At 66.5% G+C, this 113,853-nt stretch carries 98 protein-coding genes, 1 tRNA gene, 1 other RNA gene and 4 pseudogenes (2 of these 104 cut by a window edge); 69 read left to right on the top strand and 35 right to left on the bottom strand.

The annotated features are described in order from the left end of the window. The 3 genes from OCT48_RS12190 to OCT48_RS12180 form a co-directional block, all read left to right on the top strand. Positions 1–802, top strand: the 3' portion of a protein-coding gene (locus OCT48_RS12190) for a tetratricopeptide repeat protein (RefSeq protein WP_263589416.1). 11 nt of this gene lie to the left of the window's left edge; only the last 802 of its 813 coding nucleotides appear in the window; the start codon falls outside the window, past its left edge; the stop codon is at positions 800–802. A 24-nt stretch (positions 803–826) separates the two neighbouring features. After that, positions 827–1,279: a TadE/TadG family type IV pilus assembly protein gene (locus OCT48_RS12185; protein ID WP_263589415.1), complete on the top strand. Its 453-nt coding sequence runs from the start codon at positions 827–829 to the stop codon at positions 1,277–1,279. 68 nt (positions 1,280–1,347) lie between these two features. Beyond that, the gene (locus OCT48_RS12180; RefSeq protein ID WP_263589414.1) at positions 1,348–2,532 is read left to right on the top strand and encodes a Tad domain-containing protein; all 1,185 of its coding nucleotides are present in this window, start codon (positions 1,348–1,350) and stop codon (positions 2,530–2,532) included. Positions 2,533–2,641: 109 nt separating this feature from the next. On the opposite strand, the gene OCT48_RS12175 is transcribed toward OCT48_RS12180, so the two are convergent. Continuing rightward, positions 2,642–3,511, bottom strand: coding sequence for a helix-turn-helix domain-containing protein (locus tag OCT48_RS12175; RefSeq protein WP_263589413.1), 870 nt, complete (start codon positions 3,509–3,511; stop codon positions 2,642–2,644). Positions 3,512–3,879: 368 nt separating this feature from the next. Here OCT48_RS12175 and OCT48_RS12170 point away from each other — a divergent pair, with 368 nt between their 5' ends. After that, positions 3,880–5,061 carry an NAD(P)/FAD-dependent oxidoreductase gene (locus tag OCT48_RS12170; RefSeq protein WP_263589412.1) on the top strand — a complete coding sequence of 394 codons (1,182 nt, stop codon included), beginning with the start codon at positions 3,880–3,882 and terminating at the stop codon, positions 5,059–5,061. 163 nt (positions 5,062–5,224) lie between these two features. Then, entirely contained in the window at positions 5,225–6,196 is a 972-nt protein-coding gene (locus OCT48_RS12165) for a CHAD domain-containing protein (protein ID WP_263589411.1), read from the top strand. Between the two features lie 4 nt (positions 6,197–6,200). Here OCT48_RS12165 and OCT48_RS12160 read toward each other — a convergent pair whose 3' ends face one another. The 5 genes from OCT48_RS12160 to OCT48_RS12140 all read right to left on the bottom strand — a co-directional run bounded on the left by OCT48_RS12160 (position 6,201) and on the right by OCT48_RS12140 (position 9,175). Continuing rightward, on the bottom strand, positions 6,201–6,935 hold the full coding sequence (locus tag OCT48_RS12160) for a ParA family protein (protein WP_263589410.1): 735 nt from the start codon (positions 6,933–6,935) through the stop codon (positions 6,201–6,203). 112 nt (positions 6,936–7,047) lie between these two features. After that, a complete protein-coding gene (locus tag OCT48_RS12155) occupies positions 7,048–7,344 on the bottom strand; it encodes a YqjK-like family protein (RefSeq protein WP_183381938.1) in 297 nt (98 codons plus the stop codon). After that, entirely contained in the window at positions 7,328–7,726 is a 399-nt protein-coding gene (locus tag OCT48_RS12150; RefSeq protein WP_263589409.1) for a phage holin family protein, read from the bottom strand. The genes OCT48_RS12155 and OCT48_RS12150 overlap by 17 nt, the downstream gene beginning before the upstream one ends. Beyond that, positions 7,726–8,058, bottom strand: a complete 333-nt coding sequence (locus tag OCT48_RS12145) for a DUF883 family protein (RefSeq protein ID WP_263589408.1) — start codon at positions 8,056–8,058, stop codon at positions 7,726–7,728. The genes OCT48_RS12150 and OCT48_RS12145 overlap by 1 nt, the downstream gene beginning before the upstream one ends. Positions 8,059–8,131: 73 nt before the next feature. After that, positions 8,132–9,175 (bottom strand): phospholipase A, encoded by a 1,044-nt coding sequence (locus OCT48_RS12140; RefSeq protein WP_263589407.1) that lies wholly within the window; start codon positions 9,173–9,175, stop codon positions 8,132–8,134. A 155-nt stretch (positions 9,176–9,330) separates the two neighbouring features. On the opposite strand from OCT48_RS12140, the gene mscK reads away from it, so the two are divergent. Then, positions 9,331–12,747: a mechanosensitive channel MscK gene (mscK, locus tag OCT48_RS12135; RefSeq protein WP_263589406.1), complete on the top strand. Its 3,417-nt coding sequence runs from the start codon at positions 9,331–9,333 to the stop codon at positions 12,745–12,747. A gap of 12 nt (positions 12,748–12,759) precedes the next feature. Here mscK and OCT48_RS12130 read toward each other — a convergent pair whose 3' ends face one another. From OCT48_RS12130 to OCT48_RS12120, 3 genes are all read right to left on the bottom strand, one after another. Further along, positions 12,760–13,515: a TlyA family RNA methyltransferase gene (locus tag OCT48_RS12130; protein ID WP_263589405.1), complete on the bottom strand. Its 756-nt coding sequence runs from the start codon at positions 13,513–13,515 to the stop codon at positions 12,760–12,762. A gap of 174 nt (positions 13,516–13,689) precedes the next feature. Further along, positions 13,690–15,726: a hypothetical protein gene (locus OCT48_RS12125; protein ID WP_263589404.1), complete on the bottom strand. Its 2,037-nt coding sequence runs from the start codon at positions 15,724–15,726 to the stop codon at positions 13,690–13,692. Between the two features lie 46 nt (positions 15,727–15,772). Continuing rightward, on the bottom strand, positions 15,773–16,996 hold the full coding sequence (locus OCT48_RS12120; protein ID WP_263589403.1) for an ATP-grasp domain-containing protein: 1,224 nt from the start codon (positions 16,994–16,996) through the stop codon (positions 15,773–15,775). Between the two features lie 241 nt (positions 16,997–17,237). On the opposite strand from OCT48_RS12120, the gene ffs reads away from it, so the two are divergent. From ffs to cysK, 4 genes are all read left to right on the top strand, one after another. Then, positions 17,238–17,334: signal recognition particle sRNA small type (gene ffs / locus OCT48_RS12115), an RNA gene on the top strand. Between the two features lie 250 nt (positions 17,335–17,584). Then, on the top strand, positions 17,585–18,301 hold the full coding sequence (locus OCT48_RS12110; protein ID WP_263589402.1) for a tellurite resistance TerB family protein: 717 nt from the start codon (positions 17,585–17,587) through the stop codon (positions 18,299–18,301). A 152-nt stretch (positions 18,302–18,453) separates the two neighbouring features. Beyond that, positions 18,454–19,497: a histone deacetylase family protein gene (locus OCT48_RS12105; RefSeq protein ID WP_263589401.1), complete on the top strand. Its 1,044-nt coding sequence runs from the start codon at positions 18,454–18,456 to the stop codon at positions 19,495–19,497. 31 nt (positions 19,498–19,528) lie between these two features. Next, entirely contained in the window at positions 19,529–20,500 is a 972-nt protein-coding gene (gene cysK, locus OCT48_RS12100) for a cysteine synthase A (RefSeq protein WP_263589400.1), read from the top strand. A 39-nt stretch (positions 20,501–20,539) separates the two neighbouring features. Here cysK and OCT48_RS12095 read toward each other — a convergent pair whose 3' ends face one another. Continuing rightward, positions 20,540–21,571, bottom strand: a complete 1,032-nt coding sequence (locus OCT48_RS12095; protein ID WP_263589399.1) for a sodium:calcium antiporter — start codon at positions 21,569–21,571, stop codon at positions 20,540–20,542. 153 nt (positions 21,572–21,724) lie between these two features. On the opposite strand from OCT48_RS12095, the gene OCT48_RS12090 reads away from it, so the two are divergent. Next, the gene (locus OCT48_RS12090) at positions 21,725–22,768 is read left to right on the top strand and encodes an endonuclease/exonuclease/phosphatase family protein (RefSeq protein ID WP_263589398.1); all 1,044 of its coding nucleotides are present in this window, start codon (positions 21,725–21,727) and stop codon (positions 22,766–22,768) included. Positions 22,769–22,791: 23 nt separating this feature from the next. Here OCT48_RS12090 and OCT48_RS12085 read toward each other — a convergent pair whose 3' ends face one another. Beyond that, a complete protein-coding gene (locus OCT48_RS12085) occupies positions 22,792–23,982 on the bottom strand; it encodes a hypothetical protein (protein WP_263589397.1) in 1,191 nt (396 codons plus the stop codon). 270 nt (positions 23,983–24,252) lie between these two features. Between OCT48_RS12085 and dnaX the strand changes: the two genes are divergently transcribed. The 6 genes from dnaX (at position 24,253) to OCT48_RS12055 (ending at position 29,443) form a co-directional block, all read left to right on the top strand. Continuing rightward, the gene (gene dnaX / locus OCT48_RS12080; protein WP_263589396.1) at positions 24,253–26,217 is read left to right on the top strand and encodes a DNA polymerase III subunit gamma/tau; all 1,965 of its coding nucleotides are present in this window, start codon (positions 24,253–24,255) and stop codon (positions 26,215–26,217) included. Between the two features lie 52 nt (positions 26,218–26,269). Beyond that, on the top strand, positions 26,270–26,596 hold the full coding sequence (locus OCT48_RS12075) for a YbaB/EbfC family nucleoid-associated protein (protein ID WP_126482235.1): 327 nt from the start codon (positions 26,270–26,272) through the stop codon (positions 26,594–26,596). A gap of 152 nt (positions 26,597–26,748) precedes the next feature. Further along, positions 26,749–27,354: a recombination mediator RecR gene (gene recR, locus OCT48_RS12070; RefSeq protein WP_263589395.1), complete on the top strand. Its 606-nt coding sequence runs from the start codon at positions 26,749–26,751 to the stop codon at positions 27,352–27,354. Between the two features lie 29 nt (positions 27,355–27,383). Continuing rightward, complete coding sequence (rnd, locus tag OCT48_RS12065) at positions 27,384–28,514, top strand: ribonuclease D (protein WP_263589394.1); 1,131 nt, start codon at positions 27,384–27,386, stop codon at positions 28,512–28,514. Further along, positions 28,511–28,813, top strand: coding sequence for a YcgL domain-containing protein (locus OCT48_RS12060; protein WP_263589393.1), 303 nt, complete (start codon positions 28,511–28,513; stop codon positions 28,811–28,813). Before rnd ends, OCT48_RS12060 begins: the two co-directional genes overlap by 4 nt. 183 nt (positions 28,814–28,996) lie before the next feature. After that, complete coding sequence (locus OCT48_RS12055) at positions 28,997–29,443, top strand: YcgN family cysteine cluster protein (RefSeq protein WP_263589392.1); 447 nt, start codon at positions 28,997–28,999, stop codon at positions 29,441–29,443. Positions 29,444–29,455: 12 nt separating this feature from the next. Here OCT48_RS12055 and OCT48_RS12050 read toward each other — a convergent pair whose 3' ends face one another. Next, positions 29,456–31,570, bottom strand: a complete 2,115-nt coding sequence (locus OCT48_RS12050; protein WP_263589391.1) for a S9 family peptidase — start codon at positions 31,568–31,570, stop codon at positions 29,456–29,458. 90 nt (positions 31,571–31,660) lie between these two features. Between OCT48_RS12050 and OCT48_RS12045 the strand changes: the two genes are divergently transcribed. From OCT48_RS12045 to OCT48_RS12005, 9 genes are all read left to right on the top strand, one after another. Further along, positions 31,661–32,092 carry a hypothetical protein gene (locus OCT48_RS12045; RefSeq protein WP_263589390.1) on the top strand — a complete coding sequence of 144 codons (432 nt, stop codon included), beginning with the start codon at positions 31,661–31,663 and terminating at the stop codon, positions 32,090–32,092. A 9-nt stretch (positions 32,093–32,101) separates the two neighbouring features. Then, on the top strand, positions 32,102–33,943 hold the full coding sequence (locus OCT48_RS12040) for a vWA domain-containing protein (protein WP_263589389.1): 1,842 nt from the start codon (positions 32,102–32,104) through the stop codon (positions 33,941–33,943). Further along, positions 33,936–34,715, top strand: a complete 780-nt coding sequence (locus OCT48_RS12035) for a class II glutamine amidotransferase (protein ID WP_263589388.1) — start codon at positions 33,936–33,938, stop codon at positions 34,713–34,715. The genes OCT48_RS12040 and OCT48_RS12035 overlap by 8 nt, the downstream gene beginning before the upstream one ends. Before the next feature lie 99 nt (positions 34,716–34,814). Then, positions 34,815–36,491, top strand: coding sequence for an AMP-binding protein (locus OCT48_RS12030; protein ID WP_263589387.1), 1,677 nt, complete (start codon positions 34,815–34,817; stop codon positions 36,489–36,491). A 317-nt stretch (positions 36,492–36,808) separates the two neighbouring features. Beyond that, the gene (gene hrpA, locus OCT48_RS12025; protein ID WP_263589386.1) at positions 36,809–40,828 is read left to right on the top strand and encodes an ATP-dependent RNA helicase HrpA; all 4,020 of its coding nucleotides are present in this window, start codon (positions 36,809–36,811) and stop codon (positions 40,826–40,828) included. 62 nt (positions 40,829–40,890) lie between these two features. After that, on the top strand, positions 40,891–42,003 hold the full coding sequence (locus tag OCT48_RS12020; RefSeq protein WP_263589385.1) for a beta-ketoacyl-ACP synthase III: 1,113 nt from the start codon (positions 40,891–40,893) through the stop codon (positions 42,001–42,003). Positions 42,004–42,044: 41 nt separating this feature from the next. Further along, the gene (locus OCT48_RS12015; protein WP_263589384.1) at positions 42,045–42,809 is read left to right on the top strand and encodes a VacJ family lipoprotein; all 765 of its coding nucleotides are present in this window, start codon (positions 42,045–42,047) and stop codon (positions 42,807–42,809) included. Positions 42,810–42,821: 12 nt separating this feature from the next. Then, positions 42,822–44,015, top strand: coding sequence for a PP2C family protein-serine/threonine phosphatase (locus tag OCT48_RS12010; protein WP_263589383.1), 1,194 nt, complete (start codon positions 42,822–42,824; stop codon positions 44,013–44,015). Beyond that, on the top strand, positions 44,002–44,511 hold the full coding sequence (locus OCT48_RS12005) for an STAS domain-containing protein (RefSeq protein ID WP_183381965.1): 510 nt from the start codon (positions 44,002–44,004) through the stop codon (positions 44,509–44,511). Before OCT48_RS12010 ends, OCT48_RS12005 begins: the two co-directional genes overlap by 14 nt. A gap of 58 nt (positions 44,512–44,569) precedes the next feature. Here OCT48_RS12005 and tal read toward each other — a convergent pair whose 3' ends face one another. Further along, positions 44,570–45,508, bottom strand: a complete 939-nt coding sequence (gene tal / locus OCT48_RS12000; RefSeq protein WP_263589382.1) for a transaldolase — start codon at positions 45,506–45,508, stop codon at positions 44,570–44,572. Positions 45,509–45,638: 130 nt separating this feature from the next. On the opposite strand from tal, the gene OCT48_RS11995 reads away from it, so the two are divergent. From OCT48_RS11995 to OCT48_RS11955, 9 genes are all read left to right on the top strand, one after another. Further along, entirely contained in the window at positions 45,639–46,886 is a 1,248-nt protein-coding gene (locus OCT48_RS11995; RefSeq protein ID WP_263589381.1) for a Bcr/CflA family multidrug efflux MFS transporter, read from the top strand. Between the two features lie 70 nt (positions 46,887–46,956). Then, entirely contained in the window at positions 46,957–47,970 is a 1,014-nt protein-coding gene (locus tag OCT48_RS11990) for a PstS family phosphate ABC transporter substrate-binding protein (protein WP_263589380.1), read from the top strand. Positions 47,971–48,086: 116 nt separating this feature from the next. Continuing rightward, positions 48,087–49,343, top strand: coding sequence for a phosphate ABC transporter permease subunit PstC (pstC, locus tag OCT48_RS11985; protein ID WP_263589379.1), 1,257 nt, complete (start codon positions 48,087–48,089; stop codon positions 49,341–49,343). An 18-nt stretch (positions 49,344–49,361) separates the two neighbouring features. Beyond that, on the top strand, positions 49,362–50,528 hold the full coding sequence (gene pstA / locus OCT48_RS11980) for a phosphate ABC transporter permease PstA (RefSeq protein WP_263589378.1): 1,167 nt from the start codon (positions 49,362–49,364) through the stop codon (positions 50,526–50,528). A gap of 93 nt (positions 50,529–50,621) precedes the next feature. Further along, entirely contained in the window at positions 50,622–51,404 is a 783-nt protein-coding gene (gene pstB, locus OCT48_RS11975; RefSeq protein WP_263589377.1) for a phosphate ABC transporter ATP-binding protein PstB, read from the top strand. Between the two features lie 135 nt (positions 51,405–51,539). Further along, positions 51,540–51,947, top strand: coding sequence for an arsenate reductase ArsC (locus tag OCT48_RS11970; protein ID WP_263589376.1), 408 nt, complete (start codon positions 51,540–51,542; stop codon positions 51,945–51,947). A 42-nt stretch (positions 51,948–51,989) separates the two neighbouring features. Continuing rightward, complete coding sequence (locus tag OCT48_RS11965; RefSeq protein ID WP_263589375.1) at positions 51,990–53,036, top strand: ArsJ-associated glyceraldehyde-3-phosphate dehydrogenase; 1,047 nt, start codon at positions 51,990–51,992, stop codon at positions 53,034–53,036. Further along, positions 53,029–54,264, top strand: a complete 1,236-nt coding sequence (arsJ, locus tag OCT48_RS11960) for an organoarsenical effux MFS transporter ArsJ (protein WP_263589374.1) — start codon at positions 53,029–53,031, stop codon at positions 54,262–54,264. The genes OCT48_RS11965 and arsJ overlap by 8 nt, the downstream gene beginning before the upstream one ends. A gap of 77 nt (positions 54,265–54,341) precedes the next feature. After that, on the top strand, positions 54,342–54,692 hold the full coding sequence (locus OCT48_RS11955) for a metalloregulator ArsR/SmtB family transcription factor (RefSeq protein ID WP_263589373.1): 351 nt from the start codon (positions 54,342–54,344) through the stop codon (positions 54,690–54,692). Positions 54,693–54,706: 14 nt separating this feature from the next. On the opposite strand, the gene OCT48_RS11950 is transcribed toward OCT48_RS11955, so the two are convergent. From OCT48_RS11950 to arsB, 5 genes and pseudogenes are all read right to left on the bottom strand, one after another. After that, on the bottom strand, positions 54,707–55,672 hold the full coding sequence (locus OCT48_RS11950; RefSeq protein ID WP_263589372.1) for an arsenic resistance protein: 966 nt from the start codon (positions 55,670–55,672) through the stop codon (positions 54,707–54,709). A gap of 15 nt (positions 55,673–55,687) precedes the next feature. Beyond that, complete coding sequence (locus OCT48_RS11945; protein ID WP_263589371.1) at positions 55,688–56,011, bottom strand: rhodanese-like domain-containing protein; 324 nt, start codon at positions 56,009–56,011, stop codon at positions 55,688–55,690. Between the two features lie 15 nt (positions 56,012–56,026). Continuing rightward, complete coding sequence (locus tag OCT48_RS11940; protein ID WP_263589370.1) at positions 56,027–56,476, bottom strand: hypothetical protein; 450 nt, start codon at positions 56,474–56,476, stop codon at positions 56,027–56,029. A 54-nt stretch (positions 56,477–56,530) separates the two neighbouring features. Next, positions 56,531–56,869 carry an ArsR/SmtB family transcription factor gene (locus OCT48_RS11935; protein ID WP_263589369.1) on the bottom strand — a complete coding sequence of 113 codons (339 nt, stop codon included), beginning with the start codon at positions 56,867–56,869 and terminating at the stop codon, positions 56,531–56,533. 80 nt (positions 56,870–56,949) lie between these two features. Beyond that, positions 56,950–57,777: pseudogene (gene arsB, locus OCT48_RS11930) on the bottom strand (ACR3 family arsenite efflux transporter); the annotation flags it as partial. A 103-nt stretch (positions 57,778–57,880) separates the two neighbouring features. Here arsB and OCT48_RS11925 point away from each other — a divergent pair. After that, positions 57,881–58,501: an ATP-binding cassette domain-containing protein gene (locus OCT48_RS11925; protein ID WP_263589368.1), complete on the top strand. Its 621-nt coding sequence runs from the start codon at positions 57,881–57,883 to the stop codon at positions 58,499–58,501. Next, the gene (locus OCT48_RS11920; protein ID WP_263589367.1) at positions 58,492–59,295 is read left to right on the top strand and encodes an ABC transporter permease; all 804 of its coding nucleotides are present in this window, start codon (positions 58,492–58,494) and stop codon (positions 59,293–59,295) included. The genes OCT48_RS11925 and OCT48_RS11920 overlap by 10 nt, the downstream gene beginning before the upstream one ends. 138 nt (positions 59,296–59,433) lie before the next feature. Here the strand turns inward: OCT48_RS11920 and OCT48_RS11915 are convergent, their stop codons facing one another. Continuing rightward, positions 59,434–60,621, bottom strand: a complete 1,188-nt coding sequence (locus OCT48_RS11915; protein WP_263589366.1) for an acetyl-CoA C-acyltransferase — start codon at positions 60,619–60,621, stop codon at positions 59,434–59,436. A gap of 139 nt (positions 60,622–60,760) precedes the next feature. Here OCT48_RS11915 and OCT48_RS11910 point away from each other — a divergent pair, with 139 nt between their 5' ends. The 5 genes from OCT48_RS11910 to OCT48_RS11890 all read left to right on the top strand — a co-directional run bounded on the left by OCT48_RS11910 (position 60,761) and on the right by OCT48_RS11890 (position 67,397). Beyond that, positions 60,761–61,330: a TetR/AcrR family transcriptional regulator gene (locus tag OCT48_RS11910; protein ID WP_263589365.1), complete on the top strand. Its 570-nt coding sequence runs from the start codon at positions 60,761–60,763 to the stop codon at positions 61,328–61,330. A 261-nt stretch (positions 61,331–61,591) separates the two neighbouring features. After that, positions 61,592–63,265 (top strand): AMP-binding protein, encoded by a 1,674-nt coding sequence (locus OCT48_RS11905; protein ID WP_263589364.1) that lies wholly within the window; start codon positions 61,592–61,594, stop codon positions 63,263–63,265. 16 nt (positions 63,266–63,281) lie between these two features. After that, complete coding sequence (locus OCT48_RS11900) at positions 63,282–64,049, top strand: SDR family NAD(P)-dependent oxidoreductase (RefSeq protein WP_263589363.1); 768 nt, start codon at positions 63,282–63,284, stop codon at positions 64,047–64,049. A 217-nt stretch (positions 64,050–64,266) separates the two neighbouring features. Next, entirely contained in the window at positions 64,267–66,078 is a 1,812-nt protein-coding gene (locus OCT48_RS11895; protein WP_263589362.1) for an acyl-CoA dehydrogenase C-terminal domain-containing protein, read from the top strand. A 284-nt stretch (positions 66,079–66,362) separates the two neighbouring features. Beyond that, positions 66,363–67,397 carry an HTH domain-containing protein gene (locus OCT48_RS11890; RefSeq protein ID WP_263589361.1) on the top strand — a complete coding sequence of 345 codons (1,035 nt, stop codon included), beginning with the start codon at positions 66,363–66,365 and terminating at the stop codon, positions 67,395–67,397. A 34-nt stretch (positions 67,398–67,431) separates the two neighbouring features. Here OCT48_RS11890 and OCT48_RS11885 read toward each other — a convergent pair. Further along, a pseudogene (locus OCT48_RS11885) lies at positions 67,432–67,846 on the bottom strand (transposase); the annotation flags it as partial. A gap of 690 nt (positions 67,847–68,536) precedes the next feature. On the opposite strand from OCT48_RS11885, the gene OCT48_RS11880 reads away from it, so the two are divergent. Both OCT48_RS11880 and OCT48_RS11875 read left to right on the top strand, forming a co-directional pair. Beyond that, positions 68,537–70,717, top strand: coding sequence for a polysaccharide biosynthesis tyrosine autokinase (locus OCT48_RS11880; RefSeq protein ID WP_263589360.1), 2,181 nt, complete (start codon positions 68,537–68,539; stop codon positions 70,715–70,717). A 46-nt stretch (positions 70,718–70,763) separates the two neighbouring features. Beyond that, positions 70,764–70,979 carry a hypothetical protein gene (locus tag OCT48_RS11875; RefSeq protein WP_263589359.1) on the top strand — a complete coding sequence of 72 codons (216 nt, stop codon included), beginning with the start codon at positions 70,764–70,766 and terminating at the stop codon, positions 70,977–70,979. Here the strand turns inward: OCT48_RS11875 and OCT48_RS11870 are convergent. Further along, positions 70,937–72,078, bottom strand: a pseudogene (locus OCT48_RS11870) (IS3 family transposase). The gene OCT48_RS11875 and the pseudogene OCT48_RS11870 sit on opposite strands and share 43 nt — an antisense overlap. Before the next feature lie 104 nt (positions 72,079–72,182). Between OCT48_RS11870 and OCT48_RS11865 the strand changes: the two are divergent. The 10 genes and pseudogenes from OCT48_RS11865 (at position 72,183) to OCT48_RS11820 (ending at position 84,330) form a co-directional block, all read left to right on the top strand. Next, positions 72,183–72,755: pseudogene (locus OCT48_RS11865) on the top strand (sugar transferase). 140 nt (positions 72,756–72,895) lie between these two features. Continuing rightward, positions 72,896–74,704, top strand: a complete 1,809-nt coding sequence (locus OCT48_RS11860; protein ID WP_263589358.1) for an ABC transporter ATP-binding protein — start codon at positions 72,896–72,898, stop codon at positions 74,702–74,704. A 320-nt stretch (positions 74,705–75,024) separates the two neighbouring features. Beyond that, entirely contained in the window at positions 75,025–77,007 is a 1,983-nt protein-coding gene (locus tag OCT48_RS11855) for a hypothetical protein (RefSeq protein WP_263589357.1), read from the top strand. Between the two features lie 41 nt (positions 77,008–77,048). Beyond that, positions 77,049–78,023, top strand: coding sequence for a glycosyltransferase family 2 protein (locus tag OCT48_RS11850; RefSeq protein WP_263589356.1), 975 nt, complete (start codon positions 77,049–77,051; stop codon positions 78,021–78,023). A 135-nt stretch (positions 78,024–78,158) separates the two neighbouring features. Next, positions 78,159–79,151, top strand: a complete 993-nt coding sequence (locus tag OCT48_RS11845; protein WP_263589355.1) for a glycosyltransferase family 2 protein — start codon at positions 78,159–78,161, stop codon at positions 79,149–79,151. Between the two features lie 134 nt (positions 79,152–79,285). Then, a complete protein-coding gene (locus OCT48_RS11840) occupies positions 79,286–80,347 on the top strand; it encodes a polysaccharide pyruvyl transferase family protein (protein ID WP_263589354.1) in 1,062 nt (353 codons plus the stop codon). Next, a complete protein-coding gene (locus tag OCT48_RS11835; RefSeq protein WP_263589353.1) occupies positions 80,347–81,819 on the top strand; it encodes a hypothetical protein in 1,473 nt (490 codons plus the stop codon). The genes OCT48_RS11840 and OCT48_RS11835 overlap by 1 nt, the downstream gene beginning before the upstream one ends. Positions 81,820–81,909: 90 nt before the next feature. After that, positions 81,910–82,887 carry a KpsF/GutQ family sugar-phosphate isomerase gene (locus OCT48_RS11830; protein WP_263589352.1) on the top strand — a complete coding sequence of 326 codons (978 nt, stop codon included), beginning with the start codon at positions 81,910–81,912 and terminating at the stop codon, positions 82,885–82,887. A gap of 100 nt (positions 82,888–82,987) precedes the next feature. Next, positions 82,988–84,115 (top strand): glycosyltransferase, encoded by a 1,128-nt coding sequence (locus OCT48_RS11825; RefSeq protein ID WP_263589351.1) that lies wholly within the window; start codon positions 82,988–82,990, stop codon positions 84,113–84,115. After that, the gene (locus tag OCT48_RS11820; protein ID WP_263589350.1) at positions 84,112–84,330 is read left to right on the top strand and encodes a hypothetical protein; all 219 of its coding nucleotides are present in this window, start codon (positions 84,112–84,114) and stop codon (positions 84,328–84,330) included. The genes OCT48_RS11825 and OCT48_RS11820 overlap by 4 nt, the downstream gene beginning before the upstream one ends. On the opposite strand, the gene OCT48_RS11815 is transcribed toward OCT48_RS11820, so the two are convergent. Continuing rightward, a protein-coding gene (locus tag OCT48_RS11815; RefSeq protein ID WP_263589241.1) for an IS5 family transposase occupies positions 84,301–85,154 on the bottom strand; the annotation gives its coding sequence in 2 pieces (ribosomal slippage) (positions 84,301–84,812 and positions 84,812–85,154; 855 coding nt in all). The two genes, OCT48_RS11820 and OCT48_RS11815, sit on opposite strands and share 30 nt — an antisense overlap. 170 nt (positions 85,155–85,324) lie before the next feature. On the opposite strand from OCT48_RS11815, the gene asnB reads away from it, so the two are divergent. The 5 genes from asnB (at position 85,325) to OCT48_RS11790 (ending at position 92,217) form a co-directional block, all read left to right on the top strand. Beyond that, positions 85,325–87,343, top strand: coding sequence for an asparagine synthase (glutamine-hydrolyzing) (asnB, locus tag OCT48_RS11810; protein WP_263589349.1), 2,019 nt, complete (start codon positions 85,325–85,327; stop codon positions 87,341–87,343). Positions 87,344–87,397: 54 nt separating this feature from the next. Then, the gene (locus OCT48_RS11805; protein WP_263589348.1) at positions 87,398–88,438 is read left to right on the top strand and encodes an EpsG family protein; all 1,041 of its coding nucleotides are present in this window, start codon (positions 87,398–87,400) and stop codon (positions 88,436–88,438) included. A gap of 45 nt (positions 88,439–88,483) precedes the next feature. Beyond that, positions 88,484–89,674, top strand: a complete 1,191-nt coding sequence (locus OCT48_RS11800) for a glycosyltransferase family 4 protein (protein WP_263589347.1) — start codon at positions 88,484–88,486, stop codon at positions 89,672–89,674. A gap of 95 nt (positions 89,675–89,769) precedes the next feature. Then, positions 89,770–91,047, top strand: a complete 1,278-nt coding sequence (gene tviB / locus OCT48_RS11795; RefSeq protein WP_263589346.1) for a Vi polysaccharide biosynthesis UDP-N-acetylglucosamine C-6 dehydrogenase TviB — start codon at positions 89,770–89,772, stop codon at positions 91,045–91,047. Positions 91,048–91,194: 147 nt separating this feature from the next. Next, positions 91,195–92,217, top strand: a complete 1,023-nt coding sequence (locus OCT48_RS11790) for an NAD-dependent epimerase (protein WP_263589345.1) — start codon at positions 91,195–91,197, stop codon at positions 92,215–92,217. Positions 92,218–92,394: 177 nt separating this feature from the next. On the opposite strand, the gene OCT48_RS11785 is transcribed toward OCT48_RS11790, so the two are convergent. Further along, positions 92,395–92,943 carry a thioredoxin family protein gene (locus tag OCT48_RS11785; protein WP_263589344.1) on the bottom strand — a complete coding sequence of 183 codons (549 nt, stop codon included), beginning with the start codon at positions 92,941–92,943 and terminating at the stop codon, positions 92,395–92,397. 188 nt (positions 92,944–93,131) lie between these two features. Here OCT48_RS11785 and OCT48_RS11780 point away from each other — a divergent pair, with 188 nt between their 5' ends. Then, the gene (locus OCT48_RS11780; protein WP_263589343.1) at positions 93,132–93,479 is read left to right on the top strand and encodes a hypothetical protein; all 348 of its coding nucleotides are present in this window, start codon (positions 93,132–93,134) and stop codon (positions 93,477–93,479) included. A gap of 33 nt (positions 93,480–93,512) precedes the next feature. Here OCT48_RS11780 and OCT48_RS11775 read toward each other — a convergent pair whose 3' ends face one another. Next, the gene (locus OCT48_RS11775; protein WP_263589342.1) at positions 93,513–93,806 is read right to left on the bottom strand and encodes a winged helix-turn-helix domain-containing protein; all 294 of its coding nucleotides are present in this window, start codon (positions 93,804–93,806) and stop codon (positions 93,513–93,515) included. Positions 93,807–94,030: 224 nt separating this feature from the next. Between OCT48_RS11775 and OCT48_RS11770 the strand changes: the two genes are divergently transcribed. The 3 genes from OCT48_RS11770 (at position 94,031) to OCT48_RS11760 (ending at position 99,077) form a co-directional block, all read left to right on the top strand. Beyond that, positions 94,031–95,332, top strand: coding sequence for an ATP-grasp domain-containing protein (locus OCT48_RS11770; protein WP_263589341.1), 1,302 nt, complete (start codon positions 94,031–94,033; stop codon positions 95,330–95,332). A 288-nt stretch (positions 95,333–95,620) separates the two neighbouring features. Further along, positions 95,621–96,661 (top strand): IS110 family transposase, encoded by a 1,041-nt coding sequence (locus OCT48_RS11765; RefSeq protein WP_263589180.1) that lies wholly within the window; start codon positions 95,621–95,623, stop codon positions 96,659–96,661. Positions 96,662–97,055: 394 nt separating this feature from the next. Beyond that, positions 97,056–99,077 carry a CocE/NonD family hydrolase gene (locus OCT48_RS11760; RefSeq protein ID WP_263589340.1) on the top strand — a complete coding sequence of 674 codons (2,022 nt, stop codon included), beginning with the start codon at positions 97,056–97,058 and terminating at the stop codon, positions 99,075–99,077. A gap of 6 nt (positions 99,078–99,083) precedes the next feature. Here OCT48_RS11760 and bioA read toward each other — a convergent pair whose 3' ends face one another. Beyond that, positions 99,084–100,355: an adenosylmethionine--8-amino-7-oxononanoate transaminase gene (gene bioA, locus OCT48_RS11755; RefSeq protein WP_263589339.1), complete on the bottom strand. Its 1,272-nt coding sequence runs from the start codon at positions 100,353–100,355 to the stop codon at positions 99,084–99,086. 222 nt (positions 100,356–100,577) lie between these two features. Between bioA and OCT48_RS11750 the strand changes: the two genes are divergently transcribed. Continuing rightward, positions 100,578–100,662 (top strand) — tRNA-Leu (locus OCT48_RS11750). 227 nt (positions 100,663–100,889) lie between these two features. On the opposite strand, the gene bioD is transcribed toward OCT48_RS11750, so the two are convergent. Genes bioD through bioB form a run of 5 tightly spaced genes read right to left on the bottom strand, consistent with a single transcriptional unit; the run spans position 100,890 to position 105,394 of the window. Further along, a complete protein-coding gene (gene bioD / locus OCT48_RS11745; protein ID WP_263589338.1) occupies positions 100,890–101,597 on the bottom strand; it encodes a dethiobiotin synthase in 708 nt (235 codons plus the stop codon). 1 nt (position 101,598) lies between these two features. Further along, on the bottom strand, positions 101,599–102,402 hold the full coding sequence (locus OCT48_RS11740; RefSeq protein ID WP_263589337.1) for a methyltransferase domain-containing protein: 804 nt from the start codon (positions 102,400–102,402) through the stop codon (positions 101,599–101,601). Further along, positions 102,399–103,133 (bottom strand): alpha/beta fold hydrolase, encoded by a 735-nt coding sequence (locus tag OCT48_RS11735; RefSeq protein ID WP_263589336.1) that lies wholly within the window; start codon positions 103,131–103,133, stop codon positions 102,399–102,401. The genes OCT48_RS11740 and OCT48_RS11735 overlap by 4 nt, the downstream gene beginning before the upstream one ends. Beyond that, positions 103,130–104,290, bottom strand: a complete 1,161-nt coding sequence (bioF, locus tag OCT48_RS11730; RefSeq protein ID WP_263589335.1) for an 8-amino-7-oxononanoate synthase — start codon at positions 104,288–104,290, stop codon at positions 103,130–103,132. The genes OCT48_RS11735 and bioF overlap by 4 nt, the downstream gene beginning before the upstream one ends. A 6-nt stretch (positions 104,291–104,296) precedes the next feature. Next, positions 104,297–105,394 carry a biotin synthase BioB gene (gene bioB / locus OCT48_RS11725; RefSeq protein WP_263589334.1) on the bottom strand — a complete coding sequence of 366 codons (1,098 nt, stop codon included), beginning with the start codon at positions 105,392–105,394 and terminating at the stop codon, positions 104,297–104,299. A 70-nt stretch (positions 105,395–105,464) separates the two neighbouring features. On the opposite strand from bioB, the gene OCT48_RS11720 reads away from it, so the two are divergent. Continuing rightward, on the top strand, positions 105,465–106,181 hold the full coding sequence (locus tag OCT48_RS11720) for a ComF family protein (RefSeq protein ID WP_263589333.1): 717 nt from the start codon (positions 105,465–105,467) through the stop codon (positions 106,179–106,181). A gap of 17 nt (positions 106,182–106,198) precedes the next feature. Here OCT48_RS11720 and OCT48_RS11715 read toward each other — a convergent pair whose 3' ends face one another. Together OCT48_RS11715 and OCT48_RS11710 are read right to left on the bottom strand one after the other, a co-directional pair. Beyond that, positions 106,199–106,342, bottom strand: a complete 144-nt coding sequence (locus tag OCT48_RS11715; RefSeq protein ID WP_412031007.1) for a hypothetical protein — start codon at positions 106,340–106,342, stop codon at positions 106,199–106,201. Between the two features lie 33 nt (positions 106,343–106,375). Next, the gene (locus OCT48_RS11710; protein ID WP_263589332.1) at positions 106,376–107,011 is read right to left on the bottom strand and encodes a LysE family translocator; all 636 of its coding nucleotides are present in this window, start codon (positions 107,009–107,011) and stop codon (positions 106,376–106,378) included. 328 nt (positions 107,012–107,339) lie between these two features. On the opposite strand from OCT48_RS11710, the gene OCT48_RS11705 reads away from it, so the two are divergent. Next, positions 107,340–108,329, top strand: a complete 990-nt coding sequence (locus OCT48_RS11705) for a serine/threonine protein kinase (RefSeq protein ID WP_263589331.1) — start codon at positions 107,340–107,342, stop codon at positions 108,327–108,329. 70 nt (positions 108,330–108,399) lie between these two features. Here OCT48_RS11705 and OCT48_RS11700 read toward each other — a convergent pair whose 3' ends face one another. Then, positions 108,400–108,924 carry a hypothetical protein gene (locus OCT48_RS11700; RefSeq protein WP_263589330.1) on the bottom strand — a complete coding sequence of 175 codons (525 nt, stop codon included), beginning with the start codon at positions 108,922–108,924 and terminating at the stop codon, positions 108,400–108,402. 278 nt (positions 108,925–109,202) lie between these two features. Between OCT48_RS11700 and folE the strand changes: the two genes are divergently transcribed. From folE to OCT48_RS11685, 3 genes are all read left to right on the top strand, one after another. Beyond that, on the top strand, positions 109,203–109,760 hold the full coding sequence (gene folE / locus OCT48_RS11695) for a GTP cyclohydrolase I FolE (protein ID WP_183381998.1): 558 nt from the start codon (positions 109,203–109,205) through the stop codon (positions 109,758–109,760). Positions 109,761–109,771: 11 nt separating this feature from the next. Next, positions 109,772–110,182 carry a dihydroneopterin triphosphate 2'-epimerase gene (folX, locus tag OCT48_RS11690; protein ID WP_263589329.1) on the top strand — a complete coding sequence of 137 codons (411 nt, stop codon included), beginning with the start codon at positions 109,772–109,774 and terminating at the stop codon, positions 110,180–110,182. Between the two features lie 108 nt (positions 110,183–110,290). Next, a complete protein-coding gene (locus tag OCT48_RS11685; RefSeq protein WP_263589328.1) occupies positions 110,291–111,751 on the top strand; it encodes an NAD-dependent succinate-semialdehyde dehydrogenase in 1,461 nt (486 codons plus the stop codon). A 224-nt stretch (positions 111,752–111,975) separates the two neighbouring features. On the opposite strand, the gene purH is transcribed toward OCT48_RS11685, so the two are convergent. Further along, the gene (gene purH / locus OCT48_RS11680; protein ID WP_263589327.1) at positions 111,976–113,553 is read right to left on the bottom strand and encodes a bifunctional phosphoribosylaminoimidazolecarboxamide formyltransferase/IMP cyclohydrolase; all 1,578 of its coding nucleotides are present in this window, start codon (positions 113,551–113,553) and stop codon (positions 111,976–111,978) included. An 84-nt stretch (positions 113,554–113,637) separates the two neighbouring features. Continuing rightward, on the bottom strand, positions 113,638–113,853 hold the 3' portion of the coding sequence (gene fis / locus OCT48_RS11675; protein ID WP_263589326.1) for a DNA-binding transcriptional regulator Fis. The gene runs 120 nt beyond the window's last position; 216 of the gene's 336 nt are visible here — the last part of the coding sequence; its start codon lies off the right edge, out of view; the stop codon is at positions 113,638–113,640.

The raw sequence follows: 113,853 nt of genomic DNA, 5'->3' as shown, positions 1-113,853 counted from the left end.
TACGGCTTTCCCGGTGGGCTCACCCGAGGAGGCCTATCGCAATGGTGATTCGGCCCTTCGGGCCGGCGACGCCGACCGGGCGCTCTTCGAGTATCTGCGTGGCCTGCAGATGGAGGATCGCCCCCAGGCCGACCCCCTCTATCGGGTGGGCGTCATCCACCATGGTCGAGGTAACACCGACCTGGCCGAGAAGGCCTATCGCTGGGCGCTGGACGTCGACTCACGTCATGCGGGTGCCGGCACGGCCATGGGGGTCCTGATGCTGGAGCAGCGCGATTTCGAACAGGCCGAGCAGTACCTGACGCCCATCGCGGCCCGCGCTGATGCCCCCTGGCAGGCTGACAACGCCCTGGGCGTGATCGCCGACATCCGTGGTCAGCATGAACAGGCGAGACGCCATTATGAGAAGGCCCTGCAGGTCAACCCCAGGATTCCACGAGTGCTCAATAACCTGGGGTATTCCTACTATCTCGTCGGCGACCTGGACGCAGCGAGGCTTCAGCTTCGTCAGGCCGTGAACGTCAACCCTCGCTACGAACTCGCCTGGCGTAACCTGGGGCTGGTCCATGCCAGGCAGGGCGACTACGACACCGCCATCGAGGCCGTGGCACGCCATGGTGATCGTGCAGAGGCCTACAACGACATCGGCTATATCTCGATGCTGGAAGGTCGCTTCGACCAGGCCATGGGCTTCTTCGAGGAGGCCATGCGACTGTCGCCTGCCTACTATGCCACCGCCGGAGAGAACGTCGAGAGCCTGAATCAGTTGATGCGGCGTAACGTGTCCCCAGCGACGAACTAGTCACTGACAAGGGAGGTATTGATCATGACCATGCCAGGATCACTGCGCCGACAGCGGGGCTCGGAAACCGTGGAGTTTGCCATCTCGGCCACCCTGCTGTTCCTGCTCCTGTTCGGCATCATCGAGTTCAGTGTTGCGCTCTTCGACAAGGCGACCCTGACCAACGCCAGTCGGGAAGGGGCGAGAACGGGGATCCTGTATCGGCCGGCCAGCCGGGATCTGGTGGCGGAGGATGCCGCCATCGAGCAGGCCATTCGGGATTATGCCGAGCAGTACCTGATTTCGCTAGGAGGGCCTGCCGAGATGGATATCACGGTTGAGCGCTTCGACAGGGATGCCAGTGGTGCTTTCGATGCCGGCGACGATCTGAGCGTGATCATCGATTACCCCTATCAGTTCCTGGTGCTTCCAAGCTTCATCGGTACCTTGGGCGGGACTTTCGCCCTTTCCACGACCACGGTGATGAGGGCGGAATGATGAGTACAAAGGTCAAGAAACCCGGGTCGCGGTGTCGTGGATCGTGTCGGCGACAAACGGGGGTTTCCATGGTTCTGGTGACCCTGGCGCTTTTCATGCTGCTGGCCTTCACTGCCCTGGCCGTGGATGGCGGCAACCTCTTCGTGGCTCGCAACGAGCTGCATAATGCGGCCGATGCGGGGTCGCTGGCCGGTGCCAGGTGGTTGTATACGGATGACGGCAGCGCCGTTGACCCGAATGCCAACCAGATTGCGACGGATGCGGCAGAGGCCAACGACAGCCAGAAGACCTCGGCGGAAGTCCTCAGTGCCCGGCGAGGGCACTGGAGCTTTGCTGATCGCAGCTTCACGGCCAACCCCTCCCTGGAGCCCGTGGATCTCTTCGGGCAGACGACCGAGGAACTGGATCTCAATCCCAATTTCATAAATGCCGTGGAGGTCGTCACCGCCCGGCAGCAGACCCAGGTGGAGGCCTTCTTTGGCAAGGTGCTGGGCTTCGACGGCTATGAGGTGGCGGCACGCTCGGTGGCCTATATCGGCTTCGCCGGTACCGTTCGGCCACACGACCTGGATCAGCCTATCGCCCTGTGCCAGCAGGCATTGCTGGACCCCGACGGCAACTATTCCTGTGACGTGGGGCGCTTCATACCGGAAGGCGACCAGACCGGTGGCTGGACCAACCTGCAGCACGGCGACAACGGCGCAACCAATGCCAACGAGTTGCGGGACCTGGTCTGTGGCGATGGCAATCCTGATCAACTGAACTATGGCGAGAACATCGAAACCAACAATGGCCAGGTGCAGTCGGCCTTCGCGGCCTTCTACGACTGTTGGGTGGAGGCTACCAACCGTGAGATCACCTGGACCCTGACCCTGCCGGTCGTCGACTGCGAGTCAGGGGTGGCGCCCACTAACGAGCTGGTCGGCGCGGTCACCGTGCATATCGTCTGGGTGATCAATAACAACCAACCTGAGAGCCAGATTGATACCCATGCGCCCGAGCGCATGAGCCTGGCACCGGACTCCGAGGACGTCGAATGGCGGGGCGACTGGGAAAACACCAGCACCAGCGGCCAGGAGCGCTGGGATGACTTCACCGGCCACTTCAGGTTGGAGAACCAGGATGGCGACCCGGCCGACTGGCGCAAGATGAGTATCTTCTTCCTGCCCAGCTGTTCCTATCATGAGCCCAAGGGGCAGACGGGGGGGGAGAATTTCGGCGTCCTGGCACGAATACCCGTGCTGGTCGATTGAGTGGCAAAAAGAGCCCCTTTGGCGCTGGTCACTGCCTTGTGTGACCGGCGCCCTTTTTGCTTCTACTGGCCCTGAGATGCCTGAGCGGTGTGTGTGGAGGTATTCCGCCCTACTTGACAGAGTGTTCCGGCTGCTTGGAGAGAGAGGCCGGTGAAGTGGTGGCCGCGGGCGGCAGCGGAGGCGTCTCGTCTGCAAGGGAACAGCGATAGGCGGAAGGGGATTGGCCCATCTGTCGATGGAAGGTACGGGTGAAGTAGGAGAGGTCACGAAAGCCCACGGCAAAGCAGATATCCGTGATGGTCACGGTGGGGTTCGCCAGCAGCCTTACCGCCTCCTCGATGCGGCGATTCAGCAGGTAATCCTGGAAGGTACAGCCGGTGTTGCGTTTGAATAGCCTGCTGAGCTGGAAGATACTCAGGCCACAGCTATCGGCAACCTCCGCCTGCGAGATTCGGCCGTCAAGGTGCCGCTCGATGTAGTCCATGGCCTTTTCCAGCGTAGCCTCGCGGGCAGAAGGTGCAGCATAGTGGAGTCGGGCATCCCGTGGCATCCGATTGCTGTATTCCAACGGCGTTAGTGCCGTATCGGCGTCAGCGGCCCCCAGCCGCAGGGTATGGAGTGTCTTCACCACGTCCATGAAACGTTGAAGGTCCAGGGGCTCGGCGAAGTAGTCCCACACCCGTGAGCGAAAGGCCCAGATCGCCAGCTCCTCCGAGTGGGCGTGGGTGATCATCAGCAGGGGCACGGATCTGGCGACCTGCTTCGCCCTGCGAAGGTCGGCAAGCCCTTGCTGGTCAGGATAATCGTAATGAAAGCAGGCGGCGAAGGGCGGCCTGGAGGTGAGGACCTCGACGACATCCTGCCCTGGGGGCAGGCATTCGACCGTATAGTCCCGATGTTTCAACTGCTTCAGGTATTCCTGGTCGGCAATGTCACTCCGGGTTCTCGGAATCACCAGTAGATAGTCATTTACCTTCATTCAGGCCCCCCTTGGGCTTCCCCGCCATAACGTCGCAGCTCCTATCAGGCGCGTTTCCTGGAGTGACATGAGTCATCTTATTCTTTATTAGTCTTTTAAAAATTAAAGATGGATAGTTTTGCCTTGATGAGATGTATTTGTCTCTCTGAGGTGTGTTTTTTATTAACCTATTGTTTTTAAGGTTTTTAATGGATATGTGTTTCCAGATAGCGACGCCCCGGTAACGATATGTTACAGAAACAAGCGTAGCCGTCACACAAAGTATTGCAAGACTAATTCTGGTAGGATGCCGCGCTTCTCACCCTCATCGGGGAGGACCTCTAGGCCCATGGCGGATCCGCAGGACAGCCAAACGACATAGGAACCATATGAATTCGCAGCCTGATGTGGTCGTCATCGGCGCGGGCGCGGCGGGACTGATGTGCGCCCTGACCGCCGGCTATGCCGGTCGGCGGGTGCTGGTGATCGATCATGCCAACAAGGCCGGCAAGAAGATCCTGATGTCCGGCGGCGGCCGCTGCAACTTCACCAACCTGGCCACCACCCCGGCCAACTTCTTCTCCGACAACCCGCATTTCTGCATCTCGGCGCTCAAGCGCTATCGCCCCGAGCATTTCGTCGAGCTGGTCGAGCGTCATGGCCTCGAGCATGTGGAGAAGGCGCCCGGGCAGCTGTTCTGTGCCGGGTCGGCGAAGGACCTGCTGGCCATCCTGCTGACCGAATGCGACTGGGCCGGTGTCGAGATCAGCCTCAAGACGTCGGTCTCGGCGCTGGAGCCCCGCGGGGAGGGACTGCGCCTGGCGACCTCGCGCGGGCGCATCGACGCCGGGGCGGTGGTGGTGGCCACCGGCGGCCTGTCGATCCCCACCATGGGGGCCACCGGCTTCGGCTATGACATCGCCCGGCAGTTCGGGCTCTCGGTCACCGACACCCGGGCCGCCCTGGTGCCGTTCACGCTGACCTCCCGGTGGAAGGCGAGAGCCGAGGCACTCTCGGGCCTCAGTCATGAGGTGGCGGTGCGCTGCCGGGGCGGCGCCTATCGCGAGCCCCTGCTGTTCACCCATCGGGGCCTGTCGGGACCGGCCATGCTGCAGATCTCCAGCCACTGGCGGCCCGGTGACAGCCTGGCCATCGACCTGCTGCCGGGGGTGGATGCCTTCGAGGCCCTGGTGGCGGCGCGGCGGGAAGCCCCCAGGCGGCGGGTCTCCACCTGGCTCGGCGAGCGCCTGCCGCGGCGCCTGGCCCAGGCCCTGGTCGAATGGCACGGCGACGACGGCCCCCTGGCCGAGTGCTCCAACGCCGAACTCGAGGCCTGGGCCGGCCGGCTCAATGCCTGGCGCCTGAAGCCCGCCGGCACCGAGGGCTGGCGCACCGCCGAGGTGACCCTGGGCGGGGTCGACACTCACGCGCTGTCGTCGAAGACCTTCGAGGTCAAGGGGCTGCCCCAGCTGCGCTTCATCGGCGAGGTGCTGGACGTCACCGGCGAACTGGGGGGCTACAACTTCCAGTGGGCCTGGGCCTCCGGCGTGGCCTGCGGCCTGGCACTGTAGCGTCATCCCGGTAAGGTGGCCTGGGCCTACCTGACGATATGGGGTCAGGGAGGGCATGATGGATCCGCGACACCCCCATCATGCTCATGGCTGACAGCGGCCGACGCCATGCTCCGGTCCGCCGGCCATGACGGCGGACCGGACCAACGAAGGAGGACGCGAGATGGCCAAGGCACTTCACCGGCAGGCGCTGGGGACGGTCGTGGCGAGGGTCGCCGAGGAACTGCTCGACGAGGCGCGGGCGGCGCTGCCCCGTATTACCGACCCGAAGGACCCCGAGGGGCTCCACGACTTTCGTGTGGCCGTGAGGCGTCTTCGTTCCTGGCTCAAGGCCTACCGGGGGTATCCGGGGATCAAGATCCCCAAGCCGTTGCGACGGCAGCTCCGTGACCTGGCGAAGGCGACCAATGCCGCGCGGGACGGTGAGGTGATGCTGGCCTGGCTCGACAGCGAGCAGGAGGCGCTGCCGGCCGACCAGCGAGGCGCCGTCGACTGGTGGCAGGCCCGGCTCGAGTCTGAGGTCGAGGCCGCCTATGCTTCGGCGAGCAGCACGCTGTCGGCCGACTTCCCGGCCCTCGAGGCCGGCCTGCGTCGCGCCCTCTCGTCACTTCCCGGCGGCAAGGCCAGGGGGCTCGGTTTCGGTGAGGCCAGCGCCCGGGAACTGGCCACCCTGCAGGAGCGGCTGGTCCGCGAAGTCTCGGCGATCGGCTCGGCGGAGGACCGCGAGGCGCTGCATCGACCACGGATCACCGGCAAGCGCATCCGCTACCTGCTGCGGCCATGGAAGGCGGCCTCGCCGGCCTGCCAGGATGCCGAGAGGGCCATGAAGACCTTCCAGGATGCCTACGGCGTGCTCCATGACGACCTGGTCCGCGAGTCGGCCCTGTGCGAGGTCGCCGCCGCCCATGCCGGGGAGGAGAGTGTCGACCGGCTGTGGCGAGCCGCCCGCGGGGAGCCGGTACGGGCCACGGCACCGCGCCACCTGCGCGGCTTCCTGGGACTGGCCCATGGCAATCGCCAGCGGCTGCTGGCTCACTACGCGACCGCCGTCGATCGTGCCGGGACCGCGGACATGACCGCGCTGTCGGCGCGGCTGGACGCGGCCGGGGCGGCGATGCGCGGCGAGGCGAGCTGAGCCGTCAGCACAGTCGCTGGGCGAGCTCTAGCCACAGCGCGGTATAGGCCCGGGCAGCGGGACTGCGGGGGGCGAAGTCACGCACCGGCCGGCGTTCCAGGCCCATGCGCTCGACCATGCTGGCGGAAGGGATCACCTGGGACAGCATCAGCGGCCAGCGTTCGTGCAGGGTCGCCATGATCTCGCGGTGCAGCGCCCGGCGACGATCGGCCAGGGTCATGAAGGGCCACAGGGTGCAGGCGATGTCATGGTCATCGAGGAAGCCCTGCAGCTGTTCCAGGGTTCTCAGCGACAGGACCGTGGGCACCGCCGGTACCAGCAAGGCATCCACGCTGGAGAAGATGTTCTCCGACAGGTGCGACAGACTGGGCGGGCAGTCGAGGATGACCAGGTCGTAGTCGTGGCGAACGGGCTTGAGGATCTGGCGCAGGTGGCTGTTGCCGCGCTTGGCCAGGCGTTCGTCCATCTCCCGCGAGGCCAGGGCGGCCGGCAGCAGGTCCAGGTTGTCCACCTCGGTGTGGCGAATCACCTTGGCGAAGGAGGCCTTGCCCTTGACCAGCTTGTCCACCCCGCCACGGATGCGCGGCTTGACGCGCAGGTAGTAGCTGGTGGCCGCCTGGGGGTCCAGGTCCCAGAGCAGCACGCGCTGCCCGGCCCGCGCAGCCTCGGCCGCCAGGTTGACGGCCGAGGCCGTCTTGCCGACGCCGCCCTTGATGCTGTAGAGGGCCAGCATGCGCATGAAATCGGTTCCCCTGTCATGACCGCGATGATGACAATGCCGTCACGTCATCATAACAGGACTGAAACATCAGCAGGTTACAGAGCCGTGATAGGGGCGGGCAGCGGCGGGCTCAGCGGAATCGGTTGAACAGGCGACGCAACCGATCCACGGCCAGGGCGCCGACGATCGCCTTTCTCCCCAGCCGGGTCACGCTTCCCGGGCGCCGCGCCACCGGCAGCAGCAGCAGGCCGCCCGCCACCAGGATCGGCACCCGGTAGCGCCGTACGGCCTGCCAGCCGGCATCCAGCGGACGGGCCGCCGCCTGCCAGCGATCGGCGGCGACCAGCAGGTCCACCCGCTGTTGCTCGATGGTGGCCTCGAGGGCCGCCCGGCGCTCGCGCCGGCTGGGTTCAGCGGTCCGGGTCACGGTGCTTCTCCACCAGTTCGCGGTCCATGGCCAGGTGCTTGAGGGTGCTCGCCAGCAGGGTACGCTGCCGGGCCATGCGCACCACCCAGGCCGCCAGCAGCATGCCGCCCAGCAATAGCACGGCGGCACTCGCGCCGATGGCGGTGAGACGGTGGCTGTCCCAGAAGACGACGATGATCAGGGTGGTGAGCGTGCCGAGCCCGAGCAGCAGCAGGATCAGGCTGAGGCCGGCCAGCAGGGCGATCGTCACCAGCCGGGCGCGCTCTTCCTCCAGCTCCAGCACGGCGAGACGCAGGCGCGTCTCGCCGGTCGCCAGCAGGCTGGACAGCAGCCGCTTGCCGGCCCCGAGCAGTCGCTGAGCCGGTCCCTGGCTCCCCGCCATCAGCGACGTCCGATCAGCATGCCGACCACCACGCCGACGGCGGCGCCGATGCCGATGCTGGTCCAGGGGTTGTCGTGGACGTAGCGGTCACAGGCGTCGGCCTGCTGGGTCACGGAGTCCCGCGCATCGTGATAGGCGCGTTCACCGCGGGCCTCGAGTCGGGCCCGGGTGTCCTGCAGGCGCTTCTCGGCGCGTGCGCGGAGTTCCTTGATGTTGTTGCGCGAGTCGTCGGCGGTGGCGTTCACCAACTCCTCGATGGTCTGGGACAGGTGGTGCAGGTCTTCCTTCAGCTGCTGCGTGGTCTCGTGGGTGTGCGGGGTACGGTCGGCCATCGGGTCTTCCTCTGACGGTGAATGACAGCTCCAGCATAGCAGTCGTCCTGCCTGCCGTAATATCCCCGGTCGCTCAGGGGGTGAAGGTCCCGGTGGAAAACAGCGGGTTGAGGCTGAAGCCCACGCCGAGTCGCTGCACGCTGTCATCGTAGTCGATCAGGCTGTCGCCATAGCCGTGGTAGTACTGGACGTGGCCGCGGATCTTGCCGAACAGCGGCCAGGAGTAATCCAGTTGGGCGCCCATATGGCCGCTGCCGGGATTGCCCCGCCACAGCAGGCTGGCCTCCTGATCGCCGAACAGGCGTCGCGCCACGGTGACATCCCCGTAGCCCATGTACTTGTGGATGTCGGGGTTGTCGTCCTGGCTCTCGTCCTCGGGGACCCGCCAGTGCGGCGACAGCGACACGGCCCAGTCGTCGTTGATGAAGGTGCTGGTCAAGATGACACGGTTCCAGCTCCGCGACAGGGGATCGGATCGCCCGTTGGACTGGTGGTTGAGGCTGATCCGGTTGTGGATATTGGTCCAGCCCGCCAGCGACCAGTCATTCTCGAAATCCAGGAAGACCTCGGGCTCGAAGTTGGTTTCCCGGAACGGCGAGGAGGCATCCGCGTTGTAGGCCTGCCACCAGCTGCGCTGGGTATAGCCGAAGAACAGGTCGCCGTTGCCGAGGATCAGGCCGTCCATCAGGTTGAACTTGGCGCTGAACTGGAACTTCATCTCCAGCCGGTCGGGTTCCACCTCGTCGTTGATGGCCCGGAAGGCATCATCATTGGGCGAGGCGGTATAGGTGAGCGGCAACAAGTAGTTGCGGCGATGGGTGGTGATGGAGAAGGGGTTGCGGTTGGACTCCGCCTCGAGGAGTCGTCGCTTGGCCACCGATTCCTCCAGCTCCTCTTCCTCGAGTGCCGCGGCTGGCTGGGGGGCGGGATCGGGATCGGCCGCCTTCAGCTGATCGCGCAGGCCCTCGAGTTCGGCTTCCATGGACTGGATGCGTTCCCGAATCGCTTCCCGTTCGGCGGCACTCGGCGCCTCGCCCTCCTGGGCCTGGGCCTGGCTGCCCAGCCCGGCGGCCAGCAGGGCGACAGCGAGGCCGGAGCGGTAACGTGACGGCGTCATGGACAGACCATCCTGGCGAAGGTGAGAATGCCGTTCTACCACGCCAGCGGGGCGAGTCAACTGTTCCCGTCCGGCGACTGTTTGGGTTGCCTGGCCTGTCTCGGAAGACGAGAATTCCAGGCATCGCCCATGGTTACGCCTTCGACGAGGTTCCCTTGATCGCATCGCCGCGCGCCTTTCGTCCGCTCGTCTTTCACATTGTTTGCCTCTTGCTGGTCGGCGTCATCGCGGGGCTGGCCCCGGTCCCGGCGCAGGGCCAGGCCGAGGGGCCGAAGATTCCCGACCAGGCGGCCCTGCAGGAACGCCTGTCCGCGCTGACCCCCGAGGAAGGGCAGAGCGTCGATGAAGCCACGGCCCGCGACATCGATGCCCTGAGGGCGGCCATTGCGGGGCTGGAGGAACTCGAGGCGGTCAAGGGACAGCTCGCCGAGCTGGAGGCCCGCGTCGATCAGGCCCCGGTGGAGCTGCGCGAACTGCAGCGGGCCCTGGCCTCGGCGCCTGAGGAAGCGCCCTCGGCGTCACTGGAGGAACTCGAATCCCTCGAGTTGAGCGAGCTGGAGACTCGCCTCGCCGAGGCCTCCGAGAGCCTGCAGGATGCCCAGGATCGGCTGGCCGAGGTGGAGACACGGCTGCTCGGCACCCAGACACTCCCCGAGCGGGCCCAGCAGGCCATCACCGAGGCGACCCGCAGCATCGAGTCACACCGTGCCGAGCGCGAGAAGCTGACCGCGCGCGGCGTCGCCGCAGAGGACCCGCGACGGGTTCGCCTGCGGATCGAACAGGCGCTGGCCGAGCAGCGCCTGACGCTCCACCAGCGCGAACTGGGCACCAACTCCCGCCTGCGAGAGCTGGCCCAGCAGCGTCGCGAGCTGCTGCAGCGCCGGGTGGCGAGCCAGGAGGCCCATGTCCTGACCCTGCAGCGTCAGCTCGATAGCAAGCGGCGCGAGAAGTCGGAACAGGCGATCGCCCAGGCCGTACGCGATGAGCCGGAGGGCGTGGCGCGCCATCCGGTCATCGTCGAGGCCCAGCAGGCCAACCGGGAGCTGAGCCTCGAGCTGTTGCGAGGCACCAGCCGGGCCAATGACCTGGTCCGGCAGAGCCAGGAGGTGCGCCGCCAGCTCGATCGGGTACGCCAGCTCCAGCGGGGGCTGAGCGAGCATGTCGAGGCCATCCGCGGTAGCACCCTGCTGTCGCGTATCCTCCGCGAGCAGCGCCGGGCCTTGCCCCAGGTGGAGGTGCGCAGCGGGCTCAAGGACGAGATCGCCGACCTGCGTCTCAAGCAGTTCGACCTGGAGCGCCAGCGCGAACGATTGAAGGATGCCGAAGAGTTGGCCCGCCAGCAGCTGGCCGATGCCGAGGCGGAGGCGACACCGGCGCTGGTCGAGCCCCTGGAGCAGTTGCTGCGTGCCCGTCGCGAGCTGCTCGACCAGCTCGAGCCGACCTATGGCGAGATGCTCAGCGCCGCCATCGAGCTGCAGCTCAACCAGCAACAACTGCTGGAAACGAGTCGCTCGCTGCGGTCCACCATCAACGAGCAGCTGTTCTGGGTGGCCAGTGCCCAGCCCCTCGACCTGGCCTGGCTCAAGCGCCTGCCGACCCATCTGATCGTCGAGTGGCAGGAGGGCGAGTGGCGCCAGGCCCTGCCGATGCACTGGGCCATGCCCGATGCCGGGGCCCTGCTGGCCTCGCCGGTGCTGCTGATGGCGGGCCTGCTGCTGGCGCTGCGTCGGCCGATCCGGCGGCGGCTCAAGCGCCTCTACGACGAGGTCGGTCATCTCCGGGCGGACAGCCAGGGGCATACCCCCCTGGCGTTGGCGCTGAACCTGCTGCTGGCCCTGCCGGGGCCGTTGTGTCTGGTCACCCTCGGCCTGGTGCTGACATTTGGTGGCCAGGCCATCGCCGTGGGGGTCGGCTGGGCATTGCTCCAGCTGTCACTGACCTGGGCGGTGATCGCCTGGGCACGCCGGCTGCTGGTGCCCGAGGGTGTCGCTACCCGCCATTTCTACTGGCCCGCCGGTTATGTCGCTCGGTTGCGCTGGTGGTTGCTGTGGCTGGCCGTGGCCCTGGTGCCGGTGCTGATGATCGGCACTCTGGCCCGGGGTGCCGAGATCGACCTCACCCAGCGGCCGCTGGCGATGGCGCTGCTGCTGGTGGGGCTGATCGGCATGAGCGTGTCCCTGGCCAAGCTGATCCTGGCCCATACACCCTTCTTCGGCGTCAAGCTGTTCCGCCTGGTGCTGGGGCTGCTCATGGCCCTGGTGCCGTTGGTGCTGGGGGGGCTGGTCGTCTACGGCTATGCCTATACGGCCCTGAGCCTGGTCGGGCGCTTCGTGATCACCCTCTACTTGCTGGGGGTGTGGATCCTGCTGGAGGCCGCGGTGGTGCGCGGCCTGGCCGTGGCGGCGCGGCGACTGGCCTATCGTCGCGCGGTGGCGCGGCGTCGGGCCCTGGCCCAGGAGAACGGGGACCATGGGACCGACGTCGTGGAGGAGCCCCCGCTCGACATGCAACAGGTCAACCAGCAGTCGCTGCGGCTCTCCAAGCTGATCCTGATGATCGGCTTCATCCTGGTGATCTATCTCGTCTGGTCCGACCTGCTGGCGGTGTTCGGCCATCTCGACCAGGTCCTGGTGCTCGGGGGCGAGGGGCAGGAGGGCAGCGACCTGGTGGGGGGCGCGGTGTCGGTCGCCGACGTCGTCGTGGCCCTGCTGGTGGTGGCCCTGACGCTGATCATGGCGCGCAACCTGCCGGGCCTGCTCGAGGTGATGGTGCTCTCGCGCCTGGAGCTCAAGCAGGGCAGCGCCTACGCCATCAGCTCGCTACTCTCCTACACCATCGTCGGCACCGGGGTGATCATGGCACTCGGCACCCTCGGGGTGTCCTGGAGCAAGCTGCAGTGGCTGGTGGCCGCGCTGGGCGTGGGTCTGGGCTTCGGGCTGCAGGAGATCTTCGCCAACTTCATCTCGGGGCTGATCATCCTCTTCGAGCGGCCGGTGCGCATCGGTGACACCATCACGCTGGGCAACCTGACCGGCACGGTCAACCGCATCCGCATCCGCGCCACCACGGTCACCGACTTCGACCGCAAGGAGATCATCATCCCCAACAAGACCTTCGTCACCGACCAGCTGATCAACTGGTCGCTGTCGGACAGCATCACCCGGGTGATCCTCTCCTACGGCGTGGCGCACGGCACTGATCAGCGGCTGATGCATCAGCTGCTCTACCAGGCCGCCAAGGAGAACGAGCGGGTGATGGACGACCCGCCTCCCGAGGTCTATTTCATGGCCTACGACAGCAGCGCCCTGGCGTTCGAGCTGCGCATCTACGTCAATAGCCTGGGCGATCGACTGCTGGCCACCGATGAACTCAACGCGCGGCTTGGCGAGTTGTTTGCCGAATACGGCGTGGTAGTTGCCCACGACCTCCTCGACGTGCGCGTCGAGCGGCTGCGACAGTCACCGCCGCGTCGGCCCCGTGGAGAGGTGCTCGAGGACCCGCCGCATCCGCCGCCCGGCGCCCCGGGGGATCCGGGCGACTTTGGCGGCGGTGGAGGCGACGGCGGGCGCTGAGCCCGGCCGGCCTCAGCGGCGTCGGGCGTGGAGCAGGAACTCGCGGTTGCCGTCGCCGCCGAGGATGGGGCTCTCCCGCCAGTGGCGGACCGTGAAGCCACAGGCCTCGCAGGCCTCGCGCATGCGCGCCTCCACCTCGCCGTAGCGGCGGGCATCGGTGACCAGGCCCCGCGAATTGACCCCGGCGGGACCGACCTCGAACTGCGGCTTGACCAGCGACAGCAGCGCGCCTCCGGCGGGCAGCAGGGCGCCCAGCTCGGGCAGGATCAGGGTCTGGGAGATGAAGGAAACGTCCATCACCGCGATATCCGCCGGGTGGCGGGCGAGGGCCGCGGCGAGCCGGGCATCGTGGCGCATGGCGCGGGCATTGAGGCCCTCCAGGCAGGTGACCCGGGCATCCTCCCGCAGGCCGGCATCGAGCTGGTCGTGGCCCACTTCCACGCCGATCACATGGGCCGCACCATGGCGCAGGGCACAGTCGGTGAAGCCGCCGGTGGACTGGCCCACATCCAGCACCGTCCGGCCCGTCAGGGTCAGCGCCAGCGACTCGAGCAGGGCCTCCAGCTTGAGGCCGGCCCGGGAGACGTAGCGCTCCTCCGGGTCCTCCTCGACCACCAGGGCCACCGCCTCGGGCAGCTTCTCCCCGGGGCGGGTCAGCACCCGGCCGTCGTCGCGGCGGCGCACCCGCCCATGGCGGATCAGGCGCTGGGCGCGGGTACGGGAACGGGCCAGTCCCTGGTGGAGCAGCAGTTGGTCGAGGCGGGGCATGCGGGCGATCCGGCGGCAGCGAAGCGAAGGCGGCATTATGCCATATCGCCCGGCCGCGACGGGAAGGGGCGCTCGCCCGGTGCGGTATGGGGCTGCCGGGGCGGCACTCGTCATTCCCCGCGGGCCGGCCCGGCCCGCGGCGGAGCCCCCGTTGTTGGCGAGGCTGCGGGTGGGTCAGGGGCCCTCGTCGGCCTGCAGCCCGGCGGGCGGCAGGCGATCGGCGCCCCAGCTGCGCTGGAGGTAGCCGACCACCTCGTCGAGCTCCTCCTCGCTGACCTGGGCCAGCTCGCCGCGCTCCAGCGGATCATAGTGGAAGATGTAGAGTCGCGAGGCGAACTGCTCGAAGGGCAGCGAGGCCTCGCCGAAGCGCTCGCCGTTGCCGGCGGTGCTGACGCGGACGCCATCGCCCCAATTCTGACCGCTGTCGTTGTTGGGGTTGTAGAAGTAGACCCGCATCACGTCCGAGGGGTCCAGGTTGGCCCGCAGCAGGGTGATGGCATGCCAGCCGATGAAGCGGGCGGCGCTGTCGGTGACGGCGATGCCCGCGGGCTGGGGGTGGATCAGCGGCTGGTTGCCGTTGTAGTAGGGGTGGTAGCTGGCATAGAAGTGGCGCAGGAAGGCATCCAGGTCATGCAGCTGGCCGCTGGCCACGTCCACGTTGATGCGAAAGCCGCGGCCCGACCACCAGCCGTGGAACTCGGGGTTCACCCAGCGGTGCGGGTCGCCCTCGCGGCCGGCGCAGCGTCGGCCCATCTCGGCATAGATCCGGTCCAGGTGCGGAACCACGATCAGCGAGACCGGGTCCAGGTCCATGGGCAGTTCGCTGGACACGCCGGACAGGCTGGCCATGGAGGACAGCGGCATGCCCTCGAAGTGCATGATGATCTCGTCGTCGCGGGCCGCCCAGGCGACCATCTGCAGGAGATAGTCCGGGTCGTTGTAGGCCCACATCGACAGGGCGCGGGCCGACTGGCAGGTGGGGTTGTTGCCCTGGCCGACCCCCAGCGGCAGGCCGAGCATGCACAGCACCCCTTCGAGCAGGCGGGCGCGGGGCGAGATGGTCTCGCCGAAGGCCAGGTCGAGGCGCAGCTGCGACCATTCCGAGAGCGGCAGCCCCAACTGGCGCCACATGGCCGGTGCCACCGGCGGCTGGTAGAGGATGCCGCGTTCGAGCATCAGCGACAGGCCGTAGGCGGCCTGGGGCGTGGCGGGGTGGACCCCGCCACGGATCAGGGCATGCACCAGGTCGCGGTAGCACAGCAGGCAGTCGCGCCCGGTGGAGGAGAGGCCCAGGGCCTCGGCGATCAGGTGGTCGCTGTGCTCGGTGAGATGGCGCAGTAGCACCGGCTGGTAGGCCGAGACCAGGCCGGTATCGTGCATGGCCCGGGCGAAGCCGGTGGCCTCCGCCTGCAGGGCGGTGGCATCCATGCTCGACAGGCGCTCGCGATACACCTCGAGGCCGGGGTCCTCCCGGCAGGCCTGGGTCGGCCCGAACAGCGAGCTGACCAAACGGTCGGCGCCCTGGCCGCTGGCGCCCAGGTCGATGTCCGGGTTGGCCTGGCAGATGGCGATCTGGGTGATCATCTGCTTGACCGGCTCCACCTGGATCGGGCGTTGCTGCAGGATCCGCCAGATCTCCTCGATCAGCTTGTCGATGATGTGTTCATAGCCGATGCGTCTCGCCAGGTGCTGGAACAGCTGGCGGGGCAACTGGGCGAGGCGGCCCTGGGTCTCGCGCTCGGCCTCGGTCGGGGCGCCGAACAGCAGCCACAGGTTCAGCGCCATCACCTGGGTCAGGTAGTGGTGGGCCTGCTCGGACGAGACCAGGGGATGCAGCACATCCCCCTTGGCCACGGCCAGCAGGCGCAGTTCGCTCAGCGCCTCCACCACCACGGTGTTGGCGTCGGGGCTCTTGAGCGCCTGGGTGGTCAGAGAGGGCACCAGGAACTGGGGCGTGGCCCAGTCGGAGCCCTGGAAGACGCCAGCCGCCTCGAGCCGCTCGGCGCGGGCCTCCATCGCGGCACAGCCCCCGTCGAGCAGCATCACCCGGCGGGCCGTGTCCAGCACCCGGGGCAGCTTGCCCGGCTTGGCGAAGTCTCGTGCCGCGGCCAGCAGCTCGATGGCCTCGTCGAGTTTCACCAGCAGGCCGGTGAGCTTGTCCGTGGCGGCGGAAGCGATGCTTCCGCGTTGATCGTCAGGTTGCGTCGTCACGCCGACTCCTCGTCGTCAGGCTGTCATGCATCTCATGACGCCCCCTTCAGACATAGAAATCAAGCTCTTCCTGATGCTTGAGGAGATCGCGCAGGCGATGCGGGTCGTCGCCCTTGAAGTACACCAGGCCCCAGTGGGTGCCGAAGGCGGTACGCTTGGTGACGGTTTCTTCCATGGGCGTGGTCAGCTCGTGGGACTCGAAGTAGGGGTCTTCCTCGACCTCCTCGGGAATCTCCAGGCGGCTGACCACCCGGCGGCGCGGATAGACCCCGAAGCAGCCGGCATAGCCGTCGGCATCGACCACTTCCTTCGGAAAGAAGGCCTTGACCTCGTCCGTGGTGGTCTTGGGATCGAAGACCAGCATGCTGGCCTGGTAGGCATTGAAGCCATAGACCCGCTCCAGCAGCTCGAAGACCTTGAACCCCGGCGGGCGATAGGCGACCTCGCCGAAGTACATCTCGCCGTCGCTGGTGACGAAGTACTCGGGATGGATCAGGCCGAACTCGATGTCGAAGGTCTTGATCAGCTTCTCGATCTGGGCCGTGATCTGGGCGCGGTACTTCTCCAGTTCCGGCGAGGCGGGCACGAACACCGAATAGCCCAGGGTCACGTACTCGGAGATGTTGAGGAAGGCGATCTTGCCGTCGTGGATCCAGGCCTCCACGGCGAACTCCCAGCCGTCCAGGTGCGATTCCATCAGCACCGGGAACTCCTCCTCGGGGATGGTATCGACCTCGTCGGGGGTGCGGATCACCCGGTGGCCCAGGCAGCCGGCCTTGTCGAAGGCCTTGAGGTGGATGGGGTCGTTGGGGTCGCCATCCAGCTTGAGCAGTGTCTGGTTGACACGCTTGAGGAAACGGATGACGTCTTCCTTGTCGTGGGCCTCCTCGAAGATCCCCACGCGAATCCCGCCCAGCTGGGCGCGACGCTTCATCAGGGCCTTGTCGCGCAGCAGCAGCGACTGGCCATAGAGGCGCGGACTGTCGAGCAGCACCGAATTGATGGCGCCGGCCCACTCCACGGTCTCCTCGAACAGCGGAATCGACACGTTGACGCCCATCTCCTTGAGGGTCTCGGCGATCTCCATGGAGCGATCGTTGAGGCGCTCGAAGTTCCACGACACAAAGGGGATGTCGTGCTGCTTGCAATAGTCCTCCGCCCAGTCCGGCGCCACCACGACATAGCGTCGATCGAAGTTCTCGGCGGCTTCGATGGCATTCAGGCTCCAGCCAAGCAGGGCGATATAGCCCTTGTTGGGATCCTTTTTCATGGTGCGCCTCCTGTTCGGGAATAATGAGGAATGCTCCCCACCATCGTCCCGGGTGGGAAGCATGAACCATCTCTCACTTTACATCACAGGGGCGCTCCTCACATCCTCGTGGTCAACGCGGTGCGGGCGCCCCGCAATCGAGCCTTGCTCATGACGCGTCCCCTTGGTATAGTGCCCGGCGTTCGACAAGTGCTTGATCCAACGTCGACTTCGGCGCATTCAGCGCCCGCTGTGGTGGCCCCGTCGGTCCTCTCGCAACGCTAAGCCGCAAACCCCGCCAGGCCCGGAAGGGAGCAACGGTAGTGGTGGACGCGTGTGCCGGGATGTGGCTGTCGGGGCCGCCTCCATTTCGGCCTCCCGAACTCCCGCCCTGGCCCGTCTTCTTGAGCGTTCTGACGGCGACTCGTCGTCCGGGTCCCCGGACCGCCGCGTTCGCCGAGCCCGTGCCCGGTCGGCCCCCTCGTGACCGCTTGCCGCCCCATGCCCTCGACGCACCTGCTCGTCTTCTTGATGCCGGCCGGTCGGTCGATGAAACGAACGCCACCGGATGATATCGAAGGGAATGCTCTCATCGACAAGGAGATCCTGATGAACGCCAAGCGAATCTTCGACCAGCTGATGCAGCAGGCCGGTGGCCACCGCCGCCAGGGCGGTGTCGACGTGCAGGGCCTGGTGGATGGCCTGTCGTCCCGGCTCAAGGGCGGGGGTGGCTCGGGCGGGAGCGCCGGTCAGGGCGGCGGTGCCGATATGAAGAGCCTGCTCGGCGGCGGCGCCATGGGCCTGCTGGTCGGCTCCAAGCGCGGCCGCAAGCTCGGCGGCAAGGCGCTGAAGTACGGAGCCATCGCCGGGGCCGGCATGCTGGCCTGGAAGGCCTGGCAGAATGCCCGCGGCGGCGCGTCGGCGGACGAGGCCCACGAGGGGCAGCCCATGGAGCGCCTGCAGGGGGAGTCCCGGGAGCAGCGCAGCCTGGCGCTGCTGCAGGCGATGATCATGGCTGCCCGGGCCGATGGCCATATCGACGAGCATGAGCGGGCCCGGATCACCGAGCAGATCGACGCCCTGGGTGCCGATGACGACCTGCATGCCTGGGTCGAGCGGCAGCTCACCGCACCGCTGGATGCCCTGGCCCTGGCGCGTCAGGCCGACTCGCCCCAGGCGGCCCGGGAGATGTACCTGGTCAGCGTGGCGGTGATCGATGACCAGAACCCCATGGAGCGCGCCTGGCTCGATCAACTGGCCTCGGGCCTGGAGCTGGACGAGACCATGAAGCGGGAGCTGGAGCGCCAGGCCCTGCCGGCGGCCTAGCCTGTCGCTGCCCCGGGAGGTCCTGTGTCCGGCGGTCCGGGGTGTCACACCCCGCGCGGCGGTGGCATGCTAGCGCTCGGGGAGCCTCATGACGCCGGCCGTTCGGCCCGGGCGGGCTCGCCGCTTTCGCTCCAGACAGGGACAGGCGCGACATGTTGACCTTCTACAGTGACCAGACTCTTCGGCGCCGGGCGCGCACCGAGCTGGATGGCGGGCGCCTGGTGGTGCCCTACGAAAGTCCCGAGCGGGTCGAGCTGGTGCTCAAGCGGGTCCGCGAGGTCGGGCTCGGCGAGGTGCGCGACCCCGAGAGCTTCGGCCTGGCGCCGGTGCTGGCCGTGCATGATCGCGGCTACGTGGACTTCATCGCCGGCTGCTGGGACGAGTGGCAGGCGGCGGGGCGTACCGGCGAGGCCATCGCCTGGATCTGGCCGACGCGGACGCTGCGCGACGACGTCATCCCCGAGCATATCGATGGGCGCCTGGGCCACTATGCCCAGTCCGCCGACACCTCGATCTGTGCGGGCACCTTCGAGGCCGCCATGGCCAGCAAGGACATCGCGCTGTCCGCCATCACGCACACCCTGGCCACCGGCGAGCCGAGCTTCGGGCTGTGCCGGCCGCCGGGCCACCATGCCGCCAGCGACCAGTTCGGGGGCTACTGCTTCTTCAACAATGCCGCCATCGCCGCCCAGCATGCCCTCGACCAGGGCGTGGCGCGAGTGGCCGTGCTGGACGTCGACTTCCACCACGGCAACGGCACCCAGGAGATCTTCTACGCCCGGGACGACGTGCTCTTCGCCTCGCTGCACGGCGATCCGCGCAGCTGCTTCCCCTACTTCCTCGGCCATGCCGACGAGACCGGGCGCGGGCGAGGGCAGGGCTACAACTTCAATTATCCCCTGCCGCCGGGCACCGCCTTCGCGGCCTGGTCCCGGGCCCTGGGCGACGCCCTGGGGCGGATTCGCACCGCCGGCTGCGAGGTGCTGGTGGTCTCGCTGGGGGTGGACGCCTTCGAGCACGATCCCATCAGCGCCTTCAAGCTGACCAGCGACGATTTCACCGAACTCGGCCGACGCCTCGCCACCCTGGGCTTGCCCACGACCTTCCTGCTCGAGGGCGGCTACGCGGTGGAAGAGATCGGCATCAATGCCGTCAATGTGCTGAGCGGCTTCGAGGCCGCTTCCCGCGAGGCCTGACGGCCCTTCATCCCAGGAAAAGGAGTGATTCATGGCGCGAATCTTCGACGACAACTCGCAGTCGATCGGCGATACCCCGCTGGTGCGGCTCAATCGGGTCAACGAGGGCGCGACGATCTGGGCCAAGATCGAGGGGCGCAACCCCGCCCACTCGGTGAAGTGCCGCATCGGTGCGGCGATGATCTGGGACGCCGAGGAGCGTGGCGCCCTCAAGCCCGGCATGACCATCATCGAGCCCACCAGCGGCAACACCGGCATCGCCCTGGCCTTCGTGGCCGCGGCCCGGGGCTATCCGCTGGTGCTGACCATGCCGTCCTCCATGAGCCTGGAGCGGCGCAAGGTGCTCAAGGCGCTGGGCGCCGAGCTGGTGCTCACCGAGCCGGCCAAGGGCATGCCCGGGGCGATCGCCAAGGCCGAGGAGCTGGCCGAGGCGGAGCCCGGCAAGTACTTCCTGCCCCAGCAATTCGAGAACCCGGCCAACCCGCGGATCCACGAGACCACCACCGGCCCCGAGATCTGGGACGATACCGATGGCGAGATCGATATCCTGGTGGCCGGGGTGGGCACCGGTGGCACCCTGACCGGCGTGTCTCGCTACATCAAGCAGACCCGGGGCAAGGCCATCACCAGCGTGGCCGTGGAACCCGTCGATTCGCCGGTCATCACCCAGGCCCGCGAGGGGCAGGAGCTCAAGCCCGCCCCCCACAAGATCCAGGGCATCGGCGCCGGCTTCGTGCCCGTCAACCTGGACATGACGCTGGTGGATCAGATCGAGACCGTCACCAACGACGAGGCCATGGCCATGGCCCACCGGCTGATGCAGGAGGAGGGCATCCTCTGCGGCATCTCCTGCGGCGCGGCCGTGGTCGCCGCCCTGCGGGTCGCCCGTCAGCCCGACCACCAGGGGCAGAACATCGTCGTGGTGCTGCCGGACAGCGCCGAGCGCTACCTCAGCTCGGCGCTCTTCGCGGGCCGCTTCGGCGAACAGGAAACCGTCCAGTAGGCCGTTCCCGGCGCCCTTCAGGCCACCGTGCCTGTCGCCCTAGCGGGGCGGCAGGCTCGGCACCCAGTCCACGGCCCCGAAGGTCTCTGCGCCGATCCAGGCCAGGAAGCCCACATAGAGCACCAGCAGTGCCACGCACTCCGGCCGCGATAGCACCATGCCGGTGCGCATCATCAGGAACAGTGCCACGGTGGCGCCGGTGAGGGCGGCCATCATGGGCGCGGCGATGGAGAAGTTGACCACGGCCGTGCCGGCGATCAGTACTCCGGCGGGAATGCACACCAGCAGGTCGAAGGTATTGCTACCCAGCACGTTGGCGATGCTGGTCACGCCGCGGCCCTGGCGGGCGGCACGGATGGAGACGAAGGCGTCGGGGATCGAGGTGCCGGCGGCGACCACCGTGATACCCCACAGGAAGCTCGGGGTGTCGAAGATCTCGCCGAAGTGGATGGCCGCCTGGACCAGTCCCTCCACGCCGACCACGATCACCCCGAGCGAAAGCGCGAGCCGGGCCCATTCGCGTCCGGGACGGATGTCCCGGGTGTCCACGTCCGCCTCGTATTCCAGGGTGTCCTGGTACTGCACGAACAGGTAGAGCCCGTAGAGCGCCACCGGCATCAGGGCCAGCCAGCGGGTCATCTCGCCACGGATGGCGCCCGCGTCGTCGGGCACGGGATGGTAGATGGCAGCGAAGGAGAAGGTCAGCGTCAGCACCGCCACCGCGATCATGTAGAACTGGGCCTCCTTGTAGACCAGGTCGCGGTTGGCGGTCAGTGCCTGGCGGCTGGCCAGGCCGGCGATGGCCGGGATCACCAGGATGTTGAACAGCGCCGAGCCGACGATGGCCGCCACGCCCAGCTCGAACTCCCCGTGCAGCAGGGTCGAGATCACGGTGGTGGAGAGTTCCGGGAAGCTCGACCCCACCGCGACCACGATGGCGCCCTGCACGATATCGGGGAGCCGGTAATAGGCCGAGAGGCGCTCGCTGCTGCTCTCGAGCAGTCCGCTGCCCTTCCAGACGATGGCCGTGGCGATCACGGCGACGAGGGTCCAGGTCAATATGGCGATCATGCGGTCCGTCCCTTTTCCGCTGTTGGCATGGCCCGTGGGGCGCCGTCAGCCTAACAGACCGACGTGGCCTCGCCGGATCTGCATGGATCCTTCCTGATATTGCACCGCCCGATGCTGCGTTGCAGGATGGCGCCCTTTGTCGGGGGAAAGGGCATGCAGCGTCTCGCCATGGTGGCGGTTCTCGCCGTACTGTCGGTGTCGGCCAGGGCCGATGCGGTGATCGGCAGCTGGAACATCGAGCATCTGGGCTGGAACAACGGCAAGCGCGTCGACCTGATCGCCCGGGTGGCCGACCACTTCGACCTGCTGGCGGTGCAGGAACTGATGGACCCGGCGGCGCTGGGGCGGCTGGAGCATGCCCTCGAGGCCGCCTCGGGCGAGCCCTGGTCGGCCATGGCCAGCCACGCGCTGGGGCGTGGCCGCTATCGGGAGCATTACGGCTTCCTGTGGCGGGAGGCCGAGGTGGAGTACCTCGACGGGGCGGTGGTGTTCCTCGACCCTGGCGACGTGTTCGCCCGGGAGCCCTATTCGGCGCGGTTCCGCGACCGTCAGAGTGGCGAGGCCTTCGTGGCCGCCTCGGTGCATGTGGTCTACGGCGAGAGTGTCGACGATCGCCTGCCGGAGATCGCCGCCCTGGCCGACTACTGGCAGTGGCTCGCCGAGGCCCATCCCGACACCCCCCGCCTGCTGATGGGCGACTTCAACCTGCCGGCGGACCACGCGGCCTGGGCGCCGCTGCGCGCGCTGGGCGCGGTGCCGGCCCTCGCCGACCAGGCGACCACCCTGTCCGACGCCGACGGGCGCTACGCCAGCCGCTACGACAATATCTGGTATCGCCCGGACCGCCTGAGTCCCGCCGACCTCGGCATGGTCCGCTTTCCCGCCCTGGTGGGCCTCGACCATGCGCGGGCCCGGGATCGCGTCTCGGACCACGCGCCGGTCTACCTGGTCCTGCACGGTGGCCGGCTGGCGAGCCCGGCCAGGGGCGACGCCGCCGTGATGGCGGCCCGCTGCGTCGACCTCAACGCCAGCGCCCCGGCCGAGCTGGAGGGCCTGCCCCATGTCGGCCCGGCACGGGCCGCGGCCATCGTCGCCGGCCGCCCCTGGCACGACGCCGCCGAGCTAACGCGCATCCGCGGCATCGCCGGCGCACGGCTCGCCGAGATTCGCGGCAGCGGCCGGCTGTGTGACTCCTGAGGGCATCTGGCGCCGCAACGCGCTCAACCCTCGCCCGGGCTGGGCTCGGCACGTCGGCCGAGCCAGTGCCGGTGGTCGAGCCGCCAGATGAGCCGGAAGCCCTTGAGCAGCAGGGCGAGCATGGCCAGGGGCAGCAGCAGGGTCCGGAACAGGAACAGCGCCATCAGGGTCAGCATGGCGGTGATCGACCCCTCCACCCGGCCGGAGAGGGCCTCGAGGCTCGCCGCATCGCGCAGCGAGGCGAGCCGCGCCGTCAGGCCGGACAGCCAGCCCTGGTCCGGCTCGCCCCTCAGGGCCTGGTGCGTCTCGGCGATGTCCGCCTCGAGGCCGGCCAGTCGCCCGGCGAGGCGGCGCTGCGCCTCGCGGATCTCGTCCCGCCGCTCGCGCTGCGCCTCAAGACGCTCCTTCAGGCGCGCCTGAGCGGCATCCTCGCGGAAGACGTTGAGTCGCTCGACGAGCCCCATCTGGCCCTCGCGGTGGGCCAGCTCGGCGCTGGCCCGGCCCACGGCGGCCCTGGCCTCTTCCAGGCGCTGGCGGCCCTCGGCCCGTTCGGCCGCCAGCCGCTGCCTGTCCGCCTCGAGCCCTGCCAGGCGCTCCTCGAGCGCGTCCCGGGAGCGTTCGTCCAGGGCGGCGCGGCCCTCCAGTCCGGCGATGTCACTGGCCAGATCGTCGACGGTGGCCATGTTGGCCTCGGTCCGGGCGTCGATGACCGCCTGGTCGACAAGGCCGTTGAGCAGCATGGCGACGACGAACAGGAAGCGGGCGAGCGAGGCCAGCAGGAAGGCCTTGAGGAAGACGGGCGCATGGCGTCCCCCTCGCAGGAAGAGGCTGAGGACCAGCAGCAGGCCGCTCAGGGTCAGCAGCAGCTTGAACGCCTCGGTGGAGACGATCTCGACCAGCACCTTCTGGGTGATCAGGGAGCCAATCGAGAGCTGCATGACATCCGCGTAGTCCTCGACCATGTCGTTCAGCGGGTCGAGCATCTCCAGCGGCTGGGTGCTGGCCACCCCGACGCCTACCTCGGTGGATTGCAGCACCGAGATGCCACCGTTGAGGGCCCGGGCGGTGGCGAAGGCGGCCAGGGCCTGGACCATGGCGGCATCGACGTAGGCCTCCGTGCGGCGGTCGGCGGTATCCAGCCAGGACAGCAGCACCATGGCGGCGGCCATGAGGCAGAGGACGGCCGTACGGGCCCGGGGCGAGGGTCTGTCCATGGTGGTTTCCTGCCTGTCGTGCCTGAAGGGGCGGGCGCCGGCGTGCGGGACGCGGGGCCGCGGCGATGGCGATCACTGTGGCGCGCCGGCGGGGGCGGCGCAAGCCGGGGCAGCGGCCATCGGTGGCGGGGATGGTCATGACCTTTGCGCCCCGGCCGCCACCCGGTAGAATGAAGGGACTTTCCCCGGGCCTGTCGGCGAGCGAGTCTCGTGCCGGCGGCTTTACGTGTTCGGCTGCCAGCCAGCCCAGCTGCAAGGATTCCGAGCTGCATGAGCTATCAGGTTCTGGCCCGCAAGTGGCGGCCGCGTACCTTCCATGAACTGGTCGGCCAGGAGCACGTCCAGCGTGCCCTGGTCAACGCCCTGGACCAGGGGCGGCTGCACCACGCCTACCTGTTCACCGGGACCCGCGGCGTGGGCAAGACGACGCTGGCGCGGATTCTCGCCAAGTGCCTGAACTGCACCGCGGCGGGGCAGGGCGACGAGGGCGTGACCTCCACCCCCTGCGGCCAATGCCCCAGCTGCCAGGCCATCGACCAGGGGCGCTTCGTCGACCTGATCGAGGTCGACGCCGCCTCCCGCACCAAGGTCGAGGACACCCGCGAGCTGCTCGACAACGTGCAGTACGCGCCCACCCAGGGGCGCTACAAGGTGTACCTCATCGACGAGGTGCACATGCTCTCCACCAGCAGCTTCAATGCGCTGCTCAAGACCCTGGAAGAGCCGCCGCCCCACGTGAAGTTCCTGCTGGCCACTACCGACCCGCAGAAGCTGCCGCCCACGGTGCTGTCGCGCTGCCTGCAGTTCACCCTCAAGCACATGCCGCCGGAGCGTATCGTCGGCCACCTCTCCACGGTGCTCAAGGCCGAGGCGGTCCCCTTCGAGGAGAGCGCCCTGTGGCTGCTGGGCAAGGCGGCCGAGGGCTCCATGCGCGACGCCATGAGCCTCACCGACCAGGCCATCGCCTTCGGCCAGGGTGAGGTGCGCCACGCCGACGTGGCGGCCATGCTCGGCACCCTGGACCATCGTCACGTGCTGGCGCTGATCGAGGCCCTGGCCGAGGTCGATGCCGCCCGGGTGCTCGCCGAGGTGGCGGCGCTGGCCGAGCAGGGGCCCGATTTCGCGGCCGTGCTCGATGACGTCACCGGCGTGCTGCATCGCCTGGCCATCGCCCAGATGGTGCCCGAGGCCCTGGACAACGGTCACGGCGACCGCGACTCGCTGCTGCCCCTGGCCGGCCGCTTCACCGCAGAGGACATCCAGCTCTACTACCAGATCGGCATCCAGGGGCGTGGCGACATGGCCCATGCCCCCGACCTGCGCACCGCCCTGGAGATGACCCTGCTGCGCATGCTGGCCTTCCGGCCACAGGGGGTGCCCCGTCCGGCCAAGACGCCGCTGCCGTTGCGTGGAGACCCCGGCACGCCGCCGGCCAGCCAGGGCGAGGATCCGGCCAGTGCGCCGCCGGCCCCCCAGGCCGTGCCCGCCCCGGCCGCCGCGGCGCCGGCGGCTGCTGGGCCGGCCGCCGAGCAGCCGCCGACGGCCTCGCCGGCTTCGGCACCCGCTCAGGCGCGGCCGAAGCCCGAGCCCCCGCCGCCCTGGGAGCCCGCCGAGGCGACACCGTCGGCGGACCCGCCGAACCCGGCGGTCGCGCCGGCACCGGCGGTCGCGCCGGCACCGGCGGTCGAGACGCCGGTGGAGCCGCCCCCGGCCGACGCCTCGTCGGCGGTGGAGGCCCCGGTCGTCGAGCCGTCCGCCCAGGCGGCGACCATGCCCGACCCGCCGGCCGCGACACCCCGCCCCGCCCCGGCGCTGGGGGAGGGCTCGGGCATGCTCAGCCATGATGCCTGGCTGCATGGCTTCGAAGCGCTGGGGCTGTCGGGGCTGACGCGCAACCTGGCGGCGCATTGCGTGGTCGAAGCCGACGACGGCAGCGAGCTGACGCTCCGGCTCGATCCCTCCCAGGCGGCCATGCAGGCCGAGGTCCACGTGGAGCGCATCCGCGAGGCCCTGGCGGCGGCGGGGGTCGAGCGCCGCCTGACCATCGTCGACGGCGCGCTGCCCGAGGACGTCGAGACGCCTCGCCAGCGCGCCGACCGCCTCGCCGCCGAGCGTCACGCCCAGGCGGTTGAAGCCCTGCAGGCCGACCCGCAGATACAGAAGTTGCAGCAGACCTTCGGGGCGCGCCTGATCGAGGCCAGCGTCAAGCCCGCCGACGCGCCGGCACGCCCCTGACCGGTCATCACCACGAGCCGATGCAAGACCATTCAATCGAGAGGATACCGCCATGATGAAGGGTGGAATGGGCAACCTGATGAAGCAGGCCCAGGAGATGCAGGAGAAGATGCAGAAGGCCCAGGAGGAGGTCGCCAAGGCCGAGGTCCAGGGCGAGGCCGGCGCCGGCATGATCAAGGTGACCATGAACGGCCGCCATGACGTGATCAAGGTCGACATCGACCCGAGCGTCATGGAAGAGGACAAGGAGCTCCTCGAGGACCTGCTCGCCGCGGCGGTCAACGACGCCGTGCGCAAGGTCGAGGCCAGCTCCAAGCAGATGATGGAGGAGGCCACCGCCGGGCTGAACCTGCCGCCGGGCTTCAAGATGCCCTTCTGACTCGGCTGAAACCGGCTGCGCTCGATCATGCGGCGTTAAAAAGCCTCTCAAAATACTCATTTACTACATGTAAACTCCGTTTTTTCGAGGATTTTTGCCTTGCCTGATCATCGCTCGCCCGAGATTCAGCCAGAGCCAGTGAGACGCTGCCAATGAGCTTTTCCCCCCTGGTCGAGCGCCTCATGGAGTCGCTCCGGGTGCTGCCCGGCGTCGGCCCCAAGACCGCCCAGCGCATGGCCATGCACCTGCTCGAGCGTGACCGTGACGGCGGCCGGCGGCTGGCCGAGGTGCTCGGCGTGGCCCTCGAGGAGGTCGGCTACTGTCGGCGCTGTCGGACCCTCACCGAGGAGTCGGTCTGCGCGCTCTGCGAGAGCCCCCGGCGGGACGATGCCGTGCTGTGCGTGGTGGAGTCCCCCGCGGACCAGCTCGCCATCGAGGAGGCGGGCGGCTACCGGGGGCGCTACTTCGTGCTGCACGGTCACCTCTCGCCGCTGGACGGCATCGGTCCCGAGGACATCGGCCTCGACCAGCTCGAGGCCCGGGTGGCCGAGGGTGCCGTCGCCGAGGTGATCCTGGCCACCAACCCCACCGTGGAAGGGGAGGCCACCGCCCACTACATCGCCGCCCAGCTCGCGTCCCAGGGCGTGACGCTGTCGCGCCTCGCCTACGGCGTGCCCATGGGCGGCGAGCTCGAGTACGTCGATGGCGGTACCCTGAGCCGCGCCTTCACCGGTCGCCTGCCCTTCCAGGGCGAGTGACCGCCGACCACCATCCCCCGGAACCCCGCATGCCCCTGACCCCCGAGATTCGCTGGATCGACACCCCCGAGGCCCTCGACGCCGCCTGTGCCGAGGTGGCCCGGGCCGACGTCATCGCCCTGGACACCGAGTTCTTCCGCGAGCGGACCTTCCATCCCGTGCCGGCGCTGATCCAGTTCTGCGCCGGCGGGCCGGCGTACCTGGTCGACCCCCTGGAGGTGGCCTGCAGCGAGGCGTTCCGGCGCCTGCTGGCCGAGGGTCCGCTGAAGCTGCTGCATGCCTCCAGCGAGGACCTGGAGGTCCTCGCCCACTGGGCCGGAGGATCGGTCGCGCCGCTGGTGGATACCCAGATCGCCCAGTCGCTGCTCGGCGAGGTGCCCGCCATGGGCTACCAGAAGCTGGTCGAGTTCTGGGTCGGCGAGACCCTGCCCAAGGACGAGACGCGCTCCAACTGGCTGGAGCGGCCGCTCTCCGAGGCCCAGAAGACCTATGCCGCCCTGGACGTGGCCTACCTGCTGGACGTCTGGGCCGGCCAGCGCGAGGCGCTCATCCGCCATGGCCGGCTGGCCTGGCTGGAGGAGGACTGTGCCGAGCTGCTCGCCCAGGTGCGCAGCGAGGAAGCGGACGGCCAGTGGTACCGGCGCCAGCGCCAGCTGTGGCGGCTTTCGCCACGCCAGATCGAGGCCTACCGCCGGCTGACCGCCTGGCGCGAGGGCGAGGTGCGTCGCCGCGACCTGCCGCGCGGCTGGCTGGCCAGCGACAAGCTGTTGTATGCCATCGCCGAGCGGATGCCCGAGAACCGCCATGAGCTGGCCGGCGTGGAGGGTGTCAAGCCGCCGCTGGTCAAGCGCGAGGGCGATACCCTGCTGGCGCTGGTCCGCGAGGCGCGCCACGCCGAGGCCGACAGCCTGCCGGCGGCGCCGCTGTCGCCCATGGACTCGGCCTTCAAGAAACGCGTCAAGGCCATGAAGCAGGTGGTCGGCGCCGAGGCAGAGGCCCTGGGCGTGGCCCCGGAGGTGCTGCTGCGGCGGCGCGAGCTGGAGGCCCTGGCCAGCGCGCAACTCAAGGGCGAGCCCCTGCCGCTGCCCACCGGGTGGCGCGGCGAGCGGCTCGCCGATGCCCTGGAACGTGCCCTGAGCAAAGTGGGGGAGCCTGCATGACGACCATGAACGGCAAGCTGCTCTGTGAGATCTTCAAGAGCGCGCGCCATGACGAGATGTACCTCTACGTGGACAAGCGCCGCGGCCTCGAGGACGTGCCCGAGGCGCTGCTCGAGCGCTTCGGCAAGCCGCTGTCCGCCATGACGCTGATCCTCACCCCGGACAAGCCCCTGGCCCGCACCAGCGCCGCCGCGGTCATGGCCGCCATCGAGGACAAGGGCTTCTACCTGCAGATGCCGCCGGCCAAGGAGGCGTATCTGCTGGACCTCTATCGCACCCCCACCGAGGCCCGCTACTGAGGAAACGCCGATTTATTACTGCGCTCGATATCCTGGCCGCCGGCGGTACTCGAATTGCTCATTTACTGCCGTGTAAACTCCGGCTTCTCCGTTCCGGCGGCGGCCAGCCTCTCGTCGCTCGTAACATAAATCAGCGCATCCTTGATGGGTATTCCACCGCGAGATATCTGCGAGGCATACGAAATGCGAGAACGGTTCTGGGAGCGCTTCCCGCTGGAGGCGCTCACCGAGGAGGAGTGGGAGGCGCTCTGCGATGGCTGCGGCCAGTGCTGCCTGCTCAAGTTCCAGGACGACGAGGGCGACCTGGCGGTGCTCAACGTCGCCTGCCAGCTGCTGGATATCGGCAGCTGCCGCTGCAGCGACTACGACCACCGCTTCGCCAGGGTGCCGGACTGCCAGCAGTTGACCCCCGAGCGCATCGAGGACTTCCGCTGGCTGCCCGGCTCCTGCGCCTATCGCCGCCTGGCGGAAGGGCGCAAGCTGGCCGGCTGGCACCCGCTGATCTCCGGCGACCCCGAGCGAGTCCATCGCAAGGGCATCAGCGTGCGTAGCTTCGCCGTATCCCAGGCGGAGGTCCCCGACGAGGAGCTCGAGGACCATATCATCGCCATCCTGCCCATCGACGGCTGAGGCCGGCGCCCATCAGGCGTCCCGGCCCTCCACCCCCAGCGCCCAGAGGATGAAGGCGTCCTGGCGGGCGTTGTCGTGCCAGCTCTTGAAGCGCCCCGAGGCACCGCCGTGGCCGGCCTCCATGTCGGTGCGCAGCAGGGTGGGGCGATGCTCGGGGCCGTCGTGGGCCAGCGCCAGCTCGGTGAGACGGGCATAGAGCTTGGCCGGCTCCCAGTAGGGCACCCGGGTGTCGTGCCAGCTGCCCTGGAGGAACACCGGCGGCCAGGGAGCATCGGGCAGGTTGTCCAGCGGCGAGTAGTCGTGGATGCGGCGACGGGCGGCCGGGTCCTGGGGGTTGCCCCACTCGCTGTACTCGGCGGTGGTCAGCGGCAGGTCGGGATTCTCCATGGTGCGCAGCACGTCGACGAAGGGCACGTCGAGCACCGCGGCGCAGAACCGGTCCGGTGCCAGGTTGAGGCTGGCGCCCACCAGCAGCCCCCCGGCGCTGGCCCCGTAGGCGACGATGCGCTCGCCGTCGCTGACCCCCTTGGCGACCAGGGCGTCGCGGGCGGCCAGGAAGTCCTGGAAGCTGTTGGCCTTGTGCTCCAGCTTGCCGGCCAGGTACCAGGGCTCGCCGCGATCGCCCCCGCCCCGTACATGGGCCACCGCGAAGGCCACCCCGCGGGCCAGCAGCTCCAGGCGAGCCACCGAGAACCAGGGATCGAGGACCTCGCCGTAGGCGCCGTAGCCGTAGAGCAGGGTCGGCAGCGGGTGGCCCACCAGGTCGGCGCGCATCACCACCGAGACCGGGATGCGCTCGCCGTCGTGGGAGCGGGCCCAGAGCCGCTCGCAGGCGAGTTGGTCGGGCTGCAGGTCGCCGTGCACGGCCTGGCGCTTGAGTTGCCGGCGGCTGCCGTCGTCCAGGTCGATTTCCGCCCAGGTCACCGGCAGGGTGAAGGACTCCTCGCGCAGCCGCTGGCGTCGCGTGTCGAAGTGGGGGGCATCGCCCAGGGCCAGGCTGCAGGGCGTCTCGGGCAGCGGCAGGCGCTCGTCGCGCCGGCACTCGTGCTGCTCGCCGTACTCGAGCACCCGCAGCCGCACCTGAGCCTGGTGGTGATCCCGCTCGGTGGCCACCAGCCCCCAGGCGAAGGCGTCGATGCCCTCCAGGGTGGTGTCGTCGCGGTGGGCGATCAGCCGCTCGCCCTCGGCGTCGGGACGGGCCTCGTCGACCCGGTCGAGGCAGAAGTGAGGGGCCTGGCGGTTGTGCAGCACGTAGAAGTGTCCCGGCCGGTGGTCGACGGCGTACTCGACGCCTTGCTCCCGGGCGCGGAACAGGTGCGGCGGCGTGGCCGGTGCCCGGGCCGGAACCAGCTGGACCTCGCTGGTGTCCTTGGATGCGGACTCCAGCATCAGCCAGGCACGGGAGCGGGTCTTGCCGAGGCCCAGCCAGAACTCCGGATCGTCCTCCCGCAGTACCAGCACCGGGTCGCCGCTGGGGCGGGGGAGGTCGGCGTCCAGGGCGAGACACAGCCGCCAGATGCTCTCGGGGCGCTGGGTGGCATCGAAGCGGGTGAACAGCAGGGTGGCGCCGTCCTCCGCCCAGCACAGTTCGGGGCCGATCGCCTCGAGCAGCACCGTCGGCTCGCCATCGGGCAGCCGCTTGAGTTGCAGGGTGAAGGTCTCGTCGCCGCGGGTGTCCTCCGTCCAGGCCAGCCAGGCCTCGTCGGGGGACAGCGCCATGTCGCCGACCTCGTAGAAGGCGTGGGCCCGGGAACGGCTCTCCAGGTCGAGGAAGGCCTCGGCGGCCTCGGGCTGGCCGTTTGGATGGCGCCACCATACCGGATGGTCGGCATCCACCGCCGTCTCGCTCCATACCGTATAGTGGTCGAGCGCCGTCGGCAGGCCCCGGACGGCGAGTTCGCGGCGCGCCAGGTGGCCGTGGTAGAGGCGCTCGGTCAGGTCGTCCAGGGGGGCGAACCAGCGACGCGCCTGCTCATTGGCGGCCTCGAGGAACGCCGGCACCCGGGGGTCGTCGCGGTTCTCCAGCCAGTGCCATTCGGGGTCGTCGCCCCGCCGGAAGTGGGGAGCGGGGGATGACGGGAGGGGCGTCGGGACGCGGTCCCGGTCGCTGGGAGGCTGTGCTTTCATGGTGCGGGATGTACCATACTCAGTGTGAATTCAACTACGTGCGGTCTGTGAGGCCGTGAAGACGAGGTACCGATGCTGATTTCGGATTCGATGTCCCTACTATGGCTGAGCTACGCGCTGCTGTCGCTGGTGGTCCTGGGGACCGGCTACCTGGGCCTGGCCTTCCTGCCGCGCCTGCCACGCCTGGTGATCACCTGGGCGGTCGCCGGGGTGATGTGGGTGCCGGCGAGCTTCCGGCTGCCGCTGATGGAAGAGGGGGAATTCTACACCGGTCTCGCCCCGGCCGTGGTGGTGGCCGGCCTGGCCTTCCTCGAGGGCGATTTCGGGGCCATGGCGCCGGCCCTGCTGCTGGTCGCCGTGGCGGCGGGTATCGGGGCCCTGGTCGGTCTGTTGCTGTGGCGCCGCGGTCGCCACAGCGTGCGGCCGGCCGCGCGTGACGCCAGGCGTGGCGACGCGGACGCGTCAGCCCCACGGGGCCGCCAGGGCGGCGGCGACGAGCGACGGGAGCCGGTGATCGGCTAAGGAACCTCGATGGGCAAAGCGGGGAGGTACCGGAGGCGAGCCGCGGGGGCAGCGCTGCTGGGGCTGGCCTGTGTGCTGGGCACGGTGACGACGGCCCCGGCCCAGGCGCCGGAGGAGCGGCCGGACGTGCGTGTGGTCGTCGATGTCTCCGGCAGCATGCGCACCAACGATCCCGATCGCCTGGCCGTGAGCGCCATGGACCTGCTGGTGTCGCTGCTGCCGGAAGGCGTGAGCGCCGGGGTCTGGACCTTCGGCGAGACGGTCGACAACCCGCTGCCGCTGGGGGAGGTCTCGGAAGACTGGCGGGAGCGCGCGCTGTCCCTGCCGCCGGCGCTCCAGGACTACCAGCAGTACACCGATATCGAGGCCGCGCTGCGTCAGGCCGCCGGTGCCGAGGCTAACGGCTGGCGCCACCTGATCCTGATGACCGATGGCGTCATCGACCTGTCGCCGTCTCGGGGGGCCAAGCCGGCCATCGACCGCCGGTCCCGGCAGCGCCTGGTGGAGGAGCTGGCGCCCGCGCTCGCCGACCAGGGCGTGGCCATCCATGCCATCGCCTTCTCCGACGAGGCCGACCTGGCCCTGGTCGAGCGCCTGGCCCAGCGCACCGGCGGCCTGGCCAGCGTGGCGACCTCCCCGGACGGGCTGCTCGGCGCCTTCCTGGATATCCTCGAGCGCATCTTCCCCGCCGACCGGCTTCCGCTGGAGGAGGGACGCTTCCTGGTGGACGACGGCGTGGAGAGCCTCACCGCGCTGGTCTTCCACGAGCCCGGCGCGCCCCCGCTGACCCTGGTGGCCCCCGACGGCAGCCGCTACCGGGCCGAGACGGCACCGGATGGGGTGCGCTGGCAGGTGGAGCCGCGCTTCGACCTGATACGCCTCCCGGACCCGGCGCCCGGGGAGTGGCGCCTGGAGGGCCCGGTAGGCGAGAAGAGCCGGATCAGCGTGAGCTCGCCCTGGCACCTGCGTACCGCGCCGCTGCCGGCCACCCTCTACCGGGGCTTTGCGCTGCCGCTGGAGGCCTGGCTGGCACGGACGCCCGGTGCCGAGGCCCTGCCGGAGGCCCCCACCCTGATCGCCAGCCTGCGCGACCTGGACGGCGAGGTGCAGGCCTCGGTCACCCTCGAGGCCGATGACCAAGGGCACTTCCGCGGGCGGCTCCCGGCACCGGCCCTGACCGGCAATGCCCGGCTGGTGATCCGGGCCGAGGGCGAGGGCTTCGCGCGCCAGCGCAGCCAGGCGGTGAACGTGCTGCCGGCCATCGGCGTCGCCCACGACCCGGCCGCCGGTCGTGTGGTGCTGGTCGCCGAGCATCCGCGTCTCAACCGCGACAACACCGCGATCCGGGGGGACCTGCGCGGCGAGCGCCTCGATGCCGAGGCGGTGGGGGAGGCCCGCTGGCACCTGCCGCTGCCGCCGCTGGACGAGGAACTCAGCCAGCCGCTGTTGCTCACGGCGACCCTCACCCTGGACGGGGAGACCCGCGAGCTGCGCCTGCCGCGCCTGATCCTCAACCCCGACGGCCGGGTGGGCATCGGCCGGGCCGACATGGCCGGCCCGACCCTGGCCGCCGAGCGTTTCGGTGCCACGGACGACGGGACCGAGCCGGCCCGCCCCGGGCCCAACCTCGCCGACCGCTTCGTCGAGGCCGTCAATACCGCACCGGCCAGGCTGCGCGACTGGTGGCAGGCCGGCCGGCCAGGCCTCGAGCGCCTGGCGGCCCGCGTCCGCGACGACCCGCGCCTGTGGGTCGGCCTCACCCTGGCCGTGCTGTCGCTGCTGATCCTGCTCCTCTGGCGTCGCCGGCGCCGCGGTGGCGTGGCCCATTCCCGGGAGGAACCGCATGTGTGAGCTGCTGGGCATGAGCGCCAACGTGCCGACCGACATCTGCTTCAGCTTTACCGGTTTCCTGCACCGCGGCGGCGGCACCGGCCCGCACCGCGACGGCTGGGGCATCGCCTTCTACGAGGCCGGCGGCTATCGCGACTTCCGCGACCCGCATCCTTCCGTACACTCGCCCATCGCCCGGCTGATCTGCGACTACCCGATCAAGTCGCATATCGTGATCAGCCATATCCGTCAGGCCAACGTCGGCCAGGTGCGCCTGGCCAACACCCATCCCTTCACCCGGGAAATGTGGGGCCAGCCCTGGTGCTACGCCCACAACGGCCAGCTCGGTGGCTGGGAGCCCCTGCCGCTATCCTTCTATCGGCCGGTGGGCGACACCGACAGCGAGCACGCCTTCTGCTGGCTGATGGGCGAGCTGCGTCGCCGCTTCCCGGAGCCGCCGGCGGCCCGTCACGAGCTGTGGCAGCACCTGCATGCCCTCTGCGAGCGACTGCGCGGTCTCGGCGTGTTCAACCTGCTGCTCGCCGATGGCGACTACCTCTACACCTTCTGCTCCACCAAGCTGGCCCATATCACCCGCCGGGCGCCGTTCGGCAAGGCGAGCCTCTCGGATGCCGAGCTGGCGGTGAACTTCGCCGAGCACACCACCCCCGACGACGTGGTCTCGGTGATCGCCACCGAGCCCCTCACCGACAACGAGGACTGGGTGCGCATGCAGCCCGGCGAACTGCTGGTCTGGCGAGGCGGCGAGATCCAGGGTCGCTATCAAACGTGAGTTTCAATCGTTCGTTTTGCAGCGCGCAAGCCGCTGGTATAGGGTAGGCCCAGAACAACAAGGATCGACCGGAAGGTCGAACACAGTGTGGAGAATGCCATGAGCGAGCAAGCGAGTCCCGCGATCCTCAGCGGCCCGGCGCTGGAAGACGCCGAGGCCTATTCGTCGGTGATGGATGTCTTCCATGCCTCCATCCGGCGCTTCGCCGACAAGCCGGCCTTCAGCTGCATGGGCCAGACCCTGAGCTATGGCGAGCTCGACCGTCTATCCGGCGACTTCGCGGCCTGGCTGCAGCATGAGACCGACCTGGAGCCCGGCGACCGCATCGCCATCCAGTTGCCCAACGTGCTGCAGTTCCCGGTGGCGGTGTTCGGCGCCCTGCGCGCCGGCATGGTCGTGGTCAACACCAACCCCCTCTACACCGAGCGGGAGATGGCCCACCAGTTCAAGGATGCCGGGGCCCGCGCCATCGTCATCCTCGCCAACATGGCCGACAAGCTCGAGCACGTGCTCGAGCGCACCGACATCGAGCACGTGGTGGTGACCCAGCTCGCCGACCTGCACGGTTTCCCCCGGCGGCAGCTGATCAATGCGGCGGTCAAGTACGTCAAGAAGCTGGTGCCGGCCTATCGGCTGCCGGGGGCGCTGGCCTTCCGCGACGTCCTCAAGCGCGGGGCGGGGCGCGAGCATCAGGAGGTCCGCCGTGAGGCCGGGGACATCGCCGCCCTGCAGTACACCGGGGGTACCACGGGGCTCGCCAAGGGCACCATGCTGACCCATCGCAATCTGGTGGCCAACATGCTCCAGGCCCGCCAGGCGATCGGCAAGGGGCTGACGGACGGCGAGGAGACCATCGTCGCGCCGCTGCCGGTCTACCACATCTACACCTTCACGGTGAACTGCCTGTTCATGATGGAGACCGGCAACCACACGGTACTGATCACCAATCCCCGCGACCTGGACGGCTTCGTCAAGGAGCTGAAATCCCTCCGGTTCACCGGTTTCGTGGGGCTCAACACCCTGTTCAACGCCCTGTGCAACCGCGAAGACTTCCGCCGGCTGGATTTCTCCTCGCTGCACCTGACCATCTCCGGCGGCATGGCCCTGACCCGGGCCGTGGCCCAGCGCTGGGAGCAGGTCACCGGTTGCCCGGTGGCCGAGGGCTATGGCCTGACCGAGACCTCGCCGATCGTCAGCTTCAACCCCGTCGACGCCATCCAGCTCGGCACCATCGGCCGGCCGGTAGCCGGCACCTCGGTGAAGGTCGTGGACCTGGACGACCGGGCGCTGCCCATTGACCAGCCCGGCGAGCTCTGCGTCAAGGGGCCCCAGGTCATGAAGGGCTACTGGAACCGCGAGGAGGAGACCGCCAGGTCCATCGATGACGAGGGCTGGTTCCATACCGGCGATATCGCGGTCCTCCAGGAGGATGGCTATATCCGCATCGTCGACCGCAAGAAGGACATGATCCTCGTCTCGGGCTTCAACGTGTATCCCAACGAGATCGAGGACGTGGTGGCCATGCACCCGGGGGTGGTGGAGTCGGCCGCGGTGGGCGTGCCGGACGACGACAGCGGCGAGGCGATCAAGCTGTTCGTGGTGGCCCGGGACCCGGATCTCGATGCCGAGGCCCTGCGCCACTGGTGCAAGAACGAGCTGACCGCCTACAAGGTGCCGCGCTTCGTCGAATTCCGTGACGAGCTGCCCAAGACCAACGTGGGCAAGGTGCTGCGTCGTCAGCTGCGCGACGAGGAACCGCAGAAGGAACAGGCCTGACGGGGCAGCTCAGCTGCCCAAGACGCCATCTCGTTCAGGAAAGTACTGCGTCGCCAGCTGCGCGACGAGGAGCCGCAGCCTGAGGCAAGGCCACAAAGCGAGGGCCGGTGTCAGCCCGACTCGGGGCTGGTCCGTCGACAGACTCATAGGACCCCCTCTTCGACCTGTCCCCGGCGCCCCTCGTTGGCCGCCTTCGGTACGGTGCCGATTAGCCGCCGCCTCTCTCCCGGCGTTACAATGGACGACCCGCATCGCCTCGTCGGTGCGGGTTCCTTCGTCGCCATTCCTGATCGATCATCGGAGCCCTCGAGTCCGCCGTGAGTACCCTGACCCAAGCCCCCGACGCGCCTTCCTCCGACGCCGCCGCCCTGGCGGCCCTGCAAGGCGAGCTCGACGGCGTGCTGTTGCGTGACGCCCCCCGGCTGGGAAAGCGGCTCGCCGGCCTGACCCGGCGCTGCCGCCAGGGCAAGCCCGTGGACCGCGGCCTGGCCGAGGTGCGCCGTGACATCGAACGCTCCCGGGCGAAGGTGGAGGCCCGGGCATCGCGCCCGGTGCGCCTGGCCTACCCGGAGGAACTCCCGGTCGCCGAGCGGCGCGAGGACATCCTGGCTGCGCTGCGTGATCATCAGGTGGTGGTGGTGGCCGGCGAGACCGGTTCGGGCAAGACCACCCAGCTGCCCAAGCTGTGCCTGGAGCTGGGCCTTGGTCGCCGCGGCCTCATCGGCCATACCCAGCCGCGACGCCTGGCCGCTCGCTCGGTGGCCAACCGGCTGGCCGAGGAGATGCAGGTGCCCCTGGGGCAGCAGGTCGGCTATCAGGTGCGCTTCACCGACCAGACCGACGAGGCCACCCTGGTCAAGCTGATGACCGACGGCATCCTGCTGGCGGAGACCCGTCACGACCCGGACCTCAGCCGCTACGAGTCGATCATCATCGACGAGGCTCACGAGCGCAGCCTCAACATCGACTTCCTGCTCGGCTATCTCAAGCGGCTGCTGGCCCGGCGCCCGGATCTCAAGGTGATCATCACCTCGGCGACCATCGACGTGGACCGGTTCGCCGAGCACTTCGCGCTGCCAGGGCCCGATGGCAGGCCCCGCCCGGCCCCGGTGGTCGAGGTCTCGGGGCGCACCTACCCGGTGGAGGTGCGCTACCGCCCGCTGATCCGCGACGCGGAGGACGAGGAGGACCGTACCCTCCAGGAGGGCATCCTGCATGCCGTGGAAGAGATCGAGGCCGTCGAGCGCGAGAAGCGCTGGTTCCACGGCCCGCGCGATATCCTGGTGTTCCTGCCCGGCGAGCGCGAGATCCGCGAGACCGCCGACACCCTGCGCCGCGCCGACCTCAAGGGCACCGAGATCCTGCCGCTCTATGCGCGGCTCTCCAACGCCGAGCAGAACCGGGTCTTCGCTCCCCATGCCGGGCGGCGCATCGTGCTGGCCACCAATGTCGCCGAGACCTCGCTCACCGTGCCCGGCATCCGCTACGTGATCGACCCGGGCCTGGTGCGCATCAGCCGCTACAGCTACCGGGCCAAGATACAGCGCCTGCCGGTGGAGCCGGTCAGCCAGGCCAGTGCCGACCAGCGCAAGGGGCGGTGCGGCCGCGTGGCCGAGGGGGTGTGCATCCGCCTCTTCGATGAGGAGGACTACCTCGGCCGGCCCGAATTCACCGACCCGGAGATCCGCCGCACCAACCTGGCCTCGGTGATCCTGTCGATGCTCTCGCTCAAGCTCGGTGACATCGCGGCCTTCCCCTTCGTCGACCCGCCGGACTCGCGCTTCGTCACCGACGGCTTCCGGCTGCTGTTCGAGCTCGGTGCGGTGGACGAGTGCCAGCGGATCACGCCGCTCGGGCGCAAGCTGGCGCGGCTGCCCATCGACCCGCGGCTCGCCCGCATGGTGCTCGCCGGGGCCGAGCAGGGCGGCCTGCGCGAGGTGCTGGTCGTGGTCTCGGCGCTGGCCACCCAGGACCCCCGCGAGCGTCCGGCCGACAAGCGCGAGGCCGCCGACCAGGCGCATCGCCGCTGGCAGGACCCCGACTCCGACTTCGTCGCCCTGCTCAATCTCTGGCACGGCTTCGAGGCCGCCCGCGAGGAGCTCTCCGGCAACCGGTTGCGTCGCTGGTGCAAGGATCACTACCTCAACTATCTGCGCCTGCGCGAATGGCACGATACCTTCCGCCAGCTACGCCAATTGCTGCGCGACATGGAGATCGAGGTGCCGCCGCCGGCGCCGGTCGCCGCCACCACGGACGACGATCCCCAGGCGGCGGCCCAGGCCCGGCGCGAGAACGCCGCCCGGCTGCACCAGGCCCTGCTGCCGGGGCTGCTCTCGCACCTGGGGACCTTCCTGGAGAATCGCGAGTACCAGGGGGCCCGCAACCGCAAGTTCATGATCCATCCCGGCTCGGGGCTGGCCAGGAAGACGCCCAAGTGGGTGATGGCCTTCGAGCTGGTGGAGACCTCCCGGCTGTTTGCCCGCACCGTGGCCAGGATCGACCCCGCCTGGATCGAGCCGCTGGCCGGGCATCTGGTCAAGCGCAGCTACAGCGAGCCCCACTGGGAGATGAAGCGTGCCCAGGTGGTGGCCTTCGAGCAGGTGACCCTGTTCGGTTTGCCCATCGTCGCCCGACGCAAGGTGCATTTCGGGCCGATCGATCCGGCACAGTCGAGAGAACTCTTTATCCGCCGCGCTCTGGTGGAGGGCGAGTACAAGACCCGCGGCGAGTTCTTCGCCCACAACCGGGCCCTGGTCGAGGAGGTCGAGGACCTCGAGGATCGCGCCCGCAAGCGCGATATCCTCGTCGACGAGGAAGCGCTCTGCGACTTCTACGACGCCCGGCTGCCCGAGGACATCGTCAACGGCAAGGGCTTCGAGGCCTGGCGCAAGCAGGCCGAGCGCGAGGATCCGGGCATCCTCAAGTTCGACCGCCAGGCGCTGCTCGCCCGTGAGGCCGAGGAGGTCACCCCGGCACAGTATCCCGATGAGCTGGTGCTGAACGGGGTGCGCTATCCGCTGAGCTATCATTTCGCCCCGGGGGCCCCGGACGATGGCGTGACCCTGACGGTGCCGGCGGCCATGCTCCCGCAGCTGCCCATGGCGCGACTGGAGTGGCTGGTGCCGGGGCTGTTGCGCGACAAGTGCATCGCCCTGCTCAAGTCGCTGCCCAAGTCGATCCGCCGCCAGGTGGTGCCGATCCCCGACTGGGTGGACGCCGCCCTGCAGGCCATGGCCCCCGACGAGACGCCCCTGACCGAGGCGCTCGGCGAGTTCCTGCGGCGCAAGACCGGGGTGCGCCTGCATCCCGACGACTGGCGCCTGGACCAGCTCGAGCCCCACCTGGTGATGAACCTGCGCGTGGTCGACCACGAGGGCCGCGAGCTCGGCCAGGGCCGCGATGCCCGGGCGCTGGAGCGGCGCTTCGAGGCGGCGGCCGGGGAGGGTGCCCGGGCGCTGGCCGCCGAGGCCAGCGAGGCGGACGCCCTCGAGACCCTGCCCGAGGCGCCGCTGCCGGAGTCGCGGGTCACCACCCAGGCCGGCATCCGCGTCGAGGCCTATCCGGCGGTGGTGCCGGAGGGCGAGGCCCTGCGCGTCGAGCTCTACGACCATCCCGACAAGGCCCGCGAGGCCCATCGCCGCGGGGTGGTCCGGGCGGCGATGGGCCGCTTGCCCGATCAGGTTCGCGCCATCGAGCGCCTGGCCGGCCTCAAGCCCTGTGCGCTGCTGTTCGCCAAGGTGGGGACCAGGCGCCAGCTCACCGAGGACGTGGTGGCCGCGGTCTTCCAGCAGGTGGTGGCGGTGGACCCCCTGCCGCGCTCCCGTGACGCCCTGGAGGCCCGCCTCGAGGCCACCCGCGCCGCGCTGGTGCCTCGGGCCGAGGCCCTGATCGAGACCCTGAAACAGGCGCTGGAGGGCCACCTGGCGGTGACCAAGGCGTTGAAGGGCAACCTGAATCTTTCCCTGGCGCTGGTATACAGTGACCTCAAGGCCCAGATGCAGCGCCTGGTGCATCCGGGTTTCGTCTGCGAGGCGGGCGACTGGCTGGCGGAATACCCGCGCTACATGGAAGCCGCGCAGATCCGTCTCGAGAAGGCGCCCCGGGAACGCATGCGTGACCAGATGCACATGCAGGAGGTACAGGACTTCGAGGCGCGCCTGGCCGCCCGCCGCGACAGCGAGCGCCGCGGCGAGGTCGAGGACCCGGCCCTGGTCGAGTTCGGCTGGTGGATCGAGGAGCTGCGTGTGTCGCTCTTCGCCCAGCAGTTGGGGACCCGGATGCCGGTCTCGGCGAAGCGCCTCGAGAAACGCTGGGCGGAACTCACCGGCCGGGCCTGAGCGTCGCGACAGGGCCCGCCGCCACGCCCGGCGACAGGCTCGACGCGCCATGGAGACGACGTATGACTGATGTGGTAATCACCGGCACGGGCCTCTATACCCCTCCCCATGCCATCGACAACGCGGCCCTGGTGAGCGCCTTCAATGCCTGGGTCGACGCCGAGAACGCGCGGCGGCGTGCGGCCGGTGAGCCGGCGACCCTCGAGCCGTCGAGCACTGAGTTCATCGTCAAGGCCTCGGGGATCCATAGCCGCTACGTGCTGGATGCCGAGGGCATCCTCGACCCCGAGCGCATGCGCCCCCGGCTGCCGGCGCGGGACAACGACAGCCCGTCCATCCAGTGCGAGATGGGCCTCGCCGCCGCCCGCCAGGCCCTGGAGGCGGCGGCGGTCGCCGCCGGCGACATCGATCTGGTGATCGTCGCCTGCTCCAACCTGGAGCGCGCCTATCCGGCCGTGGCCGTGGAGCTGCAGGCGGCGCTGGGCGCCGGCGGCCATGCCTTCGACATGAACGTGGCCTGCAGCTCGGCCACCTTCGCCATCGAGACCGCGGCCAATGCCATCCGCGCCGGCGGGGCGAGCCGCGCCCTGGTAGTCAGCCCCGAGATCTGTTCGGCACACCTCAACTTCCGGGACCGCGACAGCCACTTCATCTTCGGCGATGCCTGCACGGCCATCGTGCTCGAGGACGACGCCCTGGCCACGGCCGAGGCCCGCTTCACGGTGCTCGGCACCCGGCTGGTGACCCGCTTCTCGAATGCCATCCGCAACAACGCGGGTTTTCTCGACCGCGTCACCGACAGCGACCCGCTGGCGGCGGACAGGCTCTTCGTCCAGGAGGGCCGGCGCGTGTTCAAGGAGGTCTGTCCCCTGGTGGCGACCCTGATCGGCGAGCACCTCGCCGCGCTCTCGCTGTCGGGCGATGATCTCGGCCGGCTCTGGCTGCACCAGGCCAACCGCCACATGAACGACCTCATCGCCCGCCGCGTGCTGGGCCGAGAGCCCGCCCCGAGCGAGGCACCGATCATCCTCGACCGCTTCGCCAATACCAGTTCGGCGGGCTCGATCATCGCCTTCCACCTGCATCGCGACGACCTCGAAGCCGGGGATCTCGGGGTGGTGTGTTCCTTCGGCGCGGGCTACAGTGCCGGCAGCGTCGTGGTGCGGCGACGCTGACGCAAGGACAAGGTACCAAGTGCAGGGAGACCACTGACGCAATGACCCCATCATTTCCCAACCGGAAGGCCGGCGCGGCGCTGCTCGCCGTGGCCTTGCTCTCGGGTTGTGCCTCCACGGCGAGCAGTCGGCAGGCCCAGCCGGAGGACCCCTGGGAGGGCTTCAACCGGCAGGTGTTCGCCTTCAACGACACCCTCGATCGCTACGCCCTGAAGCCGGCGGCCCAGGGCTATCGCTTCGTGACGCCGGATCCGGTGGAGACCGGGGTAGGCAACTTCTTCGCGAACCTGGGCGAGCTGCGCACCACCCTCAACAGCCTCCTGCAGGGCAAGCCCGGCAACGCCGGCATCGCCACCGGACGCTTTCTGATCAACTCCACCGTGGGGGTCCTGGGGCTGTTCGACGTGGCCTCGCACATGGAGTTGGTGGGGCGCGAGGAGGACTTCGGCCAGACCCTGGCGGTGTGGGGGGTGGGCGAGGGGCCCTATGTGGTGCTGCCGCTGCTGGGGCCGAGTACGGTGCGTGACACCGCCGGCCTGCCGGTGGATTCCTATACCTACCCGCTGACCTATGTTGAAGAGGACAAGGTGCGGCTTTCCTTGCGTGCCCTGGACGCGATCGACACGCGGGCGGGCCTTCTCGACCAGGAGCGGTTGATCCGCGGGGATCGCTACAGCTTCATCCGTGACAGCTGGCTGCAGCGACGACGCTTCGAGGTCAATGATGGCGAGCTGGGCGAGGACCCCTTCGCCACGGATGAGTTCGATTTCGAGGATGCCGACTTTGATGACGCCTTCGCCGAATGAGGCCATGACGGGATGCCAGCTGCCAACGAGCTGATCGGACTGATCGACGCCCCCGGGCCGGAGCGTGATGCCCTGGCCGAGACCATCGCCAAGGATGGCCTGGCGGTGGTCGCCGTGGAGCGGCCGGACCAGCTGCCGGCCACGGCCTCGCTGGCGGTGGCCCGCTCCCGGATCGTGCCCAGCAGCGAGTGGGCCGCCCTGGCCAGGCGGCTGCCGACCCTGGTGGTCAGCGACGATCGCCAGGACAGCGACCTGCTCCAGGCGGTGGATGCCGGCCTGGTGGACTACGTCATCGAGCCGCTTCGCCATGGCCACCTGTTGCGCCGGATCATTCGCCGGGTCATCGAGGTCAACCGCCTCGCCGAGGAGCGGGAACACGACCGGGCCCGCCTGGCCGATCTCAACGAGCGCCTGGAGACCCACCTGGCCATGCTGCGCATGGACCAGCAGGCCGGTGGCCAGATCCAGCGCAAGCTGCTGCCGCCGCGGCCCCAGACCGTGGGTGGGGTGACCTGCGACTACTGGCTGGCGCCGTCGCTGTACCTGTCCGGGGATTTCCTCGACTTCCAGCGCTTCGACGATCGCTATACCCTGTTCTACTTCGCCGATGTCTCCGGCCACGGGGCCTCGTCGGCCTTCGTCACGGTGCTGCTCAAGTACCTCTCCAATCGCTGGCAGAACGAGTGGGATGGCCAGGCCCCCGAATGCCTGGCGCCGCGCTGGCTGGCGGCCCTGAACCGCGAGCTGCTCGATACGGGGATCGGCAAGCATGCCACCTTGTTCGTTGGTGTCATTGACCGGGAGCGCCGCTATCTGCACTATTCGCTCGGCGCTCAGCTGCCCATGCCGCTGCTGGTCGCCGACGGCGAGGCCCGGCCCCTGGCCGGGGAGGGCATGCCGGTGGGGCTCTTCCCGCATGTCGAGTACCCCCGGCTGGGTTGCCCCTTGCCCGCGACCTTCCGTCTCTGCCTGTGTTCCGACGGGATCCTGGAATGCCTGCCCGGCGAGACCCTCGACGCGCGTCTCCGGGAGCTCGAGCGACGGGTGCTGGCCAGCGACACGGTGGCGGAGCTGAGGGAGGGCCTTGCCCTGGGCAAGATGGAAGACGATGATGACCTTATCGCCGAACACGCCCCTGGCCATGAAGAGCTGCCCGACGACCTGACGATCATGATGTTGAGCGGATTTGGCAATGATAATGCATGAAGGCCGCATCAAGGCGGCGTTCGATTCCGGGGTGTTCGTGCTCAAGCTGTGCGGTGATGTGCGGCTGACGCTGTGCGCGACCCTGGACAGCCAGGCCCAGCGGCTTGCCGAGACCCCCGGGCTCGAGGCCGTGATGGTCGACCTGCGCGAGGCGACCAACGTCGACTCCACCGCCCTGGGCTTTCTCGCCAAGGTGGCCATGGCGCTGCAGGGCCGCCTGGAGCATCCGCCGACCATCGTCGTCGACAATCCCGACGTCCAGCGCATGCTCGACGTCATGGGCTTCGCCAACTACTACACCCTGGTGGAATCCCCCATCACCGAGCCTCACGAGCTGCGGGAGCTGCCGGAGGTTCCCGCCGACGAGGAGGGCATGCGACAGCGCATCCTCGAGGCCCATCGCATCCTGATGCACATGAACGAGCACAACCGCGAACAGTTCCAGCCGCTGGTCGAGATGCTCGAGGCCCAGGAGGCCGCCTCGCACCGCGACTGAGCCGCCACCGACGCCGCATGGAGGACGGGGAGACGCCGACGGCGTCTCCCCGTGTTCGTCAGGCCTGGCGAAGTTCGCCCAGCAGCGCCTCGAGCCGGCGCTGGTCGGCCATGAACTTGCGGATGCCCTCGGCCAGCTTCTCGGTGGCCATGGCATCCTCGTTCAGCGCCCAGCGGAACTCCGCTTCGTCCTGGGGCTCGGGGGGGCGGGTCTCGGCGTCCAGGGGCGCCAGGCGGCGCTCCAGGGCACCCTCGGTTTCTGCGAGTTCGCCGAGCAGGGCCGGCGAGATGGTCAGGCGGTCACAGCCGGCCAGCGCCTTGATCTCGCCGCTGTTGCGGAAGCTGGCGCCCATCACGATGGTGTCGAAGCCGTGGCCCTTGAAGTGCTCGTAGATGCGCCGGACCGACTGGACGCCGGGGTCGCGGTCGTCCTCGAAGTCGGCCTCGGGATCCTGGGCCTTGTGCCAGTCGAGGATGCGCCCCACGAACGGCGAGACCAGCGTCACGCCGGCGTCGGCACAGGCGCGGGCCTGGGTGAAGCTGAACAGCAGCGTGAGGTTGGTGTGGATGCCCTCGCGCTCCAGCACCCTGGCCGCCTGGATGCCTTCCCAGGTGGCGGCGACCTTGATCAGGATGCGCTCCGGGCCGACGCCATGGCGGCCATAGCGCTCGATCAGCGAACGGGCCCTGACCAGGGTGGCCTCGGTGTCGAAGGACAACCGGGCGCTGACCTCGGTGGACACGTAGCCGGGCACCAGGGCGCTGATCTCGCTGCCGATCTCCACCGCCACGGCATCCAGGGCGTCGTCGATGTCGGTGGCGTGGCGGGCGATCTCGGCGAGCCGGGCCCGGCGGCCCTCCTGCTGGGCGGCCTGCAGGATCAGCGAGGGGTTGGTGGTGGCGTCGGTGGGCGAGAAGCGGCGAATCGTCTCGAGGTCGCCGGTATCGGCCACCACGGTGGTCATGCGCTTGAGTTGCGAAAGCAGGTCATCTGCCATGGGTGGGGTGTCCTCCGTGTCGTCGCCTTCCACTCTACCAAGGCCGCATGAGCGAACATAGACGGCGACGGCATCCGCGCCGGATTCGCGTTATCATTAGTGTCCTATCGGAAATCCTGTCGGAGGCGCCTTGACCCTCGATGCCCGACGCGTGGCCCTGCTGGTGGCCGCCAATACCGCCCTGGCTCCCTTTGCCATCGACGCCTACCTGCCGGCCATGCCGGCCCTGGCCGAGGCCGTGGGAGCCAGCATCCACCATACCGAGCTCTCGATCAGCGTCTTCCTGTTCGGTTTCGCCCTCGGCCAGCTGATCGGGGGGCCGCTCTCCGATCGGCTGGGCCGCAAGCCCGTGCTGCTCGGCGGGCTGGTGATCTTCCTGCTGGCCAGCCTGATGCTGACCACGGTGGACAGCCTCGCCGAGCTGTTGGCCTGGCGCCTGGTCCAGGCGTTGGGGGGCGGGGCCTGCGTGGTCAACTCGGCGGCGATCGTGCGCGACTGCTTCAGCGGCCGCGAGGCCGCCAAGGTGATGTCGACCATGGCGATGATCATGATGCTGGCCCCTCTGGCGGCGCCGGCGGTGGGCAGCGGCCTGCTGTACCTCGCCGACTGGTGGCTGATCTTCGTCTTCCTGGCGGTCTACGCCGCCTTCCTGCTGTGGTTGATGGGAACGCGCCTGCCCGAGACCCGGGCAGCGGATGCGCCCATGGCCTCGCCGCGCCAGGTGCTGCGCAACTACGCCAGCGTGCTGCGCCACCGCGAGGGAATGGGCTATGTGCTCGCCGTGGCCGCGACCTTCGCCGGCATGTTCGCCTTCATCACCGCCTCGCCGTTCCTGTACATGACCCACTATGGCGTGTCGCCGGCGATGTACCCCGTGGTCTTCGGGGTCAACGTGGTGGTCATGGCCGCCTCGAATCGCGTCAACATCCGCCTGCTGCGCCGGCGCGCGCCCCAGCAGAACATGCGTCTGGGTCTCGGCGTGCAGTTCGTCGTGGCGCTGTCCCTGGTGGCGCTGGTGGCCACCGGACTCGACTCGCTGGTCACGGTGGTGCCGCTGATCATGCTGTTCATGGGCATGGTGGGCCTGATCATCCCCAATGCCATCGCCTCGCTGCTCGAGCACTTCAGCCACATGAGCGCCACCGCCACGGCGCTGCTGGGCAGTATCCAGTTCACCTGCGGGGCCCTGGCCGGCGTGGTGGTGAGTGGCTTCGAGATCGATAGTGCCTGGCCCATGGTACTGACCATGCTGGTCGTGTCACTGGCCGGCAACCTGGCCCTGCGCGGGCTGGCGGGGCGCGCCGGCCGGGGCTCGTCCTCGCCGGTCGAGAGGGCCGAGGGGGGGGGGCTGACGGGGGGAGGGCGCTCGCTGTCATGAAGCTGTCATTTTCGTGGGGCATCTTGTGACTCGCGAAGGACGAACACTTCTCTCAACAGGAGCTCTCTCCATGAACCGCATCCTCAAGACCACCGTCATCGCTGCCGCCGTCATGGGCGTGGCCGGTGTCGCCCAGGCCCGCGACCAGGTTCGCATCGTGGGATCCAGCACCGTCTACCCGTTCGCCAGCTACGTGGCCGAGGAGTTCGGCGCCACTACCGATTACCCGACGCCGGTCATCGAGTCCACCGGTTCCGGCGGTGGCCTGCGGCTGTTCTGCAACGGTGTCGGTGAGGACACCCCGAACATCACCAACGCCTCGCGCCGCATGAAGCCCTCCGAGTTCGAGCGTTGTGCCGAGAACGGCGTGACCGACATCACCGAGGCCTTCGTCGGCTACGACGGCATCGCCTTCGCCCAGTCCAGCGCCAACGAGGCCATGGACGTGACCCGCGAGCAGTTGTTCCTGGCCCTGGCCGCCCAGGTGCCGGTGGACGGCGAGCTGGTCGACAACCCCTACACCCAGTGGAGCGACATCGACGCCTCCCTGCCGGATCGCGAGATCGCCGTCTACGGCCCGCCCACCACCTCCGGGACCCGTGATGCCTTCGAGGAGCTGGTGATGGAAGCGGCCTCCGAGGACATGGAGGCCTACGGCGACGAGGGCTATACCGATATCCGTGCCGATGGCGCCTTCATCGACGCCGGCGAGAACGACAACCTGATCGTCCAGCGCCTGGCCGAGAACACCGACGCCTTCGGCATCTTCGGCTACTCCTTCCTCGAGGAGAACGCCGATACCCTGATCGGCTCCAGCGTCGATGGCGTCGAGCCCACGCCGGAGGCCATCGGCAGCGGCGAGTACCCGGTGTCCCGCTCGCTGTTCTTCTACGTGAAGAATCAGCACGCCGACGAGGTCCCGGCCATGTACGAGTATGCCAACATGTTCATGAGCGAGCAGATGATCGGCGATCTCGGCTACCTCAAGGGCATCGGCCTGATCCCGGCCCCCGAGGAAATGCGCGAGCAGGCACGCCAGGCAGTGGCCGACCACGAGTCACTCGAACTGGCCGACCTGAAGTAAGGGGCGGGCTCGAGCCCTGAACCGGCCGGTAGCCCTGGGCTACCGGCCGGCGCGTGTTCCGGCAGGGAAGCCGGCCTGGCGACCCCCCTGCGGATGAATTCCTTCGAGAGACACCTATGCAGACCAACCAAATCCTCGCCCTGTTCTGCGGCACCCTGCTGGTGCTGGGTCTGATAGCCTTCTTCCTGGGCCGGGCCAAGGCCGCCAGAGTGCGCGCCTCGGGCACCGCCATGTATGCCCAGCCCGACCAGTACGCCTGGTTCAGCGTGCTGTCCACGGCCGGCCCGGCGATCGCGGTGGGCGCGGTGGGCGCCTTCGTGATGCTGCTGGCCGGGGCCGAGATCCCTATCCTCTACCTGCTGGCCGCCAGCCTGGTGGTCGGCTGTGCCGGCCTGGTCATGGGCATCGCCCTGGTGCGCCCCGATTTCCATGCGCGCCAGGCCATCGAGCGGGTGATCCGCTTCTTTCTGGCCGGCGCCGCCCTGATCTCGATCTTCACCACCTTCGGCATCCTGATCTCGATCGTCGGGGAGGCCATCCGCTTCTTCCAGATGCAGAGCTTCTGGGACTTCATCACCGGCACCACCTGGAACCCGGGGGCCAGCTTCCTCGAGGCGGCGGGTCGCGCCGAGGAAGGCGCCAGCGCCGCCCAGTTCGGCTCGGTGCCGCTGTTCGCCGGTACCTTCATGATCACCCTGGTGGCGATGCTGGTGGCGATCCCGGTGGGCCTGCTCTCGGCCATCTACATGGCCGAGTTCGCCCCCCAGCGGGTGCGCACCCTGGCCAAGCCGGTGCTCGAGGTCCTGGCCGGCATCCCCACCGTGGTCTACGGCTTCTTCGCCGCCATCACCGTGGCGCCGATCATCGTCGACGTGGCCGGCGTCTTCGGCCTGGACGCCTCCTTCAACAACGCCCTGGCGCCCGGCATCGTGATGGGCATCATGATCATCCCCTTCATCTCCTCGCTGTCCGACGACGTCATCAACTCGGTGCCGGACAGCATGCGTCAGGGCTCGCTGGCGCTGGGCATGACCAAGGGCGAGACCATCCGCGACGTGGTGGTGCCGGCGGCCCTGCCGGGCATCATCTCGGCCTCGCTGCTGGCGATGTCCCGGGCGCTCGGCGAGACCATGATCGTGGTGATGGCCGCCGGCATGCGGCCCAACCTCACGGCCAATCCCCTGGAGGACATGACCACCGTGACGGTGCGCATCGTCGCCGCCCTGACCGGCGACCAGGAGTTCGCCAGCGCCGAGACCCTGTCCGCCTTCGCCCTGGGCCTGGTGCTCTTCGTGGTGACCCTGTCGCTGAATCTGGTCTCGGTGATCATGATTCGGCGGTTCCGCGAGAAGTATCGGATCAACAACCTCTAACGCCTTGGAGCCATCCCGATGAGCCAACCCTTCGACGAGATCAGCGCCCAGCTCCGGCGTCGTCACCGCAAGTCCGCCCGGCTGAAGTGGATCTCCATGGGCGCCCTGGGCCTGGCCGGCCTCTTCCTGGTGCTGTTCTTCGCCGACATGCTGGTCAAGGGCCTGCCGGCCTTCCAGCAGGCCCAGATCCAGGTCGAGGTCGACTACAGCGAGCGGGCCAGCGAACTGCCCCTGGCCGCCGTTCAGGAGGACGTGCGCCCACTGGTCAGCCGAGGCTACCTGCGTCTCATCCCGGGGCGCATGGAGGACAACCCCGAGCTGCTCGGCACCACCCGCATGGAGTGGGTACTGGCCGACGGCCAGGTCGACCAGTACCTCAAGGGCCACCATTCCAAGTTGCGTGACAGCGAGCAGGCGGTGGTCGACCGACTGGTGGAGCAGGGACGCGCCGAGCTGCGCTTCAACACCACCTTCTTCACCCGCGGTGACTCCAAGATGCCCGAGCTCGCCGGCATCGCCTCCGCGGCCATGGGCACGGTGCTGACCCTGCTGGTGACGCTGGCCGTGTCCTTCCCGATCGGCGTGATGACCGCGGTCTACCTGGAGGAATTCGCCCCCGACAACCGTGTCACCCAGCTGATCGAGATCAACATCAACAACCTGGCGGCGATTCCCTCGATCCTCTTCGGCCTGCTGGGTCTGGCGATCTTCATCAACTTCTTCGGCGTGCCGCGCTCCACGCCGGTGGTCGGCGGCCTGACGCTCGCGCTGATGACCCTGCCGGTGATCATCATCGCCACCCGCACGGCGCTGCGCAGCGTGCCGGATTCGATTCGCCATGCCGCCTTCGGGGTGGGGTGCTCGCGCTGGCAGGTGGTGCGCGACCACGTGCTGCCGCTGGCCATGCCCGGCATCATGACCGGCTCCATCATCGGCCTGGCCCAGGCCATGGGCGAGACCGCGCCGCTGATCATCGTCGGCATGGTGGCCTTCATCCCCGATGTGACCAGTTCCTTCACCGAGGCCGCCACCGTGCTGCCGGCGCAGATCTTCACCTGGGCAGGGGAGCCCGACCGGGCCTTCATCGAGAAGACCTCCGGCGGCATCCTGGTGCTGCTGTCCGTGCTGATCACCCTCAACGCCACCGCCGTGGTGTTGCGCAAGAAATTCGAACGTCGCTGGTAAGGCCCGCGGCACGACACAGGATATGCCAAGATGAATATTCAAGTTGCCGAGCGGAGTATCGCCCCCATGACCGGTCACACTGCCGGACAACCTGTGACCCGAAACGAGGAAGCGCACCACGAGCTCTCCATCCGCGTGCGCGACCTCAACCTCTGGTACGGGGACACCCAGGCGCTCAAGAACATCAACCTCGATGTCTACCAGAAGAACGTCACGGCGCTGATCGGGCCCTCGGGGTGCGGCAAGTCGACCTTCCTACGCTGCCTCAACCGCATGAACGACCTGATCCCCAGCGTGCGCCTCGAGGGCCTGGTGGAGATGGACGGTCGCGATGTCAACGAAGCCAAGATGGACGAGGTGGCCCTGCGCCGCCGGGTGGGCATGGTGTTCCAGAAGCCCAACCCCTTTCCCAAGTCGATCTACGAGAACGTCGCCTATGCGCCGCGCATGCACGACCTGGTCAGCCGCAAGACCGACGTCGACGAGCTGGTCGAGCGCGCCCTGCGCGATGCCGGCCTCTGGGAGGAGGTCAAGGACAAGCTGCACCAGCCCGGCACCTCGCTCTCCGGCGGCCAGCAGCAGCGGCTGTGCATCGCCCGGGCCATCGCGGTGCAGCCCGACGTCATCCTGATGGATGAGCCGACCTCGGCCCTGGACCCGATCTCCACGGCGACCATCGAGGACCTGATGGACAAGCTCAAGCAGCAGTTCACCATCATCACCGTGACTCACAACATGCAGCAGGCCGCCCGGGTGGCCGACTACACGGCCTTCTTCCACCTGGGCGAGGTGGTCGAGTACAACGACACCCAGGCCATGTTCGCCAACCCGCACACCAAGAAGGCCGAGGACTACATCACCGGTCGCTATGGCTGAGGTCGGCGAGTCATGAGTGGTATTTGGACGGGGAGGCGAGCGATCGCCTCCCCGTCGTCGTGTCCACCCCTGTCACGGGAGTGTCATCGGTCTCGTCTACATATGGAATTCCATATATAATCGGGAGCCAACCACATGGCCAAGCGACGCGTCCTCTTCCTGTGCAACGCCAATTCCGCGCGCTCGTTGATGGGCGAGGCGATGCTGAGGCACCTGGCCGGCGAGCGCTTTGCGGCCTTCAGCGCCGGCAGCGAGCCCGATGCGCCCCACGAACGGACCCTGGAGGCGCTCGACAAGCTGGGCATCGCCACCGAGGGGCTGGCCAGCACGTCCCTGGACGACTTCGCCGGCGAGGCCTTCGACACGGTGATCGTGCTCTGCGACAAGGCCCGGCAGGCCTGTCGCGACTGGCCGGGGGAGGTCGGGGAGCGGCTCTACTGGGATATCCGCGACCCGCGCCTGATCGACCGTGAGAACGCCTACGGGCAGGCGCTCCAGGAGATCCGCCATCGGCTCCAGCTGTGGCTGGATGCCCAGCGCTGACACGGCCATGCCGTCCAACCCTGTAACCTTCGAGAGGCCCTCATGACCCTACGCATCGGCATCAATGGCTTCGGCCGCATCGGCCGCCTCGCGCTGCGCAGCCTCTGGTCGCGCGTCGAGGCCGGCGAGGCCGAGGTGGTGCGCATCAACGACCCGGGCGGCGATGCCGCCACCTTCGCCCACCTGCTGGAGTTCGACTCGGTCCACGGCCACTGGGCGCCCGGTCGGGGCATCCAGGCCGAGGGCGATGCCATCGTGGTCGACGGCCTGCGCAGCGCCTTCAGCGCCAACCGCGAGACGGCGGACACCGACTGGTCGGACTGCGACCTGGTGATCGAGGCCTCCGGGGCGATCAAGACACGGCAGGCGCTCACCGCCTATCTGGACCAGGGCGTCGGCCGGGTGGTGGTCAGTGCGCCGGTGAAGGAGGCGGGCGTGCTCAACGTGGTGATGGGGGTCAACGACGATGCCTTCGATCCCGAGATGCACCGCATCGTCACCGCGGCCAGCTGCACCACCAACTGCCTGGCCCCGGCGGTCAAGGTGATCCACGAGACCTTCGGCATCCGCCACGGCTCGATGACCACGGTGCACGACATCACCAACACCCAGACCATCCTCGACGCGCCACACAAGGATCTTCGCCGGGCCCGGGCCTGCGGCATGAGCCTGATTCCCACCACCACCGGGTCCGCCAAGGCGATCACCGCCATCTTCCCGGAGCTCGAGGGCAAGCTGAACGGCCACGCCGTGCGCGTGCCGCTGGCCAACGCCTCGCTCACCGACATGGTCTTCGAGCTCGCGCGGGAGGCGACGGTGGAGGAGGTCAACGCCGCCCTGAAGCAGGCGGCGGAAGGCGAGATGGCCGGCATCCTGGGCTTTGAAGAGCGCCCGCTGGTGTCCATCGACTACCGCACCGACCCGCGCAGCGCGATCATCGATGCGCCCTCGACCATGGTGGTCAATGGCACCCAGCTCAAGCTCTACGCCTGGTACGACAACGAGTGGGGCTACGCCAACCGCACCGCCGAGCTGGCCATGAAGGTGGGGCGGGGACGGGGAGAAGGGATGCAGGTGGGCAATGCCTGACGCAGGGGGAATCGCGAGTCGTCTGAGGGCACTGCCCTTCGAGGTGCGCCAGTACCTGCTGATCACCGGCAACTACTGGGCCTTCACCCTCACCGACGGCGCCCTGCGCATGCTGGTGGTGCTGCATTTCCACCAGTTGGGTTATACGCCGCTGGAGGTGGCGCTGCTGTTCCTCTTCTACGAGGCCTTCGGCGTGGTCACCAACCTGGTGGGGGGCTGGCTGGGCGCGCGCCTGGGCCTCAACCGCACCATGAACGTGGGGCTGGGGCTACAGATCGTCGCCCTGGCCATGTTGATGGTGCCCGCCGCGGCGCTGACCGTGCCCTGGGTGATGGGCGCCCAGGCGCTCTCCGGCATCGCCAAGGACCTCAACAAGATGAGCGCCAAGAGCGCGGTCAAGGTGCTGGTGCCCAGGGACAGCCCCAGCGCCGGTAGCGCGCTCTATCGCTGGGTGGCGATCCTCACCGGCTCCAAGAACGCGCTCAAGGGGGGCGGTTTCTTCCTCGGCGGCCTGCTGCTGACGCTGATCGGCTTCCGCGGCGCGGTGATCGTCATGGCGGTGATGCTGGTTGCGGTGCTCACGCTGTCGCTTTCGCGGCTCAAGGCCGACCTGGGCCGCGTCAAGCACAAGCCGAAGTTCTCCGAGGTGCTCTCCCGGTCGCGGGCCATCAACGTGCTCGCGGCGGCGCGGCTGTGCCTGTTCGCCTCCCGGGACGTGTGGTTCGTGGTGGCCCTGCCGGTGTTCCTGTATGACCTGCATGGCTGGAGCCACTGGACGGTGGGCGGTCTGCTGGCGATCTGGGTGATCGGCTACGGCGGGGTGCAGACCCAGGCGCCGCGCCTCACCGGCCTGGTCAAGGGCGGCGCGCGGGCCGTCACGGCGTTCTGGGCCCTGGCGCTGGCCGGCCTGCCGGCGCTACTGGCGCTGCTGCCGCTGGCCGAGGTGGGCTGGCTGGTGGCGGGGCTGCTGGCCTTCGGCGTGCTCTTCGCCATCAACTCCAGCTGGCACAGCTACCTGATCGTTCACTACGCGCGGGCCGACGGCGTCTCCATGGACGTGGGCTTCTACTACATGGCCAATGCCATGGGCCGGCTCGCCGGCACTCTGCTCTCCGGCTGGGTCTACCAGGTCCAGGGGCTGGCCGCCTGCCTGTGGATCTCCGCGGCCCTGGTGGCGGCCAGTGCGCTGATGGCCCTGGCGCTGCCGCGGGAGGCCGCCGCGCGCTGACCCGCCGCCGGCCGCGGGCTTCGCGCCCTCGGCCGGCTGGCGTAGAATCGAGTTCTCACCCTTGCAGGAACCGTCCCATGTCGCTGGATCCCCTCCGTCTCTTCAAGTGCCTGGCCGACGAGACCCGGTTGATGCTGATGCTGCTCATCCAGCGCGAGGGAGAGCTGTGCGTCTGCGAGATGACCCATGCCCTGGAGGAGTCGCAGCCCAAGGTATCGCGGCACCTGGCCCAACTGCGCCGCTGTGGCCTGCTCGAGGATCGTCGCGAGGGCCAGTGGGTCTACTATGCCATCGCCCCCGACCTGCCCGACTGGGCGTCGAGGATCCTGGCGGCCGGGGCGGAAGGCGGGGCCGCGCGCCTCGATGCGCTCCAGTCACGGCTCGGCCGCATGGGCCATCGCCCCGCGCGCCGCGCCGCCCTGTGCTGAGGTTGGCCATGTGGCTAGGTGTGAGCGGGCTCGGGGATCAACCTGGTCGGCACCCAGGCCAGGTAGGCCACCATGCCGAACAGCTCGACCAGCGACTGGAAGACGATGACCACCACGGCGGCCTGCCAGGCCTCGGGCAGTGTCAGGGCGATGGGCAGCATCACGAAGGAGTTGCGTGTGCCGAAGCTGAAGGTCAGGGTCCTGGCTGCCGGCGCGGGGAGCCGGAACAGCCTGCCGAGTGTCCTGCCCAGGAAGGCGGCGAAGACCAGGTAGGCGACGAAGATCAGCAGCCCCTGGATCAACACCCCGCCGAGGCCGGCCACGGTCGTCACCTGGGAGGCGGCGATGACGAAGACCACCAGCGCCAGCAGGGGGACGGGCAGCAGGCCCAGGCCATGCACCAGCCGCCTGGCGGTGAGGCTACGTTCGGCCAGGCGCTCGGTCACCCAGGCCAGGGCCAGGGGAGTGAGGATCAATCCCGCGAAGGCGCCGAGCAGGTGGGTGCTGATCGCGGCCTGAAACCATGCCGCGCCCAGGAAGAGCCAGAGATAGACGGGCAGGGCCAGCAACTGCACGAGCAGGAGTACCGGCGCGGCGGCGATGGCTCGGCCGGCATCGCCCTGGCCCAGGTGGGTAAAGCTGATGAACCAGTCGGTACAGGGGACGAGCAGCACCAGCAGCACGCCGGCCTGCACGACGGGCGACACGGGCAGGAGGGTCATCAGCCCGCCCAGGACGCCGGGAATCACCACGAAGTTGCCGAGCAGCAGGGCCGCCAGGAAGCGCCAATCCCTGAGGCCCTGGCCGATCCGTGTCAGCGGCACCTGGGTGAAGGTGGCGTAGAGCAGGCCGCCGAGCAGCGGCCAGAGGAAGGCTTCCAGCCGGGTGGTCACGTCCGACCGGCCCAGCCCGATGGCCAGGCCCGCCAGGATACACAGCAGGTAGATCCAGGATTGCTGGCGTTCCATCCAGTCGCGCACGGATGAGGATCCTTCTCAGTGTTCCAGTGACAAGCCCTCGGCCTTCCAGGCCCTTTTGCCGCCCACATAATGGTAGACCTCGGTATAGCCGAGGCGGCTCAGGCGTTCGGCGGCACGGCCGGCTCGCTTGCAGTCTTCACTGGCACAATACACGACGATGGTCGCCTGCCTGCCGGGAAGCCGGCGGGGCGCCGCGTCCAGGATATCGTCGGAGACGATGTTGATGGCCCCCGGCAGGTGTCCCTTGGCGAAGGCCTCGGCCGGCAGGGTATCCACCAGAATGAAATCCTGGCCGCGGCTTTGCCAGTCTCGCAGGGTCGCGGTATCGATCGTTGGCATGGCACCTCTCCGGGTTCAAGCGTGGGACGGCTTGCCGAAATAGCGGTCCAGCCCCCACAGCAGTAGGCCAAACAGCAGGTGCGGCAGGGCGGACGCCGGGATCAGCTGGGGACCGATCGCCCCTCCGGCGAGCCCCCAGCCGATCACGGGGAAGAACACCACCAGGATCACCCCCCATAGCACGGCGGCCAGGCCCAGCGCGGTTAGCAGGGTCTTGCGCGGGAAATAGCGCACGAATACCACCGACCAGAAGGTCACATAGACCGTGTGGAAGAGCAGGCCGACCGGCATCGGCAGGGTCCGCCCCAGCAGGGTCTCGGCGAAGGCCAGGGAAGGGGGCTTGGGGAAGGGCGAGACGCCGGTCTTCAGCGAGGCCACCATGACGATGGCGGTGAGCACCGACACCGCGATCCCGATGCCGATCGCCCTGGGCCAGGAAGGTCTGTTGGGGGCTGTCTGGATCATCTTGCGCTCCTTTGTCATGAGCGGTGCGGATGAGCCCTCAGGAGAGGAGGAGGGTCACCGGTCGCGAGACGTGGGACAGCGTGGTCCGCAGGTATCCTCGGACTCGCTGCAGCAGGCACCGACCAGGTGGTCCGTCAACGCCAGCAGGGCATCGAACACCGCGCGGTAATAGACGAACTGGCCCTCTCGACGCGATTCGACCAGGCCGGCGGCGGCCAGTTTCTGCAGGTGAAAGGTCAACGCACTCGGCGCCACGTCCAGGCGTTCGGCGAGCCTGCCTGCCGTCAGGCCGTCGGGGCCCGCCGCCGCCAGCCGGCGAATCGCCGCCAGGCGGACGGGATGGGCGAGGGCGGTCAGCTTTCTGGCGACGATGTCGTCGTTGTCTTGAATCATGTTTCAAGAGTATGTGAACTCAATATTTCATGCAATATTGAAATAAATGCCTGGCCCTATCGGTCCTGCGCGGCAGCCATTCACTGACGCTGGGGGTGACCTCGCGGGGGCAAGGGCTCAGCCCGGCTGCTCGCGCCTGCCGGGGCGGGGAACCGGTCTCGTGTGGCGTTGGCGATGCGCACCAGGGCGAGCATCAAGGGCACCTCTACCAGTACCCCCACCACGGTGGCCAGGGCCGCGCCGGATTGCAGGCCGAACAGGGCGATGGCGGCGGCCACGGCCAGTTCGAAGAAGTTGCTGGCGCCGATCATGGCGCCCGGCGCCGCCACGCAGTGGGGGACCCGCCAGGCCCAGCCGTAGGCCAGCAGGAAGATCAGGAAGGTCTGCAGGATCAGCGGGATGGCAATCAGCACGATATGCAGGGGATGGGTCAGGATGACCTCGCCCTGGAAGGCGAACAGCAATACCAGGGTGATGATCAGGCCGATGGGCGTGGCCGGGGCGATCCGCGCCAGGAAGTCCGTCTCGAACCAGGCCTGACCGTGACGGCGGATCAGGGCCCGACGGCTCAGGTAGCCCGCGCCCAGGGGAATGACGATATACAGCACCACCGAGAGCGCCACGGTGTCCCATGGCACCTGGATGTCCGACACGCCGAGCAGCACCACCACGATGGGGGCGAAGGCGAACAGCATGATCAGGTCATTGAGCGAGACCTGGACCAGGGTGTAGGCGGCGTCGCCGCGGGTCAGGGTGCTCCACACGAAGACCATGGCGGTGCAGGGGGCGGCGCCCAGCAGGATGGCGCCGGCCAGGTACTGGCTGGCCAGGGCCTCGGGAATCCAGGGCCGAAAGACCACGGTGAGGAAGAAGCCGGCGATGACGAACATGGTGAATGGCTTGATCAGCTCCATATGTCATCAATCCTCCGATTCGCCTCTCGCGGACGATGACGAGCAGCTGCTAGGCTCATCGGGCTTCGCCCGCCTTCTCGAACCGTGGAGTCTTCCCATGACCGCCCAGCCGCCCCTGTGCCTCGACGAGCTCACCGTCGGCGACCTGCAGCCGGTCTCGCTGTGCGTGGCCCCCGGGGAGGTGCTGTGTCTCGCCGGCCCCAGCGGGGTGGGCAAGAGCCGGCTGCTGCGGGCCATCGCCGACCTGGAGCCCCATGGGGGAGCGGTCACCCTGGGCGAGCTGGCCCAGGCCGACCTCCCGGGCCATGCATGGCGCCGCCGGGTGATGCTGGTGCCGGCGGAGAGCCAGTGGTGGGCCGAGCGGGTGGGCGATCACTTCCCCGCGGCGGATGATCGGGGCCTGTCGGCCCTGGGCCTGACGCCGGCGGTGCTCGACTGGCCGGTGGGCCGTCTGTCGTCCGGCGAGAAACAGCGCCTGGCACTGCTGCGGGCCCTGACCCGAGGCCCTTCGGTGCTGCTGCTGGACGAGCCCACGGCCAACCTGGACGACGCCACCACCCGCCGGGTGGAGGCCTGGCTGATGGCTCGCATCCGTGACGGGGGCTGGCCGGTGATCTGGGTCGCCCATGACCCGGCGCAGATCGCCCGGGTCGCCACACGGCGGGGGTGCCTCGCGGGGGGGCGACTGGTCGAGGAGGCCCCGGCGCCATGCAAGTGATCGAACTCGCCTGGTGGCAACTGGGCCTGGCCGCGCTGCTGGTGGTGGCGCTCGCCGGTTGCACGGTGGCCGGGCGGCTGGGGATGGGCCGCACGCTGCTGATCGCGGCGGGACGTACGGTGATCCAACTGGCCCTGGTCGGGCTGGTGCTCGAGGTGCTGTTCGCCTCGGCGCGGCTGCACTGGGTGGTACTGATGGCCGTGGCGATGCTGTTGATCGCCGGCCGCGAGGTCGTGGCCCGCCAGAAACGCCGCCTGCTCGGCGGCTGGGCCTTCGGCATCGGCACCCTGGCGATGTTCCTGTCCTCCTTCAGCGTGGCGGTGCTGACCCTGACGGTGATCATCGGCCCCGAGCCCTGGTACCGCCCCCAGTATGCCATTCCGCTGCTGGGCATGATGCTCGGCAATACCATGACCGGCGTGGCCCTGGCCCTGGACCGCCTCACCGAGGGCACCTGGCAGCAGCGGGCGGTGATCGAGAATCGCCTGATGCTCGGCCAGACCTGGCGGGAGGCCATCGGCGACATTCGCCGCGAGGCGATGCGCAGCGGGCTGATGCCGGTGGTCAATGCCATGGCTGCCGCCGGGGTGGTCAGCCTGCCGGGCATGATGACCGGTCAGATCCTGGCCGGCACCGCGCCGGCGCTGGCGGTGAAGTACCAGATCCTGATCATGTTCACCATCACCCTGGGCACGGGCTTCGGCACCCTGGTCGCGGTGGCCCTGGCCAGTCGGCGGCTGTTCGATGATCGCGAGCGGCTGCGCCCCGATCGCCTGGCGGCGCCCCGCAAATGAAGGTTCTTCGCCGATCGGCGTGACACGGGCAGGGCCTGGCGTATCTCGTCCAGGCCGCGTTTCCTGGCAAAGTGCGATGAACCGAAAACAAGTGCGCCCGCCGGAAGGCGGGCGCACTGGATGGCGAGGGTGCCAGGCTTAGTCGACCAGTTCCACGGCTACCGCCGTGGCCTCGCCGCCACCGATGCACAGGCTGGCGATGCCGCGCTTGCCGCCCTTGGTGCGCAGGGCGTGGATCAGCGTGGCGATGATCCGCGAACCGGTGGAGCCGATGGGATGACCCTGGGCGCAGGCGCCGCCGAAGACGTTGACCTTGTCATGGGGCAGCCCCAGGTCGTCCATGGCCATCAGGGTAACCACGGCGAAGGCCTCGTTGATCTCGAACAGGTCGACGTCGTCGACCCCCCAGCCGAGGCGCTTCATCAGCTTGTCGATGGCGCCCACGGGGGCGATGGTGAACTCGCTCGGGTGACGCGAGTGGGTGCTGTGGCCCAGCATGCGCGCCATGGGCGTGGCGCCGACCCGGTCCGCCGCCGCCTGGCTGGCCAGGATCAGCGCCGAGGCGCCGTCGGAGATCGAGCTCGAGTTGGCGGCGGTGATGGTGCCATCCTTGGCGAAGGCCGGACGCAGCGAGCGAATCTTGTCGAGCCTGGCCTGGAAGGGCTGCTCGTCATGTTCCACCCGGCTGTCGCCCTGTCGGCCGGAGACGGTCACCGGAGCCATCTCGGCGTCGAGGTGGCCGGCGTTGGTGGCCTCCATGGCGCGCTCCAGCGAGGCGATCGCGAAGTCATCGAGGCGCTCGCGGCTGTAGTCGCGTCGGGTGGCGATTTCCTGGGCGAAGCCGCCCATCAGCTTGCCGGTCTCGGCATCCTCCAGGCCATCGAGGAACATGTGGTCCAGCAGCTGGCCATGGCCCAGCCGGTAGCCGGTGCGGGCCTTGGCCAGCACATGGGGGGCATTGGACATGGACTCCATGCCGCCGGCCAGCAGGATCTCGCCGGAGCCGGCGCGGATCAGGTCGTGGGCCAGCATGGTGGCCTTCATGCCGGAGCCGCACAGCTTGTTGACGGTGGTGGCGCCGATGCCATCGGGGATGCCGGCCTGACGCATCGCCTGACGGGCGGGCCCCTGCTTGACGCCGGCGGGCAGCACGCAGCCCAGGATGCCCTCGTCGATGGCGGCGGCCTCGATGCCGGCCCGCTCGATGGCGGCGCGGATCGCCGTGGCCGCGAGTTCCGGCGCGGTGATGCTGGACAGGCTGCCCAGCATGCCGCCCATGGGGGTCCGCGTCGCGGAGAGGAAAACGATATCGTTGGACTGGCTCATGGCATGTCTCCCGAACGTCGGTGGTTGTGATTGTGGCGGAGTCCCGGCCGGGGAGGCGGCGGTGCGTTGACCTGTCGGCGGGGCTATGGTTCTCTCAGGGTCAACCAAGCAAGCGCTAGTGTAAACGTCGATGAATGTAATGAATGACTCGCCTCGCCGCAAGGAACTGACGCGTCAGGCCGCCCAGTTGTTCGTCCAGGAGGGCTTCGATCGCACCACCGTGCGCATGCTCGCCCAGGAGATGGGCATCAAGTCCGGCAGCCTCTTCCACCACTTCCGCGACAAGCAGGAGATCCTCGCCGCGGTGATCGAGGAGGGTACCGAGAATGCCCTGGTGATCGCCCGGCAGGCCCTCGACCAGTGCGACAGCAACCCCGAGGCGAGGTTGCATGCCATGGCCCGGGCACATCTGGAGACCCTGCTGACCGACCGCAACGCCCACGTGGTCGCCCTCTACGAATGGCGACGCCTGGCCCCCGAGGCACGGGACCATCTGGGCCACCTGCGGGATGCCTATGAGGCGCTGTGGGAGGAGGTGCTCGACGAGGCCCTGGCCGCCGGCCTGATCCGGGGGGACCGTTTCCTGGTCTCGCGCTTCGTGATGGGAGCGCTCAACTGGACGGTGCGCTGGTACGATCCCCATGGCGAACGCTCTCCCGAGGACCTCGCCCGGGAACTCATCGCCATGATCACCCATCCCGCCCGCTGAGCCTCCCCTGACGGGGCCGACCATGGTCTAGCCCCGTCGACCGCCCCGCCCCTTGCCCTGCCGAGACGAAGTCACTAGCTTGTACCTAGCGCTTGATAGGTTGACGCTTACGTCAACTGTAGATCGCCGGCGACGAGTCGGCTACCGGGTGCCGGACATGATGACAGGATGGCAAGACGGCCGATTGCCGACAACAAGCACAAGACCGCGCCGGTTTCCCCTGTGTGAGGGCCGGGGCGCACGAGCACAAGAGGGCAGTTCATGAGCACACCCGCGACCCTTCCCGCGTATTCCGCCTATCGCGAACGCTTTGCCGTCGATGACGTCATCGCCCGCCTCGATGACCACCGGGACGGCAAGCTCAACGCCTTCGAGGCCTGCTGTGGCCGCCACCTGCGCGAGGGGCGCGGCGAGGTGCCGGCCCTGGTGCACGAAGACCCCCAGGGTCGGGTCACCACCCTGAGCTATGCCGAGCTCGCCGCCGAGAGCGAGAAGCTCGCCGGCTGGTTCGCCGAGCGTGGTCTGGGGGAGGGCGACCGCATCGCCTGCATGCTGCCCCGCTCGCCGCAGTTGCTGATCGCCATGCTGGCCAGCTGGCGCATCGGCGCGGTCTACCAGCCGCTGTTCACCGCCTTCGGCCCCGATTCCGTGGACTACCGCCTGGGTCGCGCCGCCACCCGGCTGGTGATCACCGATCACGCCAACCGTTACAAGTTCGACGGCCTCACGCAGTGCCCGCCGGTGCTCGCCGTGGGCGGCCCGGACGCCGAACACCGCGAGGACCAGGACTGGGCCGCGGCCCTTGGCCATGCGCCGCTCGCGACCGCGCCGCCGCGCCAGTCCCCGGACGCCGCCTTCCTGCAGATGTTCACCTCGGGCACCGTGGGCAAGCCCAAGGGCGTGGCCGTCCAGCTCTCGGCGATGCCGGCCTTCGCGATCTACATGGAGCTGGCGATCGGCCTGGAGCCCAGCGACCGTTTCTGGAACATGGCCGATCCCGGCTGGGCCTACGGCCTCTACTACGCCATCGCCGGGCCGCTGCTGCTGGGCGTGGCCACTCACTTCTGCGAGGCCGGCTTCAGCGCCGAGGGCGCGCTGGCCTTCATGCAGCGGCACCGCATCACCAACTTCGCCGCCGCGCCCACCGCCTACCGGCTGATGAAGGCCTCCGGGCTGTTCGACGATGCCCACCGGACGCTGTCGCTGCGTCGCGCCAGCTCCGCCGGCGAGCCCCTCAACACCGAGGTGGTCAGCTGGGTGGAGAGCGCCCTGGGCTGCCCGGTGATGGATCACTACGGCCAGACCGAGACCGGCATGACCTGCTGCAATCACCATGCCCTCGACCACCCCAAGCACATCGGCGGCATGGGCGTGCCGATGCCCGGCTATCGCCTGGCGATCCTCGACGCCGAATATCGGGAGCTGCCTCCGGGCGAGCCCGGCGTGCTGGCCGTGGACATCGCCCGCTCTCCGGCGCACTTCTTCGCCGGCTACACTTGGCAGGAGAAGCATCCCTGCGCCGAGGGCTACTACCTCACCGGAGACGTGGTGATGCGCAACGAGGACGGCACCTTCCAGTTCGCCGGCCGCGACGACGACATCATCACCACCGCCGGTTACCGGGTCGGCCCCACCGACGTGGAGAACTCCGTGCTGACCCACCCGGCCGTGGCCGAATCCGCCGCGGTGGGTCAGCCCGACGAGATCCGTGGCGAGGTGATCAAGGCCTACGTGGTGCTGCGCGAGGGCTTCGAGGCCAGCGACGAGCTGGCCGACGAGATCCGCCGGCAGGTCCGCGAGCGACTGTCCACCCATGCCTTCCCCAGGGTGATCGAGTTCGTCGACGCCCTGCCCAAGACACCCAGCGGCAAGATCCAGCGCTTCAAGCTGCGCGCGGATGCCGCCGACAAGGCGGCACCCGAGACTGCCCAATGATCGTGGAGACATTGCCATGCAAGTGAAGGACAACACCTTTCTGATCACCGGCGCCGCCTCCGGACTGGGGGCGGCCACCGCCGAGCGCCTGGTCGCCGCCGGCGGCCGGGTGGTGCTGTGCGACCTCAGCGAGGCCGTCGAGACCCATGCCGAGACCCTCGGCGAGGCCGCCCGGGCGGTGCGCGGCGACGTCACCTCCGCCGACGACATCCAGGCTGCCGTGTACGCCGCGGTGGCCCTCGGCGGCGAGCGGGGCCTGGCCGGAGTGGTGCACTGTGCCGGGGTGGTCAGCGTGGCCAAGCTGCTCGACCGCGAGGGCAACCCCGCGGACCTCGAGGCCTATGCACGCACCGTCCAGATCAACCTGGTGGGGACCTTCAACGTCATGCGCCTGGCCTCGGCGGCCATGGCCGGCAACGCCGCCGGCGAGGACGGCGAGCGCGGCGTGATCATCAACACCGCCTCGGTGGCCGCCTTCGACGGCCAGGTGGGGCAGTGTGCCTACAGTGCCTCCAAGGCCGGCGTGGTGGGCATGAGCCTGCCGGCGGCCCGGGAACTCTCGCGGCACGGCATCCGGGTCATGGCCATCGCCCCGGGCGTCTTCGAGACGCCGATGATGGGCGATATCCCCGAGGACGCCGTGGCCGCGCTCTCGGCCGCGGTGCCCTTTCCCAAGCGGCTGGGCAGGCCCGACGAGTTCGCCCGGCTGGCCGAGCAGATCGTCACCAACCCGATGCTCAACGGCGAGGTGATCCGCCTGGACGGCGGCATTCGCATGCAATGACCCGGCCTCGCCCGGAGCGATAAGCCATAAGCTGTAAGCGCAACACCCCCGGGCGAAAGCCTCCGGGGGTGTTGCTTATGATGCTGACTTCCCGCTTGCCCCTTGCTCCTGAAATTAAACGAACGCTTGACTCCCGGGTGGCTTCGAGGCTAGTTTCAAACATATGTTTGAAAGCGGCCGTCGCCGCTGCCGCTGCCCGATTTCGAGGAGAGACGAGATGCCCGACTACCAGGCCCCGCTGCGTGACCTGCGCTTCGTGATGGACGAGCTGCTGGACTATCCGGCCCACTATGCGCGCCTGCCCGCGGGCGAGGAGGCCAGCCCGGACGTGGTGGCCGCGATCCTGGAGGAGGGCGCGCGCTTCGCCCGCGAGGTGCTGCTGCCCCTGAACCAGAGTGGCGACCGCGAGGGCTGCCTGCTGGAGGGCGGCGAGGTCAAGACGCCCCGGGGCTTCAAGGCGGCCTACCGGCAGTACGTCGAGGGCGGCTGGCCGGGCCTGGCGGCGGACCCCGCCCAGGGCGGCCAGGGCCTGCCGCCGTCCCTTGCCATGGCGCTCAGCGAAATGATCTGTGCCACCAATCTGGCCTGGGGCATGTACCCGGGACTCTCCCATGGGGCCGCCGACGCCCTGCGTCACCATGGCACCGAGGACCAGAAGGCCACCTACCTGACCAAGCTGGTCGAGGGCGTATGGACCGGCACCATGTGCCTGACCGAGCCGCACTGCGGTACCGACCTGGGCCTGATCAAGTCCCGCGCCGTGCCGACGGAGGATGGTGCCTACGAGATTTCCGGCACCAAGATCTTTATCTCCGCCGGCGAGCACGACCTTGCCGAGAACATCGTCCACCTGGTGCTGGCCAAGCTGCCGGACGCCCCGGAGGGCTCCAGGGGGATCTCGCTGTTCGTGGTGCCCAAATATCTGCCGACGGAGACGGGTGAGCCCGGCGCGCGCAATGGCGTCGGCTGCGGCTCGCTCGAGCACAAGATGGGTATCCACGGCAACGCCACCTGCGTGATGAACTTCGACGCCGCCAGGGGCTACCTGGTGGGGGAGCCCCACAAGGGACTGGCCTGCATGTTCACCATGATGAACGCCGCCCGCATCGGGGTGGGCATCCAGGGCCTGGGCCTCACCGAGGCCAGCTTCCAGAATGCCCTGGCCTATGCCCGGGATCGCCTGCAGATGCGCGCGCTGTCCGGCGCCAAGGCCGAGGACAAGCCCGCCGACCCGATCATCGTGCACCCGGACGTGCGGCGCATGCTGCTGACCCAGAAGGCCTTCGCCGAGGGCGGACGCATGCTGGTGCTGTATACCGCCCAGATGGTCGACGTGGTGGAGCATGGCCAGGACGCCGCCGAGCGCGAGCGTGCCGAGCCCCTGCTCGGCCTGCTGACGCCCATCGTCAAGGCCTTCCTGACCGAGGTGGGCTTCGAGGCCACCAATGAGGGTGTGCAGGTCTTCGGCGGGCACGGCTTCATCCAGGAGTGGGGCATGGAGCAGCTGGTGCGCGACGCCCGCATCACGCGGCTCTACGAGGGCACCACCGGCATCCAGGCGCTCGATCTGCTGGGTCGCAAGGTGCTGATGAACCAGGGCGAGACCCTCAAGGTGTTCACCAGGGAGATCCACAAGTTCTGCCAGGCCGAGACGGCGAACCCCGCCATGGCCGAGTTCGTGCGCCCGCTGGCCAAGCTCAACGCCGAATGGGGCGAGCTGACCATGGGCGTGGGCATGAAGGCCATGGGCGACCGCGAAGAGGTCGGCGCGGCCAGCGTCGACTACCTGATGTACTCGGGCTACGTGACCCTCGCCTACCTCTTCGCCCGGGCCGTGAAGCAGGCCAGGGCCGCCCTGGACGCCGGCACCGACGACGCCGCCTTCTACCGGGCCAAGATCAACACGGCGCGCTTCTACTTCGAGCGCCTGCTGCCGCGGACCCGGGCCCACGCCCGGATGATCCAGGCCGGCGCCGAGCCGCTGATGGCGCTCACCGCCGAGGACTTCGGTCGCGGCTTCGAACTCTGATTCCGGCACTCTCTCTGATCAGGCGTTCTGATCGGTGGTTTCGCGGCGGGCCCCGGCCCGCCGCTTTCTTGTGTGCGTTCGCCGCAGACCGTGGCCGGGAGCGGCCCTGCCGGCAGGCGGCCGAACCGCTGGTATCGTGCCGGGCAAGCTGCCATGCTCTGCCGACGCGCATCGCGCCGAGCCCCCTCATTACCCATCCTGCCAGGATGACCGACCGCTGGCCGAGATACTCGTCGCGGGTGAGTGAGCAAGAGCGTGAGTTCCAGCCACCCAAGGAGTCTGCCATGTCCCGAAAGACCCGCCTGCACGACCTGCTTCAGGTAATACGTCAACACGATGGCCGTATCAGCGGGCCTGACCTCGCCGAGGCGCTCGGCATTTCGCTGCGGTCGCTGTACCAGGATATCGCCGTGCTCAGGGCGGTGGGGGTCGAGATCGCCAGCGAACCCGGCGTCGGCTATGTCCTCGCCCCCGGCATCATGCTGCCCCCGCTGAGCCTGACCGAGGCGCAGTTCGACGCGCTCGCGTTGGGCCTGAGTCGCGTCAGGGACGATGCCACTGGGCCGCTGGCAAGCCCTGCCGGTGAGGTGCTGGAGAGGGTGTCCGAGGCGCTGCCCGAGGAGCTCGGGGAGGGGCTGGCAAGGATCGGCCGCGAGGAAGAGTCTCGGGCCGACGAGCCCCGGGCGACCGCCGAACCCCATCCGCGTGACCTCATCTTCTACACCAATCCCCTGTCCCGGGGCGGCATCGTCCACTGGATGCTCGAGGAACTGGGCGTGCCCTATCGCACCGTCACCCTCGAGTACGGCACCACGATGAAGGCGCCGGACTACCTGGCCATCAACCCGATGGGCAAGGTGCCGGCGATCCGCCACGGCGACACCGTGGTCACCGAGGCCGCCGCCATCTGTGCCTATCTCGCCGATGCCTTCCCCGACGCCGGGCTGGCGCCGGCCCCCGAGAACCGGGGCGACTACTATCGCTGGCTGTTCTTCGCCGCCGGGCCGCTCGAGGCCGCCGTGGGGCTCAACACCCTGGGGATCTACCCCACGCCCGAGCAGCAGGTCCAGCTCGGTTCCGGCGACTTCTGGGCGGTGCTCGACACCCTGTCCAGCGCAGTCGCCGGGCGTCGCTATATCGCCGGGGACACCTTCAGCGCGGCGGACGTCTATGTCGGCGCCCACCTCGGCTGGGGCATGCACTTCGGCACCATCCCCCGACGGCCCGAGTTCGAGGCCTACTGCGAGGGCCTGCGGGACCGGCCGGCGCGTGCTCGCTGCGAGGCGTTCGTCGAACAGGCCCTCTCGCCGCTGGCCTGATGGCCGGCGCGCTGAGGAACTGCTGAACAATTCCGAGCACCAGGTTGCCGAGGGCGAACAGACTGGAGCGCGGGCCTGGTTGTTGGCCAGCCCCAGCCCCTTGTAGCGTACCTTCCGGTAGCCGAAGAGGTTCTTGATGACGTGAATCGGGTGCTCGACCTTGGCGCAGATGCTGGCCTTCGCCTACTCGATCTCCCGCCGCAGCGTTTTCATGGGGTCGTCTTCCATCTTCTTGATGGCGCTGCGCTTGGCGGCGATTCAGCACCGAGAATCCGGATCATCCTTCCCCTCGCCCAGATAGTTCCCAGGCCGGTGTAGCCGGCATCGCCGTATACCCGCTCGTCATCGTCACGCACGAGATCACCGACCATCGTGACATCGGCCACGTTGGCCGAAGTGGTGACGACACTATGGGTCAGGCCGGTGACGGCATCGACACTGATATGGGCCGCCGGCACCTTACGCCACTTGAGCATGCGATGCCGGCCGGAGCGTCACAGCCAAGAAATCAGGATTTCGCGAGCCACGACCAGCAGATCATCGAGGCCGGAAGGCAGGCATGCATGGGTAGCCATTAGTATCTCTTCCTGCTCAACCGTCAGTGCTGCCAGCAGGCTAGGCTGAGTATGAGGCCGAACAAGGGCATCGTCGCGATAGTGCCAGGCGCATGGTCAAATCGGCGACACCATATTGGCATGACAGTTCTAAGTCGATGGAAAGTGCCGCATTATTTTCAATGAAAATCGCCGGCGTACTAGTCGATTTTTCATGCATGTTGATGCGAATGGATGTGCTCTCGTATGAATGGCTTGTGAGTCTCCATTGCTGAAAGAAGAAGATAAGTAATCGGGATGAATTAATCATCAGAGAGTCGATATTTAGTACTAGTTTGGTCATCAATTCGTCATGGCTATCTTCACGCTTGAGTAGCTGGTGTTTCTTTCTCACACTTACCCAGCGTCACAGTTTTCTTGCACAGTGTGAACCATGTCTGGGCTTGGGGAGATTTGCGATGATATCCCGGGGCGGTAGCGTGGCCAAGGGCTTGTTATTGTACCAATAGGTAGCCCCATCGACGTTGTCCCACGCTGAAGTGACCCCCGTTCTACTGTGCTCCAAGGTCCATCGAAGGACGCCCCGTGACAGAGAAGCTCCCCTTGCCATCATCCGCCGTGCCGGAAATCGATCTTGGCCACTTCGTCGGCTGGCTAGTCGATCATAAATGGCTGATTGCCTTGGTGATGGTGCTTTTCGGCATGGGTGGCTACCTGTATGCCGGCTCGCAGCCCCGCATCTACAGTGCCGATTCGCTCGTGCAGGTGGAAAGCGAGAACGGCTCGCTGATCAACCTGCCAGGGATGTCGGGTCAGGTCAGCGTCGAGCAGAATCGGACCCTGACTGAGATCGGCATCCTGCAATCGAGAATGGTGCTGGGTGAGGCCGTCGATCGCGAAAACCTGACCATCCGGGTCTTACCCCAACGATTGCCCTTCCTAGGTAACTTCCTGGTCAACCAGGGCGTGTCCGTGCCGTCCTTGCTGCGTGACCGGCCCTATGTATGGGCCGACGAGTTTGCCGAGGTGTCGCGCTTCGAGGTGCCCGAGGGGACGAATCCTGGCCCCTATATCATCCGCTCGACGGGTGACGGTGGTTACGTCTTGCGGCAGGGGGAACGGGTTCTGTTGACCGGCCAGGCCGGTGAGACGGTGCATAGCGACGATGGTTATCGGTTGTTCGTGCAGCGCCTCCAGGCGCATGCAGGCGCTGAGTTCGTGCTCTACCGGAGCACCCAGCTGAGTGCAATCAACGCGCTCAAGTCGAGTTTGAGCAGCCACCAGGCGGAGGGCGAGTGGCTGGTCAATCTTCGCCTGACCGGTTCGGACAAGACACAGATCGAGGACACCCTCAACACGATCATGCAGGTCTTCCTGGCCCAGAATATCGAGCGTCATTCCGCCGAGGCCGACCGCCAGTTGGCGTTCCTCGAGGAGCAGATTCCCCAGGTGGGTGAGCGGCTCTCCGCTTCCGAAACCAACCTGAACAGCTATCGTGCCCAGCGCGACTCTGTCGACCTGGACTTTGAGACCGAAACCATGCTGAACAAGCTGGTGGCGTTCGAGAACCAGATGTCGGATATCGAGTTCCAGCGGGTCGAGCTGGAGCGACGGTTCACCAGAAACCATCCGACCTACCAGGCACTGATGGCCAAGAAGCAACAGCTGGAGGACAACAAGGCGGAACTGGAAAGTCGCATCACGGACCTTCCCGAGACCCAGCAGAAGATCCTCAGGCTCGAGCGGGCGGCACGTGTCAATCAGGAGATCTATGTCCAGTTGCTCAACAAGCAGCAGGAAATGCGTCTGGTCCAGGCGGGCACTGTCGGCAATGTCAGGATACTCGACACGGCCGTCGTCCAGCCTTCGCCCATTGCGCCGCGTTCGAGCCTGATCATGGCCATCAGCCTGCTCATGGGCCTGCTCGTCGCCATTGCCATCGTCATGGCACGCTACCTGCTCAACCGTGGCATCGAGACACCCAAGCAGCTCGAAGAGCAGGGCCTGCCCGTCTATGCCACCGTCCCCCTCTCGGGGGAGCAGACCAAGCTCTCGGGGGGCTTCAAGGCCGGCTTGTACCGCCGCCAGCGTGCCCGCCTGCGCGACCTTCTGGCGTTGCGAACCCCGACCGACCTCTCCATCGAGGCACTGCGAAGTCTGCGCACCAGTCTGCACTTCGCCATGCTGGAGGCAGGTGACAATCGTCTGATGCTCACGAGCCCCTCGCCGGCGGTCGGCAAGAGCTTCATCAGCGTCAACCTGGCCGCCGTCTGTGCCCAGGCTGGCCAGAAGGTACTGGTCATCGACGGCGACATGCGTAAAGGGCACGTCCACCATGCCTTTCATGGTGACAGCGACGGCGGTCTCTCCGAGTTACTCGGCGGAGAGCTGACCCTGGAAGGCGCGATCCGCGGCACCGCGGTGGACGGGCTGGATTACATCGCCCGCGGTGTTTCTCCGCCTAACCCCTCCGAGCTGCTGATGCAGCCGAGTTTTTCGCTGCTGATGGCGGACGTATCGCCCCGCTACGACCTGGTGATCATCGACACCCCGCCGGTGCTGGCGGTGACCGATGCCGCCATCATCGGCAAGCAGGTCGGCACCAGCCTACTCGTGGCTCGTTTCGGCATGACCCCGCGTGGTGAGATAGAGGCGACGATGGAGAAGCTTGAAAACAGCGGCATCCTCCTCAAGGGCGCGATTCTCAATGCGATGCGGCGCAAGGTGTCCACCAAATACAGCTATTACACTTACGCATATAAATAGAATGACATTGATGGCAGCAGGTCGCCATCAGCGATTGGATGATGTCATGGCCACTGTTACCACCGTCTTCCTGGATCAAGGGCGGCAAGCATGTCTTGTCAAAAGGCTGCTCAATAATGACAAGTTGCAGCTGTGGCTGGGCTTGGCCTTCACCGTCCTGCTGCCTACGCTGGTCAGCCAGGAGCGCCTTGTTCTGGTCAAGTCAGAGCGGACACATTTTCAAGCTGCCGCTGCCAGTTCGATCTCCCTCGGCGACTGGTAGCCGAGAGTCGAGTGGAGCCGGCAACTGTTGTACTCCATCTCGATATATTCGACGACGTCACGCCGTGCTGCCTGGCGGCTCCCGTAGCGCTGGTCAGCCAGCCACTCGCTCTTCAGTGAGCCGAAGAAGCGCTCCATGACGGCATTGTCCCAGCAGTTCCCCTTGCGGCTCATCGAGGCCTGGAACTCGTGCCGATCCAGCGTGGCGCGGTAATCACGTGACGCGTACTGACTGCCGCGGTCGCTGTGATGGATCAACCCGCTCTCGGGCTGCCGGCGACCCACGGCCATCTCCAAGGCGTCCAGGACCAACTGCGTGCGCATGTGGTCCGCCATTGCCCAGCCCACCAGCTGCCGGTCGTGGAGGTCGAGCACCGCCGCCAGATAGAGCCATCCTTCCAGCGTCCAGATCGCCGTGATATCGGCCACCCAGGCCCGGTTCGGTGCCGCCACCGTGAACTGGCGGTTCAGCAGGTTAGGCGCCACCGGCAGGGTGTGCTGACTGTCGGTCGTATGGCGCCAGCGGCGGCGCTGCCGTGACTCTACGCCTGCTTCCCGCATCAGGCTGCGGGCCTGGTAACGACCGACCTGGTAGCCACGGCGTCGCAGCTCTCTGGCCATGCGGCGGCTGCCGTAGCTGCCGCGCTTACGACGATGGATCTCTCTGACCTCGCGGTGCCGGGCCTGGCGATGGTCATCAGGGCCACGCCGTCGCCAGGCATAGAAACCGCTCCGGCTGACCCGCATGACTCGACACAACACGGCCACGGGATAGGTGGCCTTCTCCGACTCGATGAACTGGTATCTCAGCTCGACTCTTTGGCGAAGAAGGCCGCCGCCTTTTTTAAAATATCCTTTTCAATCTGAAGCTTACGAACTTCTTCGCGGAGCTTCTTGATCTCGGCGTCGCGATCATCCGCTTGCCGGCTCGAGGTGTCTGAAGCCTGTTGACGGTACTTGCGGCACCAACGATCCAACAGGCTACGGTCAACCCCCAGGCGCCGGGCGGCCTCGGATACGGAATACCCCTGCTCGGTCACCAGGCTCACCGCATCCGCCTTGAATTCATCGGAATACCGACGTCGAGTCTTCTTGGTCATGAACACCTCCATTGCCCCCATTATGAGGCTTATCGGGGTGTCCGCTCCAATTGGACCACTTCAAGAATCGCTATGGCAGCCTGCGCCCGGACCAGGGCTACGAGGTGCTGAAGCGCTGCCTGGACCTGCTCGCCGTTCTGTCAACGCTGCCCCTCACCTTGCCGTTGATGGCTACCACCGCCATCGCTATTCGACTGGAGAGCAGGGGGCCTGTGCTCTTCACCCAGCAGCGCATGGGCTTCCAGTGCCGGCCTTTCACCGTCTACAAGTTCCGCAGCATGTTCATCGACCAGCAGGGAAGTGGCTACACTGAGGATAGCGAGGATCCACACATCACCCGCGTGGGCAAGGTGATTCGCAAGTATCGCGTGGATGAACTGCCCCAGCTGTTCAACGTGTTGAAGGGCGAAATGAGCCTGATCGGTCCACGTCCGGAATCCATGGACCTGGCCGACTGGTACCAGAAGGACGTACCGTTCTTCCATTATCGCCACGTGGTGCGTCCCGGCATCTCCGGCTGGGCCCAGGTGGAGTAGGGCTATGCCGCCGAAGTGGATGGCATGAACCGTAAGTTTGAATATGACGTCTACTACATCAAGAACATTTCGTTCTGGCTCGATTTGCTGATCGTGCTGCGCACCATCCGTACCGTGCTTACCGGCTTCGGAAGTCGTTAGCCCTCGCACCTCTAATCTCTAACCTCTAACCTCTAACCTCTAACCTCTAACCTCTAACCTCTAACCTCTAACCTCTAACCTCTAACCTCTAACCTCTAACCTCTAACCTCTAACCTCTAACCTCGGTCCTCGCCCCTGACATGCTCTCACAGCTCAAGGAACTCTATTCCCTGCTCACCGCCGAGCAGCGCAAGAAACTCCTTCGCCTGCAGGTCCTGGTGGTGTTGATGTCCTTCGCCGAGATCGGCGGCGTGGTCTCTATCGGCCCCTTCATGGCCCTGGTGGGCGACATTAGCCAGCTGCAGGGCGAGGGCATGATGGCCGAGCTCTACCGCGACAGCGGTGCCGAGACGCCACGTGCCTTCCTGTTCTGGATGGGGGTCGGTGTATTGGTGGTGCTCACCGGTGCGGCACTGGTTTCGATGTATACCATCTGGCGACTCTCCATGTATGGCGCAAGGGTGGGGGCGCAGCTCGCCAGCCGCCTCTACAGGCACTATATGCACCAGTCCTGGTTGTTCCACGCTAGTGGCAGCAGCAGCCAGCTGACTAACCACATCGCCCAGGAGTGCGGACGGATCACCAATGGCATCATCAATCCGTTGATGCAGATGAATGCCAAGTTGGTGATGGCAACGCTGATGTCGATGGCGATCTTCCTCTACAATCCGTTGGTCGCCATGGCCGGGCTGTTGATCTTCTCGGTCGCGTATTTCTTGCTCTACCGTACAGTGCGACGGCGCCTGATACGCAACGGCAAGAGCATCTCTGAGGCCCAGCGGCTGCGCTTCAAGCTGATGGGGGAGGGCTTCGGCGGCATAAAGGACGCTCTGCTGCTAGGCCGACAGCAAGTGTTCACCGACCGTTTTGATGGGGCATGCGACCGCTTCGCCGAAGCTCAGGGTACCAATGCCGCCATGAGCCAGGCACCGCGCTATGCCATGGAACTGGTGGCCTTCGGCAGCGTGATCTTCCTGGTGCTCTATCTGCTGGCGGCGCACCAGGGCAATCTGGGCACCATCCTGCCGGTGCTTTCCGTTTATGCCCTGGCGGGCTTCAAACTGTTGCCCGCTTTCCAGCAGGTGTATACCAGCCTGTCGCAGATACGCGGCAACCTGGCAGCCTTCGATGCCTTGCGGGACGATCTGTACGCCAGTCGCCGTGAGCATATCCGGAAACTGATTACCGAGCAGGAGCGAACGGAGCAGCACCTGGCCCCCAAACACAGCATCCAGCTGGCCAATGTGACCTTTACCTACCCCGACAAGCAGGAACCGGCGCTGAAAGGCTTGAACCTGAAAATCCCTACCAACCAGGTGATCGGCCTGGTAGGTGCCTCGGGCTCCGGAAAGTCGACGGCGATTGACTTGTTGCTTGGCCTGATCGAACCCCAGCAGGGTCAGATCCTGATCGATGGTCAGCCACTCACCGACGAGAATCGCCGTGCCTGGCAGAACACCCTGGGCTTCGTGCCTCAGTCGATCTTCCTGGCCGACAGTAGCATACGCGAGAACATCGGCTTCGGCTTGCCGCTTGATGTCATCGACGATGACAAGGTACGCCACGCTGCGAGCCTTGCCCACCTGGATGAGCTCCTGGCCGAGCTGCCCAATGGCCTGGAGACTCGCGTAGGGGAGAGGGGCGTACAGCTCTCCGGTGGTCAGCGCCAACGCATCGGTATCGCCCGAGCGCTCTATCACGATGCGGAGGTGCTGATTCTGGACGAAGCCACCAGCGCCCTGGATGGCATTACTGAAAAGCTGATCATGGATGCCATCCATGACTTCTCGGGCAAGAAAACCATCATCATGATCGCCCACCGGCTGGCCACGGTAAAACAGTGCGACAACCTCTATCTGCTGGCGGGTGGCCGGGTGGTAAACCATGGAACATACGAAGAACTTACTGAATACAGTTCAGAGTTCAAGAAGATGGCTCAATGCTCATAAAAATTAACACGATGTTCATGGGGTATATTAAATGGAACGCTGGGACCGATGGGATGGAAATTAGTGTAGGCCATTTCGGTGACGGGGCGCGCAGGTATTGATTGTGGTACAGGAGGGGGGTAGCGGATCGGATAACCAGAGATAGAAGTATCTGGATGAGTTTCGAGTCGCGGCCACGATGAGCCTGAAAGATCAACATTAATCCAATTCATTTGAATTCGCTGTTTAATGGCCGGTTTCTCGGCCTTTTCGATGCATGGCTAGCAAGTCACTATGTTGACCAACCCGTTAAATGCACTGTCACGATACCTGGTGGCTTGTTGCAGGGTATACGTAGAAAATTAGAGGCTGTAACAATGAGTATTGTGAGTCTAGTCAAGGGGCGTGTTTCAAAGCTTCTTGGCTCCCCTGTCAATGAGCGGAGGTATATAGATCACTCGCTCGGGGTGCATGGCTTTCTTAAAAGGCTCAAGGAGAACAATGTCAATTATGTTGTTATGCGCTGGTTTAAGAAACTGCCTGAAGTTGCTCCCGGAGAAGATATTGATATTCTCGTTGCAGATGAAGATCTCGAAAAACTGACCTTGTTCGTCAATACAAATATAGCACGCAAAGGGATTCCCTGCGATATTTATAGCGTCAGTGGACTGCAAGGAACCAGTTGGAGGGGGCTGCCATACTATCCAGTGGCGAATGCCAGGAAGATATTGGATAACGCTGTATGGCTCAATGATATTGTCCGCGTTCCAGCCCCTGACGAACACTTTCTCTCCATGTGTTACCACGCCGTTTACCACAAAGGCTATGCATCAGGGATTCCCTCACATGGCAGCATCTTTGAAGGAAAGGTTGTTGATCATGATTACAAGCAAGAGATTGAAAGGCTTTTCAACAATTCTTCATTCAAGGGCAAAGAGCTTGAAATGACACTTGAAGGTCTTGACGGGCTATTGCTTCAAGCAGGCTGGAAGCCAGCATATGATACGCTGGAAAAAATGTCAAAAGCCAATCATTGGATTCATGATAATCTTGTTTCCAGACGCGAGAACATTCCGGAGAACTGGACAGGGGTGACGGTATTTCTAGTCCGGGAGGAAGGCATTGGTTATCTTGATGTAATAAAAAGATGTATCTTTGAGGATGGCTTTGATCACCTGGTTGAGGGACAAATCCCACCTGGCGATATCCAGGCCATAGCGGCTGGTATACTTGGTGGAAACTGGGGGAAAGGGCCTTGGAGGAAAAGTGGTGGCTTACCAGCATACTATTTTGTGACATTTGACTCAAAGCCCTTGGTGCCCAATGCCGAAACGATGAAGGAGAATGTTGGTCTCTACAACGGAAGAGTGATGTTGACAAAGCGGAGAGTTAGAGATATCTATAATAAAGGTAAGCGACCTTCAGAGCAGTGTAATATACTGCACTCAACTGATAATAGTGCCCAGGCGATTGACTATTTGAAATTGATAGATCCGGGATGTCTCGAGTATATAGACCAGGAAGCAAGGAGAAAGTGTGTCGGCTTCGCGACACCCTTCAAGGTCATAGAAGACCTGAGCCACCATGCGCGCCGGGCCAAGGTGGAGTGCGTAGAGTTTCATGGTAGAAAGGCAATATGCAAGACCTTCAAGGAAGGCAGGGGTATTTATTTAGAAAGGGAGGTCATGGCCAGGGAACTCGGAAAGGGATTACCTGAGGTGTCTGATATTTTGGAAGTTGGTGATAATTATATTGTCATGGAATGTTGTGATGGCTCACTAGCGGATATTACGACGCTTCGTCCGATCTTCCATGGTCATGGGCTATTGCCACTTTGGGCGATAAAAAAGATCAAGGATGTTATTTTTCATTACAGGGCGCTTGGCTATGAGTGCATAGACCTCAGTCCTCAGAACATCCTTTTTGACTCCAAGAAAGGACTGAAAGTTATTGACTTTGAATTTCTTCAGAAAGTTGATAAGCCGTCGAGAACATTGAAGGGGAACTATGCCTGGTACGATGTACCTTCCGATTTTGCAGGCGACCTTCCTCTGGGCGCTTCCGGGCACATATACAGGACGCACTGGATGAGTTATACCGGGCTTCCCCTTTTTTTCTGTGTGAATGACTTTCCTGGATGCATTCTCCAGCCAGTCAGGTTTTTAGCATATTGTTACGTTTCCATCAGGAACTTAGGGAGAAGGGCGGTTGATACTTCGATTACATTTATAGTTTCCCAATGTCGTTCTATTATCAGAACTTCCAGAAAGTTCACGTCGTCATTATCACATCTACTCTCAGGTTTCGATGAGCCTTCCCGGTAACATCGGCCTGTTCAGGGTTTTGAATAACCTAAGTGTCTGCTATGGATGTTAGTATTGTCATCCCATCGTATAAATCGGTGGATTACATCTATAGAGCAGTAAAGTCCTGTGTTGACGAAGCTGTTCCAACAGAAAATATAATCGTCGTGGAAGACGGTGTGTTTGATGATACGGGGAAGGTGCTTTCAGAATTTCCAAACATCCACCACATTGCTCTTCCACAAAATAGAGGAGGAGGGCATGCTCGGAATGTTGGGTTGCATGTAGTAAAAACTACATATGTCCTTTTTTTAGACTCCGATGATTTTTTATATGGAGGGCTGGTTAAGGGCTTGTTAGTAAATGCGTGCAAAAAAAAATCTGATATTACTTACGGACCATGGCGTTATGAGGGCGAAGGTGTCAAGGACAATAGTATTTTATACCCTGTCGAGAAAAGCAATATCTTGTGGATGAGGAATTGGCTAAAGGGGGAGTTTTTTCCACCGTGTAGTATCTTGTGGAAAAAAGATTTTTTGTATAAAATTGGCGGATGGAACGAGGCATTGAAGGCTAATCAAGATGGTGAGTTGGCTTTCCGAGCGCTATCCAAGGAACCCTCTATAGCTATTTCACATGCTGGATGTGGTGTTTACTGGCGACATGATGCCGAGCACAGGGTCAGTAGGTCACCTAAAAGATATAGAGTGTTGGCAAACGATGTGATTTATAATGTCATTGACGGATATATTTCCTGCAAGAGCTCCAGTGATATTTTAGAACTCAAGTCAAGTCTTGGAGTGTTCTGCTGTGCCAATGCATGGACTGCTTATGCTGAAGTTGACGATGATTATGCCAGGCAGTGGTTGAAGCGCGCAAAGAAGTATGGGTATGAAGATGCGGGGTATAGCAGGGCTACGAATGTTATTGGAACACTTCTTGGGGTCAGAAGAGGTGCGAAATTCAGGAGCTCATTAACGAATGTGGGTTTTATATCCCATGTGGCCAGGTTTGTTAGTGGAAGACTGAATTTTTGATTATACATGCTGTGTTTAACGTGATGCTTTTCAGGTCCGTCATGGCTATATGATGCTGAAGCCGACGCTTTTTGCACAAGTCTATTAGTGTTCTCCTGTCATTAAAAAGTGTAAAACAGAATGTTAGGGGAAAGCATGTCTGGAAAAGTTCGTTTCTCTGTAGTTGTTCCTCTTTACAATAAAGAGAAATGCATAACAAGTACTCTTTCATCTGTGCTCGGTCAGGAATTTCATGATTATGAGGTTGTGGTGGTAAATGATGGGTCACTAGATGATTCAGTGGCACGCGTCAGGGAGATTTCGACCGATAGGGTCAACATTTACAACAAGGATAACGGCGGTGTTTCATCTTCCCGAAATATGGGTATTGATGAGTCAAATGCCGAATGGATTGCATTCCTTGATGCCGATGATTTATGGAGCCCCTCGCATCTTTCTCACCTTGATGAGTTGATTTCAAGGTTTCCGGAAGTGTGCATGGTGTCTTCGGCATCCAAGAAAGTAGCTCCTGGTTTTTCTCTTGATTGTTCTGTTATTTGTCCTGATGATTATTCTGTAAGCAATAATTTTTTCAGGGGCTCACAAGGTGGAAGTTTCTCAGTACACTCTTCTTCCGTTGCAATACGACGGGAGGTATTTGATGAGCTTGGAGGGTTCTTGCCATATAGTAGTGGTGAGGATGTGGAAATGTGGGCCAGAGTCGCGCTGAGACATAAGGTAGTAATGTCAGATCTATGTACTTCTTACTACAGGCGGGATCCTGACGAGGGCCTATCACGTGATGCGTTTGTCGAAACATCCAGAAATATGGTGAGTGATGAAAGCCTTGGTATAGGCAGTACGCCGGTTCTGAGAATGCTAAAAGAAAAGATAGAAAAAAAAGAGATATGTCTTGATGGTGACATCAAGACATACGTAGCAGAGAGGCTTAAGGTTGGTGCAAAAATCAGGCTTCATCAAGGAAATGTCGATGGTCTGAAGAAATTAATAAACCATCCCGATTGGAAGAAGTTTTGTTCTCCTTGCGGATACGATCTCTTGAAGTACCTGCCGGGTAGCATTGTTCTGGCTATGAGGGATGTGTATTTAAATCTGAAGAATAAAAAGCCTGGCTCTAAGTCTGTTTAGAAGTTTGTCGGTTTGTTTTGGGTTACATGATTCGGTAATCTTTATTTTTCGGATAAGTTTTCCGGGCGTGTCTATATCGTGATAAACGCAATTTCTGAGAAAGATCAGGTTGATGGTTTTACAAGAGAGTCAGCATGACCATGACAAGGGGGTCCGGCGCAGGCCATCGGAGTGTTCTGGTAGTAAATGATACGAGAGTCGATCACCATCACGGTTGTCTGGCAGTGATGGGCGCAATATCGTTGTTGCTGCGATGCAACGGCATGGAACCGCTTCTGTTCTGGCCGGCACACACTGAATGGCGTGGTGATGCGGAGTTCGAGAGCACGATCGCCAAAGTCGACCTCGTGTTGATAAACGGAGAGGGCACGATTCATCATGATCGACAGTCTGGAAGACAGTTGCTTGAACTCGGAGCACGCGCGCGTGCTGAGAAAGTGCCAGTAGCGCTGATTAATGTTGGTTGGGAAGCCAATGGCACCGATCTTGTTACTCTGCTTAACAACTTCGATCTGGTTGTGGCCCGTGACAGTCGCAGCGCCGAGCGGATGCGTGCCGGCGGTGCCACCGTGCGGGTAGTGCCGGATCTCAGCTTGTGGTTTGCCCAAGCCCAGGGGATCAGGCCTGGCTCAACTGGGAGTCGTGCTGGCATCGGGGTAACCGACAATGTAGACCGGTTCAAGGCACTCACCCTCGAGCGTCTGCGTTCAACCTGTGGCGGCCAGATGGTGTCAATCGTCTATGGCGCTCCGGGGCCTGGGAGCTGGTTGCGCTTTCTGCGCGAGGGCGTGGCGCTTTCCAAAGACCTTCGCCATCCCGCACGGCTCGCTGCATTGCTGCGCTTACGCCATCGGCTCTGGTGGCAGGGCAGTGCAGATACCCAGCGTTTTCTGACTCACCTTGCGGCCTTGAAGCTGCTGGTCTCTGGGCGCTTTCACGCCTGTACGCTGGCACTCGCCGCCGGGACACCGCTGATTGCTCAAGCCTCCACTACCGACAAGATTGCAGCGCTCTTTCACGATGCTGGACTCGATAGCTGGCGCTGTGAGGGGGCACTCAACGTGGCTCGCGTCCATGATGCGAGCGCGAGCGGTTGGAGCGAACAGGAGTATAGAAGTTTATGCGCTTATCTTGACGAAGCGGTAAGCGAGGTCGAGATACTCTTTTCTGATCTGGCGAAACTGGCGGCAAATTGATGAATAGTCAGGGCTCTGCTCCCCCTGAAAAGGCGCGTTTTGCGCGGCGGGCGAAAAATCGGGCTCGCGCTTGGGAGTGGACCGCAAAAGGCCTGAAACCCGGTGTGTCGGTCTGGCGGCTTGAATGGATCAAGGCGGCGGTGGCTCTGGCAGAAGATCGGCTCGACTCTTTGCCCCCGCCTTCTGAATCGAGAGGCCACCCCGTACCGCGCTGGCGTGTTGCGTTGGCGATGGCGGTGGGTTGCGTCATGGCGGGCGCATATGTGCTGCGCCAACGAGGTGGAGCCAGGCAGGGGGAACTGCCACCTGATGCGACCCGCGTTGCGGCCATCCATGCCGAATGGAGTACCCGTACCCGCCACCTGCTGACCGCAATCGATAACGCCGACTCACCAGTTTATGCAGTGATCCTGTTGGGCCGCCTGCAGAGTCCGCCTGAGCAGACGGCCGCCCTTTGGGAAAGCAAGCGTCCCGGGAGCCGCGCCGCCACGCTGCCGCTCGTGCTTCCCATGTCTCCACGGGCGTGCCTAGCGGCACTGAGCGATCTGCCGGAACTACTGCGAGAGGGCTTCGCATCATCGTCACATATGCCGTTGGCACTCCCCTTTCGCGAGCAGATAGCGATTTCCTTCAGGGTGGTACTCGGCGCTGTTGCCGCTCGCTGGTGGAAAGAGACCGGGGCGACGGAGGCCGAGGTGCTCTTCGCCATTACCGGTACCGCCGATACCACCCTGCTGGAGAATGCGATCCAACAGACGGGCGGGCACACCGTGCATGCCCTGCACGGTCAGGCGATGGGGCCGAATTTCGCGGGTGTCTCGAACCTGGCACTCTTTCGCAGCAGGCACGATGCGGTGGCCTATTCGCGACTTGGCTGCTATGGACGCTGCGAGGTGCAGTCCGTACCCCAACCGAGACCGATGCGCGGTACGGGTGGTTTGCTGCTGCTGAGCAATCTTGCCCATCCGATGAATCCCGACTTTCGTCGTCAGCCGCTGCGCGATGAGCTCGCGCTGCTGGCCTGTGTGGGAAGCGCAGCGCGCAGGCTCGGTGCGGTGGCCCGCCCGCTCTTATGGAAGCCCCACCCGGTGATTGCGGGGCTATCGGAAGACATGCGCGCTACCCTGCGCACCGCTGCCCTCCAGGAGGGGTTTACCGAGTTGCCTCCTGAGTCAGATCTGGTCAGCGTCGCGGCCGACTGTCGCTGGATCCTGACCAGCCCCTCGACCGTGGCACTCGATCTGCTCGAGGCGGGGTATCTCAGCGTGGTGCTGGATCCCCAGGGGAGTGTTCTCGACACCGCCCTTGCCGGCCTGCCCCAATCGTCGGTCGAGCCGGAGGCCTTGACAACTCTTCTTGAAAGGCTTGATGCATGCGACGCCTACACTAACGCCTTCTCTGATGCTTTTGCTGCGGTGGGCCCGGCACGGGCGTTTGATTTGGTCTCGATCAGATTCAACTCTGGCGAGTAGACGGAAAGGTAGACCAGTTTCCCTTTTTACTGAGGAATCCCCGCACGTTCAGCCAAGGGCTTCCAAAGTGTGGAATAAGGATGCGGCGAAATGAATCCTGCAGCCAGGAAAACGATACCTATGTCGAGTATTCATATTGGTCAGCAGGTCTTCAAAGTCGAGGCCGATGCCTTGCAGGCCACGGCTAACCGGCTGGGAACCTCCTTCGATCAGGCCGTGGGCATGATTCTGGATACGTCGGGACGGGTGATCGTATCAGGGATGGGAAAGTCGGGAATTGTAGGTAACAAGATCGCGGCCACCTTGGCATCTACCGGCACCCCGAGTTTTTCGGTGCACCCTGCAGAAGCGTATCACGGTGATTTGGGCATGTTCACCCGAGGCGACGTGGCAGTTCTCATTTCCCATAGCGGGGAAACCGATGAGGTGATACGACTGATTCCCTCACTGCACCACTTCGGTGTAAAGACCATTGCTATGGTTGGTAACCTTGAGTCGACCCTGGGCCGAAATTCCGATCTGGTGCTCGACGTGTCAGTGGAACGCGAAGCTTGCCTGAATAATCTAGCCCCGACCACATCCACCACCGTTACCTTGGCCATGGGAGATGCTCTAGCCGTTGCCTTGATGGAAAGGCGTGACTTCAAACCCAAGGATTTTGCCGTATTTCATCCGGGGGGGAGCCTTGGGCGCAGGCTTTTGACTCGTGTCAAGGATGTGATGCATACGAATTTACCCACAGTCACTCCCGAGAACGACTTCAAGGAAGTGATCATGACGATCACCGAGGGTGGGTTAGGGGTGACGGTAGTCATAGATAATGGGAAGATCTATGGGATTATCACCGATGGCGATCTTCGGCGTGCTTTGTTAAATCATCAGCAATTTGATGGTTTGGTTGCGCGCGACATCATGTCGAACAACCCACTTACCATCAATGAGTTAGAAATGTTTGCTAATGCTGAGAGCTTCATGCTTAAATCGAAGGTTACCGCCCTGCTAGTAGTAAGCAATGATGGAGCCTTGGCGGGAGTTCTAAAGTTACAGGATGCCAGTCCTTTAATGTAAGTTAGTGATGAAAATTCATTCAGACAGATCATGTTTCATAAATAGTTGATGCGATTTCTCTATGCCGATTAACCCTTAGTTATTGCTCAAGGGCTGTAGTGTGAAAATCCTGCTTGTCATTACCAGTCTAGGCGTCGGCGGTGCCGAGCGTTTGCTAACGAACCTTGCCGACTATTTCGTCTTGGCGGGGCACGAGGTGCTGCTGGCCAGCTTTCACGGCGAGGCTGAGTTGCGTCCTCATGATAGGCGCGTGCAGTTAGTGAATTTGCAGATGCGACGTAGCCTGTTGGGAGTGCTGGCCGAAATGTGGCGCTTACATCGCCTAGTTCGGTCGTTCCGCCCGGACGTGGTGAATAGCCACTTAGTGCATGCCAATATCCTCACTCGGTTGTTGCGGCTTGTCACACCCATGCCGAGGCTGGTCTCTAGCGCGCACAACACCAACGAGGAAGGCCTTGGGCGCATGCTGGCCTACCGACTGACGGACCGGCTGGCGGATATCTCCACCAATGTGTCAGTGGGGGCGGTGGAGGCATTCGAGCAGCAGCGTGCACTGCGACCCGGGCGGATGATCGCCATTTACAACGGCATCGACACCCAGCGCTTCACCTTCGACGAATCCGCCCGCCGGCGAGTGCGCGAGGAACTGGATGTTGATGACTCTACTCCGCTCCTGCTGGCGGTAGGGCGTCTATGGGAGGCGAAGGACTATACCAGCCTGCTGAGGGCTTTTGCCCGGCTGGCGCCCGCACCGCTATTACCGCGGTTGGTGATTGTCGGCGATGGCCCCTTGCGTGCTGAACTGGGGGGGCTCGCCGATTCGCTGGGCGTGGACGACCGGGTGAGCTTTCTCGGTGTTCGACACGATGTGCCGGCGTTGATGTCTGCCTGTGATCTGTTCGTGCTCTCGTCGGCCTGGGAGGGCTTCGGTCTGGTGGTTGCGGAAGCCATGGCTTGCCGCCGCGTGACCGTGGCTACGGATTGCGGCGGGGTGCGGGAAGTGGTGGGAGAGGCCGGTTTTCTCGTCCGCCCGCGCGACAGTCAAGCCCTGGCCGAGGTGTTACAGCAGGCGCTGGGGCTCTCGGCTGACGAGGGCAAGCGACTCGGCCGCCAGGCACGCCAGCGGGTGATGGAACGCTTTTCCCTGGACGCCACCGCCGAGCGCTATCTGGCCGCCTATCAGGGGACTGGCCTGAATGCCCAACGAGACCTGCAAGGAGCGGAATGAAAATACTGGTGATCGAAGGCGCCGGCCATATCGGCTCCCATGCAATTGTGGCACGGCTGAAGGCAAGCCGTGATGTGGTTGCACTGGACAATCTGGCCTATTGCACGGTCCAGGCGATGACGCGGGCGGCCGAGTTGGATGGCAAGGAGGTGTCCTTAATCCCAGGGGGGGTGCGGGAGCTTGTTCTAGGTTCTGTCTGGAAAGTCGGCACGTAGGCAGCGGTCTATGCACGCCAGGCATACCATGGCCCGGAAGCTGCTGGCCAACTTGTCGTAACGGGTGCAGACCCGGCGTAGTTCTTTGATCCAACCGAAGCAGCGCTCAATGATGTTTCGCTCCCGATACCGGGGCTTGTCAAAGCCCCTCGGAGCACCAGGGCGCGGTTTTCGCTTCATCTTGCGCCGGGCAATGATCGGCTTCATGCGATGCCGGTCGCAGTAGCGGCGAAGCGGGTCGCTATCGTAGCCCTTGTCCGCCACGATGAAGCGGCAACGCTTGCGAGGCCTGCCCTTGGCCCCAGGCAGATGAACGTTCTCCATGGTGGGAATGAAGTGCCGCGTATCCGAGTCCTGTCCCGGCGACAGCGTGAAGGTCAGCGGCCAACCATGCCGGTCACAGAGCATGTGGATCTTGGTCGTCAGGCCGCCTCTACTCCGTCCCAGGGCATGGTCTACGGGTTCGTGCTGTCCCCCTTTTTGCCGCCCCCAGAGGCGGCCCGGGTGGCGCGGATCGATGTCGAATCGATCATCCAGGTGTCCAGATCCATCAGGCCATCCTCTCGCAGGCGAAGTTGGAGGCGCGCCAGAATTGCCTCGAAGGTGCCATCATCGCGCCACTGACGGAAACGGTCATAGACGGTCTTCCAGGGGCCGTAGCGCTCTGGCAGGTCTCGCCACTTGGCGCCCGAGCAGAGGATCCAGAAGATGCCGTTCAACACCTGGCGGTCATCGCGACGGGGACGGCCCGTCCTCTGCGGCGGCGAGACGATGTCTTCGATGAGGGCCCAGCCGTTGTCGGAGATCTCGTAGCGTCCTGCCATGGGTCACCTATGCTGCTGAGGCATAGGTGACATTAGCAAATTCGAGTTTTCGGACAAAGCCTAGTGGAAGGAATGTTCGTCGAGCAGCCGCTGGCCTACTTCGAGAACAACGTCGGCGGCACCCTGGCGGGGCCGGCCCTGGCGCGTGTCTCACATTTGGGCAGGTCGGCATGTGTGGTTGCACGGGGTTCCTGACAGGCGGCTCGCCCTCACTGGCCGAGCTGAGAGGCCAGGTCATGGGAATGGCGGATACCCTCCGGCACCGTGGGCCCGATGACGCGGGTGTCTGGGTCGATGGTGAGGCGGGCGTGGCGCTGGGGCACCGTCGGCTCTCCATCCTCGATCTCTCGCCGGCTGGCCATCAGCCCATGCACTCGGCCTGCGGGCGGTATGTGATCGCCTTCAATGGCGAGGTCTACAACCATCTGGAAGTTCGACAGAAGCTGGAAGCTGAAAACTGTAAGAACCCTCCGGTTTGGCGTGGGTATTCGGATACCGAGACGTTGCTGACTGCCTTCAGCCGGTGGGGAGTCGAGGCGACGTTGCAGGTGGTCGTTGGCATGTTCGCTATCGCGCTGTGGGATCGGCAATCCCGCATCCTGACCCTGGCGCGGGATCGCTTCGGCGAAAAGCCGCTCTACTATGGCTTTGCCCGAGGCACTGTGGACGGCGATGCGGGGCGGGTCAACGGCACCGGCCCGCTGCTGTTCGGCTCCGAGCTCAAGGCGTTAATGGCCCATCCCGAGTGGCAGGGCACACTGGCGACCGACGCCTTGGAAGGTTACCTGCGCTTCGGCTGTGTGGGCAGTGAGACCAGCATCTTCCAGGGCGTGGCCAAGCTGCCGCCGGGGTGCCTGGTGCAGGTGTCGCCGGCCGATGTGCTGGCCAGTGAACTGCCGTCCCCGCGGGTCTGGTGGTCGGCGCAGCAGGCCGCGCGTGAGGCCATGCAGGCCGGGCGCATCGAGGAACCCGAGGCCGCCATTTCCGTGGTGGAACAGGCACTGGGCCAATCGGTACGCCACCGCATGCTGGCCGATGTGCCGCTGGGGGCCTTCCTGTCCGGCGGTATCGACAGCTCGCTGATCGTGGCGCTGATGCAGCAACAGGCCGACCGGCCGGTGCGCACCTTCTCGGTGGGCTTCGATGATGCCCGCTATGACGAATCCACTCATGCCGAGGCGGTGGCGGCCCACCTGGGCACCGAGCACTTGACGCTGCAGGCCACCTCCCGAATGGCGGTCGACCTGGTGCCCCACCTGCCCGAGCTCTTCGACGAGCCCTTCGCCGACTCTTCCCAGCTGCCCACCGCGCTGGTCTCGCGACTGACCCGCGAGCACGTCACGGTGGCGCTCTCCGGCGATGCCGGCGATGAACTGTTCGGCGGCTACAACCGCCACCTCTGGGTGCCGCGGATCTGGCACCAGCTCAAGCGTCTGCCGCTGCCGGCTCGGCGGGCCCTGGCGGTGACGCTCAAGGCGATTCCTTCGCACCGCTACGACCGGCTGATGCAGCTGGGGGGCCGGCTGCTGCCGAGCCAGCTGCATTTGCGCACCTTCGGCGAGAAGCTGCACAAGCTGGCGGCGGTGCTGGCCAGCCCCGGCGAGCGGGCGCTGTTCGCCGGGGTGGCCGCGATGAACCACCAGCCCGCTGCGCTGCTGGCCGGGCAAGCGCCAGGCAAGGCGTCGGAAGGCCTGTTCCCGGCGCTCCAGCAGTTCACCGGCGTGGAGTGGATGCTGCTGATGGATACGCTCCACTATATGGTCGACGACGTGCTGGTGAAGGTGGACCGCGCCAGCATGGCCAGCAGCCTGGAAGTACGCGTGCCCTTCCTCGACCCCGAGGTGTTCCACACCGCCTGGCGAATTCCCGCCGAGATCAAGCTGCGCGACGGCCAGGGCAAGTGGGTGCTGCGCCAGCTGCTCTACCGTCATGTGCCGCGCGAGCTGATCGAACGGCCCAAGATGGGCTTCGCCGTGCCGCTGGATGCCTGGCTGCGGAGCCCGCTGCGGGAGTGGGCGGAGGACCTGCTCTCCACCGCCAGCCTGGCCGAGTTGCCCAGGCTGGATAGCCGCCAGGTGCGCAAGCTGTGGCAGGCCCATCTGAAGGGGCAGGGGCACCACGCCCAGCAGCTCTGGGCAGTGCTGCAGTTACTGGCCTGGCAGCGCCGGTGGCAGCCCGGGCTGCCCTGACCCATGACGCTGAGCGCTGCATCCGCAGTGCCTCTCATTGCATAAGCGGTTGCCATGCTGCCTTACTGGATTCTCTTCCTGATTCCCGCCGTGGGGGTACTGGCGCCATACCGGCTGACCCCCGCCTCTCGCCCCGTGGTGTGGTGGCTGGTCGGTAGCCTGTTCGCCCTAATCATCGGTCTGCGCTTCGAGGTCGGGGGCGACTGGGGGGCGTACCTGGCGTATCTGGACCGCGCCTCAGCCATGACCCTGTTCGAGGTGTTCATGCGTGAGGACCCGGGCTATTACCTGCTCAACTGGTTGGCGGTGAACCTGGGCGGCAACATCTACTGGGTGAACCTGGTCTGTGGCGTCATCGTGATGGCTGGGGTAGTGGCCTTTGCACGCTATCAGCCGCTGCCCTGGCTGGCCCTCATGGTGGCGGTGCCCTACCTGATCATCGTGGTGGCCATGGGCTACACCCGCCAGGCGGTGGCGCTGGGGTTCATCCTGTTGGGCCTGGTGGCCCTCAGCGATGGCAGGGTGCGCATTTTCGTGGTCTGGGTGCTGATCGGCGCGGCTTTCCACAAGTCGGCGGTGCTGATGCTACCGGTGGCAGGGTTGGCGGCCAGCCAGAGCCGACTCACCTCCCTGGCCTGGGCGGCGTCGGCCACGCTGATCGGCGGTTATTTGTTCCTGTTCGATTCCACCGACGAGCTCTGGGCCAATTATGTCGAGGCCGACTACCAGTCCGAGGGTGGGCTGATCCGCGTACTGATGAATGCCGTACCGGCAGTGCTCTTTCTCGTGTTGCAGCGATACCTGCAACTCAAGGAAGACGAGCGCCGCCTGTGGTGGTGGCTCTCGGTGCTGGCCATCGCCTGCATCCCACTGGTGGTGATGTCCTCAGCCGCCACCGACCGCGTCGCCCTTTACCTGATCCCCCTTCAGATCTTCGTGTTCTCACGACTTCCGTTGATTTGTCTGGATTCACGCTGGCCGACGCTGATTGTGCTCAGCGTGGTGACCTACTATGCCGCCGTGTTGCTCGTGTGGCTCATGTTCGCAGCAAACTCCCAGTCCTGGTTGCCGTACCAACTGGTGTGGTTGGTATGAGAGCTGGGGAGTGGGTGAAGTAGCCACTGCCAGTGAGGCCTCGGAATGACCCACCACAAGAAGTATCGAGAGTTGTCCCGCCAGGCTGTGGTGGTATTGGTCTCCAATACTTCCTGGTACCTCTACAATTTCCGCCGCGGCACGATCGTGGCGCTGCGCAAAGCGGGTTACCGGGTGGTAGCGCTGGCGCCGGAGGATGAGTACTCCCACTGCCTGGTGGAGGAACTGGGTATCGTGTATGTGCCGCTGCCCATGGAGGGCAAGGGCACCCGGCTGCTGGGCGAGGGTAGAAGCCTGCTGACACTGGCCAGTATGCTGCAGCGGTTGAAGCCGGCCTTCGTATTCAATTTCACGGTGAAGGCCAATATCTATTCCGGTCTGGCCTGTCGGATGTTGGGCATTCCCTATGCCAACAACGTCTCCGGGCTGGGTACCGCTTTTCTGCATGATAGCTGGCTGTTCCGCCGTGTGCGTTCGGTGTATGGCGTCGCTAATCGTGGGGCGCGGCGGGTGTTTTTCCAGAATCAGGAAGACCATGACCTGTTCCTGAGCCATGGCCTGCTTCGTGCAACCCTCACTACCGTGCTGCCGGGCTCCGGCATGGATACTACCCGTTTTACTTTCTCGCCGCTGCCCGTCCCCGACCCCTTTACCTTCGTGATGATCGCCCGCCTGCTGGGCGACAAGGGCGTGCGCGAGTACGTGCAGGCGGCGGGTCAGGTGCGTGCTGCCCACCCCGATAGTCGGTTCTTGCTGATCGGCCCCCATGGGGCCAGCAACTGTACCGCGATCACCGAAGCCGAGGTGCAGCGCTGGCAGGCGTCAGGCGTGGTCGAGGTCCTGGGCGAGCAGTGCGATGTGCGGCCCTTCATCCAGCGGGCACATGTGCTGGTCCTGCCTTCCTATCGTGAAGGGATGCCCCGCACCGTGCTGGAAGCCGCCGCCATGGGGCGGCCCGCCATCGTCTCCGATGTGCCGGGCTGCCGCCAGTCGATCGTGGCCGGTCGGACCGGTTGGCTGTGCGAGGTAAAGAGCGCTGATTCGTTGGCCCAGTGCATGAGGCGGTGCATTGCCCTGCCCCGGGCGGAACTGCAGGCCGCAGGCGAAGCGGCGCGTACGCGAATCGAGGCGGAGTTCGATGAGCGCATCGTCGTGGCGGCAGCATTCGATTGCCTTCACGACGCCAGGACAGGGCGCGGCGAGGTTCTTTCCTGGTTACCGACGCACAGGGAGTGACGCGATGACCATGGGGCTTGGCCACTCGATGCCTGAAAGGACTGAGTGGCGACCGGGTTATCGGCATGGCCATCCGTAACGCAAGGGGTGAGACGATGCTGACGATTGATGAGGTACGCCTGGGCGTCATCGGCCTGGGGTATGTCGGGCTGCCGCTGGCGGTGGAGTTCGGCAAGGTGTTGCCCACCGTGGGCTTCGATATCGACACCCGGCGGGTAAACGAGTTGATCGATCATGTCGACCACACCCTGGAAGTGGATGCGACCCAGCTGGCCGAAGCCTGGCAGCTGAGCTTCTCGAGCGATGCCGAGGCTCTGCGCCGCTGCAATGTCTATATCGTTACCGTACCGACGCCCATCGACGCGAGCCATTGCCCGGATCTTTCGCTCTTGATCACGGCCAGTCAAACCGTGGGGGGGGTGGTGCAGCCGGGAGACGTGGTGATCTATGAATCGACCGTGTTTCCTGGCGCCACCGAGATGTACTGCATCCCCGTGATCGAACGGGTCTCTGGCCTGGCCTTCAACCAGGACTTCTTCGCGGGTTATAGCCCCGAGCGTATCAATCCCGGTGACAAGGAGCATCGCGTCACCTCCATCAGGAAGGTGACCTCGGGTTCCACGCCGGAGGTGGCTGATTTCGTGGATTCGCTCTATCGTCGGGTCATTGCCGCTGGCACCCACAAGGCCAGTTCCATCCAGGTCGCGGAGGCGGCCAAGGTGATCGAGAATACGCAACGAGACCTCAATATCGCCCTGATGAACGAGCTGGCGGTGATCTTCAACCGGCTCGGCCTCGATACCGAGGAGATACTGGAAGCGGCAGGGAGCAAATGGAATTTTCTGCCGTTCCGGCCCGGCCTGGTAGGCGGGCACTGTATCGGTGTGGACCCCTACTACCTGACCCATCGCGCACAGCAGGTGGGGTACCATCCCGAGGTGATCCTCTCGGGGCGGCGCATCAATGATGGGATGGGGGCCTATGTGGCCAACCAGCTGGTCAAGAAGATGGTCAAGCGTCGCTTGCAGGTGCAGGACGCGCGGGTGCTGGTGATGGGGCTGACCTTCAAGGAAAACTGTCCCGATCTGCGCAACACTCGGGTGGTGGATATCCTCAGTGAACTCTCCGACTACAACGTGGTGGTAGATGTCTACGACCCTCAGGTGAACAAGGCCGAGGCCGAGAGGGTGTATGGCATTCGTCTGGTAGAGCGTCCCGAAGCCGATGCCTATGATGCCATTATTCTGGCGGTGGCCCACCGGGAGTTCCGCGAGCTCAGGGCCGAGGTCATCCATAGCTGGGGGAAACCCGAGCATGTGCTCTATGACCTCAAGTTTGTGCTGCCCAAGCGGGACGTGGATTTGAGGCTTTGATCCAAGGGGCAAGGAGCTAGGGGAGAAAGTATGCTCAGCCCGCACCCCGCACCCCGCACCCCGCACCCCGCACCCCGCACCCCGCACCCCGCAACCCGCAACCCGCAGCCCGCACCCCGCACCCCGCACCCCTCCATCGGAGCTATCATGAAGATCCTTGTCACCGGCAATGCCGGCTTTATCGGTTTTCACGTGGCCAGGCGCCTGCTGGAGCGGGGCGACAGCGTGGTCGGTGTCGATGCGGTCAACGACTACTACGATCCGACGATAAAGGAGGCGCGCCTGACGCTTCTGGAGGAGACCGCGGCGCGTACCGGTAGCGCCTATGTGTTCCTGCGGCAGGATCTGGCCGATCAGCAGATTGTGAACGATGCCTTCCGTGAGCACCGCCCCGAACGTGTGATCCATCTGGCCGCCCAGGCCGGGGTGCGATACTCACTGGAGAACCCCCACGCCTATGTACAGAGCAACGTGGTGGCTTTCACCAATATCCTGGAGGCGTGCCGGCATCACCGGGTGCAGCACCTGACCTACGCCAGCACCAGCAGCGTGTATGGCGCCAACACCAGGATGCCATTCTCGGAGCACAAGAGCGTCAACCATCCGCTGCAGTTCTACGCCGCCACCAAGAAGGCCAACGAGCTGATGGCGCACAGCTACAGCCACTTGTTTGGCCTGCCCACCACAGGGCTGCGATTCTTCACCGTGTATGGCCCCTGGGGGCGTCCGGACATGGCGCTATTCCTGTTCACCAGGGCCACGCTGGCCGGCGAGCCAATCCAGGTGTTCAACTACGGGAACCATACCCGCGACTTCACCTACATCGATGACATCGTCGAGGGCGTGATCCGCGCCAGCGACGACGTGGCACGACCCAACCCCGAGTGGGACAGCGACAGCCCCGATCCGGCCACCAGCACCGCGCCGTATCGCATCTTCAACATCGGTAACAGCGATCCGGTGCATCTCTCCGAGTACATTGAAGCGATCGAGGAGGCACTGGGCCGGAAGGCCATCCGGGAACTGTTGCCGTTGCAGCCGGGTGACGTGCCTGCCACCTATGCCGACTGCCGCGAGCTGGAGAAGACGGTGGGCTACAAGCCTGCCACGCCGGTGAGCGAGGGTGTGGCCAACTTCGTGGCCTGGTATCGGGAGTTTTATCAGGTGTGAGGAGCGAGGGGCGAGCTGCGCGGAGTCGTTGCTCCCCGCTACGCCGAGTCCGAGACCTGGGGTACCCAGAAGCAAGCAGCCCGGCCATGTGCCGGGCTGCTTGCTTCTGGGTACCTGCACGGCGCTGGAGATGGCCACGGTAAATAGAGCGGAGACGTCATCGCTGGCCAGCCGCCGTCACTTCCACTTGATGTTGCAGCCCATGGAGGGCTTCTGGTCGGGGCTCGGGGCGCGATCGGCCAGCACGGCGTCGGCGGCGGCCCGCAGGTCCTCGCCGGTCACGGGGACGTCCTTGCTGGGGCGGCTGTCGTCGAACTGGCCGCGGTAGGCGAGGCGATGGTCCCGGTCGAAGAGGAAGAAGTCGGGCGTGCAGGCGGCCTCGAAGGCGCGGGCGACCTCCTGGCTCTCGTCGACCAGGTAGGGGAAGGTATAGCCCCGCGCTTCGGCCTCCTCGCGCATCTTCTCCGGGCGGTCGTCCGGGTGGGCCCGGAAGTCGTTGCTGTTGATGCCGATCACCGCGAGTCCTCTGGCCTGGTATTCCCGAGCGAAGTCGGCCAGGGCGTCGGCCACGTGCTTGACGAAGGGACAATGGTTGCACATGAAGACCACCAGCAGCGGCTGGTCGGGGTAGTCGTCGCTACCCACCATGTGGCCCTCGGCATCGGGCAGGCGGAAGGCGGGCAGCGGGCTGCCCAGGTCGATCATGTTGGAGGGGGTCAGTGCCATGGGACCTCCTGAGGCGGATGGGGGGTTGCCTTCAGCCTAACAGAGTCGCGCCTTCGCTGGCCGGATCATGGCGTCGGTGATGGCCCTCCGGGGCCACGCGGAAAGCCGCGGGGTGTGCCGAGGGGTGGCTGGCGGCAGCCCGCCCAAGGCTGCCACACTGGGCCAGTTGGTCACGACGAGGAGTCATCATGAGCAATGGGCCCTTCTATCAGGGCGGCTGTGGCTGCGGGGCGGTGACCCTGATGGCCTATGGCGTGCCCCTGGCCGCGGTACGCTGTGGCTGTGACGTGTGTCGCGGCGAACGCCTGCTGTTGTGGTCGGAGGCGGCCGTGCAGCTGGTCGGGGGGCTGGAGGCGCTGGAAGGGCGGCGGGCGAGCCATGGGGGCTGGCAGCAGGTCTGCCGGCGCTGTGGGGAATGCGTGCTGACCGAGCATGCCGCGGCCGGCATCGTGGAGATGCCGGCCGCGGCCCTGCCGGAGGTGGAGGGCGCCGGGGGCGATGGCGAGGCACTGCTCGCCCGGCTTGGACACCGCTGAGAGGCGTCTTCGGGCGCAGCGGGGGCGCGGCCGTCAGGGGTAGCCGAGGGCCTCGCGCAGTCGGCCGGCGTGGCGAGCGACCCAGGCGGGATCGATGGGGCCCCAGTCGCGCACCACATAGTGGCCGATGTTGTGGCGCTGTCCCGGTGCCGGCTCGAACTCGCAGTGGATGTCCAGCTCCGCCAGGGCGGCCAGGGTATCCTGGGCCGTGCGCCGGGGCATGCCGGTGGCGTCCATGATGGCCGGTACGCTGGCGGTGCCGTTGGCGATCAGATGGGCCACGTAGAGGCGCCGGTAGAAGCTGCTTTGCGTCTTGCTGAGTGCCATTGCGGTGTCCTGCCTCGTTGCCGGCCTTCCAGCCTGACAGCCATGGCCGATCGACGCCAGGCACCGACTGCCCCTGGTCCCCGGCCGGCGTCATTCACGGCCGGGTCCGCCTGATCCAGGGCAAGACAGCGTCTCGGGAACGGACCATGCTTAAGGCAAGGGGCGCGATGGCGCCTCGACGAGTGCTGCGCGACCGATCAGGCTGACGAGGCGGGGAGGAGTGTATGGCGTGGAATGTCTTCGTGGTCGGCCATGACGACCTGAGCCGACGCTTGCTGCCGACACTGCGACATGCCGAGGACTATGCATTTCATGGGCTGCTGCCCCTGAACGAGGTGGTCCACGCCCAGGAGTATCACTTCGATCGCCTGGTGGAGGATGCGCTGGACGAGCTGCAGCGCTTCCCCGACCCGGTGGATGCCATCGTGGGCGTCTGGGACTTTCCCACCACGGCGCTGCTGCCGGTGCTGCGTGATGCCATGGGCCATCGAGGCCCCACGCTGGAGGCGGTGCTGAAGTGCGAGCACAAGTACTGGAGTCGCCTGGAACAAGCGAAGGCGGTGCCGGAATGCGTGCCCGCCTTCCAGGCCCTGGACCCCTTCGACGACCATGCCATCGATACCCTCGAGGTGGACTACCCGTTCTGGATCAAGCCGGTCAAGGCCCACTCCTCCCAACTGGGGTTCCATATCGGCAACGAGCAGCAGCTTCGCGAGGCCCTGCCCCACATCCGCCGGGGGATCGGCAAGTTCGGCAACCCTCTGTCCGAGGTGTGCACCCACCTGGACCTGCCCGATGACGTCGCCGGCATCGGGGGGCACCACTGCATCGTCGAGGCGATCATCTCGGCCGGCCGTCAGTGCACGCTGGAGGGCTATGTGCAGCAGGGCGAGGTGCACCTGACCGGCATCGTCGACAGCATTCGCGATACCTGGCACCGATCCGTGCTGATGCGCTTCGAATACCCCTCCTCCCTGCCCGATCCGGTGCAGCAGCGGATGGTCGCGCTGAGTCGCCGGGTCATGCGCCATATCGGCTACGACGATGCACCCTTCAACATCGAGTTCTACCATGATGACAAGAGTGATCGCATCTGGCTGCTCGAGATCAACTCGCGGCTGTCCCGCTCCCATGCGGCGCTCTTCCAGCTGGTGGACGGGGCCCCGCACTACCAGGTGATGGTGGACGTGGCCCTGGGCATGGCGCCACGCATGCCCCACCGGGAAGGCCGCTACGCGATCGCCGCCAAGCAGATGCTACGGGTCTTCCAGGGCGGCATCGTGCGCCGAGTACCGACGGCGGAGGAAATCCGCCTGGTGGAGGCGGCCTATCCGGGGACCCTCGTCGAGCTCAATGTGCGCAACGGCATGGCCCTGGAGTCGCTGCTGCACCAGGATTCCTTCTCCTGGGAGCTGGGGGTGCTGTTCACCGGCGCCGACAGCTACCAGGGCCTGCTGGAGCGGATCCGGCTGTGCCGGGAGGGACTGCCGTTCGTCATCACGCCAGCCGCCGGGGAGGGCGCCTGAGCGGGGCCTGCCAACCCGGTGCAGCAGGGCTATCGCAGTTGAGTCTGACGAGGGGCGCCGGGGACAAGCCGAAGAGGAGGTCCTACGCCAGGGGTGAGGAGCACGGCTCCGAACGGGCTGGCCATGGATGGCCAGCACCGGACCTGCAAGCGGAGCGGGACGCGAGAGCGCAGCAGGGCGTCGGTAGCAATGGGATGGAGTCCTCCCCACCCAACATCGGCGTCGTAGCGCCACACTGGTGAGGGGAGTGCATCACACCTACCAGCCTGAGGATGAGGAGAACTCCCCATGAACATTACCCGGGTCGGCGTCGATATCGCAAAGTCCGTCTTCCACGTGCATGGCGTGGATCGCCATGACCAGGTCCAGTGGCGCGGAAAGTACTCCCGCGCCAAGTGGCTGAATGCGATCGTCAAGCGGGTCCCCGCCGGAGCCGAGATCGGCATGGAAGCCTGCGCCTCGTCTCACCACTGGGCTCGAGAGCTGCAGGCGCGCGGCTATCGCGTGAAGCTGATCGCAGCCCAGTTCGTGAAGCCCTACGTGAAGAGTCACAAGAACGACCGGGTCGACGCCGAAGCCATCTGTGAAGCCATGGCACGACCGCACATGCGCTTTGTGGCCATCAAGAGCGTTGCGCAGCAGGATAGCCAGGCCGCGCACCGCATCCGCGAAGAGCTGATTCGGCAGCGCACGGCCAAGGCCAACCAGATACGGGGGTTGGTGGGGGAGTATGGCTTGGTAGCCCCGGCCGGTATCGGCCAGCTGCGCGCCGCACTGCCCCGCTGGCTGGAAGAGGCGGAGAACGGGCTGACGGATGCCTTTCGTGTCCTGCTGGCCGGCCTCGCCGAGGACCTGCGTCACCTGGATGACCGTATCACCACGGTCACGGCGGGCATCGAGCGGCAGGCGAAGGCCGATCCCGTGGCGAAACGCCTGCTGGCGCTGCAGGGGGTCGGCCCACTGACGGCCAGTGCCCTGGCCGGCGCCTTGGGCGATGGCCAGGCCTTCCGTCGCGGACGCGACTTCGCCGCCTCGCTCGGCTTGACGCCGCATCAACATAGCACCGGTGGGAAAAACCGCCTCTTAGGCATCAGCAAGCGCGGCGACGGCTATCTGCGCAAGTTGCTGGTGCACGGGGCCCGGTCGGCCCTCCGCCACGTGGGCAGTAAGGAGGATGACCTGAGCCACTGGCTTAGGCACCTGGCCGAGCGCAAGCACGCCAATGTGGCGGTGGTGGCCCTGGCCAACAAGACGGCGCGCATTGCCTGGGCCGTCACTCGACATGAGACGTCCTATGAGGCCTCGTTGGCGGCCGGCCCGTTGGCATGAAAACGTTTTTTATTTAATGAGTTAGAGCATACGGATCATCTCCACCACGATTGCTGAGCATGCTGCAGGATGGCGAACAGGTCGAACCGATGTCGGAAAATCCCTTATGTACGCCGAGCCATCAAGCTCGTGGTAGCGACGGGGGGCCGACGTGCGCATAGCCCATCAGGGTCCGATGCCATCAAGGCATCCTTAGCGAGACCGGATATACGTTTGCAGTCGTACCTAGCGACCATCACGCTTCATGCTGGCAAACGGGGAGGACTCCATATACGTACATGGAGGTATTCACAGCGCCTCCTCGATGGTCCGGCACCCCGGGGCTTGTCGACGGATCAGCCCCGAGAGATACCGCTATCTGCGATAGCCCTGCCCGGTGCAGGAGGAGGCTTGCATGAGAGAGGTGAGCGACTTTCCCCATGCCGTCGAGTGTCTCGATCCCGTGTGGGTCCCGATGGAAGATGGGGTCCGCCTCAACGCGCGCATCTGGTTGCCCGAGTCGGCCCATCAACGGCCGGTGCCCGCCGTGCTCGAGTACATTCCTTATCGCCTGCGTGACGGCTCCGCCCGCCGCGACGCCATCCACCACCGCTACTTCGCCGGGCATGGCTACGCGGCGGTGCGTGTCGACCTGCGCGGCAGCGGAGACTCCGAGGGCGTGCTCGAGGACGAGTACCTGGAGCAGGAACTCATCGACGGCGAGGCCATCCTGCGCTGGCTGGCGGCCCAGCCCTGGTGCGATGGCGGGGTCGGGATGATCGGCATCTCCTGGGGCGGCTTCAACGGACTGCAGCTGGCCGCCCGCCAGCCCCCCGAGCTCAAGGCCGTGGTCAGCGTCTGCTCCACCGACGACCGTTACACCGACGACGTCCACTACATGGGCGGCTGCCTGCTGGGCGACAACCTGTCCTGGGCATCGACCATGTTCGCCTACAACTCCCTGCCGCCCGACCCGAGCGTGGTCGGCGAACGCTGGCGGGAAATGTGGCACCAGCGCCTGGAGGGCAGCGGCCTATGGCTCGCCACCTGGCTCGAGCACCCCCATCGGGATGCCTACTGGCGGCATGGCTCCATCTGCGAGGAGTTCTCGAAGGTGCGGATTCCGGTGCTGGCGGCCAGTGGCTGGGCCGATGGCTACTCCAACGCCGTGATGCGTCTGCTCGAGCACCTGCCGGGGCCGACGCGTGGCCTGGTCGGCCCCTGGAGCCACAAGTATCCCCACCTGGGCGAGCCGGGGCCGGCGATCGGTTTCCTGCAGGAATGCCTGCGCTGGTGGGATCAGTGGCTCAAGGGGGAGGAACGGGGCGTGCTCGAGGACCCCGCCCTGCGGGCCTGGATGCAGGACAGCATGCCGCCCACCACCCAGTACGGTCACCGGCACGGGCGCTGGGTGGGCGAGCCCGTCTGGCCCTCGCCGCGCATCGAGGAGTGGCGGCTGCCGCTGGCGCCGCGCCGTCTGTCGCTGGACGGCGAGCGGCGCCGGGAGAGCTGGCCTCTGACGGTCCAGTCGCCGCTGACCTGCGGGCTCTTCGCCGGCAAGTGGTGCTCCTACGCCGCCGGCCCGGACCTGGCCCACGACCAGCGCGAGGAGGACGGCGGGGCGCTGGTGTTCGACAGCCCGCCGCTGACGGAGACTCTGGAGATCCTCGGGGGCCCGGTGCTGGAGCTCGAGGTGGCCGCCGACCGGCCCGTGGCCATGGTGGCGGTGCGTCTCTCCGACGTGGCGCCCGACGACAAGGCGACCCGGGTGACCTATGGCCTGCTGAACCTCACCCATCGCGACGGCCACGCCACGCCTCGGCCCCTGACCCCGGGACAGCGCTACCAGGTGCGGGTCCAGTTCAACGACATCGCCCAGGTGTTCCCCGAAGGGCATCGGCTGCGGCTGGCGATCTCGACGTCCTATTGGCCACTGGCCTGGCCGCCCCCGGAGCATGTGCGCCTGACCATCCATGACGAGGGCAGTGCCCTGGTGTTGCCGCGGCGCCCACCTCGGGCGGAGGACGTGGCCATCGCCTTCGAGGCCTCGGAAGGCGCCCCCACCATCCCCATGACCCCGATGGAGCCGGAGCACCATAACTGGTACGTGCACCGCGACCTGGCCGAGGATCTCTCCACCCTGGAGGTGATCAACGACCGCGGGCGTGTGCGCCTGGAAGATTCCGGCCTGGAGGTGCAGATCCGCTCGGTGGAGACCTACCGTTCCCGGGACGACGATTTCAGGTCCCTGGAGGGCACGACCCTCTGGGAGCGCTCGCTGAAGCGTGACGACTGGGAGGTCACCACGGTCACCCGCACCGTGCTGACGTCCGACCCGGCGTATTTCTACCTCCATGCGACCCTGGATGCCTACGAGGACAACCGCCGGGTGCATTGCCAGAGCTGGGATCGGCGCATTCCCCGCCGACTGGTGTAGGCTGGCTCAGCCGCGCCGGAACCAGCCCTTCATCGCCCCGGTGATGCGGCGCATGTCGTCCTCGCCGGTGATGTAGGCCGGCATGGTATACAGCCAGCGACCGAAGGGCCGCAACCAGACGCCCCGTTCCCGGGCGAAGGCGGCCACGCCCTTGAGCGCGGTGGCGTCGTGCACCTCGATCACCGCAGTGGCGCCGAGCACGCGCACGTCGGCCACCGCCGGATGGGCGCGCAACGCCGCGTCGTCCATCAGCTCCTCACGCAGCACGGCGTTGAGCGCCCGAATGCGGCCCAGGTAGTCGTCCTCCTCGAACACCGCCAGGCTCTCCAGCGCCACCCGGCAGGCCAGCGGATTGCCCATGAAGGTGGGGCCGTGCATGAAGGCATGTTCGGGACTATCCCCGATGAACGCTGAATGCACCCTGTCGGTGGCCAGGGTCGCGGCGTGGCCCAGGTAGCCGCCGGTGAGGCCCTTGGAGAGCACCATGATGTCCGGCGTCACGTCGGCGTGGTCGGCGGCGAACAGCCGCCCGGTGCGGCCGAAGCCGGTGGCCACCTCGTCGAACACCAGCAGCACGTCGAATTCCTCGCACAGCGCCCGGGCGCCGCGCAGGTAGTGGGGCGAGGTCATGTTGAGCCCGCCGGCGGCCTGCAGCAGCGGCTCCATCAGCAGCGCGGCGATCTCGTGATGATGGGCTTCCAGCACCCCACGCAGGGCGTCGAGATCGGCCTGCACTTCCTCCTCGCTGGCCTCGAAGGAAGCGGTGGGGGCGGGGGCGAAATGATGCTGCGGCAGGAAGCCGGAGAACAGCGAGTGCATGCCCTCCTCGGGGTCGCACACCGCCATGCAACCGGCGGTATCGCCGTGATAGGCCTTCATCAGCGTCAGCATGCGGTGCTTGGCCGGCTTGCCGCGTAGGTAGTGGTACTGCACGGCCATCTTCATGGCCACCTCCATGCCCACCGAGCCACTGTCGGAGAAGAAGACGTGGTTCAGGCCCTCGGGCGTGACGCGCACCAGCTCCCGGGCCAGGCGGTCGGCGGGGTCGTGGGTCAGCCCGCCGAGCATCACGTGGCAGAGTTCGTCGGCCTGGCGCTGGATGGCTTCGACCAGTCGCGGGTGCCGGTAACCGTGGATCATGCACCACCAGGAGCAGGTGGCGTCGAGCAGCGACTCGCCGCCCTCCAGGGTGAAGCGGGGGCCCTCGCCGCCGACCACCTTGGGGGCGGGAGACTGGGTCTTGAGGTGGGCATAGGGGTGCCAGACGGGGGATGGCATCGGGCCTCCTTGGAGCAAGCGAGCGATGAACGGGCGGGTGCCCATGGAGGAGGGGCGGCCGCCGACTGGCTCCCTACCTTACATGTAAACCCTGGGTGGGTTAAGTGGTTGACGAGCGTGTGGCCAGCTTCTGCTGGCATCTCCTCCTTGGCTGGCGGTACGACTTGCGGCCTCTGGTGGCCACTGGCATGATATGCCACCTATTTCGGCATACTGCCCGAAGCGTCGGTGGTGGAATTGGTAGACACGCGAGGTTTAGGTCCTCGTGCCTCCGGGTGTGTGGGTTCGAGTCCCACCCGACGCACCATCTTCTATGTGCTCTTGCCCCAGGTTCTTGCCTGCTGGCGGCAGTCGGGGCAATGAAACCTCAAGCTCTCCTTCCCGTTGTCATCGTTGATGCCGGCCTGTGATCGATGTGGAGCGTCAATGGGCGGCCATCCAGGCCGGGGCGTGTCCGTTGGCACAGCGCTAGGCAACCCCTTCCTCCAGCATCAGCCGGCGCTGCACCTGCGTTACCGGATACATATCCAGCTGTCAGGCTCGGTCTGACGCTGGGAGCCGAAGATGTTTCGCCGCCGCCTCGGCGCGATCCGCTGGCGTCTCGGCGTCGAGCCGCGGCACCACGCCGAGGCAGGGAGCATCCAGGCAACGTTCCAGAGTGGCCAGGTTGTCCCGATAGAGCGCCGCGTCCTCGGCGAAGCCGGGATCGATCAGGTTGCCTACCCAGCCGGCCAGGCGCAGGCCATCGCCGCGCACCGTCTCGGCGGTGAGCCGGGCGTGACTCAGGCAGCCGAGCTTCAGTCCCACCACCAGGATCACCGGCAGCGCAAGGCGCCGGGCCAGCCCGGCGAGGTCCTCGTCGTCGTTGAGCGGCACCCGCCAGCCACCGGCCCCCTCGATCAGCGTCAGGTCGCGGTCTTCGGCCAGCGCCCCGGCGCTACGCTCGATCAGGGCGTCGAGGGTCGGCACCTCGCCGGCCCGACGGGCGGCCAGGTGCGGGGCGATGGCCGGGGCATAGGCGAAGGGGTTGACGGTGGCATAGGGTGGGGCGGGCACGCTCTGGGCCTGGAGGGTCAGGGCGTCGAGGTTGCGCAGCCCCTCGGCGGTGGCCTCGCAGCCGGAGGCCACCGGCTTGAGTCCCAGGGTGGTGAGGCCTTGCCGATGGGCCAGGGCCAGCAGGCCGCTGCTCACCAGGGTCTTGCCCGCGTCGGTGTCGGTACCGGTGACGAAGTAGACGGCCATCTCAGCGCTCCAGGGTCAGGGTCAGCAGGCGATAGGAGACGGGCAGGCCCGCCGGGGTGCGCAGGGCCTCGAAGCACCGCGCGGCACGGGCCACGTCGGCCCGCGACAGCCGCGCTCCGCGGCGGGCCACCTGGGCCCCGACGCCCTTGATCGAGGCCATCACCGCGGCCAGGTCCGGATAGTGGAACCGCTCGGTACGCTGCTCGAGGGTCACGCCGCGAAAGCCGGCCCGGTGACCGGCCAGGCGATGCGCCCCGGCATCGCGAAAGCCCAGCAGGGCGGCGGGCCGCTCCGGTAGCGACCAGGCCTGGTGCACCTCGGCCAGGGTGCCGGGCCCCAGGGTATTGATCAGGGCGCGGCACCCCGGTCGCAGCACGCGGTACAGCTCGGCCATCACAGCGTCGAGATCCGGACACCACTGGATCGCCAGGTTCGAGACCACCAGGTCGTGGCTGGCCGTGGCCAGCGGCAGGGCGTTGGCGTCACCGACCAGCCAGCGGATGCCCATCGGATGGCGCCGGCGGGCCTCCTCCAGCATGCCGGGGGCGAGGTCCAGGCCGGTGACCCGGCAGGCATCGCCGTAGCGACGGGCCAGGTCGGCGGTCATCGCCCCGGGGCCGCAGCCCAGGTCCAGCACCCGGTCGGCGCGGGCCGGCAGGCGGTCGAGGAGAGTCTCGCCCATGGCCTGCTGGGCCAGGGCCCGCTCGCGGTAATGGGGCGCGGCCCGGGAAAAGGCGCGGGCCACCCGGGCCCGCCACTCGGGGTCGTCCGGGCGGCGCTTGTCGAGCATCGGCTGGGCGGTCATGGCAGGGCCTCCGGTGCGCGGGGTGGCGAGGCCGGGGTGGCGGCGACGGCGGCCAGCAGCGCCGCCAGGCGCTCGGGCTGGCTGAGCATCGGGCAGTGGCCGGCGTTGGCCAGACGCCAGTCGGCGGCCTCGCGCAGCGCGGGGGCGAGCAGCGGGTCGGCCTCCCCCGCCAGGCGGTACACCGGGCAGGGCGCGGCCCCCGCACGTCGGCCAGCGTCCAGCCGTGCCAACTGCTCGAGGCCGGCGGCCAGGGTCGTCAGGCTGGCCGGCGGCGCCTGGCCGATCCGCGCCAGCAATTGCCGGTGGGCGGCCCGGGGCGACGGTTCGCCGCGCAGCTGCCAGCGCAGGAAGTGGGCGCGAGTGGCCTCGGGATCGCGGCGGAAGGCATGCCGGAAGGTCGCGAGTTCCTCGTCGCTGACGCCGTCCGGGTGGCAGAAGCGCGGGCCCATGCCGAGGACCACCAGGGCGCGGGGGGCCGGAAGGTGGTCGAGCAGGGCCTCGGCCAGCAGGCCCCCGAGGGACCAGCCCACCCAGACGGCCTCCGGCGGCAGGGCCGCGGCCATGGCCGCGGCCAAGGCGTCCAGCGAGGCGGGGTCGCGGGACTCGGGGCGCGGGCCGTAGCCAGGCCAGTCGGGGGCACTCACCTGCATTCCCTGCGGCCAGTGGCCGTCGAGGGCCTGCCAGATGCGGGCGTCGCAGCCCCAGCCGGAGAGCAGGACCAGGCGGCTCACCTCGTCTCCTCCCGGGCGCAGGCCGCCAGCCCCGCCAGCAGGGCATCCAGGGCGTCGTCGCCGTGGGCGGCACTCAGGGTGATGCGCAGCCGGGCCTCGCCGCGGGGCACCGTGGGGGCCCGGATGGCGCCGACCCGCAGGCCCCGGTCGTGGAGCCTGGCCGCCCAGCGCATCACCCTGCCGCTGTCGCCCAGCACGACGGGCTGGATGGGCGTGGTCGACGCGCCCAGCGGCAGGCCGAGCGTCGCGGCCTCGCGGCGGAAGACGCGGATGCGTTCCCGGAGGCGCTGGCGATGCTGCGGCTCGCTCGCCAGGATGTCCAGGGCGGCCAGGGTCGCCGCGGCCACGCCGGGGGGCTGGGCGGTGGTATAGACGTAGGGGCGGGCGAACTGGATCAGGTGCTCGACCAGCGCCTCGCTGCCGGCGACGAAGGCCCCGGCGGTGCCCAGCGCCTTGCCCAGGGTGCCGACCAGCACCGGCACCTCGTCCACGCCGTGGGCCCGGCCCACGCAGCCATCGCCGTGCTCGCCGAGCACCCCCAGGCCGTGGGCGTCGTCGACCATCAGCCAGGCCCGGTGGCGCCGGCAGGTGGCGGCGAGGCCGGCGATGTCGGCGCTGTCGCCGTCCATGCTGAACACGCCGTCGCTGACCACCAGCCGCGGGGACTCGGCGGGGGCGCGCGCCAGCAGGCCGGCGAGGTCGTCGAGGTCGCGGTGGTGGAAGCGTCGCGAGGGGGCGCCGGCGAGCCGGGCCCCGTCCAGCAGCGAGGCGTGGTTGAGGCGATCCTGGAAGACCCGGCAGTGCCGGTCGCAGAGGGCCTGGAGGGTGCCCAGGTTGGCCATGTAGCCGGTGGAGAACAGCAGTGCCCGGGGGCGGCCGGTGAGCTCGGCCAGGCGCTGTTCCAGGGCCTCGTGGACCGCCAGGTGCCCGCACACCAGGTGCGAGGCCCGGGCACCGGCGCCGAAGCGGCGGGCCCCCTCGGCCTGGGCCTCGGCCAGGCGCGGGTCTCGGGCCAGGCCGAGATAGTCGTTGCCGGCGAAGTCGATGAGCGGTTCATCGGCCGCCAGGGTGGGGCGCTGGCGCCACAGGCCCGCGGCCCGGCGTGTCTCGGCATGCTCGGCCAGGCGGCGCTGCCAGGGATCGACGTGGACGGCCATGGCCGGTCAGGCCTGGGCCGCGTCGTAGAACAGCTCGCCGCCGCGCTGCCGCTGGATGGCCTCCTCCAGGGCGGCTTCCGCCTGGCCGTCGTCGGCGCAGGTCTCGCGGCGTTCCGGGTGCAGGCCGAGCTTGTCGAACAGCGCCCGGTCCCGCTCCACCTGGGGGTTGCCGGTGGTCAGCAGGGTATCCCCGTAGAAGATGGAGTTGGCGCCGGCCAGGAAGGCCATGGCCTGGGTCGACTCGGACATCTGCTCGCGTCCGGCGGAGAGGCGCACGTGGCTCTTCGGCATCAGGATGCGGGCCACGGCGATGGCGCGGATGAACGTCAGCGGGTCGAGGTCCTCGACGTCTTCCAGCGGCGTGCCGGGCACCTTGACCAGCATGTTGATGGGCACGGACTCCGGGTGCGGCTCGAGACGCACCAGCTGCTGGAGCAGGGCGGCCCGGTCCCGCGGCGCCTCGCCCATGCCGAGGATACCGCCGGAGCAGACCTTCATGCCGGCCTCGCGGACGTTGGCCAGGGTATCCAGCCGGTCGGCATAGCTCCGGGTGGTGATGATCTCGCCGTAGTAGTCCGGCGAGGTGTCGAGGTTGTGGTTGTAGTAGTCGAGGCCCGCCTCGGAGAGGCGCCTGGCCTGGTCGGTGTCGACCATGCCCAGCGTCATGCAGGTCTCGAGCCCCAGCGACTTGACGCGACCGACCATCTCCAGCACCACCTGGAGGTCGCGCTCGCGTGGGCTCTTCCAGGCCGCGCCCATGCAGAAGCGGCTGGCGCCGGCCTCCTTGGCGGCGCGGGCCTGCTCCACCACCTTCTCGATCTCGAGCAGCTTCTCCTTGCCGAGCCCGGTGTTGTAGTGCCCGGACTGCGGGCAGTACTTGCAGTCCTCCGGGCAGGCGCCGGTCTTGATCGACAGCAGCGTGGAGACCTGGACGGCGTTGGGATCGAAGTGCGCCCGATGGACCTGCTGGGCGCGGAACAGCAGGTCGTTGAAGGGCAGCGCGAACAGCGCCTCGATCTCCTCCAGGCTCCAGTCGTGGCGGATGGCCGGGCGGGCGGCTAGGGTCAAGGCATCCGGGGCGTTGTCGGGGAGTTGGGCAGGCATGGCGGGCTCGCTTATGGTCAACGGGTCGCGGATCGCGGGGTTGACCGACAGGGTACGGGGACGGTGGGGCATGTCAACCTTTCGCCGGCAGGAGGTTGACGACTGGCTGCGTCTCGTCCTGCCGGGGCGCTGCCTGTTCTGCCTGGCGGACAGCGAGGGAGGCCACCCCTGGTGTGAGGCCTGCTTTGCGGCACTGCCCTGGAACCGCACGGCCTGCCCGCGCTGCGGCGAGCCCCGGCACGACCAGGCGCAGGGCCGGGTCTGCGGGCGTTGCCTGCGACGCCCGCCGGCCTTCGACCGGACGCGGGTGGTCCTGCGCTACGAGGACGAGGTAGCCGCGTTGATGCAGCACTTCAAGTTCCATGCCTCCCCGCGGGCCGGGGCGGTACTGGTGGCGCTGCTGGCGGCGGGCTGTCGGCCCCGGCCGGGAGCGGAACCCCAGGCGCTGCTGGCGGTCCCCCTGCACCCGCATCGGGCACGCCAGCGGGGCTTCGACCAGGGCCGCTGGCTGGCCGAGCGACTGTCGGCCCGGCTGGGGATCCCGCTTGGCCGGGCGCAGCGTCGTCGTGATACGCCGAGTCAGCGCGGCCTCGATCGCCGCCGGCGACGGGGCAACCTGCGCGGCGCCTTCCGGGTCGACGGCCCCCTGCCCGCGCGGGTGGCCCTGCTCGACGACGTGATGACCACCGGGGCCACCCTGGATGCCCTGGCGCGGGCCTGCCGTCGGGCGGGCGCCGAGGAGGTCGAGGCCTGGGCGGTCGCCCGCACGCCGCTCGAGGCCCCCTGAGGCCCAGGAGATCGGGCTCAGGCTCGTAACGATGCCCGGCTCGAGTCGGCATCGAAGGGCGTCAGCCGCTCCTCGAAGGCGATCTCGAGCTCGCGCATCAGCAGCCAGGGGCGAAGCGACCAGGACGAGTAGTTCTTGTTGGCGATATGCAGCCGATACATGGCGGACTCCCGAGCAGGGAAAGAGCGATCGTTTCAGGGCGACGAGGCGATCAGGGAGCCGCCGGCCGCCATGAACAGGCCGCCGGTGGCGCGGTCGAAGCGCTTCGCACGGCCCGGGTGGCGGAACCATTGGCCCAGCCCCGAACCCATGGCGGCATAGAGCGACATCAGGCCGAGATCGATCACCAGCCAGGTGGCGGCCAGGATGGCGAACTGGACGAGCCGGGGCTCGCCCACGGCGATGAAGTTGGGGAAGAGGGCGGCGAAGAACAGCAGGTCCTTGGGGTTGCTGATGCCGACCAGAAAGCCCTGGCGGAACAGCCGGGCGACGGGGACGTCCGGGAGCCGGGCCTCGGGGGGCGCCGCGGGCAGCGGGGCCTCGCCGCCAGGGCGTCGCCAGGCCTGGATGCCGAGCAGGATCAGGTAGGCCCCACCCACCACCTTGAGGACGTGGAAGGCAGTCTCTGAGGCCGCCAGGACGGCACCGAGCCCTAGCGACGACAGCAGCATCAGCACCAGGGACGCCAGGGCGCCGCCCAGCACGGTGGCCGAGGCGCGGCGACGGCCGAAGCGCAGGCCGTGGCTGGTGCAGAGCAGGGCGACCGGGCCGGGGAAGATGATCAGTGCGACGATCACGCCGACATAGGTGATCCAGGTGAGTCCGTCCATGGTCAATGTCTCCGGCGGGGGATCGAGAGCGCGCATCGGCCTCCCGCCGATGGATCCACGAGCATAGGACAGGCAGAGGCCGATATCCACAGGGCTATCGCAGTTGGGTGGCGAGGGACGACGGGGACAGGTCGAAGAGGGGGTCCTACGCCATGGATGGCGTCGGTAGCGCCCAGGGAGGGGTTCACAGCGCCCCCTCGCAGACCTGTCGACGGAGCAGCTCCGAGCGCCACGGCTAACTGCAATAGCCCTGCCGATATCCAGGCCGGTGGCGCGGTGGGGCCACGCGCTTTGCTACCATGGGGTTTTGCCCCCGACTGGAGCGCCCATGAACGATACGACCCACCCCTTCGCCCGCCTCGCGCCCGCCCGGGTGGTGGCGGCGGTGGAGTCCCTGGGGTTCTGGCTGCCCGGCGAGCCCTTCGCCCTCAACAGCTACGAGAACCGGGTCTACCTGGTGCACGACGACGAGCGGCGCCGCTGGGTGGTCAAGTTCTACCGTCCCGCGCGCTGGAGCGATGCCCGGATCCAGGAGGAACACGACTTCCTGATCGAGCTCGAGGCAGCGGGCGTGGCGGTGGCCGCCCCCTGGCGCGATGCCGCCGGCGCCAGCCTCCACCACGCGGAGGGTTTTCGTTTCGCGGTCTTTCCCCAACTCCCGGGCCAGGCCCCGGAGCTTGAGGACCCGGCCCACCTGTTCGCCCTGGGTGAGGTCATCGGGGCCATGCACGCGGTCGGCGCGTGCCGCCCCTTCGCCCATCGCCGGGTCATGGACCTGGACGTCATGGTCGGGGAGGCTTGCGAGGGCGTGCTGGCGAGCCGCTGGCTGGATCGCCGCCAGCGGCTCGCCTACCAGCGGGTGACCGAGGCCCTGCGTCCCGCCCTGGCGGCCCAGGCCTGGCCGCCCTCGCGGAACCTGCGCGTGCACGGCGACTGCCACCTGGGCAACATGCTGGGACGCGACGAGCACTTCGCCCTGGTCGACTTCGACGACTGCCTGATGGCCCCGGCGGTGCAGGATCTCTGGATGTTGCTCACCGCCCAGGAGGAGGGTGAGCGGCAGATGCAGCTCTCGGAGGTGGTCGAGGGCTACGAGCAGTATCGCGACTTCGACCGCTGCGAACTGGCACTGGTGGAGCCCCTGCGGACCCTGCGCCTGCTGCGCCACAGTGCCTGGCTAGTGGCCCGCTGGGACGATCCGGCCTTTCCCCAGGCCTTCCCCTGGCTGGCCGACGCGGGCTACTGGGACGCGCATATCCGCGAGCTGGAGCAGCAGCGCCAGACGCTTTCGCGTGCGCCGTGCTGGCTCGCCCGCTGAGCCGGCCCCCCAACGCAAGACGCCCCCTTGTAGGGGGCGTCGGGTATCGTGGAGTCGCGCGGGTCAGCGCTTATTCGCCGCCGGCGGCGTCGTCCTGGTCGGGATTGGCCTGGCGGCGCTCGGCATTGAGCTCGGCCGAGGGGTTGGCCTGTTCCTCGATACGGATCGGGCTGGTGAGGGTCAGCAGGAAGCTGTCGCCCGGGGCCAGGCGACATTGGTCGCCGTCGCAGGCGGCGATGCCGAAGCGGCCGTCGTTGTCGTAGGCGCCGGCCGTGAGTTCGCCGCTGTAGATCTCGCTGTCGCCGCCCTCGGCCTCGATGCAGGTCAGGGCATGGGTGGTCAGGCGGATGCGCTCGCCGTCGCGCTGGGCGTCGCCGATCACCACACAGTAATCCGGCAGTCGGTGGCTGCCATCTCCGCCGTCCACCGGGCGCAACACGATATCGTCGCGGCGCGGGGTCTGGGCATCGAGCACGAGGTCGTCGACGACCTCCATCTCGATCCGGGCATCGGCGGGCAGTTCGAGGGTGTCGCCCATGGCCAGGCTCGGCAGTACCAGGGCGGCGGCCAGCAGCAGGGTCGGGATCTTGATCATGTCGGCTCTCGGGAGTGACTTGGGCACAGCATGAAGGTGGTCTTACCTTACCATAGGCCGGGGGGGCGGGCAGCCGTATGCCACCAAGGCGCGCGCGACATTCTGTCACTGACCGGCGCCGCTGGCCACTGCGCCCGGCGCCGCCATGCGCTAGAATTGTGGCCTTCCTGACCCATTTGCTTGTACATGGATTAGGTTATGTATAGTTTATGTATAATGGTGTGGTGGCCGGGCCTGTGCCCTCGCACCGCGACAACGACACTGCATGGGGCCTGACCATGACCGAACAACTCGCCAACCACTATCGCCGGATCATCGAGGAACTCGGGGAGAACCCCGAGCGTGAAGGCCTGCGCGATACCCCCAAGCGGGCCGCCAAGGCCATGCAGTTCCTCAATCACGGCTACTCCCAGTCCCTGGAAGAGATCGTCAACGGGGCGGTCTTCGAGTCGGACACCGATGAGATGGTGGTGGTCAAGGACATCGAGCTGTACTCGATGTGCGAGCACCACCTGCTGCCCTTCATCGGCAAGTGCCACATCGCCTACCTGCCGAGGGGCAAGGTGCTGGGCCTGTCCAAGTTCGCCCGCATCGTCGACATGTATGCCCGGCGCATGCAGATCCAGGAGAACCTGACCCGCCAGATCGCCGAGGCCGTCCAGCAGGTGACCGAAGCTCGTGGCGTGGCCGTGGTGATCGAGGCGCGCCACCTGTGCATGATGATGCGCGGGGTGGAGAAGCAGAACTCGAGCATGACGTCCTCGGTGATGCTGGGGGCCTTCCGCGAGCACCAGAGCACTCGCCAGGAGTTCCTGACGCTGGTTCATGGCCGCTGAAGGAGAACGCCATGCCGTTGCATGCCCTGAATGACCAGCACCTCGATCACGATCTGGCCACGATCCGCCTCAAGAACCTGCGGCTACGGACCCATATCGGCATCAAGGAGGAGGAGATCCGCAATCGCCAGGACGTGGTGATCAATGCGGTGATCCGCTACCGGGCAGAAAAGGCGGTGGCCTTCAACCATATCGAGCAGGCGCTCGACTACCGCACCATCTCCAAGCAGGTGATCGCCCACGTCGAGGAGAATCGTTTCCTGCTGCTCGAGCGCATGACCCGGGAGGTGCTGGACCTGATCATGAGCTTCGAGCAGGTGCTGATGGCCCAGGTCGAGATCGACAAGCCCCACGCGCTGCGCTTCGCCGACTCGGTCTCCATCACCCTGTCCGACACGAGGGAGCCGCGGCGGGAGGCCTGAGCCGAGGCGAACGGGCGATGGAGTCGCGCGGCGGTTGGCGCATCGGGGGGCTTGCGCTTAGCATGAGGATCAACCCTCACGATGTGCCTTCGCAGCCAGGAGTCGACCATGGAAGCCCTGAAGGAAACCCAGCTCTACTGTCCCTTCGCCTATATCGACGGTAGCTGGGTCGCCGCCGATAGCGGTGAGCAGATCGATGTGATCAATCCGGCCAGCGGCGAGACGATGGGCAATGTGCCGCGTCTGGGCCGCGCCGAGACCGAGCGGGCCATCGAGGCCGCCGATGCCGCCCTGCCGGCCTGGCGCAGCCTCACCGCCCAGGAACGCGCCGATATCCTGATGAAGTGGCACGACCTGATGCTCGAGCATCAGGACGACCTGGCCATGATCATGACCCACGAGCAGGGCAAGCCCCTCACGGAGTCGGCCGGTGAGATCGCCTACGCGGCGAGCTTCCTGCGCTGGTTCGCCGAGGAGGCACGCCGGGTCTACGGCGAGACGGTGCCCGCGGCCAAGCCCCAGCAGCGTATCCTGGTGACCAAGCAGCCCATCGGCGTGGTCGGCGCCATCACCCCCTGGAACTTCCCCGCCGCGATGATCACCCGCAAGGCCGGCGCCGCCCTGGCCGCCGGCTGTACCTTCGTGGTCAAGCCGGCCAGCCAGACCCCGTTCTCGGCCACGGCGCTGGCCCTGCTGGCCGAGCGAGCCGGCGTGCCCCGCGGTGTGTTCAACGTGGTGCCCGGCCGCGCCGCGGAGATCGCCGCGGCCCTCACCGAGTCCCCGCTGGTGCGCAAGATCACCTTCACCGGCTCCACCGAGGTGGGGCGCGAGCTGATGGCCAAGGCGTCCCGTCACGTGCAGAAGATCTCCCTGGAGCTGGGCGGCAATGCCCCCTTCATCGTCTTCGAGGATGCCGACCTGGATGCGGCCGTGGATGGCGCCATGGCCGCCAAGTTCCGCAATGCCGGCCAGACCTGCGTCTGTACCAACCGCTTCCTGGTGCAGTCCAGCGTGGTCAACGCCTTCTGCGAGAAGCTGGCGGTAGCCATGAACAGCGAGCTCAAGGTCGGCGACGGCACCGAGAGCGGCATCAACATCGGCCCGCTGATCGACAACAAGGCCGTGGCCAAGGTCACCGAGCATGTCCAGGATGCCGTGGACCACGGGGCCGAGCTGCTGCTGGGCGGGCATGCCCACCCGCTGGGCGGCAACTTCTTCACGCCGACCCTGATCAGCGATGCCAGCAGCGCCATGAAGGTGGCCAGCGAAGAGACCTTCGGTCCCCTGGCCGCGGTCTTCCCCTTCGAGGACGAGGAGGACGCCGTGGCAATGGCCAACGACACCGAGTTCGGCCTGGCCTCCTACTTCTACTCCCGCGACCTGGGACGCGTCTGGCGGGTGGCCGAGGCCCTGGAATACGGCATGGTGGGCATCAACACCGGGCTGATCTCCAATGCCGCCGCCCCCTTCGGCGGGGTCAAGGCCTCGGGCCTGGGACGCGAGGGTGGTCACCAGGGGCTCGACGAGTTCCTCGAGACCAAGTACCTGTGCATCGATCTCGGGGACTGAAGCTGGAAGCTTGAAGAGCGGCACTCCGCGCCTGGAAGCCGGAAGAAAAACACCCCGCCGAGCGTGCTCGGCGGGGTGTTTCTTTATACGGTACCTGAGAAAACGGCTGGACGATGGTCAGGCTAGGCGAAAATCGGCGCGAAAGCGGAGTTTGCTGTTGCAAATGAGCACTTCAAGCCGATTTTCAACGACGCATGGTCGAGTTCCAGCGCTTTCCCCTCCGCTTAGTGGCGGAAGTGGCGCATCCCGGTAAACACCATGGCAATGCCGGCCTCGTTGGCGGCGTCGATGACCTCCTGATCGCGCATGGAGCCGCCGGGCTGGATCACCGCGGTGATGCCGGCCGCCGCCGCCGCGTCGATGCCGTCGCGGAAGGGGAAGAAGGCGTCGGACGCCATTACCGAGCCCGGCACCGAGAGGCCCTCGTCGGCGGCCTTGATGCCGGCAATCCGGGCCGAGTAGACCCGGCTCATCTGGCCGGCGCCCACGCCGATGGTCTGGCCGTTCTTGGCGTAGACGATGGCGTTGGACTTGACGTACTTGCCGACCTTCCAGGCGAAGGCCAGGTCGCGCATCTCCTGCTCGGAGGGCACCCGCTCGGTGACCACGGTGAGCTCGTCGCGGCCGACCATGCCCAGATCCCGGTCCTGGACCAGCAGGCCACCGGTGACGCGCTTGAAGTCGTGGGCATGCCCGCGCTCGCCCGGCCAGTGGGTGCCGATGTCGAGCAGGCGCACGTTCTTCTTCTCGGCGACGATCGCCCGGGCCGCGTCCTCGACGCCAGGGGCGATGATCACCTCGACGAACTGGCGGTCGATGATGGCCCGGGCCGTGTCTTCATCCAGTGCCCGGTTGAAGGCGATGATGCCGCCGAAGGCGCTGGTCGGGTCGGTGGCGAAGGCCTTGTCGTAGGCCTCCATGGGGCTCGCGCCCACCGCCACGCCGCAGGGGTTGGCGTGCTTGACGATCACGCAGGCGGTCTCGGTGAAGGTCTTCACGCATTCCAGGGCGGCGTCGGTGTCGGCGACATTGTTGAACGACAGCGGCTTGCCCTGCAGGGTCTCGGCGGTGGCCACGCTGGGCTCCCGGCAATCCGGCTCCACATAGAAGGCGGCGGCCTGGTGGGGGTTCTCGCCGTAGCGCATGGCCTGCTTCTTGTGGAGCTGCAGGTTGTAGGTGCGCGGGAAGCCGTCCTCGCCGCCCTCGACATGCTGGCCCAGGTAGTCGGCGATGGCCGCGTCATAGCCGGCGGTGTGCTCGAAGGCCTTGACGGCCAGGTCGAAGCGGGTGGCCTGCTGCATGCCGCCCCGGGCGACCTCCCCGAGGACCCGGTCATAGTCCCCGGCGTCCACCACGATGGTGGTGTAGGCATGGTTCTTGGCGCAGGCACGCACCATGGTCGGCCCGCCGATATCGATGTTCTCGATGGCCTCCTCCAGGGTGCAGTCGGGGCGTGCCACGGTGGCCGAGAAGGGATAGAGGTTGACCACCACCATGTCGATGGGCGCGATGTCGTGTTCGGCCATGACCGCGTCGTCCTGGCCCCGCCGTCCCAGGATCCCGCCATGGATCTTCGGGTGCAGGGTCTTGACCCGGCCGTCCATGATCTCGGGGAAGCCGGTGTGCTCGGAGACCTCGGTGACCGGAATGCCATGCTCCTGGAGCAGGCGATAGGTGCCGCCGGTGGAGAGCAGCGCGACGCCCTGCTCGCTGAGGCCGCGGGCGAAATCGACGATGCCGGTCTTGTCGGACACGCTGATCAGGGCGCGGCGGACCGGGGTGGGGGAGGAGGTTTGGGACATGGGCGTCACTCTATTGCAGGCGTTGGGATCGAAAAAGCGAGGATCGAGAACGCGCAAGGGCGCCCCGAAGCGCCCTTGCGGACATCAGATCAGGGCGTAGTGCTTGAGCTTCTTGCGCAGGGTGCCGCGATTCAGGCCGAGCATCTCGGCGGCACGGGTCTGGTTCCCCTGGGCGTGCTCGAGCACCGAGGCCAGCAATGGCGCCTCCACCTCGGCCATCACCATGGCATGGAGGTCGGTGACGCTGCTGCCGTCGAGGTGCGCGAAGTAGCGGCGCATGGCGGCCTCGACGGCCTCGCG

Source organism: Halomonas sp. M4R1S46 (genome assembly GCF_025725685.1).
GTDB lineage: Bacteria > Pseudomonadota > Gammaproteobacteria > Pseudomonadales > Halomonadaceae > Halomonas.
Note: the sequence above shows the minus strand (reverse complement) of the source record. Positions and strands in the feature narration are given on the sequence as shown.

Excerpts from the sequence above, each read along its gene's own strand:
- OCT48_RS11785 (WP_263589344.1), bottom strand. The coding sequence starts at position 92,943 with ATGGCACTGACCCCCTCCAACATGATCGACCTGGGCAGCCCGCTGCCC.
- OCT48_RS12040 (WP_263589389.1), top strand. The coding sequence starts at position 32,102 with ATGGGCAAAGCGGGGAGGTACCGGAGGCGAGCCGCGGGGGCAGCGCTG.
- OCT48_RS12050 (WP_263589391.1), bottom strand. The coding sequence starts at position 31,570 with ATGAAAGCACAGCCTCCCAGCGACCGGGACCGCGTCCCGACGCCCCTC.
- OCT48_RS11835 (WP_263589353.1), top strand. The coding sequence starts at position 80,347 with ATGAATAGTCAGGGCTCTGCTCCCCCTGAAAAGGCGCGTTTTGCGCGG.
- OCT48_RS11805 (WP_263589348.1), top strand. The coding sequence starts at position 87,398 with ATGCTGCCTTACTGGATTCTCTTCCTGATTCCCGCCGTGGGGGTACTG.
- OCT48_RS12150 (WP_263589409.1), bottom strand. The coding sequence starts at position 7,726 with ATGGCGGGGAGCCAGGGACCGGCTCAGCGACTGCTCGGGGCCGGCAAG.
- OCT48_RS12160 (WP_263589410.1), bottom strand. The coding sequence starts at position 6,935 with ATGCGCATGCTGGCCCTCTACAGCATCAAGGGCGGCGTCGGCAAGACG.
- recR (WP_263589395.1), top strand. The coding sequence starts at position 26,749 with ATGAGCTTTTCCCCCCTGGTCGAGCGCCTCATGGAGTCGCTCCGGGTG.
- OCT48_RS12055 (WP_263589392.1), top strand. The coding sequence starts at position 28,997 with ATGCGAGAACGGTTCTGGGAGCGCTTCCCGCTGGAGGCGCTCACCGAG.
- OCT48_RS11705 (WP_263589331.1), top strand. The coding sequence starts at position 107,340 with ATGAACGATACGACCCACCCCTTCGCCCGCCTCGCGCCCGCCCGGGTG.
- OCT48_RS11900 (WP_263589363.1), top strand. The coding sequence starts at position 63,282 with ATGCAAGTGAAGGACAACACCTTTCTGATCACCGGCGCCGCCTCCGGA.
- OCT48_RS11790 (WP_263589345.1), top strand. The coding sequence starts at position 91,195 with ATGAAGATCCTTGTCACCGGCAATGCCGGCTTTATCGGTTTTCACGTG.
- OCT48_RS11945 (WP_263589371.1), bottom strand. The coding sequence starts at position 56,011 with ATGCCAACGATCGATACCGCGACCCTGCGAGACTGGCAAAGCCGCGGC.
- OCT48_RS11685 (WP_263589328.1), top strand. The coding sequence starts at position 110,291 with ATGGAAGCCCTGAAGGAAACCCAGCTCTACTGTCCCTTCGCCTATATC.
- OCT48_RS12090 (WP_263589398.1), top strand. The coding sequence starts at position 21,725 with ATGCAGCGTCTCGCCATGGTGGCGGTTCTCGCCGTACTGTCGGTGTCG.
- dnaX (WP_263589396.1), top strand. The coding sequence starts at position 24,253 with ATGAGCTATCAGGTTCTGGCCCGCAAGTGGCGGCCGCGTACCTTCCAT.
- OCT48_RS11780 (WP_263589343.1), top strand. The coding sequence starts at position 93,132 with ATGAGCAATGGGCCCTTCTATCAGGGCGGCTGTGGCTGCGGGGCGGTG.
- OCT48_RS11720 (WP_263589333.1), top strand. The coding sequence starts at position 105,465 with ATGTCAACCTTTCGCCGGCAGGAGGTTGACGACTGGCTGCGTCTCGTC.
- OCT48_RS12175 (WP_263589413.1), bottom strand. The coding sequence starts at position 3,511 with ATGAAGGTAAATGACTATCTACTGGTGATTCCGAGAACCCGGAGTGAC.
- OCT48_RS12015 (WP_263589384.1), top strand. The coding sequence starts at position 42,045 with ATGACCCCATCATTTCCCAACCGGAAGGCCGGCGCGGCGCTGCTCGCC.
- OCT48_RS12170 (WP_263589412.1), top strand. The coding sequence starts at position 3,880 with ATGAATTCGCAGCCTGATGTGGTCGTCATCGGCGCGGGCGCGGCGGGA.
- OCT48_RS11940 (WP_263589370.1), bottom strand. The coding sequence starts at position 56,476 with ATGATCCAGACAGCCCCCAACAGACCTTCCTGGCCCAGGGCGATCGGC.
- OCT48_RS11850 (WP_263589356.1), top strand. The coding sequence starts at position 77,049 with ATGGATGTTAGTATTGTCATCCCATCGTATAAATCGGTGGATTACATC.
- OCT48_RS11845 (WP_263589355.1), top strand. The coding sequence starts at position 78,159 with ATGTCTGGAAAAGTTCGTTTCTCTGTAGTTGTTCCTCTTTACAATAAA.
- OCT48_RS11770 (WP_263589341.1), top strand. The coding sequence starts at position 94,031 with ATGGCGTGGAATGTCTTCGTGGTCGGCCATGACGACCTGAGCCGACGC.
- OCT48_RS12120 (WP_263589403.1), bottom strand. The coding sequence starts at position 16,996 with ATGAAAAAGGATCCCAACAAGGGCTATATCGCCCTGCTTGGCTGGAGC.
- OCT48_RS12145 (WP_263589408.1), bottom strand. The coding sequence starts at position 8,058 with ATGGCCGACCGTACCCCGCACACCCACGAGACCACGCAGCAGCTGAAG.
- arsJ (WP_263589374.1), top strand. The coding sequence starts at position 53,029 with ATGCCTGACGCAGGGGGAATCGCGAGTCGTCTGAGGGCACTGCCCTTC.
- asnB (WP_263589349.1), top strand. The coding sequence starts at position 85,325 with ATGTGTGGTTGCACGGGGTTCCTGACAGGCGGCTCGCCCTCACTGGCC.
- OCT48_RS11800 (WP_263589347.1), top strand. The coding sequence starts at position 88,484 with ATGACCCACCACAAGAAGTATCGAGAGTTGTCCCGCCAGGCTGTGGTG.
- OCT48_RS11890 (WP_263589361.1), top strand. The coding sequence starts at position 66,363 with ATGTCCCGAAAGACCCGCCTGCACGACCTGCTTCAGGTAATACGTCAA.
- OCT48_RS11840 (WP_263589354.1), top strand. The coding sequence starts at position 79,286 with ATGACCATGACAAGGGGGTCCGGCGCAGGCCATCGGAGTGTTCTGGTA.
- OCT48_RS11990 (WP_263589380.1), top strand. The coding sequence starts at position 46,957 with ATGAACCGCATCCTCAAGACCACCGTCATCGCTGCCGCCGTCATGGGC.
- folE (WP_183381998.1), top strand. The coding sequence starts at position 109,203 with ATGACCGAACAACTCGCCAACCACTATCGCCGGATCATCGAGGAACTC.
- OCT48_RS11820 (WP_263589350.1), top strand. The coding sequence starts at position 84,112 with ATGAAAATACTGGTGATCGAAGGCGCCGGCCATATCGGCTCCCATGCA.
- tviB (WP_263589346.1), top strand. The coding sequence starts at position 89,770 with ATGCTGACGATTGATGAGGTACGCCTGGGCGTCATCGGCCTGGGGTAT.
- OCT48_RS12165 (WP_263589411.1), top strand. The coding sequence starts at position 5,225 with ATGGCCAAGGCACTTCACCGGCAGGCGCTGGGGACGGTCGTGGCGAGG.
- OCT48_RS11920 (WP_263589367.1), top strand. The coding sequence starts at position 58,492 with ATGCAAGTGATCGAACTCGCCTGGTGGCAACTGGGCCTGGCCGCGCTG.
- pstC (WP_263589379.1), top strand. The coding sequence starts at position 48,087 with ATGCAGACCAACCAAATCCTCGCCCTGTTCTGCGGCACCCTGCTGGTG.
- OCT48_RS12020 (WP_263589385.1), top strand. The coding sequence starts at position 40,891 with ATGACTGATGTGGTAATCACCGGCACGGGCCTCTATACCCCTCCCCAT.
- OCT48_RS12005 (WP_183381965.1), top strand. The coding sequence starts at position 44,002 with ATGATAATGCATGAAGGCCGCATCAAGGCGGCGTTCGATTCCGGGGTG.
- OCT48_RS11875 (WP_263589359.1), top strand. The coding sequence starts at position 70,764 with ATGGCCACTGTTACCACCGTCTTCCTGGATCAAGGGCGGCAAGCATGT.
- bioB (WP_263589334.1), bottom strand. The coding sequence starts at position 105,394 with ATGCCTGCCCAACTCCCCGACAACGCCCCGGATGCCTTGACCCTAGCC.
- folX (WP_263589329.1), top strand. The coding sequence starts at position 109,772 with ATGCCGTTGCATGCCCTGAATGACCAGCACCTCGATCACGATCTGGCC.
- OCT48_RS11910 (WP_263589365.1), top strand. The coding sequence starts at position 60,761 with ATGAATGACTCGCCTCGCCGCAAGGAACTGACGCGTCAGGCCGCCCAG.
- OCT48_RS11775 (WP_263589342.1), bottom strand. The coding sequence starts at position 93,806 with ATGGCACTCAGCAAGACGCAAAGCAGCTTCTACCGGCGCCTCTACGTG.
- OCT48_RS12140 (WP_263589407.1), bottom strand. The coding sequence starts at position 9,175 with ATGACGCCGTCACGTTACCGCTCCGGCCTCGCTGTCGCCCTGCTGGCC.
- bioF (WP_263589335.1), bottom strand. The coding sequence starts at position 104,290 with ATGGCCGTCCACGTCGATCCCTGGCAGCGCCGCCTGGCCGAGCATGCC.
- OCT48_RS11935 (WP_263589369.1), bottom strand. The coding sequence starts at position 56,869 with ATGATTCAAGACAACGACGACATCGTCGCCAGAAAGCTGACCGCCCTC.
- OCT48_RS11970 (WP_263589376.1), top strand. The coding sequence starts at position 51,540 with ATGGCCAAGCGACGCGTCCTCTTCCTGTGCAACGCCAATTCCGCGCGC.
- OCT48_RS11905 (WP_263589364.1), top strand. The coding sequence starts at position 61,592 with ATGAGCACACCCGCGACCCTTCCCGCGTATTCCGCCTATCGCGAACGC.
- OCT48_RS11915 (WP_263589366.1), bottom strand. The coding sequence starts at position 60,621 with ATGAGCCAGTCCAACGATATCGTTTTCCTCTCCGCGACGCGGACCCCC.
- OCT48_RS11700 (WP_263589330.1), bottom strand. The coding sequence starts at position 108,924 with ATGATCAAGATCCCGACCCTGCTGCTGGCCGCCGCCCTGGTACTGCCG.
- pstA (WP_263589378.1), top strand. The coding sequence starts at position 49,362 with ATGAGCCAACCCTTCGACGAGATCAGCGCCCAGCTCCGGCGTCGTCAC.
- OCT48_RS12185 (WP_263589415.1), top strand. The coding sequence starts at position 827 with ATGACCATGCCAGGATCACTGCGCCGACAGCGGGGCTCGGAAACCGTG.
- OCT48_RS12030 (WP_263589387.1), top strand. The coding sequence starts at position 34,815 with ATGAGCGAGCAAGCGAGTCCCGCGATCCTCAGCGGCCCGGCGCTGGAA.
- OCT48_RS12035 (WP_263589388.1), top strand. The coding sequence starts at position 33,936 with ATGTGTGAGCTGCTGGGCATGAGCGCCAACGTGCCGACCGACATCTGC.
- tal (WP_263589382.1), bottom strand. The coding sequence starts at position 45,508 with ATGGCAGATGACCTGCTTTCGCAACTCAAGCGCATGACCACCGTGGTG.
- OCT48_RS11860 (WP_263589358.1), top strand. The coding sequence starts at position 72,896 with ATGCTCTCACAGCTCAAGGAACTCTATTCCCTGCTCACCGCCGAGCAG.
- bioA (WP_263589339.1), bottom strand. The coding sequence starts at position 100,355 with ATGCCATCCCCCGTCTGGCACCCCTATGCCCACCTCAAGACCCAGTCT.
- cysK (WP_263589400.1), top strand. The coding sequence starts at position 19,529 with ATGGCGCGAATCTTCGACGACAACTCGCAGTCGATCGGCGATACCCCG.
- OCT48_RS11965 (WP_263589375.1), top strand. The coding sequence starts at position 51,990 with ATGACCCTACGCATCGGCATCAATGGCTTCGGCCGCATCGGCCGCCTC.
- OCT48_RS11925 (WP_263589368.1), top strand. The coding sequence starts at position 57,881 with ATGACCGCCCAGCCGCCCCTGTGCCTCGACGAGCTCACCGTCGGCGAC.
- OCT48_RS12010 (WP_263589383.1), top strand. The coding sequence starts at position 42,822 with ATGCCAGCTGCCAACGAGCTGATCGGACTGATCGACGCCCCCGGGCCG.
- bioD (WP_263589338.1), bottom strand. The coding sequence starts at position 101,597 with ATGGCCGTCTACTTCGTCACCGGTACCGACACCGACGCGGGCAAGACC.
- OCT48_RS11715 (WP_412031007.1), bottom strand. The coding sequence starts at position 106,342 with ATGTATCGGCTGCATATCGCCAACAAGAACTACTCGTCCTGGTCGCTT.
- OCT48_RS11830 (WP_263589352.1), top strand. The coding sequence starts at position 81,910 with ATGAATCCTGCAGCCAGGAAAACGATACCTATGTCGAGTATTCATATT.
- OCT48_RS11765 (WP_263589180.1), top strand. The coding sequence starts at position 95,621 with ATGAACATTACCCGGGTCGGCGTCGATATCGCAAAGTCCGTCTTCCAC.
- OCT48_RS12130 (WP_263589405.1), bottom strand. The coding sequence starts at position 13,515 with ATGCCCCGCCTCGACCAACTGCTGCTCCACCAGGGACTGGCCCGTTCC.
- OCT48_RS12045 (WP_263589390.1), top strand. The coding sequence starts at position 31,661 with ATGTCCCTACTATGGCTGAGCTACGCGCTGCTGTCGCTGGTGGTCCTG.
- OCT48_RS11955 (WP_263589373.1), top strand. The coding sequence starts at position 54,342 with ATGTCGCTGGATCCCCTCCGTCTCTTCAAGTGCCTGGCCGACGAGACC.
- OCT48_RS12075 (WP_126482235.1), top strand. The coding sequence starts at position 26,270 with ATGATGAAGGGTGGAATGGGCAACCTGATGAAGCAGGCCCAGGAGATG.
- rnd (WP_263589394.1), top strand. The coding sequence starts at position 27,384 with ATGCCCCTGACCCCCGAGATTCGCTGGATCGACACCCCCGAGGCCCTC.
- OCT48_RS11760 (WP_263589340.1), top strand. The coding sequence starts at position 97,056 with ATGAGAGAGGTGAGCGACTTTCCCCATGCCGTCGAGTGTCTCGATCCC.
- purH (WP_263589327.1), bottom strand. The coding sequence starts at position 113,553 with ATGTCCCAAACCTCCTCCCCCACCCCGGTCCGCCGCGCCCTGATCAGC.
- OCT48_RS12085 (WP_263589397.1), bottom strand. The coding sequence starts at position 23,982 with ATGGACAGACCCTCGCCCCGGGCCCGTACGGCCGTCCTCTGCCTCATG.
- OCT48_RS12095 (WP_263589399.1), bottom strand. The coding sequence starts at position 21,571 with ATGATCGCCATATTGACCTGGACCCTCGTCGCCGTGATCGCCACGGCC.
- OCT48_RS12105 (WP_263589401.1), top strand. The coding sequence starts at position 18,454 with ATGTTGACCTTCTACAGTGACCAGACTCTTCGGCGCCGGGCGCGCACC.
- OCT48_RS11710 (WP_263589332.1), bottom strand. The coding sequence starts at position 107,011 with ATGGACGGACTCACCTGGATCACCTATGTCGGCGTGATCGTCGCACTG.
- OCT48_RS12110 (WP_263589402.1), top strand. The coding sequence starts at position 17,585 with ATGAACGCCAAGCGAATCTTCGACCAGCTGATGCAGCAGGCCGGTGGC.
- OCT48_RS12180 (WP_263589414.1), top strand. The coding sequence starts at position 1,348 with ATGGTTCTGGTGACCCTGGCGCTTTTCATGCTGCTGGCCTTCACTGCC.
- OCT48_RS11740 (WP_263589337.1), bottom strand. The coding sequence starts at position 102,402 with ATGACCGCCCAGCCGATGCTCGACAAGCGCCGCCCGGACGACCCCGAG.
- OCT48_RS12060 (WP_263589393.1), top strand. The coding sequence starts at position 28,511 with ATGACGACCATGAACGGCAAGCTGCTCTGTGAGATCTTCAAGAGCGCG.
- OCT48_RS11895 (WP_263589362.1), top strand. The coding sequence starts at position 64,267 with ATGCCCGACTACCAGGCCCCGCTGCGTGACCTGCGCTTCGTGATGGAC.